Source organism: Paenibacillus sp. V4I3 (assembly GCF_030817215.1).
GTDB lineage: Bacteria > Bacillota > Bacilli > Paenibacillales > NBRC-103111 > Paenibacillus_E.
Window position 1 is genome coordinate 4,857,141 of sequence record NZ_JAUSZA010000001.1, and the last position, 115,343, is coordinate 4,972,483.

Annotated in this window: 100 protein-coding genes and 15 pseudogenes (2 of these 115 cut by a window edge); 102 read left to right on the forward strand and 13 right to left on the reverse strand. The window is 41.6% G+C overall.

What is annotated here, in order from left to right:
- The 13 genes and pseudogenes from QFZ77_RS22320 to QFZ77_RS22380 all read left to right on the forward strand — a co-directional run.
- Positions 1-1,735, forward strand: partial view of a stalk domain-containing protein gene (locus QFZ77_RS22320; protein WP_307442769.1) — the 3' portion only. 110 nt of this gene lie to the left of the window's left edge; 1,735 of the gene's 1,845 nt are visible here — the last part of the coding sequence; its start codon lies off the left edge, out of view; its stop codon occupies positions 1,733-1,735.
- A 655-nt stretch (positions 1,736-2,390) separates the two neighbouring features.
- Positions 2,391-2,813 carry a hypothetical protein gene (locus QFZ77_RS22325; protein ID WP_307442770.1) on the forward strand — a complete coding sequence of 141 codons (423 nt, stop codon included), beginning with the start codon at positions 2,391-2,393 and terminating at the stop codon, positions 2,811-2,813.
- A 426-nt stretch (positions 2,814-3,239) separates the two neighbouring features.
- A complete protein-coding gene (ppsA, locus tag QFZ77_RS22330; protein ID WP_307442771.1) occupies positions 3,240-5,858 on the forward strand; it encodes a phosphoenolpyruvate synthase in 2,619 nt (872 codons plus the stop codon).
- Positions 5,859-6,509: 651 nt separating this feature from the next.
- Entirely contained in the window at positions 6,510-7,142 is a 633-nt protein-coding gene (locus QFZ77_RS22335; protein ID WP_307442772.1) for a zinc dependent phospholipase C family protein, read from the forward strand.
- A 143-nt stretch (positions 7,143-7,285) separates the two neighbouring features.
- A complete protein-coding gene (locus tag QFZ77_RS22340; RefSeq protein WP_307442773.1) occupies positions 7,286-7,840 on the forward strand; it encodes a GNAT family N-acetyltransferase in 555 nt (184 codons plus the stop codon).
- Between the two features lie 93 nt (positions 7,841-7,933).
- Positions 7,934-8,122 (forward strand): hypothetical protein, encoded by a 189-nt coding sequence (locus tag QFZ77_RS22345; RefSeq protein ID WP_307442774.1) that lies wholly within the window; start codon positions 7,934-7,936, stop codon positions 8,120-8,122.
- On the forward strand, positions 8,065-8,349 hold the full coding sequence (locus tag QFZ77_RS22350; RefSeq protein WP_307449739.1) for an NUDIX hydrolase: 285 nt from the start codon (positions 8,065-8,067) through the stop codon (positions 8,347-8,349). Before QFZ77_RS22345 ends, QFZ77_RS22350 begins: the two co-directional genes overlap by 58 nt.
- Before the next feature lie 306 nt (positions 8,350-8,655).
- Complete coding sequence (locus tag QFZ77_RS22355) at positions 8,656-9,369, forward strand: MOSC domain-containing protein (RefSeq protein WP_307442775.1); 714 nt, start codon at positions 8,656-8,658, stop codon at positions 9,367-9,369.
- 275 nt (positions 9,370-9,644) lie between these two features.
- Positions 9,645-10,352, forward strand: a complete 708-nt coding sequence (locus tag QFZ77_RS22360; RefSeq protein WP_307442777.1) for a DinB family protein — start codon at positions 9,645-9,647, stop codon at positions 10,350-10,352.
- A 93-nt stretch (positions 10,353-10,445) separates the two neighbouring features.
- Entirely contained in the window at positions 10,446-11,177 is a 732-nt protein-coding gene (locus QFZ77_RS22365; RefSeq protein WP_307442778.1) for a CTP synthase C-terminal region-related (seleno)protein, read from the forward strand.
- 173 nt (positions 11,178-11,350) lie between these two features.
- On the forward strand, positions 11,351-11,602 hold the full coding sequence (locus QFZ77_RS22370) for a hypothetical protein (protein ID WP_307442780.1): 252 nt from the start codon (positions 11,351-11,353) through the stop codon (positions 11,600-11,602).
- Positions 11,603-11,735: 133 nt separating this feature from the next.
- Positions 11,736-13,020 (forward strand): annotated as a pseudogene (locus QFZ77_RS22375) (IS110 family RNA-guided transposase).
- A 165-nt stretch (positions 13,021-13,185) separates the two neighbouring features.
- Positions 13,186-13,374: a hypothetical protein gene (locus tag QFZ77_RS22380; RefSeq protein ID WP_307442781.1), complete on the forward strand. Its 189-nt coding sequence runs from the start codon at positions 13,186-13,188 to the stop codon at positions 13,372-13,374.
- A gap of 235 nt (positions 13,375-13,609) precedes the next feature.
- On the opposite strand, the pseudogene QFZ77_RS22385 reads toward QFZ77_RS22380, so the two are convergent.
- A pseudogene (locus tag QFZ77_RS22385) lies at positions 13,610-14,423 on the reverse strand (class I SAM-dependent methyltransferase).
- A gap of 490 nt (positions 14,424-14,913) precedes the next feature.
- Here QFZ77_RS22385 and QFZ77_RS22390 point away from each other — a divergent pair.
- From QFZ77_RS22390 to QFZ77_RS22405, 4 genes are all read left to right on the forward strand, one after another.
- On the forward strand, positions 14,914-15,174 hold the full coding sequence (locus QFZ77_RS22390) for a hypothetical protein (protein ID WP_307442782.1): 261 nt from the start codon (positions 14,914-14,916) through the stop codon (positions 15,172-15,174).
- A 98-nt stretch (positions 15,175-15,272) separates the two neighbouring features.
- Positions 15,273-15,677 (forward strand): YncE family protein, encoded by a 405-nt coding sequence (locus tag QFZ77_RS22395; RefSeq protein WP_307442784.1) that lies wholly within the window; start codon positions 15,273-15,275, stop codon positions 15,675-15,677.
- Positions 15,668-16,156 (forward strand): beta-propeller fold lactonase family protein, encoded by a 489-nt coding sequence (locus tag QFZ77_RS22400; RefSeq protein ID WP_307442786.1) that lies wholly within the window; start codon positions 15,668-15,670, stop codon positions 16,154-16,156. The genes QFZ77_RS22395 and QFZ77_RS22400 overlap by 10 nt, the downstream gene beginning before the upstream one ends.
- Positions 16,157-16,223: 67 nt before the next feature.
- Positions 16,224-16,478 carry a hypothetical protein gene (locus QFZ77_RS22405; protein WP_307442787.1) on the forward strand — a complete coding sequence of 85 codons (255 nt, stop codon included), beginning with the start codon at positions 16,224-16,226 and terminating at the stop codon, positions 16,476-16,478.
- 396 nt (positions 16,479-16,874) lie between these two features.
- On the opposite strand, the gene QFZ77_RS22410 is transcribed toward QFZ77_RS22405, so the two are convergent.
- Positions 16,875-17,903: a hypothetical protein gene (locus QFZ77_RS22410; protein ID WP_307442788.1), complete on the reverse strand. Its 1,029-nt coding sequence runs from the start codon at positions 17,901-17,903 to the stop codon at positions 16,875-16,877.
- Between the two features lie 197 nt (positions 17,904-18,100).
- Here QFZ77_RS22410 and QFZ77_RS22415 point away from each other — a divergent pair, with 197 nt between their 5' ends.
- From QFZ77_RS22415 to QFZ77_RS22440, 6 genes and pseudogenes are all read left to right on the forward strand, one after another.
- Entirely contained in the window at positions 18,101-19,141 is a 1,041-nt protein-coding gene (locus tag QFZ77_RS22415) for a YheC/YheD family endospore coat-associated protein (RefSeq protein WP_307442790.1), read from the forward strand.
- Positions 19,142-19,331: 190 nt separating this feature from the next.
- A complete protein-coding gene (locus QFZ77_RS22420; RefSeq protein ID WP_307442792.1) occupies positions 19,332-19,622 on the forward strand; it encodes a hypothetical protein in 291 nt (96 codons plus the stop codon).
- Positions 19,623-19,824: 202 nt separating this feature from the next.
- Positions 19,825-21,111, forward strand: coding sequence for an IS110 family RNA-guided transposase (locus QFZ77_RS22425; protein ID WP_307442794.1), 1,287 nt, complete (start codon positions 19,825-19,827; stop codon positions 21,109-21,111).
- Positions 21,112-21,711: 600 nt separating this feature from the next.
- On the forward strand, positions 21,712-21,972 hold the full coding sequence (locus tag QFZ77_RS22430; RefSeq protein ID WP_052229134.1) for a hypothetical protein: 261 nt from the start codon (positions 21,712-21,714) through the stop codon (positions 21,970-21,972).
- Between the two features lie 213 nt (positions 21,973-22,185).
- On the forward strand, positions 22,186-22,545 hold the full coding sequence (locus tag QFZ77_RS22435; protein WP_307442797.1) for a DUF2716 domain-containing protein: 360 nt from the start codon (positions 22,186-22,188) through the stop codon (positions 22,543-22,545).
- A gap of 204 nt (positions 22,546-22,749) precedes the next feature.
- Positions 22,750-23,645 (forward strand): annotated as a pseudogene (locus tag QFZ77_RS22440) (RCC1 domain-containing protein).
- A 281-nt stretch (positions 23,646-23,926) separates the two neighbouring features.
- On the opposite strand, the pseudogene QFZ77_RS22445 reads toward QFZ77_RS22440, so the two are convergent.
- Positions 23,927-25,100 (reverse strand): annotated as a pseudogene (locus QFZ77_RS22445) (IS110 family RNA-guided transposase).
- 417 nt (positions 25,101-25,517) lie between these two features.
- Between QFZ77_RS22445 and QFZ77_RS22450 the strand changes: the two are divergent.
- From QFZ77_RS22450 to QFZ77_RS22505, 12 genes are all read left to right on the forward strand, one after another.
- Complete coding sequence (locus QFZ77_RS22450; protein ID WP_307442799.1) at positions 25,518-25,640, forward strand: hypothetical protein; 123 nt, start codon at positions 25,518-25,520, stop codon at positions 25,638-25,640.
- A gap of 201 nt (positions 25,641-25,841) precedes the next feature.
- Complete coding sequence (locus QFZ77_RS22455) at positions 25,842-26,534, forward strand: hypothetical protein (protein WP_307442800.1); 693 nt, start codon at positions 25,842-25,844, stop codon at positions 26,532-26,534.
- Positions 26,535-26,570: 36 nt separating this feature from the next.
- A complete protein-coding gene (locus QFZ77_RS22460) occupies positions 26,571-27,350 on the forward strand; it encodes a hypothetical protein (RefSeq protein WP_307442801.1) in 780 nt (259 codons plus the stop codon).
- A gap of 984 nt (positions 27,351-28,334) precedes the next feature.
- Positions 28,335-29,276: an aminoglycoside phosphotransferase family protein gene (locus tag QFZ77_RS22465; RefSeq protein WP_307442803.1), complete on the forward strand. Its 942-nt coding sequence runs from the start codon at positions 28,335-28,337 to the stop codon at positions 29,274-29,276.
- A gap of 350 nt (positions 29,277-29,626) precedes the next feature.
- A complete protein-coding gene (locus QFZ77_RS22470; protein ID WP_307442804.1) occupies positions 29,627-30,001 on the forward strand; it encodes a VOC family protein in 375 nt (124 codons plus the stop codon).
- Between the two features lie 74 nt (positions 30,002-30,075).
- Positions 30,076-30,330 carry a GNAT family N-acetyltransferase gene (locus tag QFZ77_RS22475; protein WP_307442805.1) on the forward strand — a complete coding sequence of 85 codons (255 nt, stop codon included), beginning with the start codon at positions 30,076-30,078 and terminating at the stop codon, positions 30,328-30,330.
- A gap of 410 nt (positions 30,331-30,740) precedes the next feature.
- Positions 30,741-31,751: a peptide-methionine (S)-S-oxide reductase MsrA gene (gene msrA, locus QFZ77_RS22480; RefSeq protein WP_307449741.1), complete on the forward strand. Its 1,011-nt coding sequence runs from the start codon at positions 30,741-30,743 to the stop codon at positions 31,749-31,751.
- 64 nt (positions 31,752-31,815) lie between these two features.
- Complete coding sequence (locus QFZ77_RS22485; RefSeq protein ID WP_307442806.1) at positions 31,816-32,205, forward strand: DinB family protein; 390 nt, start codon at positions 31,816-31,818, stop codon at positions 32,203-32,205.
- Between the two features lie 272 nt (positions 32,206-32,477).
- The gene (locus QFZ77_RS22490; RefSeq protein WP_307442808.1) at positions 32,478-33,371 is read left to right on the forward strand and encodes an SDR family oxidoreductase; all 894 of its coding nucleotides are present in this window, start codon (positions 32,478-32,480) and stop codon (positions 33,369-33,371) included.
- Positions 33,372-33,698: 327 nt separating this feature from the next.
- On the forward strand, positions 33,699-34,088 hold the full coding sequence (locus tag QFZ77_RS22495; RefSeq protein ID WP_307449744.1) for a WecB/TagA/CpsF family glycosyltransferase: 390 nt from the start codon (positions 33,699-33,701) through the stop codon (positions 34,086-34,088).
- A gap of 69 nt (positions 34,089-34,157) precedes the next feature.
- Positions 34,158-34,403: a hypothetical protein gene (locus tag QFZ77_RS22500; protein ID WP_307442809.1), complete on the forward strand. Its 246-nt coding sequence runs from the start codon at positions 34,158-34,160 to the stop codon at positions 34,401-34,403.
- A gap of 330 nt (positions 34,404-34,733) precedes the next feature.
- Positions 34,734-35,162, forward strand: a complete 429-nt coding sequence (locus QFZ77_RS22505; RefSeq protein WP_307442810.1) for an organic hydroperoxide resistance protein — start codon at positions 34,734-34,736, stop codon at positions 35,160-35,162.
- A 343-nt stretch (positions 35,163-35,505) separates the two neighbouring features.
- Here the strand turns inward: QFZ77_RS22505 and QFZ77_RS22510 are convergent, their stop codons facing one another.
- Complete coding sequence (locus QFZ77_RS22510; protein ID WP_307442812.1) at positions 35,506-36,048, reverse strand: hypothetical protein; 543 nt, start codon at positions 36,046-36,048, stop codon at positions 35,506-35,508.
- A gap of 596 nt (positions 36,049-36,644) precedes the next feature.
- Here QFZ77_RS22510 and QFZ77_RS22515 point away from each other — a divergent pair.
- The 4 genes from QFZ77_RS22515 to QFZ77_RS22530 all read left to right on the forward strand — a co-directional run bounded on the left by QFZ77_RS22515 (position 36,645) and on the right by QFZ77_RS22530 (position 40,706).
- On the forward strand, positions 36,645-37,193 hold the full coding sequence (locus tag QFZ77_RS22515) for a DUF3221 domain-containing protein (protein ID WP_307442814.1): 549 nt from the start codon (positions 36,645-36,647) through the stop codon (positions 37,191-37,193).
- 156 nt (positions 37,194-37,349) lie between these two features.
- A complete protein-coding gene (locus tag QFZ77_RS22520) occupies positions 37,350-38,024 on the forward strand; it encodes an aspartate/glutamate racemase family protein (protein WP_307442815.1) in 675 nt (224 codons plus the stop codon).
- A 1,360-nt stretch (positions 38,025-39,384) separates the two neighbouring features.
- Positions 39,385-39,672, forward strand: a complete 288-nt coding sequence (locus QFZ77_RS22525; protein ID WP_307442816.1) for a hypothetical protein — start codon at positions 39,385-39,387, stop codon at positions 39,670-39,672.
- Positions 39,633-40,706 carry a reverse transcriptase domain-containing protein gene (locus QFZ77_RS22530; RefSeq protein WP_307449747.1) on the forward strand — a complete coding sequence of 358 codons (1,074 nt, stop codon included), beginning with the start codon at positions 39,633-39,635 and terminating at the stop codon, positions 40,704-40,706. Before QFZ77_RS22525 ends, QFZ77_RS22530 begins: the two co-directional genes overlap by 40 nt.
- A gap of 385 nt (positions 40,707-41,091) precedes the next feature.
- On the opposite strand, the gene blaOXA is transcribed toward QFZ77_RS22530, so the two are convergent.
- A complete protein-coding gene (blaOXA, locus tag QFZ77_RS22535; RefSeq protein WP_307442818.1) occupies positions 41,092-41,889 on the reverse strand; it encodes a class D beta-lactamase in 798 nt (265 codons plus the stop codon).
- A gap of 175 nt (positions 41,890-42,064) precedes the next feature.
- Here blaOXA and QFZ77_RS22540 point away from each other — a divergent pair, with 175 nt between their 5' ends.
- The 17 genes and pseudogenes from QFZ77_RS22540 to QFZ77_RS37915 all read left to right on the forward strand — a co-directional run bounded on the left by QFZ77_RS22540 (position 42,065) and on the right by QFZ77_RS37915 (position 57,808).
- Entirely contained in the window at positions 42,065-43,435 is a 1,371-nt protein-coding gene (locus tag QFZ77_RS22540; RefSeq protein WP_307442820.1) for an aminotransferase-like domain-containing protein, read from the forward strand.
- Between the two features lie 105 nt (positions 43,436-43,540).
- Positions 43,541-43,741 (forward strand): DUF4177 domain-containing protein, encoded by a 201-nt coding sequence (locus QFZ77_RS22545; RefSeq protein ID WP_307442821.1) that lies wholly within the window; start codon positions 43,541-43,543, stop codon positions 43,739-43,741.
- A gap of 675 nt (positions 43,742-44,416) precedes the next feature.
- Positions 44,417-45,376: a phospho-N-acetylmuramoyl-pentapeptide-transferase gene (gene mraY, locus QFZ77_RS22550; protein ID WP_307442823.1), complete on the forward strand. Its 960-nt coding sequence runs from the start codon at positions 44,417-44,419 to the stop codon at positions 45,374-45,376.
- Between the two features lie 247 nt (positions 45,377-45,623).
- A complete protein-coding gene (locus QFZ77_RS22555) occupies positions 45,624-46,055 on the forward strand; it encodes an NUDIX hydrolase (RefSeq protein WP_307442824.1) in 432 nt (143 codons plus the stop codon).
- A gap of 338 nt (positions 46,056-46,393) precedes the next feature.
- Positions 46,394-47,092 (forward strand): sensor histidine kinase, encoded by a 699-nt coding sequence (locus QFZ77_RS22560; RefSeq protein WP_307442826.1) that lies wholly within the window; start codon positions 46,394-46,396, stop codon positions 47,090-47,092.
- A gap of 29 nt (positions 47,093-47,121) precedes the next feature.
- A pseudogene (locus QFZ77_RS22565) lies at positions 47,122-47,779 on the forward strand (response regulator).
- Between the two features lie 264 nt (positions 47,780-48,043).
- Positions 48,044-48,315 (forward strand): annotated as a pseudogene (locus tag QFZ77_RS22570) (peptide-methionine (R)-S-oxide reductase).
- A gap of 144 nt (positions 48,316-48,459) precedes the next feature.
- Positions 48,460-49,548 carry an alpha/beta fold hydrolase gene (locus tag QFZ77_RS22575; protein WP_307442827.1) on the forward strand — a complete coding sequence of 363 codons (1,089 nt, stop codon included), beginning with the start codon at positions 48,460-48,462 and terminating at the stop codon, positions 49,546-49,548.
- Between the two features lie 282 nt (positions 49,549-49,830).
- Entirely contained in the window at positions 49,831-50,160 is a 330-nt protein-coding gene (locus tag QFZ77_RS22580; RefSeq protein WP_373462760.1) for a GNAT family N-acetyltransferase, read from the forward strand.
- A 300-nt stretch (positions 50,161-50,460) separates the two neighbouring features.
- Positions 50,461-50,846: pseudogene (locus QFZ77_RS22585) on the forward strand (metalloprotease family protein); the annotation flags it as partial.
- A 45-nt stretch (positions 50,847-50,891) separates the two neighbouring features.
- Positions 50,892-51,716 carry an S-layer homology domain-containing protein gene (locus QFZ77_RS22590; protein ID WP_307449753.1) on the forward strand — a complete coding sequence of 275 codons (825 nt, stop codon included), beginning with the start codon at positions 50,892-50,894 and terminating at the stop codon, positions 51,714-51,716.
- Between the two features lie 1,202 nt (positions 51,717-52,918).
- Positions 52,919-53,165 (forward strand): annotated as a pseudogene (locus tag QFZ77_RS22595) (hypothetical protein); the annotation flags it as partial.
- 72 nt (positions 53,166-53,237) lie between these two features.
- Positions 53,238-53,834 (forward strand): annotated as a pseudogene (locus QFZ77_RS22600) (SDR family NAD(P)-dependent oxidoreductase); the annotation flags it as partial.
- Positions 53,835-53,951: 117 nt separating this feature from the next.
- Positions 53,952-54,617: pseudogene (locus QFZ77_RS22605) on the forward strand (succinate dehydrogenase cytochrome b558 subunit).
- 371 nt (positions 54,618-54,988) lie between these two features.
- Positions 54,989-55,894 (forward strand): RNA polymerase sigma-70 factor, encoded by a 906-nt coding sequence (locus tag QFZ77_RS22610; protein ID WP_307442828.1) that lies wholly within the window; start codon positions 54,989-54,991, stop codon positions 55,892-55,894.
- Positions 55,895-57,033: 1,139 nt separating this feature from the next.
- Positions 57,034-57,602, forward strand: a pseudogene (locus tag QFZ77_RS37910) (GerAB/ArcD/ProY family transporter).
- A 32-nt stretch (positions 57,603-57,634) separates the two neighbouring features.
- Positions 57,635-57,808, forward strand: coding sequence for a Ger(x)C family spore germination C-terminal domain-containing protein (locus QFZ77_RS37915; protein ID WP_373462638.1), 174 nt, complete (start codon positions 57,635-57,637; stop codon positions 57,806-57,808).
- A 171-nt stretch (positions 57,809-57,979) separates the two neighbouring features.
- Here the strand turns inward: QFZ77_RS37915 and QFZ77_RS22615 are convergent, their stop codons facing one another.
- The gene (locus tag QFZ77_RS22615; protein ID WP_307442830.1) at positions 57,980-58,585 is read right to left on the reverse strand and encodes a TetR/AcrR family transcriptional regulator; all 606 of its coding nucleotides are present in this window, start codon (positions 58,583-58,585) and stop codon (positions 57,980-57,982) included.
- Between the two features lie 168 nt (positions 58,586-58,753).
- Here QFZ77_RS22615 and QFZ77_RS22620 point away from each other — a divergent pair, with 168 nt between their 5' ends.
- Positions 58,754-59,380: a sterol desaturase family protein gene (locus QFZ77_RS22620; RefSeq protein ID WP_307442833.1), complete on the forward strand. Its 627-nt coding sequence runs from the start codon at positions 58,754-58,756 to the stop codon at positions 59,378-59,380.
- A 64-nt stretch (positions 59,381-59,444) separates the two neighbouring features.
- Here QFZ77_RS22620 and QFZ77_RS37920 read toward each other — a convergent pair.
- Positions 59,445-59,689 (reverse strand): annotated as a pseudogene (locus QFZ77_RS37920) (NAD(P)/FAD-dependent oxidoreductase); the annotation flags it as partial.
- Between the two features lie 253 nt (positions 59,690-59,942).
- On the opposite strand from QFZ77_RS37920, the gene QFZ77_RS37925 reads away from it, so the two are divergent.
- The 19 genes and pseudogenes from QFZ77_RS37925 to QFZ77_RS22705 all read left to right on the forward strand — a co-directional run bounded on the left by QFZ77_RS37925 (position 59,943) and on the right by QFZ77_RS22705 (position 77,017).
- The gene (locus QFZ77_RS37925; RefSeq protein ID WP_373462639.1) at positions 59,943-60,092 is read left to right on the forward strand and encodes a Spo0E family sporulation regulatory protein-aspartic acid phosphatase; all 150 of its coding nucleotides are present in this window, start codon (positions 59,943-59,945) and stop codon (positions 60,090-60,092) included.
- A 215-nt stretch (positions 60,093-60,307) separates the two neighbouring features.
- Complete coding sequence (locus tag QFZ77_RS22625) at positions 60,308-60,505, forward strand: hypothetical protein (RefSeq protein WP_307442834.1); 198 nt, start codon at positions 60,308-60,310, stop codon at positions 60,503-60,505.
- 503 nt (positions 60,506-61,008) lie between these two features.
- Complete coding sequence (locus tag QFZ77_RS22630) at positions 61,009-61,650, forward strand: FMN-dependent NADH-azoreductase (protein WP_307442836.1); 642 nt, start codon at positions 61,009-61,011, stop codon at positions 61,648-61,650.
- Positions 61,651-62,846: 1,196 nt separating this feature from the next.
- Positions 62,847-63,209, forward strand: coding sequence for a GerAB/ArcD/ProY family transporter (locus QFZ77_RS37930; protein ID WP_373462640.1), 363 nt, complete (start codon positions 62,847-62,849; stop codon positions 63,207-63,209).
- Positions 63,210-63,248: 39 nt separating this feature from the next.
- Positions 63,249-63,722 carry a GerAB/ArcD/ProY family transporter gene (locus QFZ77_RS37935; RefSeq protein WP_373462641.1) on the forward strand — a complete coding sequence of 158 codons (474 nt, stop codon included), beginning with the start codon at positions 63,249-63,251 and terminating at the stop codon, positions 63,720-63,722.
- Positions 63,723-63,968: 246 nt separating this feature from the next.
- Positions 63,969-64,933 (forward strand): annotated as a pseudogene (locus tag QFZ77_RS22640) (spore germination protein).
- Positions 64,933-65,466 carry a spore germination protein gene (locus tag QFZ77_RS22645; RefSeq protein WP_307442838.1) on the forward strand — a complete coding sequence of 178 codons (534 nt, stop codon included), beginning with the start codon at positions 64,933-64,935 and terminating at the stop codon, positions 65,464-65,466. Before QFZ77_RS22640 ends, QFZ77_RS22645 begins: the two are co-directional and overlap by 1 nt.
- The gene (locus QFZ77_RS22650; RefSeq protein ID WP_307442840.1) at positions 65,450-66,607 is read left to right on the forward strand and encodes a Ger(x)C family spore germination protein; all 1,158 of its coding nucleotides are present in this window, start codon (positions 65,450-65,452) and stop codon (positions 66,605-66,607) included. Before QFZ77_RS22645 ends, QFZ77_RS22650 begins: the two co-directional genes overlap by 17 nt.
- A gap of 152 nt (positions 66,608-66,759) precedes the next feature.
- Positions 66,760-67,239 (forward strand): carboxymuconolactone decarboxylase family protein, encoded by a 480-nt coding sequence (locus QFZ77_RS22655; protein ID WP_307442842.1) that lies wholly within the window; start codon positions 66,760-66,762, stop codon positions 67,237-67,239.
- A gap of 125 nt (positions 67,240-67,364) precedes the next feature.
- Positions 67,365-67,844 (forward strand): carboxymuconolactone decarboxylase family protein, encoded by a 480-nt coding sequence (locus tag QFZ77_RS22660; RefSeq protein WP_307442844.1) that lies wholly within the window; start codon positions 67,365-67,367, stop codon positions 67,842-67,844.
- An 83-nt stretch (positions 67,845-67,927) separates the two neighbouring features.
- Complete coding sequence (locus QFZ77_RS22665) at positions 67,928-68,692, forward strand: SDR family oxidoreductase (protein WP_307442846.1); 765 nt, start codon at positions 67,928-67,930, stop codon at positions 68,690-68,692.
- Between the two features lie 722 nt (positions 68,693-69,414).
- Positions 69,415-70,164, forward strand: coding sequence for an SDR family NAD(P)-dependent oxidoreductase (locus QFZ77_RS22670; protein WP_307442848.1), 750 nt, complete (start codon positions 69,415-69,417; stop codon positions 70,162-70,164).
- 84 nt (positions 70,165-70,248) lie between these two features.
- Positions 70,249-70,797, forward strand: a complete 549-nt coding sequence (locus tag QFZ77_RS22675) for an AAA family ATPase (protein WP_307442849.1) — start codon at positions 70,249-70,251, stop codon at positions 70,795-70,797.
- 501 nt (positions 70,798-71,298) lie between these two features.
- The gene (locus tag QFZ77_RS22680; RefSeq protein WP_307442851.1) at positions 71,299-72,114 is read left to right on the forward strand and encodes a hypothetical protein; all 816 of its coding nucleotides are present in this window, start codon (positions 71,299-71,301) and stop codon (positions 72,112-72,114) included.
- A 404-nt stretch (positions 72,115-72,518) separates the two neighbouring features.
- Positions 72,519-72,989, forward strand: coding sequence for a GyrI-like domain-containing protein (locus QFZ77_RS22685; RefSeq protein ID WP_307442852.1), 471 nt, complete (start codon positions 72,519-72,521; stop codon positions 72,987-72,989).
- Positions 72,990-73,665: 676 nt separating this feature from the next.
- On the forward strand, positions 73,666-74,346 hold the full coding sequence (locus QFZ77_RS22690) for an NAD(P)H-dependent oxidoreductase (protein WP_307449755.1): 681 nt from the start codon (positions 73,666-73,668) through the stop codon (positions 74,344-74,346).
- 437 nt (positions 74,347-74,783) lie between these two features.
- Positions 74,784-74,849, forward strand: coding sequence for a small, acid-soluble spore protein, alpha/beta type (locus QFZ77_RS22695; RefSeq protein ID WP_307449758.1), 66 nt, complete (start codon positions 74,784-74,786; stop codon positions 74,847-74,849).
- 510 nt (positions 74,850-75,359) lie between these two features.
- Positions 75,360-76,670 carry an epoxide hydrolase family protein gene (locus QFZ77_RS22700; RefSeq protein WP_307442854.1) on the forward strand — a complete coding sequence of 437 codons (1,311 nt, stop codon included), beginning with the start codon at positions 75,360-75,362 and terminating at the stop codon, positions 76,668-76,670.
- A 215-nt stretch (positions 76,671-76,885) separates the two neighbouring features.
- On the forward strand, positions 76,886-77,017 hold the full coding sequence (locus tag QFZ77_RS22705; RefSeq protein ID WP_307442856.1) for a hypothetical protein: 132 nt from the start codon (positions 76,886-76,888) through the stop codon (positions 77,015-77,017).
- 116 nt (positions 77,018-77,133) lie between these two features.
- Here the strand turns inward: QFZ77_RS22705 and QFZ77_RS22710 are convergent, their stop codons facing one another.
- Positions 77,134-77,718 (reverse strand): TetR/AcrR family transcriptional regulator, encoded by a 585-nt coding sequence (locus QFZ77_RS22710; protein WP_307442858.1) that lies wholly within the window; start codon positions 77,716-77,718, stop codon positions 77,134-77,136.
- Between the two features lie 275 nt (positions 77,719-77,993).
- On the opposite strand from QFZ77_RS22710, the pseudogene QFZ77_RS22715 reads away from it, so the two are divergent.
- The 3 genes and pseudogenes from QFZ77_RS22715 (at position 77,994) to QFZ77_RS22725 (ending at position 80,286) form a co-directional block, all read left to right on the forward strand.
- Positions 77,994-78,675: pseudogene (locus QFZ77_RS22715) on the forward strand (NAD(P)H-dependent oxidoreductase).
- A 367-nt stretch (positions 78,676-79,042) separates the two neighbouring features.
- Positions 79,043-80,035, forward strand: a complete 993-nt coding sequence (locus tag QFZ77_RS22720) for an LLM class flavin-dependent oxidoreductase (protein WP_307442860.1) — start codon at positions 79,043-79,045, stop codon at positions 80,033-80,035.
- 20 nt (positions 80,036-80,055) lie between these two features.
- Positions 80,056-80,286, forward strand: coding sequence for a DUF896 domain-containing protein (locus QFZ77_RS22725; RefSeq protein ID WP_307442861.1), 231 nt, complete (start codon positions 80,056-80,058; stop codon positions 80,284-80,286).
- Here QFZ77_RS22725 and QFZ77_RS22730 read toward each other — a convergent pair.
- The gene (locus QFZ77_RS22730; RefSeq protein ID WP_307442863.1) at positions 80,248-80,634 is read right to left on the reverse strand and encodes a spore germination protein; all 387 of its coding nucleotides are present in this window, start codon (positions 80,632-80,634) and stop codon (positions 80,248-80,250) included. The two genes, QFZ77_RS22725 and QFZ77_RS22730, sit on opposite strands and share 39 nt — an antisense overlap.
- 3 nt (positions 80,635-80,637) lie before the next feature.
- On the opposite strand from QFZ77_RS22730, the gene QFZ77_RS22735 reads away from it, so the two are divergent.
- Positions 80,638-81,165, forward strand: coding sequence for a hypothetical protein (locus QFZ77_RS22735; protein WP_307442865.1), 528 nt, complete (start codon positions 80,638-80,640; stop codon positions 81,163-81,165).
- Between the two features lie 213 nt (positions 81,166-81,378).
- Here the strand turns inward: QFZ77_RS22735 and QFZ77_RS22740 are convergent, their stop codons facing one another.
- The gene (locus QFZ77_RS22740; RefSeq protein ID WP_307449761.1) at positions 81,379-81,873 is read right to left on the reverse strand and encodes a GerAB/ArcD/ProY family transporter; all 495 of its coding nucleotides are present in this window, start codon (positions 81,871-81,873) and stop codon (positions 81,379-81,381) included.
- 595 nt (positions 81,874-82,468) lie between these two features.
- Between QFZ77_RS22740 and QFZ77_RS22745 the strand changes: the two genes are divergently transcribed.
- The 12 genes and pseudogenes from QFZ77_RS22745 to QFZ77_RS22795 all read left to right on the forward strand — a co-directional run bounded on the left by QFZ77_RS22745 (position 82,469) and on the right by QFZ77_RS22795 (position 92,148).
- Positions 82,469-83,035, forward strand: coding sequence for a CBO0543 family protein (locus QFZ77_RS22745; RefSeq protein WP_307442866.1), 567 nt, complete (start codon positions 82,469-82,471; stop codon positions 83,033-83,035).
- A gap of 21 nt (positions 83,036-83,056) precedes the next feature.
- Positions 83,057-83,212: pseudogene (locus QFZ77_RS37940) on the forward strand (SDR family NAD(P)-dependent oxidoreductase); the annotation flags it as partial.
- Positions 83,187-83,543, forward strand: coding sequence for a hypothetical protein (locus QFZ77_RS22750; RefSeq protein ID WP_307442869.1), 357 nt, complete (start codon positions 83,187-83,189; stop codon positions 83,541-83,543). The pseudogene QFZ77_RS37940 and the gene QFZ77_RS22750, both read left to right, overlap by 26 nt.
- Before the next feature lie 363 nt (positions 83,544-83,906).
- Positions 83,907-85,355 (forward strand): spore germination protein, encoded by a 1,449-nt coding sequence (locus QFZ77_RS22755; protein ID WP_307442870.1) that lies wholly within the window; start codon positions 83,907-83,909, stop codon positions 85,353-85,355.
- Between the two features lie 11 nt (positions 85,356-85,366).
- On the forward strand, positions 85,367-86,515 hold the full coding sequence (locus QFZ77_RS22760) for a Ger(x)C family spore germination protein (RefSeq protein ID WP_307442871.1): 1,149 nt from the start codon (positions 85,367-85,369) through the stop codon (positions 86,513-86,515).
- Between the two features lie 7 nt (positions 86,516-86,522).
- The gene (locus QFZ77_RS22765) at positions 86,523-87,626 is read left to right on the forward strand and encodes a GerAB/ArcD/ProY family transporter (protein WP_307442873.1); all 1,104 of its coding nucleotides are present in this window, start codon (positions 86,523-86,525) and stop codon (positions 87,624-87,626) included.
- On the forward strand, positions 87,623-87,826 hold the full coding sequence (locus QFZ77_RS22770; protein ID WP_307442875.1) for a hypothetical protein: 204 nt from the start codon (positions 87,623-87,625) through the stop codon (positions 87,824-87,826). The genes QFZ77_RS22765 and QFZ77_RS22770 overlap by 4 nt, the downstream gene beginning before the upstream one ends.
- 663 nt (positions 87,827-88,489) lie before the next feature.
- Positions 88,490-88,909, forward strand: a complete 420-nt coding sequence (locus QFZ77_RS22775; protein ID WP_307442876.1) for a hypothetical protein — start codon at positions 88,490-88,492, stop codon at positions 88,907-88,909.
- A 576-nt stretch (positions 88,910-89,485) separates the two neighbouring features.
- Positions 89,486-89,668 (forward strand): hypothetical protein, encoded by a 183-nt coding sequence (locus tag QFZ77_RS22780; protein ID WP_307442878.1) that lies wholly within the window; start codon positions 89,486-89,488, stop codon positions 89,666-89,668.
- 188 nt (positions 89,669-89,856) lie between these two features.
- Positions 89,857-90,408 carry a hypothetical protein gene (locus tag QFZ77_RS22785; RefSeq protein ID WP_307442880.1) on the forward strand — a complete coding sequence of 184 codons (552 nt, stop codon included), beginning with the start codon at positions 89,857-89,859 and terminating at the stop codon, positions 90,406-90,408.
- Positions 90,409-91,361: 953 nt separating this feature from the next.
- On the forward strand, positions 91,362-91,973 hold the full coding sequence (locus tag QFZ77_RS22790; RefSeq protein WP_307442882.1) for a glycoside hydrolase family 43 protein: 612 nt from the start codon (positions 91,362-91,364) through the stop codon (positions 91,971-91,973).
- Positions 91,945-92,148 carry a glycoside hydrolase family protein gene (locus QFZ77_RS22795; protein WP_307442884.1) on the forward strand — a complete coding sequence of 68 codons (204 nt, stop codon included), beginning with the start codon at positions 91,945-91,947 and terminating at the stop codon, positions 92,146-92,148. Before QFZ77_RS22790 ends, QFZ77_RS22795 begins: the two co-directional genes overlap by 29 nt.
- 16 nt (positions 92,149-92,164) lie before the next feature.
- On the opposite strand, the gene QFZ77_RS22800 is transcribed toward QFZ77_RS22795, so the two are convergent.
- Both QFZ77_RS22800 and QFZ77_RS22805 read right to left on the reverse strand, forming a co-directional pair.
- Positions 92,165-92,905: a response regulator transcription factor gene (locus tag QFZ77_RS22800; protein WP_307442885.1), complete on the reverse strand. Its 741-nt coding sequence runs from the start codon at positions 92,903-92,905 to the stop codon at positions 92,165-92,167.
- Between the two features lie 25 nt (positions 92,906-92,930).
- Positions 92,931-94,730, reverse strand: a complete 1,800-nt coding sequence (locus QFZ77_RS22805; protein ID WP_307442886.1) for a sensor histidine kinase — start codon at positions 94,728-94,730, stop codon at positions 92,931-92,933.
- A 197-nt stretch (positions 94,731-94,927) separates the two neighbouring features.
- Here QFZ77_RS22805 and QFZ77_RS22810 point away from each other — a divergent pair, with 197 nt between their 5' ends.
- The 5 genes from QFZ77_RS22810 (at position 94,928) to QFZ77_RS22830 (ending at position 107,029) form a co-directional block, all read left to right on the forward strand.
- Positions 94,928-96,280: an ABC transporter substrate-binding protein gene (locus QFZ77_RS22810; protein ID WP_307442888.1), complete on the forward strand. Its 1,353-nt coding sequence runs from the start codon at positions 94,928-94,930 to the stop codon at positions 96,278-96,280.
- A gap of 94 nt (positions 96,281-96,374) precedes the next feature.
- Positions 96,375-97,250, forward strand: coding sequence for a carbohydrate ABC transporter permease (locus QFZ77_RS22815; protein ID WP_307442890.1), 876 nt, complete (start codon positions 96,375-96,377; stop codon positions 97,248-97,250).
- Complete coding sequence (locus QFZ77_RS22820; protein WP_307442891.1) at positions 97,247-98,068, forward strand: carbohydrate ABC transporter permease; 822 nt, start codon at positions 97,247-97,249, stop codon at positions 98,066-98,068. Before QFZ77_RS22815 ends, QFZ77_RS22820 begins: the two co-directional genes overlap by 4 nt.
- 30 nt (positions 98,069-98,098) lie before the next feature.
- Positions 98,099-100,549: a glycoside hydrolase family 31 protein gene (locus tag QFZ77_RS22825; RefSeq protein ID WP_307442893.1), complete on the forward strand. Its 2,451-nt coding sequence runs from the start codon at positions 98,099-98,101 to the stop codon at positions 100,547-100,549.
- 462 nt (positions 100,550-101,011) lie between these two features.
- Entirely contained in the window at positions 101,012-107,029 is a 6,018-nt protein-coding gene (locus tag QFZ77_RS22830) for a sugar-binding protein (protein ID WP_307442894.1), read from the forward strand.
- Positions 107,030-107,519: 490 nt separating this feature from the next.
- Here the strand turns inward: QFZ77_RS22830 and QFZ77_RS22835 are convergent, their stop codons facing one another.
- Positions 107,520-108,215, reverse strand: a complete 696-nt coding sequence (locus tag QFZ77_RS22835) for an IS6 family transposase (RefSeq protein ID WP_373462761.1) — start codon at positions 108,213-108,215, stop codon at positions 107,520-107,522.
- A 377-nt stretch (positions 108,216-108,592) separates the two neighbouring features.
- Between QFZ77_RS22835 and QFZ77_RS22840 the strand changes: the two genes are divergently transcribed.
- The 5 genes from QFZ77_RS22840 to QFZ77_RS22860 form a co-directional block, all read left to right on the forward strand.
- Positions 108,593-110,404, forward strand: a complete 1,812-nt coding sequence (locus tag QFZ77_RS22840) for a sensor histidine kinase (RefSeq protein WP_307442897.1) — start codon at positions 108,593-108,595, stop codon at positions 110,402-110,404.
- Between the two features lies 1 nt (position 110,405).
- The gene (locus QFZ77_RS22845; protein WP_307442898.1) at positions 110,406-112,010 is read left to right on the forward strand and encodes a response regulator transcription factor; all 1,605 of its coding nucleotides are present in this window, start codon (positions 110,406-110,408) and stop codon (positions 112,008-112,010) included.
- 215 nt (positions 112,011-112,225) lie between these two features.
- Entirely contained in the window at positions 112,226-113,581 is a 1,356-nt protein-coding gene (locus QFZ77_RS22850) for an ABC transporter substrate-binding protein (protein ID WP_307442901.1), read from the forward strand.
- Between the two features lie 90 nt (positions 113,582-113,671).
- Positions 113,672-114,556, forward strand: coding sequence for a carbohydrate ABC transporter permease (locus tag QFZ77_RS22855; protein WP_307442902.1), 885 nt, complete (start codon positions 113,672-113,674; stop codon positions 114,554-114,556).
- 13 nt (positions 114,557-114,569) lie between these two features.
- Positions 114,570-115,343, forward strand: partial view of a carbohydrate ABC transporter permease gene (locus tag QFZ77_RS22860; RefSeq protein ID WP_307442903.1) — the 5' portion only. Its footprint extends 39 nt past the window's final position; 774 of the gene's 813 nt are visible here — the first part of the coding sequence; its start codon is at positions 114,570-114,572; its stop codon lies beyond the right edge, outside the window.

Sequence of the window (115,343 nt, forward strand, 5' to 3'; positions counted from 1 at the left end):
TGTCCAATTTGAAAACCCTACGATTGTGGAGGACGGCAGTGTGCTTGTGCCAATGCGAGGGATTTTCGAGGAAGTGGGAGCAACGGTCCGGTGGTTCGCCGAGACCCAGACCGTGGAGGTTCAGCTTGGGGGAATCAAGCTCACTTATACAATCGGAGAAGTGGTCGTCTATAAGAACAACTCCGAGTTTAGGCTGGAAACCCCTGGTCGAATTGTTAATGGGACTACCTTGTTGCCGGTTCGCTTTCTAGCGGAAGCAATAGGGGCGGAAGTAGGCTGGAATGAAGATGCCCGTACTGTAACCATTGTCTTTTCCGTGAAGCGCAACATCCTAGTCGAACAGGTGATGGACGGGTTGTATCTTACGATCCGATATAACGATGGGGCCGAAAAGGGCGAAGCAGATACGGTTCGGCTTGCCGGTATTGCCCCCATTCATAACGGTCAAGAGGCGACGGCATATATCAGGTCGCTGTTGCAGGATGATCCGAAAGTATCTATGGAAATCCGAGGTGAACGTGACCGGAACAAGCATTTACATGCGGCTGTGTACTTGGAGGACGGAGCTTTTTTGAATGCGAAGCTTGTGGAAGAGGGCTATGCGGAGATAAGCCTAGATCTTCAAAATGACGGATTAAAGAATCAATTCGCCCTGCTGCAGAACGCAGCGTCGCAGAATAACGTGGGCAATTGGGCAAAGCACGAGACGTCCCTTCCACCTTCCATACGCAAAATGCACATCACTACCACCAACGTGGTGGTGGTGACTGATGAAGGGACTTTATGGACATGGGGGCAATTTTACGAGAGGCCGACCCTGATTCTGGAGGATGTTGTGGAGGCAAAAGTGGATAGCGATGCCGGCATTGCTCTAAAGAAGGATGGCACCGTATGGGTCTGGGGCTTTAACAATGCCGCCTTATGGGGTACCGGTGAACAAAAATATGAAACGACCGTCATCCCCAGGCAAGTAGAGGGACTCCGAGACATTGCATCTGTGGAGATGGCTCATTCCGGCGTTTTCGCGGTTGGCCGAGACGGACGCGTATTCGCGTGGGGATCAAACTACAATGGCAAATTAGGACAAGCGTACAAGTTGAACGAGATCATCTACAAAAAGCCTTATCAGACCTCATGGGCGGATGTCCGCTCCGCCAGCCCTGGCTTTGACTTTACGGTGGTACTCAAGAAGGACGGCACGGTCTGGCAGACTCAGCCGACAAGTTCCGAATTGAAGCACCTCGGCACTCTCAACGACATTGTTGCCGTTTCGAACAATAATAATTTTGCGGTGGCTCTCCAAAGCGATGGCACCGTCTGGACATGGGGCGTCAAAAGCGTATTCGGTATAGGAAATGCCGATAATCCCGAACCATTGCGTGTGGAAGGTCTAGCGAATATCTTACAGGTCGATGTCGGTCATGATCATGCTCTAGCAGTAGACCGGGATGGAAATCTGTTTGCGTGGGGTAGTAACGAGTACGGGCAGCTTGGAAGCTTGGAGATCGGGTATAGCTCAACTAAGCCATTCAAGGTGCCGCATCTTGGATCAGTTAAGGCTGTGGAAGCTGGCAACCGTCAATCCTTGATACTTAAGCAGGAAGGAACGCTCTGGGGAGTCGGCGCGAACGCGCATTATATTTTGAGCACAGATACCCTGAGAGATCGATATGAGAGCAATGTACTCTATCAAAAACAACTAACGCAGATCAAGTTGAACCTTCCGGCGTCCTGATTAAGGGACGGTGTTTTTAACTAATGCGAGTCAGATTCTAGTAAAGCTAAAATTATTAGATGAACTGGGAGGGTATTTCTATGAAATTAGACGAGTTATGGATGCTGTATGAAGCTGATAAACGAACATTGGGGTTCAGTCCACATACATTAAAAGCTTAAAGCTTACTATCTTCAGTTAAGATGTTGATCCGCGAAATAGGTAATCTCGAAATAGAGGAGATATCTTTAAATCTGCTAAAAGACTATTTGGCCAAACAAACAAAGCGATTAAAACCAAGCAGTTTAGGACACCGGATCCGCTTTGTGCGTTCTCTTTTTCGCATGTCATCCGACATCATCACTAGACTTAAACGCATTTATCGGGTGACAAGAACTTTATCCCATTCCCGACGGATGGCTTGAAGCGAATGAGGTGGATAAACGGAATCTGGCCTTACAGATTAAACGGACAGGATAGCTTAATCTTATTTATAAAAAAAGGTTTTTTCTGGAAACCGGTGAATATATTTAGCAGGATGTCTTCATCATGGATAATCGTGAAGAGAGGAGAGGGTATCTTGCAGAAGAAGATAGCGGTTGAGTTAGTTGAAGTGGCGCCTTTCAAGGCCTTGGCAGTACGGACGGGGATGACACCTGACAAGAGCGGCACGCGGGTGGCGTGGAGCACGCTTACAGCGCAGGTCCCCATTAGGGATGAGAGACTCACTGATGTGCCCTCAGCGTATGTGCTCATTCCGCAGGAGCAATGGAGCAAGCAAGTCGATACGCTCTGGGTCGGACTGGCGGTTCGCGAGTTCGGAGATGTACAGGATAGCATTGAGACTCTGGAGGTAAGTGGAGGGCTCTGTGCGAGCGCCCGCGTGTACGGGAATGAGGCACACATGTGGCTTGTATATGATGCGATGTTTGCGTGGCTAGAGCAGTCGCCCGATTATGAGCTCGATCGGCGTGAAGGAGTACTCGGGATGGAGACGGTTCCGCTTGAACCGTTGAACGCTCTCACAATCCCCTATACGGAAATCGAAACATTCGACTTTACGATGCTATACCCGGTGCGCAAAAAGTCGGGGCTTTAATGCACAATTCAAAGAAGCCACTCCATGTCATTGGAGTGGCTTTATACTAAGGGGAGACAATAGTTAAATCTCATTAAGGCGCCTTGTGGCAGTCTTTTTTCAACGGGAGGTTAGCTCAATAAGAACCCGACGCAACTTCAGGATTTCCTTAGGCTGCATAGGACCGCTAGGGAACTATGCAGTGGAGGAGTTCGGCTCGAACCATGGTTTTTGATGTGACTAATGATAGCGGGAAATCAAAAAAGAACCTGGGTAGCTTTATCAGGTTCTTTTATATTGCATATAAACAGACACGATGATATAATCAAATTACGACTTTTACAATTTACATGGGCATAATTATTGTATCCTACACTTTAATAATACCATGCCGGTAAACTCTTGTCAAATGTTTTTTCTCAATTTAATGGTTAGGAGAGATATTGAATGAGTTCTTTGGTTCTCGGTTTTCAGGAAATGGAAAAAACGCAGCTTTTGCTCGTTGGCGGAAAAGGGTTAAATTTAGGGGAATTATCAAAAATTGAAGGAATACAAGTACCAGAAGGATTTTGTGTTACTACAGTGGGATATCAAAAAGCCATCGAACAAAACGAAACGTATCCTGCTTTGTTGGATCGACTAACAATACTAAAAGTAGAAGATCGAGCTCAAATTGGTGAAATCAGCAAGAAGATTCGACAAATCATTATGGAAGTAGAAATTCCTTCCGATGTTGTGAAAGCAGTTACTCACTATCTCTCCCAGTTTGGTGATGAACATGCTTATGCAGTGCGTTCTAGTGCGACTGCTGAAGATTTACCACATGCCTCTTTTGCTGGTCAACAAGACACCTATTTAAATATCATCGGCAAAGAAGCAATCTTGCAGCATATCAGCAAATGTTGGGCTTCCCTATTTACGGATCGCGCGGTAATCTATCGTATGCAAAATGAATTTGACCACAGTCAAGTTTATTTATCCGTTATCATTCAAAGGATGGTTTTCCCACAGGCTTCAGGGATTTTATTTACCGCTGATCCAATTACTTCCAACCGAAAGTTGCTATCAATCGATGCCAGTTTTGGACTTGGAGAAGCGCTGGTCTCTGGCTTGGTATCTGCCGATAGTTATAAAGTACAGGATGGGGAAATCGTCAATAAGAGGATTGCAACCAAAAAATTGGCTATCTATGGACGAAAAGAAGGCGGAACTGAGACAAAGCAGATCGATCCTGATCAGCAAAAGACTCAAACACTTACTGAACAACAAATTTTACAACTGGCACGCATCGGAAGACAGATCGAAGCATATTTTGGTTACCCACAAGATATCGAATGGTGTTTGGTTGATGATACATTTTATATTGTCCAGAGTCGGCCAATCACGACCTTATTCCCCATCCCTGAAGCGAATGATCAAGAAAATCACGTCTATATATCTGTTGGTCATCAACAAATGATGACCGATCCTATGAAACCACTGGGATTGTCTTTTTACCTGTTAACGACTCGTGCACCCATGCGTAGAGCTGGCGGAAGGTTGTTTGTTGATGTTACACATATGCTTGCTTCACCTGTCAGCAGACAAATGATCATAGATGCCTCGGGAAAATCCGATCCGCTCATAAAAGACGCACTCATGACCATCGTAGAGCGAGAAGATTTTATAAAATCGTCACCAGATGATGGTAAAAAAATACCTAGTTCCATTAAAAGCAATGAAGATATATCGTCTTCGGATTTTCAAGCACAAATCGAAAACGATCCGACAATCGCTTCTGATTTGATTAAGAGTAGTCAAACATCGATAGAAGAGTTAAAACAAAATATCCAAACGAAATCAGGATCAAATTTATTGGATTTTATTTTAGAAGATATCCAGCAATTAAAAAAGATTTTATTTGACCCACAAAGTACGGCTGTGTTTATGACTGCTATGAATGCTTCATCATGGATCAATGAAAAAATGAACGAGTGGTTAGGTGAAAAAAACGTAGCAGATACCCTTTCTCAATCTGTACCAAATAATATTACTTCGGAAATGGGATTGGCGCTATTGGATGTCGCAGATGTGATTCGTCCTTATCCAGAAGTCATTGATTTTTTACAGCATATAAAAGATGATAACTTTTTGGATGAACTGATTAAGTTTGATGGTGGACAGGAAACTCAAGACGCTATCTATGCGTATCTCAATAAATACGGCATGCGATGTGCCGGAGAAATCGATATGACTAAAACTCGTTGGAGTGAAAAACCAATTACACTTGTCCCGATGATTCTGGGTAACATCAAAAACTTTGAGCCTAATGCTGGCAATCGGAAATTTGAGCAAGGGCGACAGGAAGCTTTGAGAAAAGAACAAGAGTTATTAGATCGATTGAAACAATTACCGGATGGTAATCGAAAAGCCAACGAGACAAAACGAGTGATCAGCCTAATCCGGAATTTCATCGGTTATCGGGAATATCCAAAATACGGCATGATTAGTCGCTACTTCGTATATAAGCAAGCTTTACTGAAAGAAGCCGAACAACTCGTACAAGCCAACGTTATTCATGAAAAAGAAGATATATACTACCTTACTTTTGAAGAACTTCACGAAGTCGTACGCACAAACAAACTGGATTATCAAATCATCAGCAAACGAAAAGATGATTACAAATTTTTTGATAAACTAACTCCCCCACGTGTAATCACGTCTGATGGTGAAATCATTGCGGGTAAGTACAAACGAGAAAATCTTCCGGCGGAAGCCATTGTAGGTCTGCCTGTTTCTTCCGGAGTAATAGAGGGACGAGCACGTGTCATCTTAAACATGGAAGATGCTGATCTAGAAGATGGAGATATATTAGTCACCTCCTTTACTGACCCTGGCTGGACACCATTGTTTGTATCCATTAAAGGACTAGTCACCGAAGTTGGTGGACTGATGACCCATGGAGCAGTTATCGCACGTGAATATGGCTTACCAGCAGTTGTCGGAGTAGAAAATGCTACCAAACTGATAAAAGATGGGCAACGAATTCGCGTGCATGGAACAGAAGGGTATATCGAAATATTGTAATGGCTGAATACGTCAAGTAAGAGCCTCTGTTATAATGGACGGCATTAAATGCAACCTGTCATGGATAAAAGGGCGGTTACCCTGTTCGTCCTTTTATCTACCCATCTTAGTTAGGTAATTGGCAGTAAATTTATTGCAGTAATGGAAACGATAGCACAATAATAACACAGGCTGCCGAGATACTGAGATACTGGGCAGCCTGTTCAAGTAACGGGCATAAAAGTTTCGAGTTTGACGGTGCAAAGGAGCATTAACAATGAAGATTTGGGAATAAAAAGCGATAATAAATTCGGTGATTTTCAGCTTGTAAATTTCGAAAAAAAAGGCGGTGTTTTTTTAAAGGCATTATGCGAGCGGGAATGAGATAAAGTTCTTGTCATCCGACAACTGTCGGGTGACAAAAACATTATCTCATTAATGGCCGCGGAATTCGCGGCTTTTCTGTTTTATGGGATAAAGTTCTTGTCAAAACCAAATGACAAGAACTTTATCCCATTCCCGATTCTGACAAGAACTTTATCTCATTCCCGACGGATGACAATAAAGGAGGTTAGGTCGGTTAAAATATAGCTGAAATCTGGACTTACTTTTAACGGGCAGGTTAGTTATAACTCAAATCGCATGGTAAAATGTGGATTAAGGAGGGGGTTTATGGGTTCGCGGTTGATGCATTTAATAATTGGTGAGATGGTCGCTTCTAGCCTTGCTGTAAGAAACAAGAGAGATTTTTTAATTGGTTCAATTGCGCCTGATGCTGCTTTCTCGTTTGAAAGGAAAGTTATTACACATTATTTCGAAGGAGATGTAGACAAAAGAACTAGGCAAGTAAATTATGAAAGATACATTGCTACATACTTATCTGATATAAAGGATGACTACTCGTTAGGATATTTGACTCATTTAATTTCCGATAACGTGTGGATGGAGTATATCTATTACCCATATGAATTGAAGCAGAAGCAAGACTTAGACCCGACCTTTTTATCAAGATGGCATTCAGATTTTAGAAAAATGAATACAAAATTACTTTGCCATTATGATATGGGATACCTAAAAGATTGGTTGGAGATTGATGCTCTCCCGAGAGAAATAGATTATGTAACTCAAGACGACTTACAAAAATTTATTGAAGAGATGTACGGAGATTTTGAAATTATAGAAAAAAATAAGGATTGCGAACTTGAAGTATATAATTTTGATGACATTATCGAATACATAAACTTATCGAAATCTATGGCTATTGCTGTCATTGAAGAAATTACTTCTGATTCCACACACGATTAAGCTAACGAGGAACGATAGTGAAGGAGCTTGCATAGCTGCAGCTCCTTTCTTTGTTCATTCAAGTAACGGGCAGTAGATTTAAGGAAATTTTATACAAATACTAAACTAACAATATATAATAAGAGAAAAATGGAGGACAAAATATGGCACTAAATTTTGAAACAACTCGTTTATTACTTAGGTTTTTTGAGTTATCTGATGCAAGAATGGTTCAACAACTAGCAGGCAACGAAGAAGTAGCACGCACAACTCTAGCAATTCCTCATCCTTACCCAGATGGTGCAGCGGAAGAATGGATTGAAAATGTTCGTCAATCCTCAGAAAAAGGGGATAGTTATGCTTTTGCGATGATAAAAAAGGAAGATGGATCATTGATTGGCAATATGAGTATGGGAGTATCTCGAAAGCATAAACGTGCTGAACTTGCTTACTGGGTAGGTCAACCATTTTGGGGGCAAGGATTTGCAACAGAAGCTGCTCGTAGGATCATTCAATTTGGATTTGAAGATTTAGACTTAAATCGCATTTTTACCGCTGCAATGACAAAAAATCCTGGGTCATATAAGATAATGAGAAAAATCGGTATGAAAGAAGAAGGCACTTTCCCTCAGCATGTATTGAAGTGGGGAATCTACGAAGATTTAGTGTTTTACGGAATGGTCAAATCAGATTATTTAAAAGAAGGCTTGTTAAGCTAACGAGGAACAATAGTGCAATGACGACATGGCTGCCGATAACAAGATTATCGAATAAATGTATACTCGAAATTATACAAATAAGGGGATCTGCTCATGCAAGGGTATAACGTTCTTATGATATATAGTAAAGATATGGATCGGCTGCTAATGTGCAAACGATTAAAGAACCCCTATAAAGGTTTAAGTAATCTGGTTGGCGGAAAATCGAGAGTGGAGAAACGGGGATTGAAGCTGCTTACAGAGAACTATTTGAAGAAACCAGCATTTCAAGAGAGGATGTAACTTTGCATCATGTAATGGATTTTAAATACTATTTGCATCATTGCTATGTTGAAGTTTATGTCGGCAAATTGAAGAGTAACGTCATGGTCTCAGGGGATGAAAATGAATTATATTGGTCTGATTTGAATCAAGATTATTTCGACATGACCCTATTTGCAGGTGAAGGAAATATAGGGCATATGATTGAACAAGTGAAGATGAGCAAAAGTATACTTCTAACTGATTAAACGCTTCCGCTCAACTAAGCGGAGAACGTTAGTTGAGTGAGACCTATAAATACATAGTTGTAACTACTACTTCACAACTTATTTGTATTTTAGCCTTTTTGTACCAAGCAACCACTTCAGAAATATATTTGTATTTTATTTTCACAATGAAACCAGCAATCCCTTGAGCTTGCTGGTTTCATTCACTTCAAAACTTATTGTCCTCCAACTTTCCGAGGGACGGGCAAAAATGTGCAAATATGATAATATGTATTTTAGATGTGGAATCGCTTACTATTACTAATGTATTGAAAAGAGGTAGTCACTTTGAAATTAGTTGGTGAAATCAATGAAATATACCGATATCCTATAAAGTCGTTTGCAGGAGAGAGTTTGGAAACTTGCGAAATTGATACGTATGGATTATATGGCGACCGTTATTGTGCCTTTTATGATGAAACAAAAGAAGGATGGGAAAGCTTTTTTACCGCTAGAGATATTCCAAACATGCTTACATATAAGACAAAACTTGTCGACGAGGTAGTAAGTATAACATCACCTGATGGACAAACCTTTAGCTGGAATGAAGATTTATTAGATGAAATCCAAAGATACTCCAAAAGAAAAATGTCAATGATGAGCTACAAAGCACCAAACCCTGAAAATCCTGAACTTATGTCTGTCGATATGGCTAGTGTCCTGATTATCACAGACGCTACATTACGAAAACTTGAAGCGATATGGGGAAAGAGATTAGATAAACGTCGTCTTAGAGCAAACTTAATTGTTTCATTAGACGAAAATGCATTTAATGAAAGCGATTGGATAGGTAGGCGATTATCAGTGGGTAGTGCAGAATTACAAATTGATATTTATTGTGAGCGTTGTTCAATGATTACAATCGACCCTGATACTCTTGAACGTGATACTTCTCTGTTAATGAAAGTAAATGAGGAGATGAATTTAAACGCAGGCGTCTATGCTTCAGTTAAGAGGACGGGACAAATTCAAGTCGGTGACAAGGTATATTTAGTTGATTAACTTAAAAACTAAATAAATGCTTATTGTGCTACCGCAGAACGATAGTTGAACATTCAATAAGACCAAGGCTGCCGGCATGATCGGCAGCCTTTCGTTCACCTAACGGGCAGTTTAGTTGAAAAGATTCAATGCTTCTAATAATAATTGACTCAAGAACATACGTTTGATATTGTGGATAATAGTTCCACAACACTTTTGGACCTGTTAGTGTTATATGTGAAGAGTGCAAAGGGATTTCGCATGTGGAGAAAAATTATATAAGGAGCCATGATTATATGGACTTGGAAGAACAAAGGACTTGGGGCGAAAACCATAAGGCATTAAATGAAATCATATTAAAGCCCCAAGAACATTATCAAGCGGTTCAGTTATTTCTTTCTCTTCATGCCTGGATACATTCTTCAGCGGTTGAACAAACGGATAAACCAACATTGGAAGATGCAATTTTAAGCAACTTGGATGAAAACACCTTTAGAAAATATCCAGTAAATCTCCCTAATACAAAAAATTCGATTGCATGGCACCTATGGCACATAACTCGAATCGAGGATATGACTATGAATATTTTGGTGCTTAATGACCAACAAGTTCTTTATTCTGAAAATTGGTTTGAAAAAATCAATACAAATTTCACTCACTCTGGTAATGAAATGAGCGAAGAGGACATTGCAGAGCTCAGTTCAAGGATAAATCTCGAGTCATTAATAGCCTATAGAACAGCCGTTGGCAAGCAAACGCGAAAAATCGTGTCCACGATGACACCCGGACAGTTAAAAGAGAAGGTTGAAAAAACCAGAATCAAACGATTGTTTGATGAAAATGCAGTTACTGCAAGTGCTAATTGGTTGGCTGAATACTGGGGCAAAAAGAGTATAGCCGGTCTAATGCTTATGCCTGCAACAAGACACATTTTCTTACACTTGAAAAAGTGCATTCATATAAAAGAAAGATTAGATAAACGAACCAATGTAACAAAAAATTGAACTAACGCAGAAACAAGAGCTCAATAAACTACACCATGAGGCAGCGCGGATTTCGATAGGCAGCCTAGTTAACTTTAAGAGGGGACATGTCTAGTGAAGATAGGAATTGTTGGTGACTATAATCCAGAATTTCCATCGCAGATCGCTACAAATAATGCACTTATTCATTCATCTAAGAAATTAGGAGTCTCTATCGAGCAAAAGTGGATTCCTACAACTACTATTTCTGAACAAATTGATACCATTAAAGAAACATATCAAGGTTTTTGGATAGCTCCCGGTTTCCCTTATTCTATTGATGGGGTATTAAGTATTATTGAATTTTCTCGCGAAAACAATGTGCCTTTGTTAGGAACTTGCGGTGGGTTTCAATACATCATTATGGAGTATGCAAGAAACAAATTGATGTTGAAGGAAGCAGGACACGAAGAACGAGATCCTCACTCAGCTCAATTAGTTATTAGTAAACTTACTTGTTCATTATTTGGTCAAACAGGCGAAATTATAATAAAGAAACCTTCGAGAGTGTTTGAAATTTATCAAGAAACAAATGTAATTGAGCAGTTTAGGTGTAATTATGGACTTAGTCCAGAATACGAAGCTCAAATTCATGAAGCTGGATTTAAAATAGTTGGAACAGATTCCATGGGAAACCCAAGAATAATTGAATTACCAGAACACAATTTCTTCATCGGTACGTTATTTGTTCCACAATTAAAATCAACCTCGGAAACCCCACACTGCATCGTTGATTCCTTCATTGGTTCTGTAATTAATCAGGTTCAGAATAACCCTGAATTAAAGAAGAAAGGATCTGCCCATTGAACTAACGAGGAACTATAGCTCAATAACCAGCATGAGGAGGCAGCCGATTGAAACCGGCTGCCTCCTCCCCGCTAACGGGCACCCGAATTTGCGTTTATAGATTTAATGGAACATAGCTAATGTATAACATAAATGTAATTAGAAGGGTTTAAGGTGAGAATTTGGAGGAATTAATGAAGAGACTACTAATATATTTTCTTGTTTTTATGGTTATTTTTTCATTATGGACACTTATATCGCAAAGAGAAGCGAGACAAAAAGCTCTAGCTCACACAGGGGCAGGGTATTTTGAGGTAAAGAATACAAAGATTGTTTTAGATGAAAAAGGTGTATATTGGAAGGTTGCTGTAAGAGATAATTCAATAAAAGAAAAGCCATCAGAATATACTGCGAATGTAAGCTATATTACTAGTGAATTTAAATAGCTATGGCAGTTGCCACTACGCTAAACATTCCTGTTAGGGCTAAGAAATAGCCTTTGTCAAAAAAGGAGCGCCTCGGTATGATGGGTTTGTCGACGGGTTTGTAACCCAATACCATCAAGGAGGCGCTCTCACTATGAAGTTTAAACAAACAGACGGACAAAATCAACGTATTGAACGAATTACCACTTCTCATCTTGTTGTGGGCATCGACATTGCAAAGGAAACTCATGTCGCACAAGCGACTAATTTTCGTGGCATCGTACTTTCAAATCGTCATCTCACATTCTCAAATACAATTGAAGGCTTCGAAAAATTAATACGGTGGATCGATGGACTGAAACAGAAACACCGTTTACAGGGACTCATCATTGGCATGGAGCCGACTGGACATTACGGGTCAAACCTGGCTAATTGGCTTGCCGACAAGCATATACGTTGTCATGGTGAATCCGGCCACCACCAAAAGAAACAAGGAGAATCGCGACAATAGTCCATCTAAGAATGATCCGAAGGATGCGCTTGTCATTGCCGACGTAGTCAGCCGAGGATTTTACTATGAATACTCTCGACAAGCTGCAGTCTTTCAAAGGTTGCGAACAATGATGAGTGATCGGGAGTATTGGGTGACAAATAGTGTACGGCTGCAGAACCGAATCATCCGCTGGATAGATATTCGCTTCCCTGAGTATTTTTCTGTGTTTAAAGATTGGACCTGCAAACGCTCCTTGGCTACGCTTAAGGAATTCCCATTTCCGCAAGATATAGAGTCTCTGTCAGTATCTGAGGTGATCACCGCTTGGAGAGCGCATATGCAGCGAGCCGGTGGTTCCACTGGCATGCAGAAAGCTGCACAACTTATCTCTCTAGCTAAGCGAAGTGTAGGCGACAAGACTGCTTCCAATGAAGCGAATCAGGATTTACACCGACTATTGCAAGAGTTCGAAAGGATTGTTGAAATACTAGATGAAATTGAACAAGATATCCAAAAATTGCTCTGTGAAATTCCTATGGCCGATCAGCTTCGATCTATCAAAGGCCTAGGCTCAATCTGTACGGCAGCTATTCTTTCAGGTGCTGGTGACCTTAGACAGTATGCGCATGGGCGTCAATTATTGCGTAAAGCAGGCTTGAACCTAGCCGAAAGCACGTCGGGAAAACGTAAAGGACAGATCGTGCTTTCTAAAAGAGGCGATGCCACGCTGCGAAAATATCTATACCTGGCCACGATCCAGCTCGTAGGGAATAATCCTGTGTTCCGACAGTTGCATGAGAATAATGTTCAAATCAAGCATATGAAGAAGCAACAGTCTGTATTTAAACTGCTTGGAAAACTGGCACGAATCATCATTAGTATTGTTCAAAAAGGAGAAACTTTTTCTCCTGAGATAGCTGCCCCAACGTTTACGCAAGCTGCTTAAAACGAACTTAAAGATCACATAGATTGACTCATTCGCAGGATTTCAAAAAAGAAAGCACGGAGAACCGAGCTACTGCCCGGCAAGGGCTTCAGACCCGTCCGCTAAACGCTATCGGTCTCCACGCCTTGGTCAGGTGTAACGAAGGAATGTGAGGGCATAGACCCGTTGAGCCATGGGATGGTGAACACCAAGGAGAAAGTGGAGTATGCGTGCAGAAGAATAGACTTGGAGAAATGTTCCACACGTTTCTTCTGTTCCCGCATATCCAAACATGGAACGACGGTGTTTAATAAGCTTACTTTCTGGACGACAGCTGTTATACATGGCGATGAAATCCTGCGAATGAGTGAGTAAATGTGAGATAAACCCTTAAAACCGAGGGACGGGCAGTTATCTTCAATTACTTATGTTAAAATATGGTCATAAGTGGTCAAATCATCGAACGCAGTATAATGGTTATTAAGAAAATCAATGATCTTTATAATATTTCGATTGGATGCTCAGATAAAGATGAGATAGAACTATGGAAATGTTGAATTTGAATGGCGATGTATTAAAAATTTGCTAGTCATGATTAAGTTATCGGATACTATAGTTTTCTTGCCTTGATTACAAAAGTTACAGGAAGCATCTTTGCTTTTTTTTGCAAAATCGCTGTTATCGTCCCGCGATTGCATAATTTCATCATCAGATTGCTCAATCATTTGCTCAATGACAAATCCCGCTTTTGCCAACGCATTCACATAGGTTGATAGTTTACGGTCCGATAATGTTAGCGTACTTTCGTCAAGAGATACCGAATACCAAGATTCATCGAAATAACATTTTTTAAAAACAAGCATATTATTTTCTGCAACAACACATTTGTGTATAGGGTGAGACCAACTGAAAATAAATACGCCGTCTTTTTTTAGGTAAGATGTAATCCGGCAAAAAGTACCCTCAAGGTCGGTTGTCCAGCCTATGGCATAAATCGAATAAACAAAGTCAAAATATTCCTCTGGTATGCCACATTTTTCTTCCATGGGAGAACAGATTAATTTCGCTGAAAGACCGCACGCCGTCAAATATTACCGTGTCTTTTCGATTTGGTTTTCTGATATATCCATACCCCATAGTTCAGATGCTTTGCGTTCCCCCTGATATTGCAAAGATTGACCACTTCCACAGCCTATCTCCAGCATCTTTTTTCCTGAAACATCGCCAAAAAGTTGGCATTTTTCTTCTGAGACAAATGCTCCATAAAAAGGAAGTGCGGTTGCTCCTAAAACATCATTTCCTTTTGTATCCCAAAATAAGCTGTTTGTTTTATGAATAACTTTCTTATCCATGTCGACGGAGATGGCGACGCCAACCTCGCCAGCGCCTATAATGTTTGTTCTATAAACAGAATTATTGTCCATGCAGACACCCTCCCCAAAGATATAAATAATATGAGCCTAAACGTATATCCCGACTTGCGCGTTATCCCAATAACACATATCGAACACGAACACTCTGCGGTATTAACCATAGAATAAACTACCATTTTTCTATGAACAAATCCACCTAAAATCATCCATCCAGCGTCCATTTGAGAAATACTACTCGAAAAAACAGTAAGGATGTATATAAGAAGGAACTAGATGGAGAAGTTGAAGATTTGATTGTTGAACTTAACTTCAAATCAGGGGTAAAGGTGAATTCACCAGGCTCATTGCGCTAACGAGAAACGATAGCGTAAAAGCAAACCATCATCCGCAAAAATTTCTGTAAAGAAAAAAACCATTAAACTCTAAAAAAAGAGTAGATGGTTTTTCTTTTTATGTATGTGCATTGTTGGAAGGTAAACACCCTCGCCATATTTCCTGTCTACCATATACTGTTGATAGAAAGAAAAAGGAGGTGCAAGCAATGTCAAATCAATTTCTTGATTTACGAATCTCTGAAGCTAGTAATAGTAGCACAAGTGTTTCTCCAGTCCCTATCACACCTGCTCTTTTTGGAGATATTGGTCTTCAAACGGCAGCTGCTGTTGGAACATCGAATCAAAACAGTGTACGAGTAGCTTTGTGGGGAACAGTTGGAGTAAGTGCTTCTAGTGCAGGCTCTATTACAATCACTGTTGAAAGAAACAGTGGCAACACACCTGGTTCAGGCACCTTGATATACTAGTTACTGAATTAGCTGCTGATGCACTAAATCGCATTGTTACATTCCATGCAGATGACTTCCCTCCTTCAGTTGTAGTAACTGATCAAATTCGCTATACCATGTTTGTGGGTGCATCTGTAGCAGGAATTACACTCGATGGACCTATCAGCTTCGGTGGAATCGCATCAGCAGGTACTACAGATGATGTACCACCCGGGCCTCCCGAACCTGAAGGTTTCATTTATGTAGCCAACTTCAATAATAACGATGTTTCTGTGATTGAAGGAGCAACGAATACGGTGATTGCTACTATTCCTGTTGGGGGTAATCAAGCGGGAGTAGACGTAAATTCATTAACGGACCGAATCTATGTAGCAAATAGGGCCAGTGATGATGTTTCTGTAATTGATGGAGTAACCAATTCGGTGATTGCTGTCGTTCCAGTCGGAGATGAATCAGGGGACGCAGGGGTCAATAGTGCTACGAATGCCATTTATACAGCAATTTTAATTCAATGGAATTAACTGAAGACGTTACCGTGATAAGCGGATTGACCAATACGGTGGTTGCTACAATAACCATCCCCGGACTCAATTTATCAACGGGGATAAGCGCAAATCCATTAACTAACCGTATTTATGTATCCAATTTCACCAGTAATACGGTTTCAGTAATTGATGGTGCAACCAATACCGTGATTGCTACCGTTCCTGTTGGAACTACTCCGGGTGCAGTGGGGGTTAATCCTTCTACGAATGCGATTTACGTACCAAATCGGGATATGGATAATGTTTCCGTCATTAGTGGATTAACGAATACCGTGATTGCTACGATTCCAGTCGGGAATAATCCAAATGGCGTAGGCGTCAATCCAATAACCAATCGTATTTATGTAACCAATCAGGATGATAATACTGTTTCCGTGATTGACGGAGTAACCAATACGGTTATCGCTACCGTTCCGGTGGGAGCTCGTCCATTCGCCATTGGAGTAAATCCGTAGAATGCCTTGGGCATCAGGTAACGAGGTAGGGAGCCTTGGTCATGATCTTAAATAGGCGGTGATTTATATGATAGAAGTTCGAACAACAAAAGATTTATTGGAACAGTTGTCAAACATGAGTAAAGAGAATTCTATATGCCAAGTCTTTATTCCGGGAAAAGGAAAATTTACGATTGTACTTCAACAGGAAGACTATCGTTCTACTGTACCAGTTATTCATTCAAATCCGTATTTAAAACAAATGGTCAGTGACAGTATGGAAGCAGAGAAAGAGGGGCGCGCCAAGTTAGCATCTGAATTAGTGAGGAATCCTTTTCTCTAAAGTCAAATACCCTCCATAAAGATGGTAAAGCCTCTCACTAATTTATCTTAACCGTTCCGCTCAAATTTGAATTTTGATAGAAGCCCTGTATCAAGCAATCTATCCGAAAAAATGAAAAGAAAGTGGCCCAGTAGGACACTTTCTATATGGACTTGCTTTTTACACTTTTATATCCGTTGATACTGCTAATTCTACCCATTCAGAAACCTGTTTGCTTATTAAAGCCACTTTGGTATGGAATACTTCTTGTGCATCGGTTCCCAAGCAATTCATAGGCAGTGTGGACATGATTCAGAGTGTAATTCCTTAATTCGAAATATTTTCAGGTGGCGGTTCATTTCTTGAATCGTTCACCTACCCATGAAACAAATGGCGGATTACAATTCTAGAGGCTTATTAAGAAGGAGTATAAGATAAACTGGCGCTAAATGAGAGTTGGGTGATATCAGCTGCTGAGGGATCAGTTTCAGCAAGCGTCCTTACACGAATACCAATACGATCACCCGCAGCAACTACTAATGAACCCCCAACATTTATATTCGTTGCGGTTCGGAAACCGGGTGGGTTTCCAGGTATAATGACCGTATTCGGAAATCCGAATCTAACCGAACTAGTCAGCGGAGTTGTCACGTAAGGTGAAGAACTATGATCAATCCCATTATTAGGAACTGACGGTGCGAGGAATACTGTAAAATCATATTGAAGACCGAGCGTATTAATAGAAGTCACAGAAGCAACCAATAAATCTGCACTTATTTGTAAATTTTGAACGGTACCCGCAAAGGGAATTGGGAAAGCAAAACCACCTGCTTCCGGTGGCATCGTTGATTCTCCAGTAGCGCCAATAACTTCAACCGTGTGACTACCAAAACCCATTAAAATTGGAGCAGCTGATACTACTGTAGCACCACTTATGATGATACCCGTTGAAAATGGAATTAATCCTCCTCCTGGTGGTCCTGCCGGACCAGTAGCTCCAATTGGACCAGGTATACCTTGAGGTCCTGTTGCTCCTGCTGGCCCTGCTGGCCCTGCTGGCCCTGCCAGTCCGGCTGCGCCAATTGCTCCTGCAATTCCTGCCAGTCCAGCTGGTCCGATTGCTCCTGCAATTCCCGCAAGACCAGCTGGTCCAATTGCTCCTGCAATTCCCGCAAGACCAGCTGGTCCAAGTGCTCCTGCAATACCTGCAAGACCAGCTGGTCCAAGTGCTCCTGCAAGACCAGCTGGTCCAGCTTCGCCAATTGCTCCTACAAGTCCTGCAAGACCAGCTGGTCCTAATGCTCCTGCAGTTCCAGTGGGTCCAGCTGCTGCTATTGCTCCTCCAAGTTCTTGAAGCAACTGCGGTCCTTCTAGTCCTGGAGGTCCTTGGGGCCCTCTAGGTCCTTCTGGTCCTGGAGGTCCTGGTGGACAATTACATCTTCCCATAGTCTCATCTCCCTATTATCAAATGTAATTTATCATATTAAAAACAAAAAAAGATAAACACACCAAATACCTATCAACTGAAATTTAGGCTAATAGAGTAATACATTCGCTGATTTTCTACTCATCTATGTTCTTGTCCCATAGCAATATGTCTATTCTGGCATTAGATAATAAAAGAGATCGATGGCTAGGGAGAGATGAGAGTGGTGAATCGTCCATTAATAGGTATTATGGTAACTAAAAGGAACAGTAGAAAAAGAATTTTGGAGCTTTATCAACGTTATCACAATTTAAACCTGAAACTATACGCCTTTACATCGGCAGATATACTTTGGAAGGAACAACGTATTATTGGACTTAGCCTGAAAAAAGGCGTATGGAAACAAAGTTCGTTTCCTTTTCCTCATGTCGTCTATAACCGCTGTTTTAACAAAAAATCAGTAACCATTCAACGACTAGAGAAGGAGATTGGTAGAAACAAATGTTTCAACAATATCAATTTTTTTAATAAATGGGATCTCTATAACCTATTAAAACAGTCAAATCTTAAACCCTATGTACCAGATACATTTATCTATAATGAAGTGAATGTATCAGAACTATTAGAGAAATATAAACTAGTATATATTAAGCCTTCTTACGGATCTAAGGGGGAGTCTGTGTATCGGGTCGAACTAAAGGATAATGGAGATAGTCACATCTCTTTGCACAGCTTGGCTCCAAGATATATTTGCAGAAAAAATGAAGGCATTCAGGAAAAATTGGATGTACTCAGACTAAAGAAATACATGGTTCAGCAGGGGATTCGTATGAGTCAACTTGATCATCAGTATTTTGATATCCGGGTACTTGTCCAAAAAGGTATTCTTGGAGAATGGACGGTTTCAACCATTACATGTAGAGTGGCTTATGAACATTACTTTAACACGAGTATGTGTGAAACCATTTATGATGTTGTTGAAATTCTTCCGCGGTTAGTTTCGCCGGAAAAAATCAATGAAATCCTCCGATCTCTGAATGAGATAAGTATAAAGGCCGCACAAGAAGCAGAAAGTCATATGGGTTCATTGGGAGAATTGAGTGTCGATTTTGTATTAGACGAACAAAGAAAGTTATGGATTATTGAACTTAACGGAAAACCCCAAAAAGATATATACGAAAACCTTAAGTGTTATAAACGCAAAATTTATAGTAGACCGATGGAATATGCTTATTATCTCTCTAAATTTGAGAGATAATAAGTTTTTTTCGAAATATGTATGTTTCGCTCATGATTCTGCAAAACCACACGTTTTTAATTTTCCACCAGAACCGACTCACATAGGCATTTCTTTTCGAATATACCTATTGTGAGTTTTGATTTCTGTTGACCGCTCTAACGGGGAACAATAGCACAATCACCAATTGCCTTTTTAGAAAGGGAACATAATGGACTTTTTAGGACGTGACTGGACTGAATTAGCTGTTGCGTGGCAAATTCAAATTATTCAAAGAAAAGATGAAGAAATACTTAAAGACATCGACGAAAAATTAAATGGAGCAATCAGTCTTAACGGAGTCCTAGATAATAATGTGATTGATGATGCTAGAAAATTTTTTGGCTCCTTTACAAAAAATGAAACGTTTAAGGTACCACTCTTTAAGGGATTGTTAGCCATTGAAGATCCTCATACATTCATTAAGTGCTTTAGATTGTTACTTCCTCATATGTGGGTCTAAGAATCCCAGTCCATTGAACTAACGCAGAACGATAGCTTAATCATCATCAGGAATAGGCTGCCGAGCAAATTGATCGGCAGCCTTCTCAGTTAAACATTCCTGTTAGGGCTAAGAAATAGCCTTTGTCAAAAAAGGAGCGCCTCGGTATGATGGGTTTGTCGACGGGTTTGTAACCCAATACCATCAAGGAGGCGCTCTCACTATGAAGTTTAAACAAACAGACGGACAAAATCAACGTATTGAACGAATTACCACTTCTCATCTTGTTGTGGGCATCGACATTGCAAAGGAAACTCATGTCGCACAAGCGACTAATTTTCGTGGCATCGTACTTTCAAATCGTCATCTCACATTCTCAAATACAATTGAAGGCTTCGAAAAATTAATACGGTGGATCGATGGACTGAAACAGAAACACCGTTTACAGGGACTCATCATTGGCATGGAGCCGACTGGACATTACGGGTCAAACCTGGCTAATTGGCTTGCCGACAAGGGCATATACGTTGTCATGGTGAATCCGGCCACCACCAAAAGAAACAAGGAGAATCGCGACAATAGTCCATCTAAGAATGATCCGAAGGATGCGCTTGTCATTGCCGACGTAGTCAGCCGAGGATTTTACTATGAATACTCTCGACAAGCTGCAGTCTTTCAAAGGTTGCGAACAATGATGAGTGATCGGGAGTATTGGGTGACAAATAGTGTACGGCTGCAGAACCGAATCATCCGCTGGATAGATATTCGCTTCCCTGAGTATTTTTCTGTGTTTAAAGATTGGACCTGCAAACGTTCCTTGGCTACGCTTAAGGAATTCCCATTTCCGCAGGATATAGAGTCTCTGTCCGTATCTGAGGTGATCACCGCTTGGAGAGCGCATATGCAGCGAGCCGGTGGTTCCACTGGCATGCAGAAAGCTGCGCAACTTATCTCTCTAGCTAAGCGAAGTGTAGGCGACAAGACTGCTTCCAATGAAGCGAATCAGGATTTACACCGACTATTGCAAGAGTTCGAAAGGATTGTTGAAATACTAGATGAAATTGAACAAGATATCCAAAAATTGCTCTGTGAAATTCCTATGGCCGATCAGCTTCGATCTATCAAAGGCCTAGGCTCAATCTGTACGGCAGCTATTCTTTCAGGTGCTGGTGACCTTAGACAGTATGCGCATGGGCGTCAATTATTGCGTAAAGCAGGCTTGAACCTAGCCGAAAGCACGTCGGGAAAACGTAAAGGACAGATCGTGCTTTCTAAAAGAGGCGATGCCACGCTGCGAAAATATCTATACCTGGCCACGATCCAGCTCGTAGGGAATAATCCTGTGTTCCGACAGTTGCATGAGAATAATGTTCAAATCAAGCATATGAAGAAGCAACAGTCTGTATTTAAACTGCTTGGAAAACTGGCACGAATCATCATTAGTATTGTTCAAAAAGGAGAAACTTTTTCTCCTGAGATAGCTGCCCCAACGTTAACACAAGCTGCTTAAACGAACTAAATGATCACATAGATTGACTCATTCGCAGGATTTCAAAAAGAAAGCATGGAGAACCGAGCTACTGCCCGGCAAGGGCTTCAGACCCGTCCGCTAAACGCTATCGGTCTCCACGCCTTGGTCAGGTGTAACGAAGGAATGTAAGGGCATAGACCCGTTGAGCTATGGGATGGTAAACACCAAGGAAATTGTGGAGTATGCGTGCAGAAGAATAGCACTTGGAGAAATGTACCACACGTTTCTTCTGTTCCCGTATATCCAAAAATGGAACGACGGTGTCTAACAAGCTTACTTTCTAGAGTACAGCTGTTATACAAGGCGACGAAATCCTGCGAATGAGTGAGTAAATGTGAGATAAACCTTTAAAACCGAGGGACGGGCAGTAGAGTGGAATATAAAGACTGGAATTCTGTAAAATTATGGAACTTTCGTGAGTGTTGAACGTCTAAATAATATTAGTAACTTACAGGAATGTGGTTCAATGGAAAATAATAACGAAACCTAGCCTGAAAGTAAGTAAACAAAACGGCAACCAACGATATTGACAAACGGTTTCGCAAGTATCTGAAAAATGTTAGGGGGGTGATGATTAATATGGGGAATATCGAGCAACTCATTATGAATATCATCATGTTTCTTTTTTCCAAGCATAGGCGTTTAGTGTTTACTGCATTCAATCAATCGAAATATTATGATGCGGTAAATAAATTAAAAAGTCATGGCATTTCCTATCGCAGCCGAATAACAAGTCATGACACGGGTACAGTGGGTTCAGGCAGAAATGATAACAGCCAATACGACATCTATGTCAAAAAGGATGAGGTATATCTCGCGGAGAAGGCTATAAATAGCTAGCGGTTTAATAATAAAAAATGCTGTTGTACGGCAGCATTTCGTTGAGCTAATGGGAAACGATAGTTAAACGAAACAAGGAGCCGCGGAAGCTGCTCCTTTTGTCATTAAGCTATTGGGCAGTAGAGCGTGGAAATTAGACCCATAAAAAAAGCCCATGTTATGGTAGTATTGAATTAGGCTCTTTAAATGGCGAGTATATCCGAGGTGTGCAAAATGGACAATTGGGTTTCTTTATCAAGTGAACTATATCGGCTAGTATGGGATAAATTTTATGAACATTTCAATTTTAAACCTAGTATTCATAGTAGTGATTGGCCTTCCTTTAGTTTACCATCTCCTTACATTACTTATAAAATAACTAGTTACATGGACGATGACATAGACGATTTAGAGAGAAAGTGTGTTGCATGCCTTAAAGCAGTGACTGAACCAGACGAATATCTGTATGCCTTAGACTGGCAACACGAATCGTTTCAATATAATCCTCATTTGGGTCCACCGAGTACTATTTCCTTTTATCCAGATGGTGATTATTATCTCTTTATAAATAAACAAGCGGACTCTAAACATTAAACCAACAGATCAATATTGAACAAATAACACAGAATGGCTGCCGCCAATAAATCCGGCAGCCTATTCAGCTAAAGGGCAGGTTAAGAAACCCAAGAGTCACAGTTCGTGGTAATATCTCTTGATGGAACGTACAACTCTCACAGTGTAGTTGACCACGATGAAACGTATATAAAAATATAGGTCTTGTTTTCAAGGAGGTAAAACATGGATTACATTTCACTGAAAGAAGCGATGTTAAAGGTGAAACGGTGGCCTAAAGATACCATAGCGGCGGGTCGTCGTCATACCGTTGGGCTTAAATCTGACGGCACGGTGACGGCTGTGGGTGATAATAAATATGGCCAATGTGATGTAAGCGGCTGGTGCGATATTGTGGCGGTCGCGGCTGGTAATGTTCATATGGCGACGAACACGGGTAATGCTCATACAATCGGTCTTAAATCTGACAGTACTGTGGCGGCTTTGGGTTGGAATAAGTATGACCAATGCTATGTAAACGACTGGCGCGATATTGTAGCGGTTGCGGCGGGTTGGCGTCGTACCATTGGGCTTAAATCGGATGGCACGGTGGTAGCAGTGGGCCGAAATAATGAAGGTGAATGCAATGTAAGCGGCTGGCATGATATTGTGGAGGTCGCGGCGGGTGACTGGCATACCATCGGTCTTAAATTGGACGGCACGGTGACGGCTGTGGGTAATAATCGATATCGCCAATGCAATGTAAGCGGCTGGTGCGATATTGTGGAGGTCGCGGCGGGTTATCTTCATACAATCGGTCTTAAATCGGACGGTACGGTGACGGCTGTAGGTTTGAATAAACATGACCAATGCGATGTAAGCGGCTGGCGCGGTATTGTGGCGATAGCGCGGGTAGTAATCATACCATCGGCCTTAAATCGGACGGTACTGTGGCGGCTGTGGGTTGGAATGAGCATGGCCAATGCAATGTAAGTGGCTGGCGCGATATTGTGGCGGTTGCGGCGGGTTGCGCTCATACTCTCGGCCTTAAATCGGACGGCACGGTGGTTGCTGTGGGTGATAATGAATATGGCCAATGCGATGTAAGCGGTTGGCGTGGCATCCAACTGCCCGGCAATTAGTTTTCAATATTAATAATAAAATACACAGCGCAACTTAGGAGATGAGAGCTCAATAAACAACACCACGAAGCTGCCGCAGATCGATCGGTGGCTTCGTTGCGTTAACGGCGAACAATAGCAAAACGACTACAAAGAAAAGGCAACCGTGATAGGCTGCCTTTTCTCAACTACCATGAAAATTAAAAATCTGGCAGTCGATGAAAAAGAACAGCACTAAAGAAGACGCGGCTCATTCATTTTTTAAAAATATGCAACGCCTAGGATATTGGTATTCTCGTAGATCAGGAGACTTCTGAAATTGTAACGTTGTAGCCTAAGGTTTCGAGTCTTCGAACTGAGTTCCGTACAATAGCTCCAAGTTTTTGCTTATCAAAATAATCTTCACCTAAGTCTACATACATCTCTTTTCTTGTCAGCAGATAATAAGCGATTCTTAGCATGGCGTGGGCTACAACAATGGCTGCTCTTTTCCTACCTTTTCGTGCTAATGTTCGCCTATACATAGCACCAAGATAGTTTTTGGAAGCACCTACGGAATGCGCAGCTTCTGTTAATGCAGATTTTAAATATTTGTTTCCTTTCTTTCCCTTTGAAGACTTCCGTTTGCCCGCGCTCTCATTATGTCCAGGTACGAGTGCTGCCCAAGAACAGAAGTGAGCCGCACTTGGAAATTGGTTTTTAATATTTGTTCCTATTTCAGCTAAGATTTGTTCAGCCATTCGAGTGGCAATTCCAGGTATAGAATCTAATCGCTCTATGTCTTCCTGATCTGGGATGACTCTCTGGGCAACCTCTTGATCTAACATCTCAATTTGTTCAGTCAGAAAGTCAATATGGCTTAAAATGGTTTTAATCATCAAGCGTTGGTGAGGATTGACGTAGCCTCGAAGAGCAAGTTCGAGTTCTTCTTTTTTCTTTTTCATAGTGCGTCGAGCGAAGCTTGCTAATTTCTCAGGATCTTCTTCACCGTCTGCGATGGCGTGAAGCATGTCTTTAGACGAGACCCCCATAATATCTGAAACCACAGATCCCAGTTTGATATTTGCTCCCTCTAGCACTTTTTGAATCCGATTATGTTGTCGGGCTCGTTCTTCAATGATGCTTCGGCGATAGCGAACTAGTTCTCTTAATTCTCGTTGAATTCGGTTTGGAATGAAACTAGCTTTCAGAAGTCCATGACGAAGAAGTTGGGCGATCCATTCAGCATCTTTGACATCTGTTTTACGTCCTGGGAGAGCTTTCATATGCTGAGCATCCACGACAAGAAACTCAATATCTTCAGCTTCTAATAGGTTAACAATTGGTTTCCAGAAAACGCCTGTACTCTCCATCGCTACGTGGGTACACCCATGCTTTTTAAGTTTGAATCTCCTTTCCTTCAGGTGTCATCGTACATGCGGTAATGGAATCCTTATGTACATCCATACCACATGCTCGCTCAATGATAATATCCATTGAAATAATCCTTTCTACGGCTCTGAATATTGGGGCTGGTGCAAAAACCAAAATAGGATTAATCTACCATGCGTGCTTCCCGAAAGGGAGCGACATTCTGTGATGCACCGTGGTCGTTGGAGTCAGACTAACGGATGGGCTCTAACGCACCATAGTTGATCGACCTTCCTCACCCAGCCGTAGTAGAAGTATTCACGGATTTTATCCATTTTCATCCTCTGTGGTGCAGCGCTGATATTGCGCTGCATGTATGGCTAACGAGGAACGATAGTGGAATAAAGAGGGAGCAGATAACCACGGCAGCTGCTTCCCTCGTTTCATTGAAGTACGTCTAGGACTTTATTTTCTCATCCATGGCTATCGCTGTTTCAATACTTTTTTTACTGAGTCTGACGGCGGTTTTATGATTGGAAAAGCATGAGGACTAAACACATTCAGTCTAATAAGGACCGCGCTCGGCCGGGCGCTTCCGGAGCGACGTCTGTCGATGGAAATCTGGAAGAAATCGAGGGACCGGTTGCCAACGATGGAGATCCATAAGGACCGAGTGAGCAGCATGCAGCCGCCCCCGAACGAAGAAAAAATCGGAGTCTTCATACGTTCCTATGAGCAAAATCCTATCTGAGCTTAAGGTTAACTGCTAAGAAGATACCGTAAAAATATATCCCATCTTGAAACATTTTCCAAATCACTGCGTCTACATCATTGTAAGAAATGATAAAAACAAAAGGATGTGTAAGAGTGAACTGGAAAAATATTTATATAACGGTGTCGTTACTCTGCCTGTTGCAGCCGTTTTCAGCTACATCAGGCGTGCAAGCTGCAAGCAATACGGTAAAAGTAAGGATTCCTGATTTCCCGGTTCAGATAAATGGACAGATCATCGATAATCAGCAAAGCAAATATCCGTTCCTGTTATATAAAGATATTACTTACATGCCGCTGACTTGGGATAATACGCAAGAACTCGGCATTCAGATTGCATTTGATTCCGAGAATGGCCTGATGATAGGGCAGGGAGGCGGGTCTCATAGCGGCGGATGGTACGGCTTGAAGCTGACGAAGTTTGAGCAGGATCTATCCGCATCTAACTCCTTGTCCCGCAGTTATACCGCATCGATGCCTGGCTTTCCGATTATCATTACGGATAATTACATCGACAATTGGGATGAGACCTTTCCGCTGTTGGAGTTTCAAGACGTTACTTACATGCCGCTGACCTGGACTTATGTTCATGAATGGTTGAAACTGGACATTCTCTGGGATTCTGTCAATGGCTTGAACATTATTGGCAATCAGGAGCAGATATTGGATCGCATCTATTATGATGATAAGGATTATCTATACTTCTACCCTAACCTGGTAACAAATAAATCGCTGGGAAGCATCAAGGTGAAGAAGACCTTGGAGGAGAAGCCCGTATGGATGACCTAGGAGGAGACGGAGCAGCATAACTCCGCGATCAAAAAGTTGCTAGATCAGTATGCTGGTCAATCCGCCCGGCTCGATAAAAAGGAAGACGGGCTTTATTACCAAGGCATGAAGCTGCTGACCAAGGAGGAGATTACCGTTGACTCCAACGCGGCGGGGAATCCGACGCTCAGTAGTTTATCGGCTACACTTTACAAGCTTACGGAACAGATGTCGCTACTAGCCGTAAGCAAGGTAATCGGTTTCGGAGCTGGACATAACATGTCGGATGATCACCTTTATCTGATCCGGGACGGCAAGGCCAAGGATATCGAGTCCTTTCAGCAGATTCCGGACAGAGTCATTCCGAATGCCGACGGCAGCTTCTGGATAATTAGTAACGGAAAAGCAGTCATGCGCGGACGTATTTCTGGAGGTACACGTAAGCTGGCACTGCTTGACGCTCAAGGTAACATTCGCCTAGCTAATGATGTGTTGAACGAGTCTGATATCATTGTTCAAGGCCTGAACAATCCGGGCTTGAGGCAGCTTACGGATAAGGATGGGCGTCTGATGATTCTGCGATTCGGTTCTACAGTCGATTTTCAAGTACAAGATACGCTTGGCTTTTATCTGTTGGATACCAGCTTTCAAGTGGAGAAGCAGGAGGTTTACAACGAGCTTGCAAAAGATGCCAAGGAGCAGTACCGATTGACCGAGATATATATGGGAATCGACCGGGACCTCTACCTACGGAGCCGGATCGACAATACGATGATCAACTACACAAAGAATATAAGAGGCATGTGGTACGATCATGAGATGTTAGAAACCGAATAGTAAGACCTCTTCCCAGTCGGATGGGGGCGTTATTGATGAAAGAAAATATTAGATCCAACAAGGCTCTTTGCGTAAAACGCATAACGAATAAGATCAAAAGTATGGCAAAGAAGCCATGAATATTATTATTAAGTGAGCTTTTGTCCCCCGAAACACATCATATATGGGTGGATGTGAATGATTTTAATCGACGTGCATGCATTTTTATGAATCAGTTGGTTTTATTTATGAAGGAAGACTCTGGGATAGTTTCTTCAAGGGCAATGGATATGAACTCCTTGTATTAATGTCTGTCCTTAGACCTTAGTATAAGGGGTAAGTTATTGAGCTAACGGAAAAGTATGACAAGTTCTGCTATAAGCGACTAACTTCGTGAAAAGCAGGAGATTACAATGAGTAATCTTAACTTTACAACCGAGGATGGGAATGACGGAACCATGTATCCCGAAACCATTCCGCCAATACTCCTGCGCGCGTCATGACTAACAGGTCATGTGGTGTGAAGTACAGGTAGATTCGGCAGAACGAAGGCTGAAGCCATTCGAATAGAAAAGGTATGTGGGCGGATATGCCGCGTGGCTGAAAAACTGGATATGGTGAGAATGTTCAAACAGACTGAACTGACGAACTTCCGAATGTACAGGTCTAAAGTTAGAACATATGGAAACATATGTACCAACAAACGATGGGGTGGGCGGCGTAAAGTAAAAATTTTTTCTATGAAATACGCTATGCCGAACAATGGCGGCATTGGTCTCGCAGGCTTAGAGGAAGCACCTAAGTCCAGAAAGAATAGCTAGGATGTAAGGGACTTGGAAAGCAAGGGACGTTGCAACAAGGGCTGTTACCCGAAACGGTTGTTATAACAGATAAACCCTTAAAACCGAGGGACGGTCAGTATAGTTTAGTTATAAACGTACTTTCCAAAAAAGTGTGTGGTAAACTGTTCGAAGCACGACACTTGAGGGGGATGAAAGAAGAACTATGGAAGACTCTGTAGTTATACAAGCAGAACGAATTGCAGGCGATTTTCATCTGGAACAAGTAAAAACTTCATATCAGATCATAGGTAAAGGCATCACAAATCAGGTTTGCGTAGTCGAGACGGAGAGTCGCAAAGTTGTTGTCCGCATGAACAATAAAGATACATATCCAAGCTATATGAAGGAAAAATGGTGTATCGAGCAAGCAGCCGCGATCGGCATTCCAGGACCTGAGGTGTTGTCCATTGGTATAGTTGATGAAACCGCATATATGATTCAAGCTTTTGTTGATGGAGACAACGGGTCAGACAGTACGGTTCTCAAGTCCGATGTTTGGTGGCAGATTGGAAAATACGCCAAACTTATACATTCTATCCCAGTGAAGGGGTATGGGGAAAATCTGATTGATCCCGTCCATGGTGAGTTTCATTCACCTTCTCATGCAGGATCGGACGGCAGTTGGCAAGGGTATGTGCAGTATAATATCAATAGTTTGACGGAGTCTGATCGGTTGATTGAGCTTGGAGTAATCACTCAGATGAAATCGCAGAGAGTAAGAAAACTGTTCGAGAATTTGAAGAAAGAAACGTTCCGCTTCGGTTTAAACCATGGAGATATCTCATTAAAGAATACGATTGTCAATCAGGAAAACCAAGTTATATTGCTGGATTGGGAAAGTGCAGGAGTAAGCGTGGTACCGCATGGAGCTGTTATTCAATTGATGCATTACCAAATACTGGGACTGAAAGAAGGCCCAAATATTGAGGAATTCAAAGCGTTTTTAGACGGGTACGGTATAAGTGAAGAAGACCTTGCTGATATGAGACATTTGCTGCTATTGAGAGCGTTCGATAACCTCAGGTGGGCTATTGATCGAAGTCCGGACCTGATCGAATCCTATGCTGCGTTCGCGAAACAAGTCGTTGACATGATTATGGATTAGCAGAGATTGAGCGATGTTTTTGTATCTCAATCTAACCAAGGGTGAAGAAAATGATTGAACTAACGGAAACGATAGCACAATAATAAAACAGGCTGCCTGCATACTAGCATACTGGTAGCCTGTTCAAGTAACGGGCAGATAGTTCAATAATGTTAAAGGGTTTAGGTTGCTGTATCTCTAACGGGGAACTATAGTTGAGGAGCCTGTTTAGCGGTAGCTCCTCATTTTTATATTGAGGACGGGCAGTATAGCAGAGTTAATCACATCATTCAAATTACATAAAAAGGTAATTGTGGTTGCTCGTCGAATATATCTTTAGGATTTATGTAAAAACAATTGGAGGTATTGCTATGGAAGAAATCAAAATAAAAGGACCCACCATGGTATTACTTGTCAGTAATTTAGAAGATTCAATCGAATATTATAAGAAACTTGGATTCAAGTATGAACTAATTGGTGGACCTGATGTACAACATGTCCATATGAGTAGAGACGCGGTTACTTTCATTTTACATCCTGCGAAGAATAAAAGTGATGTTAAGCCCTTTTCCTCGGTCGAAGGTGGATTATACTTTGACGCTTTTTGTTATACAGATGTAAGACGAATTCTTGAGGAGTTTAAAACAAAAGGAATAGAAATTGTTAAAGGACATGATTTAAATGACTTTTTTAGTGAATTTACGATTAAAGATCCAGATGGATATAGAATTTCATTCGGTGGATAGAATCTGGCAATCAATACCTTCGTTACGCAACGGAAAACTATAGTTGAGGGGCTTGCTTCGCGGCAACTCCTCTTTTGTTTGCGATATCAAAAGATTATAGAGGCAAAGGCTACACCACCCAAGCCGCACAAGGAATTATTAATTATTTGTTTGAGAACACCAATATTGAGGTACTTAACGCTATAGCTATAATACGTAACATACCATCGAACAGAGTAATACAAAAATGTGGTTTCGATTTTCTAAACATGATTGAGATTAAAAACGAGAATTATAATTATTACAAACTTACTGCTGCGTTATTGTCTATTATAATTGAAAGAGCATGACTTTTGGCATAGAGCATGAAATTTATCATGCTTTATCGATCAAATGTTGTGCTCTTTTTGATGTAAAGACATGACTTTCCACAGGTTTGCATGCGCGCTATTCTTGTTAAAATCCAAGTAATGAAAACAAAAGAAGGATAGGCGTGAAAAAATTTGGCTTAACGGTTCGATTCGTCCTTGTGGTTGTTGTTATTACATTAGTGGTTGGAACTTTGTATGAAGTAAATTGTTTTCTGAACTATTAAGAGACTGGGGTGTACGCTATCCCAATATGTACCGCGGAGGTGTAAGGGAACATGAAGGTAACAAACCGCAAATTATTGGCGCTGTCCATAACTCTGCTTGTCTTTCTTGGTTACTCCTTTTTCAGTTCAAATCACAAAAAAGACATCGTGAAAGCTCAAGATGCGATGACAACAACGAATGAAATTTCGAACACGCCAGACGAAACGGCTATTTTTGCAGGTGGCTGCTTCTGGTTGATGGAAGAGGTATTTGAGAAGCTTGATGGTGTGTTAGGCGTTGAAAGCGGCTATACGGGAGGCCATAAGGAAAATCCTACTTATGAAGAAGTGGGGTCTCAAACTACGGGACATCTCGAATCGGTGGAAGTTCGATATAACCCGAATCAGATTTCGTATGATAAACTACTGCAAATTTTCTGGCGAAACGTTGATCCAACGGATGCAGAGGGACAATTTGCTAATCGCGGCTGCGAATATCAAACCGCCATATTTTATAAAAACAATGAACAAAAGGAGTTGGCTGAGGCGTCTAGAGATGCTTTAGTAGCTTCAGAAAGGTTCAAAAAACCGATTATAACGAAGATTGAATCTGAATCGACGTTTTACAAGGCGGAAGCAGAGCATCAAAACTTTTTCATGAATAACCCGATCAGTTTCAAAATCAATTTGCTCGGCTCCGGCCGCGATGCAAGCTTAGAAAGAATCTGGGGGAGTGACAGAAACGTGAACATTCAAAAAGGTTTTAATAAGGAAGAAAAGCTGAAAACGCTGACCAAACTCCAATATGAGGTCACTCAACATGGGGTGGACGAAGAGCCATTTAACAACGAATACTGGGACAACAACGAGCAAGGCATTTACGTGGATATCGTTTCCGGCGAGCCGCTGTTTAGCTCGAAGGACAAATTTGATGCAGGTGTAGGCTGGCCAAATTTCACAAAACCACTGGAGCCCAACAATCTGATTGTGAAAAATAGCTATGGCTTTGTGTCTGTAGCTCCCGAGGTTAAAAGCAAGAATGCCGATTCCTTTCTTGGCCACAAGTTCAATAACGGTCCCAAACCAACGGGAGTACGATACTGCATTAATTCTGCGGCTTTAAAATTTATACCGAAGCATGAACTTGAAGAAAGAGGCTACGGTGCGTATGTCAAGCTTTTTGATGAACAGTCATGATGAGTTCGGTTTTCATATAAGGTAAGAAAATAATTACAATTACTTCAATCTGGAGGGGTTATACATGAGAGAAGAATTTATGTTCCATTCATTTAACAAACAACAAGACGCATTTATTGACTTAGTTAACAAATCTCCATTAGACAAACGTAAAGTTGTGCCTGCAGGCTTTAAAACTAACCTTCTATGGCATGTCGGGCATGTACTTGTCGTTACTGAGTTCCATGTGTTTGGTCTTGCAGACTTACCTCGAGTTCTTCCGGAAAACTATCAAAACTTGTTTGCACACCGTACCAAAACTTCGGATTGGACAGAAGAACCGCCAACCTGGGAGGTATTAATCGCTCAACTGAAAGAACAACGTTACCTGATACATGAGACGTTGAAAGATAAACTGGAAGTGTCTGTGAAAGAATTAACTGGACAAGTAAGATTTCGACTTATGAAAGTATAGCAGCCAAGCAACCTTCAGTGGGGCGGAATAAGGTAAGTTTTTCAATTTTCGCTTATGATCTCAACACCTTATGGATCTTTGATAATGCTTTAGGTGAATTGTATCGTTCTACAGATGGCGGTGAGAAATGGCAGTTTCTTGGTTCATCTCCATCTTTTTAAGATGTTCAGGAACGGCACGGTCCTATACAGGATGGTGCCGTTTAATTTGTGTAGCCTAAGTGATTTTCAGAGCATAAACTGATATATGCCGAATGCAAGGAGTAGAAACATATGCGACAAGTATATGGATACATTAAAAAAGTCGAGATGATTCCAATCCAATTCCCGCCGCAGCAACAGCCGTTTCAACCAGGATTGGAATGGATGATGGTGCCGCTACCAGTTTCGGAAGACCCCAACTATCGAGGAAGCGGGAAGCTGGCGGGAAAAACAGCTATCGTATCCGGCGGGGACAGTGGTATCGGCAAAGCGGTCTCCATTGCATTTGCCAAGGAGGGGGCAGATCTCGTCATTGTTTACCTAAATGAACATCAGGATGCCGAAAACACGAAACAACGCATTGAACAATTAGGGCGTAAATGCTTGGCGATCGCTGGCGATTTGGGCGATGAAAGTTTTAGCCGGTTTGTAGTAGATAAGACGCTGAACACATACGGGTCAATCGACATTCTCGTAAACAATTGTGCGGAAATGCATATTCAAAAGAGCTTCGAACAGATAAATCCTCAACAGTTGGTACGAACGTTTCAAACGAACATTTTTTCCTTCTTTTACTTATCACAAGCCGTCCTGCCTTATTTAAAGCCGGGAAGCTCGATTATTAACACGACATCCAGGGTCGCCTATCTCGGGAAGAGCGATTCGATTGACTATGCTGCTACAAAAGGCGCCATTGTAACATTTATCCGTTCGCTTGCTTTGAATTTGGTTGATCGGGACATTCGCGTGAACGGTGTCGCCCCGGGACCGGTCTGGACACCACTGAATGTATCGGCAGGGTATACGGTTGAGGAAATCATGACATTCGGTTACGAAACTCCGATGAAACGGGCCAGCCAACCGGCGGAGTTGGCCCCTGCTTATGTTTATCTAGCAAGCGACGACTCCAGATATGTAACGGGACAAATGATTCATGTTAACGGTGGTACCATTACGAATAGTTAAAACGTTAAGCATACAGCGGATAATGCTGACAGGACTACTAAGTTTCTATAAAAAATTGGGAATACGATAACAAGCCTGGGGGAAACGGAAACAGGGCTTAACCTATCAATAAGCTACCGCGTGGCAGCTTATTGTGGGGAAAAAAGCGGAACTGTTCCATGGGGTAACACTAAATCCAGAAATCACCATGTCCTGTCAACATGATCCACTGCTCCGCTCTATAATTGATGAGGCGGGTCACCTTACCGCGGATGGTGCCGGTATTGTCATGGTCTCCGTTTAAAAGGGAATCCACTTCACGAACGTGTTACCGGATGTGATCTTTTAATCAATTTATTGAAGAAAGGGAATAGAAATAATTGGTCGTTTTATCTTCTGGGCGCGAATGAGATGACTAGTAAAAAGGTTGCAGAAGTAATAAGTAAAACTTACCCAAACATATCCATTTTGGGTAGACAGCATGGCTTTTTTGATCAGAACAATGAGGTGCAAATTGCAGATGAGATTACGACCTGGAGTCCCGATGTATTAGTAGTTGCACTTGGAGCCCCAAAAGCTGAATTTTGGATACATAAGTTTAAAAACCAATTAAATGTTAGGATTGCTATTGGCGTTGGAGGAAGTCTCGATATCATTGCCGGGACAGTAAAAAGAGCACCAGTTAAAGAAGAAGTTAAATGTGAATTGGCTTTATCGATTAATAAATCAACCTTCTAGATGGCGAAGACAATTAATTTTGCCTCGTTTTTGCAATGAAAGCATTGTTCTAGGAATGAAGAGCAACTGTTGCTGTTGCCTGCGTGGGATGAGATGATCGCTCTGTTGAAAGAACAACACGAATATCTGTACAATACGTTCAAAGAGAGACTGGAAGAGCCTGTACCAGAAAACTTCAAGAAAACCGGAAATTTTGGAGAGCTGATGCTCACGGCTGCAGTGCATTTATCCAATCAAAATGGCGTCGTCGCCGCAATGCTGCAATTGCTGCAACAAAAAATAATAAGTAAACCAAAAACAGCTCTCGAAATTTGATTTACTCCATTTACGGTAGAGTAGTTAAACCAGCTATTGGAGTTGGAACAAATTCAGAGCAACTGTCGCCGCATAATTTGCCGCATGCTTGGAAGGTGCGATGGGTACTATATTTAAGGATGCGAATGGCTATGTACTAGCCATGAATATGGGCATCGCTATCAGAGGCCGTATAAACCAGAGTGGCTGAGGAAAGCGTTCGCGGAAGCCCATCTAGTTTGCCATATGCCAAAGCAACCCGTGGCAATATCGAATTAGTAACGAACGCAGTTGGTTTATCAGCGCACAAAAAGTATAAAATAATCCAGTAATAAAAGGAGAGTTTCGGAAATGGTAAAAATGGAAAAGAAATTGTATACGGCTACTGTAAACGTTAAAGGCGGAAGAGATGGCAAAGCTGTTTCCAACGATGGCAATCTTAACTTGGACTTGAGATATCCTAAGGAATTAGGGGGTAACGGAGCTGGAACAAACCCAGAACAACTCTTCGCCGCAGGATTTGCCGCATGCTTTGAAGGTGCGATGGGTACTATTCTTAGAAAAAAGAATATTAAAGCGGAAGGTATAACAATCGTTTCTAATGTTACGCTTGGCAAGGATGCGAGCGACGGCTATGTACTAGCCATGAATATGGACATCACTATAAGTGGCGTAGAAACAAGCGTGGCTGAGGAAATCGTCGCGGAAGCCCATCTGGTTTGCCCATATGCCAAAGCAACCCGTGGCAATATCGAAGTAGTAACTAACGTAGTTGGTTAATCAGCACACAAACCGATGAGAATAGCAACTATAAAGCACTGCCGCACCCATCTGAGTGAGAGTTCATTTCACATGGGTTTTTTTGATATAAAACGAGTTTGTGGCTTTTTCGTTTTATGGGGTAGGGAGTAAAGAATAAGCGGACCGCTTGATTGTGACACAAACCCTATGTAGTTTCTTGTCGTGTGACAAGAACATTATCTCATTCCCGACGGATTGCAGTGACCTTAATGATTAAGCTAAAGGGCAGGTTAGTTCGAATTATGTCTTGTTAAATGGCCATCCAGTGTAATACTTAATTTGCAATGAACATCAGACCGCAACGCTTCATTACTTTGTGGCATTATGGAGTTTCACCGAAGTCGAACCATTTGGTAACACGTTTTACTTTGGTAAAACCTAGGTAGGTATACCGAATCGTGACTTCTTGAAGGGGCTCTTCGTCGTACCGAACGACGACTCCGTAATGGATGGGTGTTTGCTTATTCGAATTCACTTTACTTGCAAGAATGGTTCGAATCTCTTGATCGGATAATTGCGATTGGATAGAAGCGTCATGCAAATCCATAAGTTTAGTCGCAGGGTCTGTCTGATCCCCCAAAAATTGCACAAGGCGGCCGGAATTATAGGTAATGCCAAGTTGAACGCGATTCGGCATCTTCTCGCTATTGACAGTCACGCTTTGAATGTCGATATCCGATTCGCTCCTATTGACAACTTCAATGGTATAAACCTTAAAATTGCCGACTGGGTCCGTATATACGGTCAAACCGTTATCATTCAACGGGTCTGCACGATGATACCAAATGATAACTGCAATCACAACCATGACAGTCAAAGCGCCAATCATAGCTACAAGTCGTGAAATACCCGTAAGTCGTTTCAATGGCAACCCTCCAGCAAAAGTTATCTCATCACCACCATACCATATTTCCCCCTTAGGTTACGATCCTAATGTCGACTGGTTTATTATCGCCAAAGGAATGGCTGCCGATTTCTAAACTCCCATGAAAATTAAAAAGCTCTGGTTCTTAAAAAACGGCAAATTAAAGCAGACCCAGGAAAACACTTTTTAAAAAAAGGCTGAGCCTCTGCTCGATCATAATGGAGTTGGGTGGTAGTAAAGCGACTTTCTTCGAAAAACAAAGGTAAGGCTGGTGCAACCAGTCAAAAAGGATTAATCTCTCATAAGTGCTACCCATATTGGGTGCTACAGTCTGTGATGCACCGTGACGGTTGGAGTCAGACTAACGGTTGGGCTCTAATGGCACCATAGTTTATAGACCTTCTTCTCCAAGCCATAGTAGAAGTATTGACAGATTTTATCCATTTTCATCCTCTGTGGTGCAGCGCTGGTCTTGCGCTGCATGAACGGCTAACGGGCAGATTTGCTCAACAAACTATGCAGGATAGCGAAAAAACTTTGCAACCTTTAAAATGATTACAAACGTCTATTATGTAAGACGTAAAGGAGGTTATCAATTGAAAAAACTTTGTTTATTATTCCTGTTAATAGCATCACTTTTTCTTAATGCTTGTAACAACAAAGTCGAACCTAAGCAATCTCCATTAGCGGAAACTAATAAATCCAGTTCAGCGGAACTTGTAGGTTATATTACCAAGCTTGAAAATCAAAGAGCCTTAGTGGTTAGTCCGATAAGTAAAGAAATAAATCAAACGATAAAAGAGTTCTACGATGCAATATGGGTTTCAAATATGCCCCAAGATGTAGAGGTTGGACAATACGTTAATGTATGGTTTGAAGGTGCTCTGGCTGCTTCTTACCCAGCTGGAGGAAAGGCGACGAAGGTCAACATTTCCAAAATATATAAACCTAAAAAAGCAACTTTATCTCAAGAGGAAGTAATACGTAAAGCACTTATAAATAAGGATATTTCAAGTGTAAAAATACTTGTTATCAAAAATGTGATTTATGATGAAAAATCAGCGGTTTGGACTATTCGATACAAAAGTGCAATTCTTACGGATGGTTCAATTGAAGAGCATAGTATACAAGTTCCAGATAAATAACATTAAGCTAACGCAGAACTATAGTTGAGCGGAGGGCTCGCTCGCGGTTCCTCTTCTGATCATTGATGCAACGAGCAGAAATCTATAACAAATTATTCTGGATAAAAAAAGAATAATCTGATAGTATAAGGAAAATTTAAGTGGGGTGGTTATTAAGTGAAGAGAAAGATTGGTTGTTTGCATGCCCACTACTCTAATATTGAGTATATTCAAAAAGCTATTGCTTCAAATGATTTGGAGTTAGTACACTTTGTCGACCCAGGCTTAATGAGTAGAATCGCATCAGATGAAACTTTTGATTTAACAAAAGCCCAAAACAAAGTAAATGAGCAGATTGAATGGATAGCCAGTACCAAGGTTGATGCAATTCTAATTACATGTACTAACTACATTGCTCTTCTCGACGATGAACAACTTAAGACATCAATTCCTATCATAAAAATTGACGAGCCGTTTTTCCATTATGTTTGCAGTAAAACAGAGCCACAAGTACTACTATTTACTAATCCAGCAACAGTCGAAGGAACGATGAAAAGGCTTAATGAATTTGCAACTACACATGCTAAACCAATTAATATCGACGTACAAATCATAGAGAATACATTCGAGCTAATAATGCAGGGGAAAAAAGAGCAATATGTAAACGAATTATCTAATTATATTAAGGGTTTGCTTATCTCTAATCAAAACAAGATCGTCTCTGTCGCTCAATTATCTATGGTCGAAACTGCCGAAAAAATTGAGTGTGAAATGGGTGGTGTGAAAATCGGAAATCCATTGAAAACATTAGTAACCCATATTGAATCGAGTTTACAAGGTTTATTCAGCTAACGGAAAAGTATGACAAGTTCTGCTATAAGCGCCTAACAGCGTGAAAAGCAGGAGATTACAATGAGTAATCTTAACTTTACAACCGAGGATGGGAATGACGGAACCATGTATCCCGAAACCATCCCGCCAATACTCCTGCACGCTTCATGACTAACAGGTCATATGGTGTGAAGTACAGGTAGATTCGGCAGAACGAAGGCTGGAGCCATTCTAAAAAAAAAGGTATGCCAACGGATATGCCGCGCGGCTGAAAAACTGGATATGGTGAGAATGTTCAAACAGACTGAACTGACGAACTTCCGAATATACAGGTCTAAAGTTAGAGCATATGGAAACATATGCACCATCAAACGATGTGGTGAGCGGCGTAGAGTAAGAATTTTTCCTATGAAATACACTATGCTGAACAATGGCGGCATTGGTCTCACAGGCTTAGAGGAAGCACCTAAGTCCAGAAAGAATAGCTAGGATGTAAGGGACTTGGAAAGCAAGGGACGTTGCAACAAGGGCTGTTACCCAAAACGGTTGTTATAAGGCACATGCCGAAATACATTAATCCTTGTGAGGGCAGGGGCACGACTGGTGAAACTCCTGTAATGGGAGTGGAGGAACAGCCCCAAGTCTAACTGAAAAGAAAGATTGTTTTCCAAGCGTGAATTGCACCGATCAGGTAGGAACGTGGGGACATCAATGGATGCCACAGTGCAAGCTACTAGGATGACTTAACGGTCCATATCCTTGAGTAACGAGGAACTTATGATCTAGTAAAGTCAGTTAGAGGGAACGCGGAGTGCTGGGAAATTAGCACGCTCCGTGTGGGACAGGTTGCGCCTTGAAAGCTCAAGAAACACGTGTTGCCTGAGAAGGCGACCAGGATAAAGCCTAACCAGCAGTTCTGCACCGAGTCTTGCGTGGTGCATGGTAACGTGTACGACGAAGCGTAGACAGGAAGTGAGTAGGCCGGAATCAAGTGAAGAGGACAATTAGCCCCGAAATACACGAAATCGAAGCAGCCGATCTTATCCTGTTATGGAGAAGGCAGAAACAATATTTCCGTTAATGGTGAGGAAATGTTGTTGCTTCCGGGGTTCGTACCTACGGCATGCTACCAACGGGTTTCTTGGGAACAAGGGAGATCCGGCGGTTTCCGTACCAATGTGCGGATAGGTTTGAACAAGCCTACAAAGCGAGGGAGACTTGATGACTTGCCGGAAGTCTTACTGACTGATAGTACTCCGAGGTAGGGAGAGCCTACTACATGGGGAAGCGGTCAGCAGAAATGGAATCTTTCTAAGGCAACATGGGCTCCAATATAAAGGGAGGACTCAGGCCTTCATACAACGGAAGGGAATACCTAGCCATGACAACGGGATTGGAAAGAATAACAGCAAAAGCACGAGAAAATGCGTCACTTCAATTTACTTCTCTTACTCACCATATTTCTAAAGAACGAATCTGGGACTGCTTACGACACATTCCCAAACGAACAGCACCGGGAGTAGATGGAATTACTCAAGAGGAAGCTATGAAAACCTTTGAGGTCTGGGGAGATGAAATGCTCACAACCATCCATCGAAAGGGCTACCGCCCACCTGCTGTACGTAGAGTCTGGATACCGAAACCGGGAAAAAGGAGAAGCGGCCGTTAGGCGTACCGGCTGTAGCTGATCGCGCATTACAGCGATGCACAGCCGAGGTACTATCTGCCATCTATGAACAGGACTTCTTGAATTGTTCCTTCGGAGGTAGACCGGGGAGAGGGCAACACAACGCTCTCGCGACGTTAAACGAGATCATAAGCGGAAAGAAAGTAGGGTGGGTACTCGAGGCAGACCTTAAGAACTTCTTCGGAAGCTTAAATCATGAATGGATGATGAAATTCGTGGAACATCGGATTGGTGATCCGCGAATCCTCCGGCTCATTCAGCGTTGGCTTAAAGTCGGCGTTTTAGAAGACGGAGTCATTCACATTAGCGAAGAAGGAACTCCACAGGGAGGCTCGATCAGTGTTTTATTAAGTAACCTATATCTACACTACGTGCTGGATCTTTGGTTTGAGAAAGCGATAAAACCCCGCTTAAAAGGTGAAGCCTATCTTATACGATATATTGATGACTTCATTGTCTGTTTCCAATACCGAAGAGACGCTATCCGATTTCAGGAAGCACTTGAGAGAAGGCTCTGCAAATTCAAACTCCAACTAGAACCAAGCAAAACCAGGCTAATTGAATTTGGACGGTTTGCAAGCAGACATGCTAAGGAAAAGAGTAAGAGAAAGCCAGAAACGCTTTACTTTCTAGGATTTACGCATTATTGCACGCGAAACCAGAAAGGTAATTTTATGGTGGGACGTAAAACAGAGAAGAAGCGATTGAAGCGAAGTATTGGGAAAGTGCAGGAAACCATGAGGACATTTCGTCATGAACCTATGAAGACCCAAGCAGCTAAGGTTAACCAAATATTGCGAGGACACTATGCATATTACGGTATGACAGGTAACATAAGGTGCCTTATCAAAGTGTACCAAGCAACTGATAACTACTGGAGACGAATGCTAAGCAGTCGAAGCCAGAAAAGTTATGTATCTTGGGAGAAATTCGATCAACTAAAGTTGAAGTTTCCACTGTTGCGACCGAAGATTTTTATCCCGTCTGATCGGATAAAATCTTACGCCATGCTGTGAAACCATTTCTGAAGAGCCCGGTGCGGGAAATCCGCACGCCGGGTTCTGTGGGGGTTCGGGCCACCAGTTGGGTGGCCTCTCTACCCGAAGAAAAAGCTGGAGATAGCATCAAACGCTTACCTATTGTTACCGATAGTTTGAAGTAAATTAGGCGTTCACTCTATGGAGTGAACGCTTATTATATTTTCTTGTATTGAGGAAGTCCTTAGTCGTATGGAAGCAAGTCAGTCAACCCGGGGGGTGATTAAACGGGGTACAAGAAAGTATGCTTTGACACTCATACTCTCACAGCTATACAGCAATTACGCCATATACAAGAAGGCTCCGTAGTAAACAGCCCACACTTCCTGGATATAAGGAAGATGGGCGTTTTTATTTATTGCATTTACTCGTTGATGATCTTCATTTTTTCCAAGGATTCCATCGTCAGCTGTTTTGCCTTCGTTCCGCTACCGGCTACATTAGTCGCGAAAACCCAGGTATCCTTATTTGTTTCAATATATCCTACATACCATCCCAAGCCCATATCCGACAATCTTGTACCTGTTTTGCCATGTACGGTATATTCGTCTTGTTCATCATCGATCATGATTCGTTTGACCGTCTTCATTGTTTTTTTCTGAAAAGGTAAATCCTCTTCCACCAGTTTTTCCATAAATGCTGCCTGCTCCTGAGCGGAGATCTTTAAGCTGGTGTTCAGCCAGAAGGTATCGATTCCACCTGTTATGTCTCGATTGCCGTAATCAATTTGATTAAGATAATCCTCCATAGTTTCTTTGCCGATATCGCGGGCTAACTCCTGATAATACCAAATAGCAGAATGTCTCATGGCGGAACCCAGCGTATGATCACGGTTCCAAACCTGGAACTCTCTCTCGACACCGTCCCATCTCTTAATGTCGTATTCATCGGCTACGGCTTTCACTTCCAGTCCGATTAACGCATTCGGAACTTTAAAGCTTGACTCCGGGGTGAATCGCTCCTTGCTTCTTTCCGGATTATAAGCATATACTTTATCTGATTTCAGGTTTTTGATTACTAGAGTCCCTTGGTTAGCATGGAAGACATCTTCCAGTTCAAGAGTGATGATCTTCGGATCTGCATAGGCATTCGTCGTGAACGTGATGAATACGGCAGTAAGTAGAGTAGCAACAGAAAACAAAAGACCTTTTAACCTCTTCATTTACATCACTCCTATTAGTATCAAATTTTTCGGGAAAGATTTCGATGGCCATCGAACAACACGGTCCCCAATCCAACATGCATCTTGTAACCATGAGTCTACTTAAATCGGTATAACTTGTAAATCAAGTTTTTCTTGGTTTGTACCTGTACAGATAGAAGGGGGAGCGAACAAATTGATCTATGCCGTGGTCATGAACTATATTGAAAAACAAATCGAGGAAGACGAATTAAAACCGGGGAACAAACTGCCGTCTATCAGGGCTCTGGCCGATCAGTTCTCATGTAGTAATAACACGATCATAAAAGCTTATTCCGAATTGGAAAAGAAGCATATGATCTATTCCGTTTCCAAGAGTGGTTATTATGTTGTGGAACGTTATCATTCCCGTAAACCCGGTCAGATGGATGCGAGAACCATTGATTTTCTATCGGCCGGTCCTGACAAGAATGCGATGCCCTATCGAGATTATCAACACTGTATCAATCAAGCCATTGAAGTATATAAAGAAGAGATGTTCACTTATTCGGATATCCAAGGGATATATTCGCTGCGAGCGGAGCTAGCCCGGCATTTGCAAGATCTTCAGGTTTTTACTGTACCCGAAAGAATATGCGTGGTTTCCGGTTCGCAGCAAGCACTCCATCTGTTTGTTATGCTTCCTTTCCCCAACGGAAAAAGAGATGTCTGTGTCGAACAGCCCACTCACGTCAGCTTAATCGAATCAATCAAGCTTCAAGAAGTCACGGCATTCGGGGTTGAAATAACTTCGAAGGGAATAGACATGGAGCGCTTGGAAAATCTGTTCAAATTCAAAAATATCAAGTTCTTCTACACGGTCTCAAGGTTTCAAAATCCAACCGGATATAGTTACTCGAACGCGGAGAAACGGAAAATCGTGGAGTTGGCTAGAAAGTACGACGTCTATATCATCGAAGATGATTACATGGGGGACCTTGATTCCAACATGAAGCAGGACCCCATGTTTGCTTACGATCCATCAGGAAGAGTCATTTATACCAAAAGCTTTTCCAAAGTGATGCTTCCTGGTTTGAGACTGGGTCTCGCGGTTATTCCGGATTCCTTGCGAGCGTCGTTCTTACGCGCCAAGTTTGCTACGGATTTACATACACCGGTGCTCACACAAGGGGCTCTGGAAATTTATCTTAAAAGCGGTATGTTTAAGGCTCATATTCAACGTATGAGGTCGATCTACAGCAACAAAGCAACATTATTGCAAAAAGCTTATAAAGAGTACTTGCCGCCTTCCGCTGCATATTCGGGCTCCCTATCCGGTTTTTACTCGACAATCAGGTTACCAAATCCACTGAATGCAAAGCAATTTATTACGCATATGAACAAGGAAAATGTATACTTGGACGACGCAAAAAAGATGTATCTTCCTGAATTTGAAAAAGAAACGTTAATTCGATTGAGTGTTTCTCAAGTGGAGGAGGAAATGATCGGCATCGGAGTCCAAAAAATTGCTGATGGTATCAAGGAGTTGTTGAATACGACATCGTTGTTTTCCCATAGCTCCAATTAATCTGTGTAGGTTGATGGCAGGTCGGTAGCCTGTTGAGCTAACGGGCAGGATAATTGAAACGTTAATTGACAAGAACTCGTAATTAAAAAGCATACTGAATGAAGGGTGGAGCTAAGCCTGTACGAGTACAAATATGTAGAAACTTCATTAGGTGGATTTTTCTCATCCGCAACACATCGAGACACAATAGATGAACATGCGAAAGACTGTTGGAGATTAGTGCAGGTTTTACCGACACATTATAATGGTCATGGAAAACCGACAGATTATGAAATTATTTTTGAACGGGTTATTCAAAATGAGTAACTAGTTACCCACGAGGCTGCCGCGGATCGCACGGTAGCCTCGTTAGGCTAAAGGGCAGGATAGTGGAATAAAAAGCAAGCACATATACTAACTTCTTCCATACACAAAACGTCTATAACTTGAAACCATTAATATAATGCAGAATAGCTTCGCGATGAGGAATGTGAGATACGATTTTCAGACCTGAATTTATTGAGCGTGTGGAGATGAAGTTTCTGAAGAAACAGAGGAAACTGAGAAGCAAATTTTAAACTTTTTGGCTAACCAGTCTACTTCGATCTAATTTGGTTTGCTTAAAACAATATAGGATGATGTGATATGCAAAGGTTTGTTTGAATAAAAGAGAAGTTTCATTTAAGGCACAATCAAGCGACTAACTAAGCATCATCAAACGATGATGCTTTTCTTATGCTCTGAGAACGTGTAGGAATCATGGCATAGTTTCGGGATTGAGAGAAAGTCGTCAATAAAATAGGAAATATATTCCTTTGAAGTTTCTCTTTTTTTTATTCATATTTTTCATGTAACATTAAGTTATTGCGAGAAAGCCGTAAGAGTTGTTAAACGAATATTAAAAGGAGGACTGAAAAAATTAAACTTCCTCTACAGGAATATTTGTCCAATAAATTAATGAATAATATCCTATGCCTGTACAAAAAACGATAGGGGATAATCATGCTACAATCAACCTTAGGTATTTCTACACTTTCCTTTTTTATGGTCGCACTTTTATGTCCCATTCTTATTTGGGGGCTACGGACGTTAAAACTTACCCAACCAATTAGAGCGGAATTACCTCCTGACCATCAAGCCAAACGTGGAACTCCGTTAATGGCGGGTCTTGTACTTTTAACAGGCATATTAGTAACCACTCTGACCAGACCAGACCCATTAACATTATTCCTTAATACCACCTTCATCTTATTCAGCATAATAGGGTTTATTGATGATTTTAAAAAGGCTTATTTTCAAGACCCTTCTGGTGTTTCAGGAAAAACAAAGCTAGTCCTTCAGTTTACTTTTACTGGTGTACTCCTTTGGTATCTGATTAGTACATATTCCCTTAGTCCGAACATAACAATATTTGGTGATTATTCATTAAAACTTCCCTTTCTATTTTACTTAATAATAATGGTGCTCTTTATTGTCGGTTCAGCAAATGCGATTAATTTTACCGATGGATTAGATGGTTTACTTATTTCTGTAGCTATTCCAACATATTTTTTCTTCTTTATAATTTCTGACAAAATAGGCGTTCAAACATTCTCATTGGTAATGATTGGTTGTTTATTAGGATTGTTTTTCTATAATATATATCCTGCTAGAGCCTTTATGGGTGATACTGGTTCTTTGGCTATTGGTGGTTCTTTAGCTTTTATGGCTATAATTGAAAAAGTTGAGATATTAATTCCCATCTTATTTTTTATATATTTATCTGAACAACTATCAGTTATTTTACAGGTTTGGTACTATAAAAAAACCAAACTTCGTATTTTTCGTATGGCACCTATCCACTATCATTTTAGCCTGAAATATGGTTGGAGTGAAAACAAAATTGTTATGATATTTGGCTTCATTTCATGGGTATCTACTTTGATATGTTTGTTGTTATGGAAATTTATGTTTTTAGAATAATAAATGTAAAGCATCTAAGTCCCGTTCGGATTGGGCAAATCCCTTACTGCTGCGATGATATCAAGTAATCCACGGATAAGCCAGTCGATGAGTCAATAGATTAAAGTCAATTGTTATTGCACTAATGCAGAACGTATGTTTAATTTTGTTTTGGAGGTTAGTAGTTAAACAGATTCCAATTTGCTGAATTTGTACATCTGAAAAATACTGGATTTTGATGGATGTCAGGATTGAGAGGGAGTTTTAAATGCCTAGGAGGGAAGTTTCAGCTGGTGGAATTGTTTACCGTAAACTAGGAAACAATTTTCAGATTCAGCTTATTCAAGACCGGTATGGTAAGATTACTTTTGCTAAAGGAAAGATGGAATCCGGTGAATCCATTGAGCAGACAGCACTCCGTGAGATTGCAGAAGAGACCAATATCATTGGGAAGATAATTGAGCCACTTTCAATTATCTTTTATAACTATGAGCATCCAGAGCATGGATTAGTAAATAAAGAAATCCATTATTTTTTGGTCGAGGCTTCTCAGGGGGCTCTCAAAGCACAAAACGAGGAGATAAACAGCGTAGATTGGTTCAATGCTGATAATGCCTGGATGCAACAATGTCAGAATGGTTATGACAACAATATTGAAGTACTGCATAAAGCTCTTGAACGCTTAGGAATCAAATTATAGGTAATATTTCAACAAAAACGATAGTTAAACAATAAGAAAAAAATGGCTACCGAGGATTGCTCGGCGGCCTATTACGAACGGGCAGTATAGCACGGTGGCAGCTTGTGCTTAAACGGGATAACGGCATTAGCTATTTTAATGTTTTTAAAGAATACCCGTTTACTCATTCTCACTTGCATATTGTTGCTGTTACTCTATGTTGTTACGATGGGCAGCATTGACTGGTATTTGTATAAACGACTTGATGAAACCGACTATTTTATTACCTGCTCGTTTATTGTTTTCGCATGCATCGTCAGTGCTTTAATAAATTTCTACCAAAGGCACGCAGGGATACATTGCAGCTGTACGAGCAATTGAAGCAGTCCCATGAACAATTGCAGGAGTATGCGCTCAAGGCGGAAGAGTGGGCGGCAACGAGGGAAAGAGTGCGAATTGCCCGAGAAATTCATGATACGGTAGGCCATAAACTGACGGCATTGTTGGTCCAAATGCAAGCGGCACGCAAGTTAAGTGCAGTAGATTCCATACGCAGCGAGCAAGCCTACCTGGAATGCGAGGGATTAATCAGGTCTTCTTTACAAGAGGTCCGACTGTCGGTAAGGGATATTCGAGATGAACCTATTAAATCTACTTCTTTACATAATAGCCTTAAAAATCTATCAGAGGAGTTTACCAAATTTGCAGAAGTTCAAACTGATTTTAAAGCGGATGGGATACCCGTCGCAATAACTAGCGATCTTCAATTGACCGCATATCGAATCGTGCAGGAATCGCTAACGAATGCTCAGAAACATGGACATGCGAAAAAAGCTGCAATCTCGTTGTCTTATTCCGACACCGGTTTTTCTCTTTGCATAAGCAATGACGGAGAAGTGCCTGAAGAACTAAAGCCGGGATTTGGAATAATCAATTTGCAAGAGCGAGTGCGGGAGTGGAACGGAAAGATGCTTTTTAGGATGGATCCCATCACGGGCTTCGCTAATGAAGTCACATTCCCTTATCCCTTGACGAATACGGAGCGTGAAAAGAATTGAGGATTCTTATTGTTGACGATCAACGGATCATGAGAGACGGAATAGCGATCATTATCGGCATGGAACCTGGCATGGAAGTGGTTGGAACAGCAGTGGATGGGAGGGATGCCTATACCAAAGTGGTTGAATCGACCGGACGTGGTGTTGATGGATATTCGAATGCCGGGAATGGATGGCGTTGAAGGATCTGAATTGATACTCAAGCATTTTCCGGAAACGAAGGTATTGATTCTGACCACTTTCGATGACGCAGAATTGATTATGCAAGTTTTGGAAAACGGCGTCCATGGATATTTATTGAAGGATATGCCTTCGGAGGCGATCATAAGCGCTATTCAAACGGTCTATAATGGAGGGACTGTGCTACAAAACGTTATTACTTCGATGCTGCTAAACGAGTTTAAAAAAATGTCCGAAAAGAACCCGGAGAGGACACACCCCTTAAGTCATCATGAACATGAAGGATTGGGGTTTTTGACCGAACGGGAGAAAGAGGTACTGACTTTATTGGGGCAAGGATTGAATAATAAAGAAATTGCGAGCTCGCTTTTTCTTACGGAAGGTACAGTGAAAAATCACGTTTCAAATCTCATAGCCAAGCTTGGGCTGCGCGACAGAAAGCAAGCTGCGGTATTTTCAGTTCGCAATCTCCAAATCACGAGGCATGACTTTTGGCATAAGGCATGAAATTTTTCATATTTCATGCGGTCAAAAGTTGCGCCTTTTCATTACTTCCCGCAGATTTGCTCCCGTTCGCTTTATGTTAAAATCCAAGTGTAAGGGAAAGGTATCCTTAAAAGTATCCGCGGAGGAGTATGTGGGAATGAATTTAAAAAAGCGTAAATTTTATGTGTTAGACTCAGCATGGCATGGACGAACAGCCGTTTAATAACGAATACTGGGATAACCAAGCAGAGGGTATCTACGTAGTTAATTGTTTCGGGTGAGCCGTTGTTTAGCTCGAAGGACAAATCCGATGCTCGTACAGGCTGGCCTTGTTTTACAAAGCCATTGGTGTCAAACAACATTGTGCTTATACGCAAACCGAAGTCAGAAGCCGGAATGCTGATTCCTTCCTAGGCGACGTGTTCAAAGACGGACCTCAACCAACGGGACTGCGATTCTGCATGAACTCTGCCACCATGGAATTTATTCCGAAAGCTGATCTTGAAAAAAGAGGATATGGCGTTTATGCCGTGCAATTTAGCGAGCAGAAGCATTAAAAATGTATGGGAGGATTATTAAATGATCGGACCCAATCTTGAGCCAGTCCAGGATCTGCTGCTATTGATCTCAGAAACTTCCAGTTCAGTTGAATTCCGTTACGAAGAAAGTGCAAAACATGAATTTACAATGGAGGGATTGTTATGTTCGGAAGAAAATCGAGATTGTTTGCCAAATTCATGTCTATTACGCTGATTATGGCGCTAATGCTTCTTTCAGCTTGTGCAGGAAACAACAATCGGCAAATTGGGGAGTACGCAGCCGATAAAAATCCGAATGAAACGGTTGCGAATTCAGGCAATGATCAGGCTCACCAGGCTGCAAACAAAGCTTATTCTGATGAGGAGCTCGTCAAAGAACTTCCAGGATTCCAAAACGGTTACAAAAAGGTAAATGGAATCACGATTCACTATGTTGAGGGTGGTAAGGGTGAACCGCTATTCCTTCTTCCCGGCTGGCCGGAAACATGGTATGCGTTTCACAAAATTATGCCGGCTCTAGCAGAGAAATATCATGTTTATTCCATTGATTATCGTGGAATGGGCAGTTCCGACAAGCCTGAATCAGGCTATGATAAGAAGACAATGGCTTCAGATATTTATGCCTTGGTCAAAGAGCTTGGCTATGAGAAAATTAATATAGCAGGACATGATATCGGGGCCACGATTTCTTACTCTTTTGCAGCCAATTATCCTCAAGCCACGAAAAAACTAGCCTTGCTGGATGCTTCTCATCCAAACGAAAACTTTCTAAAAATCCCGATCTTGCCGCCACCCGGAGTGTACGATGTGAGTAATCCTGATCGTGCTAAGTTCTATTGGTGGTTTGCATTCAATACCATACCAGAATTGCCGGAGCAATTACTGCAGGGAAAACAGCTGGATATCGCTTTCAATTGGCTCTTTGATTATTTGGCTTATGACAAAGCCGCCTCCATAACCAAAGAAGAAAGAGCGATCTACATTGCGGCATATGCGAAACCTGAGGCGCTTCGCGCAGGTAATGATTGGTATAGAGCATTCAGGCAAGATATTGAAGATCTGAAAACTTATAAAAAGCTGTCAGTGCCAGTTCTCGGTATTGGGGGTGTGTCCGGTTATCAAATGCTTGATGCGTTTTTACGTGAGTATGCAACAGACCCGAAATTGGTGAAACTTGATAAAACCGGACACTGGATCTCAGAGGAGAACCCGCAAGAAACCATTAATCTGTTTAACGAGTTTTTCCGTTAACAACAACAAAAGCAGTTCATGGCCAGTCTCAGCCATGCACTGCTTTTGTTCGTTTAACAAGAACGTTATCCTGCTCCTATGGGTTAATCTTTATTCAACATTAGTACCAAGCCTCGCCAGAGGTCATTATGGCCTGCCAGCGGATTGGGATAAGTTTCATAAAAACGATTTGGATTCCGATAACGCTAGGCTATGTGATGAAATACATTTTCCAAGATCAGAAGAACCAGGCTGTGGGCGGAACACCAAGCCTCTAACTCATCAAATGGGGGTAAGGTATTCCTGGCAATTGAATCGCTTGAAGGCACGCTCATCGGAAGCATATCCACAAATAGTTGTAACTTTCGGCATGGAACTTTTAAATACGGAGTCTCGATATTTCGTGAACATTGGCGTAATGGATATGCTTCAGATGTCATAAGGATATTACTTCGTTATTATCTTGAGGAATTACGATACCTTAAGGTTAATGCACATGTCTATGCCTTTAATGAAAGATCTATTGTACTGCAGGAGCATCTTGGTTTCGTTCAAGAAGGAAGAATTAGAGATATGGTTTTTACTAAGGGTCAACGCTATGATGAATATGTTTATGGCTTAACTAATTCATGAGCAGCCTTATTCGTTCAACTACCATGAAAGAACGAATTAACTTTCATGCTCTGTGGTGCAGTTCGAGGGATGCATGGATGGCTAACGGAGTACGATAGTGGAGGAGCTTTGCAGCAATGCAGCTCCTCTTTTTCTTGAAGTAACGGGCAGGATCCAAGTGTTGATACAAGAACTCATCCTGTATTACATTCCCGAACGCATGCGACTACCAATATATGGTATAATATGTTCCGGGTTGGATTATAGGGAAGGAGAGGACCAGAGTTGATATTATGGTTTCGACATTTGCCCCAGATAAGTATGGATTTGTCTGAATGGACTCCTTTTATTCGAAACAATTGGATTAGAAAGCATTATATGAAGTTTGTTTATCTATTGCAAATTACTTTCTTTCTAACGCCAAATTGGTTCGGGGTAGAGTTTTCTAATATAAGTAAGTTCTCTCATCTCAAAGAATTGCCCCTTATCCTAATCATAGTTTTTGTTTTTATATTGCATGAAATCCTTCACATTCTTGTTATAAATAGTAAAGGCGATATTAGCTTAACATTTAGTGGAATATTTTTTGGCTGAAAACAAATGCGATTCTATCCAAAATGAGATTTTGGCTCTTTATGAGTTTACCTTTTATCGTATTATCCGTAATTACCGTTCCGGCGGAGGCTCTTGCAGGTAATATCAGCAATTTCAAGGTTACCGTGGATAAAGTAACCCATATATCCAGCCTACCAATGAATTCTACATCGAAACTGATTAGTGATGTTTTTGAAATCAAGAATGACTTAGACGGTAAATTTACTAAAGCGGTATCTATCACACTGCCGTTTGATATTAAAAATGTAGATTTCGATAAATCAGTTGTTGGCATCTACTGGTTGAACGAAGAGACGCAAAAATGGATTCTGCTAGATAACATCCAAGTGGATAAAGTTAATGCCACAGTGACTGGTTCTGTCGATCATTTCACTAAGTTCGCTGTTTTGGCTACCGCAAAGCCAACAATTCCGCCAATTTCTATCGTGTTTTCTGATATCTCCGGGCACTGGGCGGAAGCCAAGATTAGGCAAGCGGGAAGCATCGGAATTGTCGGCGGTTATTCGGACGGAACATTCAAGCCGAATGCGGCCGTGACACGCGCGGAATTTGCGGTCATGCTGATGAATTCGGTTAAGCCGCAAGGAGTAGGAGCGGCGCTTACTTTCATAGATACAGCGCAGATCGGAGCTTGGGCGCAGAAAGCAATCGCGCAAGCGGTGCAAGCAGGCATCATTAGCGGTTATGAGGACGGCTCTTTCCGTCCGGATACCGAAATTACACGCGCTGAGATGGCGGCGATGATCGCAAACGCTTTGGATGAGTCTATCGCAAAGAATGCTATAACCGGCTTCGCGGACGAAGAGAACATTCCAGCGTGGGCGAAAGGCAGCGTTGCTTACGTGAAACAAGCAGGTATTGTGCAAGGGAAAGGCGATAACCGATTCGCTCCACAAGATCATGCAACAAGAGCAGAGGTTGTAGCGGTTCTTGTGAACATGTTGGCACAGAAGAACGAGTAATAAAAGACTGGATAATGGCAATTAGTTCCAATAATGTAAGGGTCCATCTCGCCCAGATCGAACGGGTGAGCGAGTTGTATCGGAAGAGTCAGGCACTAGCATGAACAAAATCTATGTGATTCGTTATTCTCAGGTGGCCCCGCAGGTTTCATCGCACTTGTAGCGCTTTCTGAGATAGGGAGCAAAAAGGCTCGTTATTGAACCGGTACATTAGTCGAACAAAACAGCGGCAGTCTAGGACTTTATTTTCCAGTCCAAGCTTTGCCGCTGTTTCTTTTATTTGATCAGTCTAAATCTTATTATTCGAAGTCTACCGAATTTTTAATTTAAAAAACGCGAAGGATCAACAACTCCAGTCTAGAATTTTATTTTACAACGAACGAGAGTAACGAGGAACTTATGATTTAGTACATTTAATTAGAGGGAACGCGGAGTATGGTGTAATATCGCACTGAGACTTCTTTAACAGGTTCAGTTTAAAAATGTTGTCGACGCGACACCAAAAAGTGTCTGAACTATGCCACATATTTACATCGCTAATTGCCTTATTAGTGTAAACAAAAATAACAAACAACTGGAGAAATAAAAGGCTTTTCTTCTCTAGTTGCTTTTCAATTTACTGCTGCTATTAGAGCTTGAACAATCAGAAAAGAAAGGGAGGAAGAAACCTTGAGCAATTGTCCTGTTTGCCTAGTAGGTATTGTTGAGCCAATTGGTTACGTCGAATTAAAGGAGGGACCACTGGAATTCAAACTTGGCCAATTTCCACCGACAAAAAAAGAAACAATACCCATCGCGATGTGTAGTCGGGAATCATGTCAGCATGTAAGTATGGGCAACTTCCGGAATCCCTTACTCCGGCCAAGAGCAGAAAAATCGAATGCTGCAAATCTTGAAGATCTATAATTTCAATTACTCTTCAGATTTAGCGACTTTTTAAGTTACCTTGCTGCCCGTTGAACTGTCATTCTCAAATATTCATAAAATAGATACTTGGTTTATGTCACACACTGAAGTCGCCAATTGTCTTATTAGTGTCAAAAAGATCAATACACAGGAGGTACTATTATGACACAACGTATAATTTTATGCAGCAATCACCAGAACTATTCAAAAATTGGTGCTGGAAATCGGTCCGAACGAGGGCATTACGCTAGCTAATCAGCAAAGATGCTCAGCTTGAAGATAAGTTAGAACCGCTCGGAAATCCTACTTTTTTTGCCCATTGGGATGAAATAGAATTGTCTTGGCAATTGGTTCAACCGATTCAGGATGCATTGAAAGAAAATCTATCCCGCAGGTTCTTTCGGTCCCGTTGCGTCCGATCGTCTTTTGGCGGAAGGAGGATACCAATGGTGGCTCGATTCCAATCCTACCGAACCCATGCACGCTACGTACCCTAAAATGTTATCTGGAAGAAGGCAGCTTTCATTATCAATGGATGTCTGACACAACTGTTAAATGAATACTCGATCATTCGCGAAATTGGATCTAACCTGGTCATAGTTTGGGCAGCATGGATTTCAAGTAGCACTAGTCTCACGAACTCAGGAAAAGCTAGATCTTTATAGAGAGCAATTAAACAAAATGGGAATTGAAGCAAAAGGTTTTGCAGCAGATGTAACCAATAAAATGCAGCTCATACAGGCCTTTCAGCGCATTAATAATACCTATGGTAACATTGATGTTTTGGAATATAGTCCGCATAGTGGAAATATGGTCACGTCGGTACTGGATACCACAGATGAAAGTGTATTACACGCTTACAACAACCTTGTTATTGGTGCCATTAATAGTGCGAGGCAGGTCATTCCTGGAATGATAGAGAGAGGGAGAGGGGCTTTGTTATTTACAACAGACCTGTCGTCGATGCATCCGAGTCCTATTTTTGGAAATGTTGGGATCGCGATGGCGGGTCTACGAAATTACGTCCTCAATCTAAATGACAAATTGTCGCCGAAAGGGATATACGTAGGCCATCTTTCCATTAGTTCTTTGATAAGAAGAGGAACCAGTTTCGATCCGGATATTGTAGCTGATACATGGTTTCAACTGTATGATAAGAAAACCGTAATTGAAGAGACATACCCACAAGGCATTATGAAAAACTTTAATTAACGCAAAAGCTCAAATGAATACAAATGCGGTCTATTCCCTTCGTACCCATTGTAATGATCGATTTATTACACGGCATCATACGAAACGGGAAGTAAATCATCTTAGAGAGGTGCAAAAATGATAGGAAATTCATATTACTGGCGCAAACTGCACTCGCTACTCGGGGTAATTCCTCTCGGAGGCTTTATTCTTGTGCACGTATCGATCAACTTTCAAGCGTTTGAACGCGGACCAGAAGGGTTCGCTAACTACGTGCATTTCATCAACAGTCTGCCGCTTAAGCCGTTGCTTGAGATTTTTGGGATATACCTACCGATTTTGTTTCACGGCATTTATGGACTGTACATGGCCTATCAGTCCGATCTGAACTCTGGACAATACACGTACGGCCGTAACTGAGCGTTCACTCTGCAACGCATTACTGGGGTTCTTACGTTTATCTTCGTTTTCTGGCATTTTTTTAATACTCGTCTTCAAGTTTACTTGGGTAATATTACGCATGAGGATCTTGGCTCGACGATGCATCAAATTGCCATAAATCCAGTGCTCTTTATCATTTACGTCATCGGCGTATTGTCGGCAGCATTCCATTTCAGCAATGGCCTCTGGGCATTCCTGATCAGCTGGGGCATTACGATTTCATCACGCTCACAAAAAATTTCTTCTAATATTTGTATGGGTCTATTTGTTCTTATTTCCTTGCTGTTCTTTATTTCGCTCGTTGCTTTTACTGGCGATGAATTCGCAATCGGGTTGGATCACAGGACAAATTATCGGAGTTGACGCCGGACTCGGTATAGCTTGACTTATGGAAAGCGAATATTGAAATATACAATAGCTTAATATTTAATGGAAAAGGCAGCCAGTTGAATTGGTTGCCTTTTCAACGTTAAAAGGAGTTTATGTTGAATGGATTGATTCAGAATTAATCAGATTTTTGTCACACATTGACATCGCTAATTGTCTTATAAGTGACAAAAACAAAAAATGGAGGAAAACAACAATGGAGTAACATAATGATTTCCAATCTGCAATTCCGAAAGTATTTATTTTACCTAGATAAGTTTATTTAATAAAATGAATCATTTCGATCTGTTTATTAATAATAAGTAGATATGGGCGAGATTTTTCGAATTCAAAGAAAGGCGGATATTATGCAAAGTTATACAATTGATTCATCATCTAATACCATTGAAGATTTGTATAAAACCTACAAGCCTCATTTATTTTCAATTGCTTACCGTATGCTTGGTTCTAGATCAGATGCAGAGGATATGGTTCAAGATTTGTTTATAAGCATACATGGATATCTAAATGACAATATTAATAATATCAAATCGTACTTAAGCAAAATGATGATTAATCGATGTTTAAACGAATTAAAATCTGCACGAAAAAAAAGAATAAGCTACGTAGGTAATTGGCTTCCAGAACCAACAGTGCAATTCCAAGATCATAGTCCGTTAGATAGCGTTGAGCGTCATGATACGATTTCTTATGCGTTTCTTATTCTTATGGAAAAACTTACGCCATTGGAACGAGCTGTGTTTATCTTAAGAGAAGTTTTTGCATATGAACATAGTGAAATTGGCGAAATGGTCAACAAATCAGAAGTCAATTGCCGTAAGATCTTTAGTCGTGTCAAGAAAAAAGTAGATTTATCCTCCCAAAAAGATGAAAAACTATCATTGCATCTTCTAGAGGAAAAGGAATTAGTGAATCGCTTCATTTCTGCCATTTCGAATGGTAACATTCAACCACTGGTGGACATGTTAACAGAGGATGTCATATTTATTGCCGACGGTGGAGGAAAAGTTTCCGCCGCAATCAATCCTATATATAGCAGGGAACGCGTGCTCAAGATATTGAAGGCTCTTTCGTCAAGTAAATTTCCCGAATCAAAGGCACAGCTGGTCGAGGTCAATGATCAACCAGGGATATTGTTAACAAAAGAGGGCACTCCAACCGGGGTCATTTGTTTTGAATGGGATGTCCAAACGATAACCATTCAACGAATTTACTTTATTGTGAATCCAGATAAATTACAGCTCTTAAACTGAATTAGATTTACCTCGATAAACCGCGCGGCTTCTTGCAATTTCTTCGAAGGGAAATAATCTTCCAATTCTTGAATCCATGGTTAATAGTGTTATAACATGCCGCTTGATTGCGGCTTTTTTGTTTTTCAGAAACAAATACTTGTCTTATATCAAGACAAGTACTTTTATCTTTATCCACGTTGAAGATGATTTCTATTTCTTCAGCTCATGCTACTATTTATGCTACCCTGCAGAGTGTTGAATTATGATTCTCCAATATCCAAAAAGTAGATGCTTGGTATATGTCACAGATCTATATCGCCGATTGCCTTATTAGTATCCAACAGAGAAACTGAATGAGTTTAGTGAACTGTACCAAGAAGTGAAACGTTGGATGTAGCCAGTGCATCTTGTCGCTAACATTTTGAACCAGATGTCGATCAAACGAGCTCGTCAGTACGTCTCCATATGCAATACTTGATGTAGGGGTTGGAGCACACATACACTGAGGAGCATGATCGTCCTCTGATTTTAAATTTCAAAAGTTATACCAAGGGGTTCTGGAAGGGACTCTTTACTTGTTATGACCATCCTCATGTTCCACGCACTAACAACGACCACGAACGTTTTTTTCGTCAGACCAAGACACGCCATCGACGAATGACAGAACCGCGCAGCTGGAACGTAGTTTTTTTTACACTAATAAGACAATTGGCGACTTCAATGTGTGACAGAAATCATATTTGTATTTTCCCTCATTTATTTTTCTTGAAGTTGAACCACTTTAACGAAGCAAAGTACCTGAGAGTTCTGATGAAGTTGAAGATGTCACATATTGACATCTCCAATTGTCTAATTCGTGTCTGAACAAAGCATGAGGAAATAACAATGAATTAATTTTCAAACTGAATCGAATACAGAACAGAAAGGGATGAAGTCAGCATGAACAGTAGGAATTGCCCGGTTTGCCTGGTAGGTGTTGTTGAGCCTGTTGGTGTGTAATACCGAACCATGTCAGTATATAGGTACGGGAGCAGCACCAGAATCCATTACTCAAGCCAAGAGATTACTAAAGGATCTGATTCTAACTCTGGGCCAAAGAACCCGGTAAAAGCAATAACACGATTTACATCAAGGAAAGGCCAAATAAGTCGAAGCGCATATGGGCGGGAAGGGGTCTTAACTTTATCTTTATCGTTTACTTCCTGCTCGATGCAAGTTTTCAAATACGGCTATTTATAGAAATCATACAAGTATGGCTACTTCCTGATCTTGAAACATGGCCGTTGGCATTGGTTTTGCTCCTGCTTGTTTATTACATCGTTGCAGGAGGTTTTCGAGTTATCGTGGGCATTTGTATGTTTAGCTTAACACGAAATATTACATTAATTACCTTGTTTTTTACAGCGAATTATTTTCATTTTACAATTTATCGCCCATTATTGATCATTCGCTGAACGATATCATCAAAGCAGGTAAGGAGTTTACATTTCCCTATTTAGGCGTGGAGACACTCTTTTTCTGTTACACTTTCTTTGAAACACCAAAAAAAACACAAAAATGGGCACATTTGGCGAATTTTGTTACAACAGTATATTATCTTATGGTTGTTTTCATTTCATTGTTATTGTTCAAATCCGAACAATTATCAAATCAAATATGGCCGCAATCGAGTCAGCAAAGATACGAAAAGTCCAAATGTGACGATAAACCTTATCTTAAACGGTGAAGGGGACGGCACTTTCCAATACAAGAGCTGCAATGGATCTCATTCAATTGTTTAAAAAGGAAGGGATCGACCCGCTCGGATTAGGGGATTTTGTTAGGAGCAAAACGCGAAATTGGAACGAAGAGGAATGGAAAAAAGAATATCGAACGTTGAACGTTAGATTGAACGTTAAGGTGAATCTTACGGAAATGGGAATCAGGAAATAAAGGCCTATTGCACACAGGCGCTATGGCAATATTCACGGTCAAACTAAAGCGAACCTTGGGGCGGGCTTTTTTTTAGTTATGGTACGGAAGCACTCTACGTTATTTGCGAATATTTTTGCGCTTAATCCAGGGATGAGAGGTCTTAGAATTTACATATGGTTGGCTGATAACTTATGCCTCTCCCTTCAGTCCGAAGGTCTGTAAGGGACCGAAGGTGGTCATGCGGGTTATCAGCAAGGCCATCTCTCGAGGAGAAAGCTGTATACCGCTTTCCAACCAGTGCTGAATGACACCCAAATTTGCGGATGCCAAATAAGCAATAATGAACTCGCGCGGCACCGGTATATGCTCGGACTGATGCAAGGACAGCTTATTAAAAATATGCTTTTGCATAATCTGTTTCACTTGGACTGGATAAGCCGGATCACCTTTAGGTCCCAAGAGAACTTTGAAAAATACAGCATGCAATGTAAAAAAATCGAACAATTCCAGGAAAACCGGATGAGGCTCGTTACGTGCGGCATACTTCATTATTTGAATAGGGTCGATGTTCTTGACTATTTTTAGAATGTATTTGAGCATATCCTCTTTGCTCTGTTCCAGTAGATCGTATTTATCGCGGTAGTGCAAATAAAATGTACCCCGATTCAAGCCGGCCTTCTGCATCAAATCCCGGATCGTAGTGCCTTCGAAGCCTTTTTCGTCTATTAAGTCGATTAAGACATTTCTAAGCAACAGCTTCGTTCGAATGATTCTAGGATCCGTCTTGTCCTGCATGTTCTTCCGCCTCTCGGGTAACTATTTAGTGAACTAATGAACATCCTTTAAGCAGCGTGTCGGGTAAGCGACTTTTGCGGTATCTTGATCATTGAATTTAACCTCCATCTCATTATAATAAGCTGTGTGACCATTAATCAACATTAAGTAAATAGGAGGTGATCGGTTATGAGATCGGAAACGCCCCTTATGCAATATGTAAAAGAATTTATGGGACAGCGTCTTATTTTGTTTCTATTCTCTGTTTATTTCTTTAGCTGTTGCGGGGTCATTGCGACTTTCGGCAGTATCCGTACGGCGGTAGCAATGTGCGTAGGCCCCGTTTTTGTTATCTTTATCGAATATATGGTTCACCGATACATTCTTCATGAATTTCCGCGGATTGCTCCCTTTGCATATAAGGGGCATGTTGCCCATCATCAATCTCCCAATGACGTGAAATATTTGTTCGGACCAGTCTCTTTCGATATGTGTGCGTATTTGGTCATTTTTGGGGCGGCGTTTATTGTGACGGGGTATGATTGGCATCTGTCTTTTGCCGTCGTGTTCGGTGCATCTGGCTTTCAAATCTATTATCAATGGAAGCACTATATCTCCCATCGCCCAATCAAACCTTTGACGCCTTGGGGCAAATGGATGAAGAAAAGACATCTGCTGCATCATCATTTGGATGAAAAAGCGTTGTACAGCGTAACCAACCCTGTGTTGGATATCGTCATGAGAACAAACCGGCCCAAAGCGTTCAAATCGCGGCTATCAACTTCCCATAACGATAAAGGGATACCCTTATCGTAAAACGGATGCTTGAGTCCGGGAATATCTGAATTCCATCAGCATAAGGCCTGCTTCTCATTAGGCTAATCTCTTTAATAGAGTCGACAACGACATTCACATCTTTGTCGCCAAGCAGTTTTTGAAGCGAAAGCGAAACGGCTTGCTCTTTTATGGTGCCGCCAGCCAAACGATGCAATTTCTGTAATAATTTGATGTGTTAAAACGGTTGATGATCGTAATGGTGGCTCCTTCAGCCGTCAAATGTTTACGTGCTGTCTATGCGGTTAGAAGACCGCCGTAACCGCCGCCAAGAATAAGTATTTGCTTCAGCCATTGATATCATCCCTTGTCCGTATTGATTTTTGTGTTCAGCGAGTACGTTCAAAAATGCTTGAGTGCGAAACGAAGTGTTTTCTGCACTTCAGGATCCTTCATTCAACAATACCTTCGGCAAAATCGTTGATTAGTACTTTGTCTGTGGCCACACTTTGCGCGAGTTCGTAAGCTTTGGTTAATATGCTCATCATTTCCACCATTTTAGGCAGGTTGTCTACTAAAACAATCAGAGATTTTTGGTGTCACTATGTCAATTCCAACAACGATCGAAGTCTTAAGATTGAATATTGAAGAACAGGTTGAGCTGTTGCGACTTCATCTAGGACAAGTTGTTAAGGAGAATCAATTTAACCTACAACATCCACGCGTTATCGAGATGAGTAAACAGCTTAATTAATCAGTATTATTTAAAAATCGAAAACAGTACTAGTCTTAATGTTGGTCACAATCTTGTTCGCTGAACTGAATGCATGTACAGTACAGTTGCCATGAAGTCACATACCTACCTTTTTGTTATTTTTGGAATGAACTCCCGAAGAGAAAAATTAATTAACTTTCTTTTCGAAAGCACTCGCTTGATTATACAAAACTAAATTGATGGAGATGTTGAACATGAATGAAATGACAGGAAAATGGCTTGGCTGGATCGGCATCGTGTTAGCTATTATCGGGTTTTTCTATGCACCCATATGGATGGGCAGCATTGCCGTTATCCTCGGACTCATTTGCTTGGCTACCCCTAAAAAGGGACTTGCGTGGTGGTCGATTGGTCTTGGAGTGATGGCGTTAATCATTCCTTACTTTAGATAAGCAAACCCGGTACGGAGAGGACCGTTTTGAAAGGTAGGTATGTGACATCATGGTAACCCTTGCGAAGCAAGGGTTCTTTGATTTTCGACCCGAAAATACTTTTGACAAAATCCTACCATTATACTAGGAAGAATAAAAAAATCGATTTTGCACAATAGGAGAGAACACGAAAATGAAAAAACCATTACTGCTCGTTCTAATGATCATCGTGCTCGAGGGTTCTCGCGCCATGCGGTTCGAATAAGGACCCCAGTGAGCCTGGCGGTACGGCCAGCCCGTCCCCGGCCGAATCCGCCGCGCCTAAAAAAAATTTTAGGAATACAATTTCTTTTCTTATGTCAGGAGAAGTGATAATTCTTTGTCGATTGAGGCAGAATAACAACCGGTTGAACTATCATTCTCAAATAGCCATAAAATTAAAACTTGTTTTATGTCACACATTGAGGTCGCTAATTGTCTTATTAATGTCCAAAAAAAAAACAAAATAAAGGAGTTTAACTAAAATGGCAAAGGTATTGTATATTACAGCTCATCCGCATGATCACCAGAATTCTTATAGTTTATCTATTGGAAAAGAATTTATAGATGCATATCGGGAAGCTAACCCCAACGATGAAGTACTGCATCTTGATCTCTATCGAATGAACATCCCACAAATTGATGCAGATGTATTTAGCGGATGGGGAAAATTAAGTTCTGGCACTGATTTTAATCAGTTGAACACAGAAGAAAAAGAAAAAGTAAGTCGTCTGGGTGAACTGGTAGACCAATTTGTAGAGGCTGATAAATATGTATTTGTCAATCCAATGTGGAATTTTTCTTTCCCACCAGTTATGAAAGCATACATTGATTCTATATGTGTTGCAGGAAAAACCTTCAAATATGTTCCGGATAAAGGTCCTGTTGGGTTACTTGGCGATAAAAAGGCTGTGCATATTCAAGCAGCTGGTAACTTTTATGCTCAAGGGGGTCCATTTGCAGACTTTGAAATTGGTCATCGTCACTTAACTATGATTATGAAATTTTTAGGTGTTCCTTCATTTGAAGGCATCTTTATAGAAGGTGTCGCAGCAACGCCCGATCAAGCACCGGCAATTAAAGAGAAATCAATTCAACAAGCTCGTGAATTAGCTCGAAAGTTTTAATAGCAAGGACCTCCAGAATTAATAAGGCAACCAGTATTTCCATGTTCGACGGATGGAGAGTACAGGACGCCTGTTTATTCCAATACGGTTACGATCTGGGGAATTGGAAGTATTTCAATAAAGAAGAATTTGCTTTTTAAGATGCAAGTTATATAGGTAGGGCTGGGGGCACCTGTAACAAGGGCTTCTCGGCCCTTTCTTATGTTCATAAATACCTTAAGAATCAATCCGGATACAACGTCGATCTATTCCTTGCGGTAATCTGCTGAAAAAAATCGGCTTCAGAATATTATCCTCTACGCTTTGCAATCGAGTCATCAACATCCTAGCAATCTTTGAATCTCCGAGATAGGCATTATTCACTTCAATACTCCTACTGATTAAACTCAAGGTCGATCACCCCCATGTCTGATTATGTAGACTTTGGAATTTTAGTTGAACTATGTCACATATTTAGATCGCTAATTGCCTTATTAGTGTAAACAAAAATAACAAACAACTGGAGAAATAAAAGGCTTTTCTTCTCTAGTTGCTTTTCAATTTACTGCTGCTATTAGAGCTTGAACAATCAGAAAAGAAAGGGAGGAAGAAACCTTGAGCAATTGTCCTGTTTGCCTAGTAGGTATTGTTGAGCCAATTGGTTACGTCGAATTAAAGGAGGGACCACTGGAATTCAAACTTGGCCAATTTCCACCGACAAAAAAAGAAATAATCACCATCACAATGTGTAGTCAGGGATCATGTCAGCATGTAAGTATGGGGGCAGCTCCGGAATCCCTTACTCCGGCCAAGAGATTATTGAGGGATCTCATTCTATCGCTTGAAAAAAGAACACGGTAAAAGCAATAACAAGATTTCGTGCTCTCACTCCAAACGCAGTATATACGGAACTAGCAGCTTTATTAAAAGCGCTAGAATTTGGATAACTAATCCACAGTAGCTTAAAGAGAAACAAGAAGCCCCTCAAGTCCTGTTCAGATAGGAAATTAGGGTAACAGTATTAATTACGCACCTTTCTTTGTTTGCATGGTTGCTCGACACTTCCATGATACCAAACAAGAAGGGTGCTTTTTTGTCTATGCAAATCGGTTGGCTATCAGATCCACAGTCTTGATCTCTTAACGAGGGTGGTCGTTATATTCCATTCCATTCCCTTCCATTAAAGTATAAATAGTGTACCATAAGGAACAATATATGTGTTTCGCAATTATTGGTTCGGATGGATGATGGCAATGGATAAGGCAATCGGTAAAATCAGTATTTTACAAGTCTGCATGATTTTTATACTAATGAATGGACTTATGAGTCATGTAATCATTAACCCGTTGCTCCTTGATGCAGCTGGAAGAGATGCCTGGATCTCTGTTTTATTAACGGGGATATTATATCTTCCCTGGTGTGCTCTCCTTGTTTTGTTTATGAAGAGATCAGGCCAGCAGAAGCTGCAGCCTTGGTTAGCTAGCAAGACCAACAACATAGTATCGTGGATGATAGTAATTCCGATCTGTTTGCATTTTTTCCTGATCGGATTGTCGACTGTCTTGTATACCGCAATCTGAACAAATATTGATTACTTGCCAGGTACACCCAAATTTGCATTGCTCATTGTTTTATGCTTAGCATTTCACTTTTACGCTACATCAGGCATACGGATGATAGCTAGCAGTGCGGGTATACTGCTTCCCGTTGTGATTGCCCTTGGGTATTTTGTGGCTTTCTCGAATGCCCCGCAGAAAGATTATACGCTTTTAAAGCCGATTCTGGAGCATGGATGGCAGCCCGTCATACATGGCATGCTTTATGCCGGAGGCGGGTTTATTGAACTGCTGATGATCATAGCCATCCAACATCGTCTGAAGTCCGGTGTTCGGGTGTGGAAAATCGCCATTTTGGCAGTGCTTATGGTGTATATCTCGATTGGCCCCATAATTGGAGCTGTGACCGAATTCGGTCCTGTTGAAGCTGCTAAACAGTCTGAGCCTCCGTATGAACAATGGCGCTTGGTCAAATTAGGCAGCAATATCGAACATGTCGATATCCGTCTTCCAGTGGATGTCTGGCGCGATTATTAGAGTCGGCTTCGCGCAATTTTTACTGGGGGAAATGATGCCTTTTACAACTTCGAGACAACGCAATTGGTTTAACCTTTTGGTTACGATCAGCTATATAACACTATCAATGATTCCCCTTGAGAAATATACGATTTATTTATGGATGTATCGATTTTATTTTCCAATTTCCTTAGTTGTGGCTTTGTTCGTATCGATAGTTTGTATATCGATCTCGTTATTTTCCAAGAAGTTCAAGGAGGAAACTGCATGACTGGGACTGAACTTGAACCAGTAGAAGGTTGGAACAAGCAGAAAATCAAGGCACAATTTCTTCACTCTGCGGACGTTGAAATAAAGCAATATCGATTTGAAGAGGGCAGCACTGCCGAAGTTATTCTCATCTATAGCGGAGGATTATGTGATTCCTCACAGATTGCAAAAGTCATTCTTCCAGAGCTGGAAAGCTTGTACCGGCAACAAAGGTTATGTGATTTGCAATTGGATCATATGTCCATTCCATTGCCGTTAACAGCGATAAAAGCCACTGCCTCAAAGGAGCAAATATCTGAATGGATCTTTCAAGGCGATCTCCTTCTGTTGTTCTCACAGACAAACCTTTTATTTGTAATGTGTATAGCCAGTCGTCCAGAACGTACACCCGAGGAATCAAGCACGGAGATTTCCATCAATGGACCAAGAGATGGATTTGTGGAAGATATCGGTGTCAATGTGGCCTTAGTTCGAAAACGTATTCGCAGCCATTCCCTCTGTTATGAAACTTTTACGTTGGGAAGGAGAACAAGAACAAAGGTAGGCTTGTTATATTTTTTACGGATATTATTTCTTCCGACGTGTTGAACGAAGTTCGAAAAAGATTGAGTAAGATTGATGTCGACGGACTTCAAAGCATCAATCAACTAGAGAAGAAGATTGCCGATAAGCCGTACACCCTTATGCCTTTATTTGATTATACCGGCCGACCGGACAAGGCAGTTACCAGTTTGCTGAACGGAAGATTTGTCATTATCGTGGACGGTAATCCAATGGTTCTAATTGGGCCGGGGACATTTTTACTTTTACTAAAATCACCTGAAGATATCTATTTCAGTTTCCAGTATATTTCGTTTGCACGTTTGATTCGTGCAATCAGTTTTCTCTTATCAGTCTTAATGCCGGGAGCTTGGGTAGCACTCACTTCGTTTCACCCGGATCAGATTTTCCCTTTCGTTTGATGGCAACCATTGCCACGGCACGACTTGGTCTGCCATTCTCTGGACAAATTGAAATGTTGATATTACTGATGTTGTTGGAGATTTTTAGAGAAGCAGGCCTTCGCCTCCCAAGTACCATTGGCCAAACATTGACCGTTGTAGGCGGGTTAATTATTGGGGATGCAGCCATTCGAGCTGGATTCGTTTCCCCAAGTGTCATCGTTGTTGGGGCCATTGTAGCAGTGACGGGCTCAACTTTAGTCAGTCAAAATTTAAGCGGAGCCGTTAGCGTCCTCCGATTTGCGTTTTTTTTCATTTCTGCTGTTTTTGGGATGTTTGGGTTAATCGTTAGTATTGTGCTGTTTATTGGATATATGTGCAAACTGAGTTCCTTCGGAGTTCCTTACATGTCGCCTCTGTCACCCCCGGTGTTTAAAGAGATGGCAAGAGCTATTTTACGACTTCCATGGAGCCAATATAAAAAAAGACCTGATGACCTAAACACCTTAGATTCTGATAAGCAAGGGGAAGATCCGCATGAAAGTAATCATTAAATCGTATATCGTTCTGACTGTACTTTTAGTGATACCAGGATGTTGGGATTCCAAAACAATTCAAAATATGGCTTATGTTACGGCTCTTGGGCTTGATTATAAGGATGGACATTATATTGCGTATATACAGTTTCTTAATTTTTCGAATGTGGCAAAGAGCGAGAAAATAGAAATTGGTAAAAATGTGCCCGTATGGATTGGCAAGGGAGAGGGGATGACGGTTATTGAAGCTTTAAACTCGATTTATGCGACTTCGCAATTAAGAGTATATTGGGGGCATATCAAAGCAATTGTCTTAAAGGAAGGCATATTGAAAAACAAATTTGCGCTTAGGCAAGCCTATGATGCGATAGATCGCTACTATGAAGTCCGATATAATATTTTACTGTTTACTACAAAAGAAAGCTTTTCCGAAATCTTATCACAAAAATCACTACTTAATCTTTCACCGCTGGATACGATCATGGATACACCTGAGGAAACCTATGCGCAAAGATCCTTTATTCAGCCTCAGTATGGTTACAAACAGGTTGCCGAACTTAACGAAAAGGGCAGAACGGTAATACTTCCAACGCTCTCCATCACGAAAGAAGAATGGCAGGAAGATCAAAAAGAGAAGGCCATGTTTAGAATAAACGGTGCATACGCAATGCACGAACATCAATTGATGGGATGGTTTTCAGAAGACGATCTCAAAGGAGTGAGATGGTTTAATAAGAAATCGAAACGCGTTCTTGTTAAAATACCCGATAACAAAAAACCGAAAGGAACGCTAGTATTAACTAAACCTCATCATAGGATACAGCCGCTAATTGATCAAGATGAAGCACGCTTTAACATATACATAAAGGCTCGTGCAGTAGTTGAAGAAATGACCGAAAATGTTTCTGTGAAGACAATGGAAGAACAAGCTGCACAAGTAGTTCGAGATGAAATCCTAACGACGTATCGAAAGGGCCTTTCCACGCAGTCGGACCTGTTGAATTTGTTTGGAGAAATTTATAGAAATAATCCCCAAGAATGGCATCGCTTAAACGACGGAGGCCATTTGGTTTTAAAAGAGGACACCTTAAATAAGATTGATATCAAAGTGAAAATTATGCAAACCGGAAAATATAAAGGCAGGGTGCTTCCTGATTAGTGGCCGCATACATTGCGGCTTTTTTTATGAGTAAAACTTAACTTTGGATAGCAGATATGAGTAAGGGGAAAATAAAAAGAAATGTTTTATGTCACACATTGAAGTCGCCAATTGTCATATTAGTGTCAAAAAAAATAGGAGGTACACAAACTATGACACAACGTATGAATTATATGCAGCAATCACCAGAGCTTTTCAAAAAGATGATGGAATTCAGTAACGCTGAGAAGGAAAGTGCAATTGAAGAGAAGATCCTCGATCTCGTTCACATCAGAGCCTCGCAAATCAATGGGTGTGGGTTCTGTCTGGACATGCACGTTAAACAAGCAAAGATCCATGGTGAGAGCGAGCTTCGCCTCTACCACCTTTCGATTTGGAGGGAATCGACGCTATTTGGTCCGCGTGAACGCGCTGCGCTGGCATGGACCGAGATCCTGACCAAGCTTCCTGAGCAAGGTGTACCCGACGACGTGTACAATCGTGTTCGCGAACAGTTGTCTGAAAAAGAAATCTCGGATCTGACTTTCTCGATTATGGCAATTAATGCATGGAATCGTATCAACGTAGCCTTCAAAATTGTTCCGGGTTCGGCTGACGCAGCATTTGGATTGACGAAAGCAGGTTTGAGCTAATCGTTGTATTGGCATAGTTAACACTTAAGCGCTTATTGAGGTAAAAAAAAGAAATAGTTTTTATGTCACACATTGAAATCGCCATTTGTCTTATTAGTGTCAAAAAAATAGGAGGTACAACAGTTATGACACAACATGTAAATTATATGCAGCAATCACCAGAATTTTTCAAACAAATGATGGAATTTAGCAACGCCGAGAAGGGAAGCTCAATTGAAAAGGAGATCCTCGATCTCATTCACATCAGAGCATCACAAATGAATGGATGCGGATTCTGCCTGGACATGCATATGAAGGAAGCAAAGATTCATGGTGAGCGCGAGCTTCGCCTACACCACATCTCGATCTGGCGGGAATCGACCCTGTTTGCTCCGCGTGAACGCGCTGCACTGGCATGGACCGAGATCCTGACCAAGCTCCCTGAGCATGGTGTACCCGACGACGTGTATAATCGTGTTCGCGAACAGTTGTCTGAAAAAGAAATCTCGGACCTGACTTTCTCGATTATGGCGATTAATGCTTGGAACCGCATAAATATAGCATTTAAAACTGTCCCGGGTTCTGCTGATGCTGCATTTGGATTGACCAAAGCTGGCCTAAGTTAAAAAGCAGTAAAGCTTATTTTAGAAATAAAAAGAAAAACATTACATGCCCTTATTTATGGGCTACAAAACTAGGAGGAATTAAGATGAAAATTGTAGTTATTGGCGGCAGTGGGTTTATTGGAAAAAAACTTGTAAACAACCTTCGTCAGCTTGGCCATGAGGTAGTGGTAGCATCACCTTCCTTAGGTGTCAACACGATCACTGGTGAGGGGCTGGCAGAAGCGCTTAGCGGCGCACAGGTTGTCGTCGACGTGACAAACGCGCCTTCGTGGGAGGACCAGGCAGTTTTGGAGTTCTTTGAGACGTCTACTCGTAATCTCCTTGCTGCTGAAGCAACCGCTGGAGTAAGTCATCATGTTGCGTTGTCGGTCGTTGGTACCGAACGCCTTCTCCAAAGTGGTTATTTCCGTGCGAAAATGGCTCAAGAAGAGCTAATTCAGAATTCCAAGAATCCTTATACGATCGTCCGCGCGACGCAGTTCTTCGAATTCGTCGGCGGCATCGCCGATGTGGCTACAGAAGGGGAAACCGTTCGTTTGCCTTCCGCCCTTATGCAGCCTATCGTTTCGGATGATGTTGCAGCAGCGTTGGCCGATTTCACACTTGGGGCGCCAGTGAATGGCATTGTCGATGTGGCTGGTCCAGATCAGATTCGTATGGACGAATTCGTTAGACAATACTTTAGCACAACTCAAGACAAACGTCAGGTGGTCACAGACGACAATGCGCTCTACTACGGATCGGTAGAGGTGAATGATCAATCTCTCGTTCCAAATGGCGATAGACCCGTACGCATCACTACGACACGTTTCCAAGATTGGCTCAGCCGTTCTGCATCTCATGTGTAATACTGCAAGACAGAGTCAGGAATTAATGATTTTATTGATGAAGAACATGGAAGAGTGGATTTAACCGAGAAATAAAGGGGAGGTAAGGCGAAAACGGCGTTCTTTACCTTACCCCATCCCATAGACCGAAAAATCGAACAGGGAGGAAGTCAGCGAACGGTGACATTGTTGAAGAAAGAAATGACAGACATCACTGACAAATGGGCGGGGTCAGAATCCACATTCCTGTCGGGTGACAAGAACATTATCTCATTAATTACCGCGTAAATCGCGGTTTTTTTGTTTTATGGGATAAAGTTCTTGTCACGACCAATTGACAAGAACTTTATCCCATTCCCGATTTTGACAAATCATTATCTCATTCCCGACGGATGTATCGTGTAAGTAATTATCCATCATTAATCAAAAAATTTACAAGGATGTCCGGCGACATAAACATAGGTGCTTTGAGATCCCCATTAATTGGGGATTTTTTATTTGAAAGCGCCTATGTTTGTGTCGCGAAGCCACGACACAAACATAGGTGCATAATCGTTTTACGACACAAACATATGCGCATAATCGCAGGTTCATTTGTAGCAATTGTTAATGATTTATTTCTTTAGTCTGTTCGCTCCGTTAACGGGTAGAATAACGTAGCAATCAAATAAATTTATAAAACCTCCACCACCCTAATGTGGTAAAATTTAGGTTGATTGTACCGTTGGAATTGAGGTGATATCTTGTCGAAACACGTATACATTATTACTGGAGCATCAAGTGGACTTGGTGCCGAAATTTCTAGACAACTTTTATTAGAAGAAAACTACGTGTTTTGCTTATCTCGAACTGAAAATGACGACATTATCAGACAAGCCTCTGGATACAGATATAAGTTCTACTCCATTGATCTTACTCATTTAGAGAACTTAAATCTTATTTTGCAGGAGATTATTGCAACAGTTGATCCGAGTAAGATAGATTCTATAACACTCATCAATAATGCCGCTTCAGTATCCCCCATCAAAGATATACAGTATTGCACGCAAGAAGAAATCATGGCAAATATACAACTGAACTTAACGACACCTATTATGCTTACCTCCAGTTTTATAAGCTTAACATCCGAATGGGAAGTAAAAAGAAGGATTATAAACATCTCTTCTGGATCGGCTCAGTATCCAGCCCAAAGTATGAGTCTTTACTGTTCGGCTAAATCGGCACTGAATATGTTCTCCCGATGTGTTGGACTTGAGCAAGATGGTGAACCAAATGCTGTTGAAGTATTTGCAGTTGATCCAGGAATGATGGATACAGAATTGCAAAAAATAGCTCGTGATTCGGTTTTTCAACTATCGGAATTTTTTTCGAAACAGAAATTGGAAGGTAACCTTGCCGATCCCGCTCATGTAGCATGTAAGATATTAACCTTAATTAACTCCCCAGTAATAAAGAATGGCAATATTCATCATGTAACTCCCTGTTCCCATTAAAGTAACGGGCAGATTAATTTTAATAGAGGTTTTAGGAAAAGTTGGAAGAATACATTATTAAAATCTAAGTGGAGGGTAGGTTAAATGGTTGAATTGGACAAATTTGCCCCGAGAAAAATACATATTATAGGTTCCGTTGGGAGCGGTAAAACAACATTAGCTAGAAATCTATCAAATAAACTGAGTATTCCACATTTCGAATTGGATAATGTTGTTTGGAAGAGACATAAACCAAGAGACATTAAAAGAACTGATGAAGAAAGAGATCAACTGTTGTGTACAATTATTCATTCAAATACTTGGATTATAGAGGGTGCTCATTATAACGAATGGGTGTTCCAAAGTTTTAATAATGCTGATTTAATTATATTCTTGGATACTGATAATTCAAAACGAAAGTATCGAATCATCAGAAGATTTATCTTACAGCTGCTCAGAATAGAAAAATCAAACTATAAACCGACTTTTGAAATATTCAGGAACATGTTTATCTGGAATGATAATTTTGAAAGTCGAATTAAACCGAAGGTTATAAATAAATTGGGACAATATTCTTCTAAATACATAACAATAAAAGATACAATCGAAATAATAAGCTCATTAAACTACCCTGAAAGTAGCCAATCACGATGAGAATTTTCATTATTCCGTGGTGCCCAGTGTGGGGCATGGATGGCTAACGGGAAATAATAGTTGAACAAACCTAAATAGGCTGTCGCGTGTAGACTTTTGTGCTAACGGGCAGAAGAGCGTGATGATAGCTTGTGTTAAAGCTACCACTTTTTTGAGCTGTTGGGGAGTGATTCTCAAAACACTAGGATATGTTGCCGCGATTATTTCGCGGCTTTTTTTACGTGGGGCGGGAGAGAAAAGCGCATATGTTTGTTGTCGGTTGACAAGAACATTGTCCGAATGAAGTCCACGTAAACCGCGGGCTTTTTTAGTTATCGGATCAAGTTCTTGTCATTTGCCAATGACAAGAACTTGATCCGATTCCCGATTCGTGACAAGAACATTGTCCGATTGCCGACAAACAGTAGATTGACCTGTAACTTGCTAAACTAACTGGCAGGATAGTGGAATAACAGGAAGAATAAGTATTAGGATTCAAGGTAGATTAAGGGCGGTGGGAAAATGCGCAGAGAAGCTGGAATTTGGATTTCAGTAAATCCTAGTTTTCATGAAGAAATATTAAGTATTGTTAAGGATGAAGCATCACGAGTTAGAACTTCGGGTGATTTATTGCAAATTGATATATACAAAGATAACCCAAGTTATCAAATTTTAATTGAAACAATTGATAACCAAGTAATGAGATATACATATTCTGAGGGCAGGGAATACACAAAGGAAGAGATAACTCAAGCAACTTTTTTTTCTGTAGAACTTGTAAATCCTTGGGAACATAGCCCTACAAGTGCTGAAAAGTTCGGAACAAAGTATGAACCTAACAGTGGTTGTTTAGCTTGTGGTGTAGGCAAGATACAAGTTTCGGAATTAATAATTGACAAGAAGCAAATAGGGAAAAATCAACTAGTCACCATTAATCCTGAAATAATTGTAAGCGAAAATTTTAATGCAATTGTTTCAGAAAATGGACTTACAGGATGTAACTTTACTGAGGTAAAGGACTATAAAGGAAGGGGACTCCCTAATTGTTTCCAGTTACTCATTGAATCAACGTTACGTCCAATGAATAAAGAAGAAATCATCGTTGAAATATCCAAGCCTCATTATTGTGAAATATGTGGACAAAGTGGTAAAATTCTTAGGTCTGAGGTTGTCTACGACTCGGATATTCTGTGTAACGTTAATGATTTTAATCAGTCATATGAATACTTTGGCCTTGCTAATCACCGAGCGAGAAGACTAATTATTAGTGCGAAGGCACGAGATATTCTTAAGAAAAATAAAGTGCTTGCAGCATATGAACCAGTTAGGATAGTTTGATTTCATTGAGAATTAAAGTTATCTTTATGATCAATGAAGTTGAAAAGGTAAGGAAACAGGTTGCTGTGCAACAATTATTTAAAGTCTAGGAGATGAAGCTCCCTCGGTATGATTTGATATCCTCACGCAAGCTCGTCTATTCGCAGGATTTCATCCTTTAGGTTTTGTTGTTTCGTAGCATTCTAAGCTACCCGTGAAATAGTAAGGTTCACTAGGTAGATGCGAAAGAATATCGCATACTATCTGAACACCGTCCTCTAATGCTAGCAATTTTTCAAACTCAAGTATCCCAGGCTTTGTAACTAGATCATATTTGATGGGCTGGCTAGACATAAAATCATCCCCCACTGTACTAAATTTTTAAATCCTGCCGGCACAATTATGATTCCGAAAGGAGAAACGAATTGAGCAAACTAAGAATTAAAGATAACGGGTGTAGAGTGGTCAAAAGAGGATTCTCAGCAGTTGGAGCAAGGCAAGCGAAGTATTCAGAATACCCAACCGTAATACCGCTATCATTTGACTCTTTAATAAGTCGTGTAAAGGAAATTCAATATCGAACTGGTATTAAATTGGCTCTATACGAACCAAGTAATTATGCGCCCGACAACCTTGGTACCTACTATACAACCGCTCAAGTCACAGAGATTGCATTTATTCCACAAGGAATGGTAAGCCAGACCACTCCTGTTTGCACTTATGCTGTCTTTACGCATAAAGGTGAGATTTGGAAAATAAGTGATGCTTATGGTTCTCTTAACAGTTGGATTGATGAGAATGGCTACAAACATACTAAAGGTTTGATGGACGAAAGATTTAATCCGACTTCACCAGAAAGTGAGCTAGAGATTTATTTGCCAATAGAAGAGAAATAGTCGATGAAGAGGAGTGATCCAGCGAACCACCGTTTGTGGGTATTTATTATGTTCTTGCTATGAATCTCAATATCTTTATTTATTCCGCTCCCTCGGTGAACGATAGTTGAGTAATTGTTACATGATTGAAACTATTTTTTATCTTGAATTAATCATTCAGGAATATAATAAGAATCGCCTTCCCCTTTAAAATATAAACTTAGACCCACAGCCCGTTGCTGTGGGTCTCTATTTGGTGTGTCACTCATGGCGATTAACTAGGTGGTGAAAGTCCACAGTGGGGGTTTGTAGTTACCAAGCGCTAGCTAAGACTTTGAACTCCTTTTTTTGAGCTATTTTCATAAAGGCATCCATTAACAATTTTCTTGTCCGTGGATCCACTCTTATCTCTTCCATATTTATCCTTATGAATAAACAACAATTTACTTTGGTTGTTGTTTAGGCGATAAAACACCAATACTGATGATTGAGAATAACTAAATTCTATTTTAGAATAATCGAGTATACAACATCCAATGTAAAAACAAAAGATGTTGGATTCTACATTTTTAATATTTGAAAACTGGATGAGTAGGTCAATCTCTTCAAAAATAAGTGAATCGTATATATTTTCTTATTGATGAAATGCTAATAAAGACTATCTTATCTAAAACAACTAAGAAGGAAGTGTTTGAATATGACACAAAGAGTGATAAATAGACAAGAAATTCTTGAAGCGTTTAATTTTAGACGCGCTATTAAAACCTTTGATCCAACAAAAAAAATCTCGGAGGAAGACTTTAATGTTATTTTAGAAGCAGCCCGACTTTCACCAAGCTCATGTGGCATTGAACCTTGGAAATTCCTCGTTGTTCAAAATCAGGAATTCAGAGAAAAGCTAAAAGAAATTTCTCCAGGCGCACAAGGTCATCTTCAAACTGCGAGCCATTTCGTTATCATTCTCACAAGAACAAGCAAAGATACAAGGTACGACTCAGAATATGTAAAAAATCAATGGCTTAATGTTTGGGGTGTTCCAGAAGAAATAACTGATCAAATTATAGAAGGTATAAGAAATTTCCAAGTAAACCAACAAAATCTGTTTGAAAGTGAGCAAAAAGCGTTGGATTGGGCTAAAAGACAAACCTTTCTTCCCTTTGCCAATATGATGACTGTTGGAGCGTTACTAGGAATTGACTCTTGTCCAATCGAAGGATTTTATATCGATAAGGTAGAAAACCTCCTTGCGGAAGAAAACTTACTAGAGGATGGTCACTTAGCTGTTTCGGCTATGGTCGCATTTGGATACCGAGCAAATGAGCCTGCTTTCCCTAGAGGAAGAAAAGACATGAAGGATATTGTGCATTGGATTAATTAATGATTTCAGACAGGTTGGTAAGAGAGTTTTTTAATAAAACAGATGCCCTTTGATTATTGTCTTTTTTGTATAAACTTTATTGTACTTGGACATTTATTGAGAACTGTAGAAAACCACTCTACAGTTCTTTTCGTTCTTTAAATAAATGGCACGGTTGTTGAATAAAATGACAAAACAGAGGGTACTAAACCGTTTAGTTTGATTCTCAAATCAAACTTCTCCCTTCATGAGAGTAAAGCGATATCTAAATCAAAAGAAGGAGCAAGCGAATGGTCGATCCTAGTAAACGAGCATCCAACATAATTTAATCTCATATATAGAAGGAGGAATTAAGTTGGCAAAATAGACCTTAATAGTACCGTAAGCGTCTCAAGCGCTCGACGTGCTTAAGTTTGAAGTTAAGAATTCAGCTTTCTCCAGATTGGGATAATGGGAACTTGACAACGTACCATGCTGGTAAGTTTGGTGGCTCCATTACGCGTCGCTTGGTTCAAAGCGCATAATTGAGCTTATGCTTCGGTGGATCTCAAAGCTGGTGGTAAATAGGTAAGAGAAAACAGGCGCTCATTACAGAGCGTTTTTTTTTAGGGTTCACAATTGATTATTTTATAACACTTGATCTATGAATTGCTTCTGCAGACAAAAAACAAGAGCATTGTGTGATCTGCTTTATTTGAGAAGACCATATTAATTTTTGTTGAAACATTTTTCCCTAGGAGGAGCATCCGTGATCGTCACTTTAATCTCACTTGTCTAATTGGGAGTATGGTATAACTTCTTCTGGGGTATTCATGTTAGTAAACATAAAAATACATAACTCCGGACTAAATTTTTTTCCAATTAGTGAACAAATAACCGAAGTTAAAGTCTCTCTAGACTTTCTCGACAGCCTTGAGAAAAAGTCGCCGCATCGGCTTGTTTTTTTATTTTGTAAAAGTGGAATAATTATTCTTGTTTATAAGGAACATAATGGAAGGATAACCCAATAACTTTCTGAAGGAGCGTTACTATAATTGAATTTAATCAGCAGTAAGTTCTGGTTTCGTTTGGCCATGCTTGTGGGTTTATCTCTGGAATTGACGACGTTCGGCGCGATGGCCCAGACGGTTAAAGCGAGTTCGTATGGAACCCCACATGAATCCGAAGCGGATTCAAAAGCCATTCGACCGTTTCAGGTGCATATTCCAGAGGAGGAGCTTACCGATTTGCGTAAACGTATACTTGCGACAAGATGGCCGGACAAAGAAACAGTGTCGGATCAAACCCAAGGCACGCAGCTTGCAACGATGAATAACCTAGCCCATTATTGGGCGAACGATTACGACTGGCGCAAATTTGAGGCCAAGTTGAACGCTCTGCCGATGTTCGTCACCAATATCGATGGGGAGGATATTCACTTCATTCACGTCCGATCGAAGCATGAAAACGCGATGCCAATTATCCTTATGCACGGATGGCCCGGCTCTATTGTCGAGAAGCTGAAGGTAATCGAACCACTGACCAATCCCACGGCCTATGGCGGGAAGGCATCGGACGCATTCGATGTCGTCATTCCGTCGATGCCTGGCTATGGGTTTTCGGGCAAACCGACCACGACCGGTTGGGGCCCTGACCGTATTGCTCGTGCTTATGGGGAACTTATGAATCGTCTTGGTTACAAGAAGTATGTGGCCCAAGGCGGCGACTGGGGCGCCATTATAGCAGATGTAATGGGTGTCCAACAGCCTAGTGGATTAATCGGCATTCACACTAACTTGCCCTTTGTAGTTCCGTCCGATCTTGAGATGGCAATTCAGGCCGGCAAGGGATGCCCGCCTGGTCTGACAGGCGAAGAAAAACGCGCATGCGCGCAGCTGGACTTCTTTTATAAGCATGCTGGATACGCCCTGTTGATGGGAACGCGCCCGCAGACGCTTACGGGACTCGCGGATTCGCCTGTAGGTTTGGCTGCCTTTATGTTGGACCATGACGCGAAGAGCCTTGCGCTAATTACTAAGGCTTTCAACGGACAACCAGGGGGCCTTTCACGAGACGATGTCCTCGACAACATCACGCTCTACTGGTTGACGAATACGCCGATATCTTCGGCTCGCCTCTACTGGGAGAATAAATATCCGTTCTTTGGCATCAAGGGTGTCAAACTTCCCGTTGCCGTAAGCGTGTTTCCCGACGAGGTCTATGAAGCGCCGAAGAGTTGGACACAAAAGGCGTATCCGAATCTCATCTATTTCAATAAGGTCGATAAGGGCGGACACTTCGCGACGTGGGAGCAGCCGAAGCTCTTTGTAGATGAATTGCGCAATGGACTCAGGTCGCTGCGCTAACTTAAATAGTGCCGCCTAGTATCGACAATAGGAGGGATGTTCCGCCTCATTTGTAAATGCATACCTCCCTTAGATTTTGCCATACAATTGTATGCAACTACTTGATCCGCGTTAATCGAGGCCTCTGAAAGAGTCATAAAAGGAGCAAGCTCTCAAATTTCTGAAATGAGGTGCACCCAATTGTTAGACACATCTATCAATTGGGTGCTTTTCTTTTGGCTGAATTAATAGCAATAGATAAAATAAAAGTGGTCAAACGATATTTAGAAGGACTTGCAAATAAGACCGGAACACAAATTGACGTACTTGATTTTCTTTTACAAAAAGTCAAGGTTATGATGAAATGACATGATAACAAAGAAGTACTAAACAATGTCACACATTATGTACTATTTCGTTATTCAACTTAAGTGCTCGATTGCTTAGTAGCCTTTAGTAAGATAAATCGATATGTGGGCAATAATCATCCTTTAAAATTATTTATTTCCGTCACTATAAAAGGTAAGGCATTTTTTATATATTGCTCTGCTGAAAGAGAACTATTATTTTCCCACTCCACAGATGCTCCGTAAATTCCCCAACTCAACACAGTAGTACCAATTTTTAAGGCTTCCAAATCCAAGTTAAGTTGTTGTTTTAAAAATAGGGAATAAAATAATTCTCCTAGTTCTTTCTTTATTTTTTGTTCAATTATTGAATAAAAGGATTCCATACTTCTTCTACATTGTGAGCTATATTCTGTACGTTTTTTTTGATGAAACTTAGTTAATGTAAAAAAGATACTTACAATAGTCTCTTCATTTAACCTGTCATAATGATTCAAGTGTTTCACAATGCTTTCTAATATGTCTTCTGTAATGGAGGCATCCATTAAGTCGTATTTATCTTGAAAATGAGAATAAAAAGTGGCACGGTTTACGGTTGCTTCCTCAGTAATGTCGTTTATTGTAATGTTTTTGAACTCCTTTTTTTGAGCTATTTTCATAAAGGCATCCATTAACAATTTTCTTGTCCGTATTGTACGTGGATCTACTTTTAACTCTTCCATATTTATCCTCTCTTTTCTATGAATAGACAACAATTTACTTTGGTTGTTGTTTAGGCGATAAAACACCACAACTGATGATTGAGAACAAATGAATTTTATTTTAGAATAATCGAGTACCAAGTATACAACATTCATTGTTTAAACAAAAGATGTTGGATTCTACATTTTTAATATTTGACAATTAGATGGGCAGGTCAATGGAAATATAATCCTAATATTTTTCTTATCGATGGAATGATGATAATTTAAAACAACTAAGAAGGAAGTGTTTGAATATGACAGAAAGAGTGATAAAAAGACAAGAAATTCTTGATGCGTTTAATTTTAGACGTGCTATAAAAAGCTTTGATCCAACAAAAAAAATCTCGGAGGAAGACTTTAATGTTATCTTAGAAGCTGCCCGACTTTCACCAAGCTCATGTGGCATTGAACCTTGGAAATTCCTCGTTGTGCAAAATCAGGAATTCAGAGAAAAGCTAATAGAGATTTCTCCAGGCGCACAAGGTCATCTACCAACTGCGAGCCATTTCGTTATCATTCTTTCAAGAACAAGCAAAGATACAAGGTACGACTCAGAATATGTGAAAAATCAATGGCTTAGTGTTTGGGGTGTTTCCAGATGAAATAACTAATCAAATAATAGAAGGTATAAGTAATTTCCAAGTAAACCAACAAAACCTGTTTGAAAGTGAACAAAAAGCGTTGGATTGGGCTAAAAGACAAACCTTTCTTCCCTTCGCCAATATGATGACTGTTGGAGCGTTACTAGGAATTGACTCTTGTCCAATCGAAGGATTTTATATCGATAAGATAGAAAAACTGCTTGCGGAAGAAAACTTACTAGAGGATGGTCACTTAGCTGTTTCGGCTATGGTCGCATTTGGATATCGAGCAAATGAGCCTACATTCCCTAGAGGAAGAAAAGACATGAAGGATATTGTGCACTGGATTAATTAATGATTTCAGGCAGGTTGGAAAGAGAGTTCTTTTTTAAAAAACAGATGCCCTTTGATTCTTTGCCAGTTAGACGCGCTTGCCATTCGCGGGTGACTTCAAGGTCTCATAATGCAGCAGGAGCTTATTCATTAGGGTTTTAGACATATTGTTTAATTTATTGTTTAATCCGTTTACCGTTTAAAGTCAGCTTGTTACATCAGATTCAGGCAAAAACATATCCAGATAATATTTATTCGTAAATTCCGTAAGCTCTTGGGGATAGGTCCCCCAAATACTAAAGGTACAAGGGAGAAACTTGGGAAACTTTTATTAAACCAATATTAATTAAGTATCTATATCTATAATAACTGCGAAAGAGGTTTTTTTTATGAAATTAAGCGTTTTGGATCAAACTCCAGTTTCAAATGGGCAGGCTCCTCATGAAACTATACAAAATACTATTGAATTAGCTCAATTAGTTGATGGTTTAGGATATCAAAGAATATGGTATTCCGAACATCATGGATCTCCAAACTTCGCTAGTGCTTCACCTGAAATATTGATTGCCCATATTGCATCAGTGACAAACCAAATTCGTGTTGGTTCTGGTGGAATCATGATGATGCATTACTCGCCATTAAAAATGGCAGAAATATTTAAAACATTAACGACATTATACCCTAATAGAATTGATTTCGGTGTAGGCCGTGCATCCGGTGGTGACCAATTTTCTACTCTTGCATTACATGAAGGAAAACAACCGAACGTGTTCAACCTGTACGATAAATTTGCAGAAACGATGATGTTTATGTCAGAAACGATGCCTGTTGACCATCTATATGATCGTACACTAGCAGTTCCATTGGGTGCTCCTTTACCTGAAGTCTGGCTATTAGGATCTAGTGGCAGCAGCGCTGTACAAGCAGGACGATTCGGTATTGGATATTCGTTTGCTCAATTCATTAGTGGACAATTATCTGCCGAAACGTTGGAGTCTTATCGTACAAATTTCATTCCTTCGGAGTTTATGCAAAAACCTCAAATTAATGTTGGTTATTTCGTGATGGTGGCAGAAACAGATGAAGAAGCTGAATATCATGCAGCTAGTTTAGATTTAAACTTATTATTTGTAGATAAAGGGATGCCTTTTCAAGTATTATCTCCTGAGGAAGCATTAAATTATTCTTATACCGAAATGGATAAGATGCATATACAGAATAACCGTAAACGATTTTTAGTAGGGAGTGCAAAAGATGTTGCAAATACATTACGTACTCATGATGAAAATTTTGGTATTAATGAAGCTTTGATTGGGACAATCAGTCATAGTCATGAAGCAAGACTAAAGTCTTATCGATTACTTGCACAAGAGCTTTTATAAAAAGAAAGGCGGAGAAAGAAATGATTGAAATTTTACATCGTATTAACAGATTAGCTAGAAAACAAAAAGAAGATGGTTTAACACAAACAGAATTAAAGGAGCGACAAGAATTACGTCAAGAATATCTTCAAATTATTCGTGGACAAGTAATCAGCACAGTTTCAGGGTTAACAATATTAGACCCTTTAGGTAATGATGTTACTCCTGAAAAATTAAGAAAAGAACAGCAAAAGCACAAAAACAATCATTAAAAAAGAAAGATGAAGCATGAGAAGCGCTACTTGCGCGTCCAACAGTTTGCCCGTCACCGCGTCCGGCCGTTCTGTCCCGATGAGTTGTGGGAAAGGTGACAACGTCTTGTCTTGGATCCAATCTTCCATATAAGAGCTTTCCAGAATGCTGTCAACTTGGATGGCCTGCAGCCGACGACGAATTCTTCTAAGACGCCAGTGGGGAGCTACGTCGGACAAATAGGTCAAATATACTTTGGTCTTCGTTATAGTTCCGATGGTCATCTGTTCAAAAACTAAATGTTCACCTTTGAGCCGTTTACGGATGCGAGCTACGTTCCGACCAATGTCTTCGACGAAACCTAACATTCGTTGGAATCAGCAGACAGTGGCCCTCCAGCAGAGGGAACGGAAAGTTTAGGCGCTGAACCCTCCATCATTAGTTATTGTGTGCAACCTTTAGAAAAATATACCACTGAAGCTATCTCAGATCGTATTCCATTTCCTCTTCTCGATTGGAACGGCAGTAAGCATGGGTTTGACGACGCGATCCAGATGTTAAAGAGGGGGAGTATTGATACTTTATATTTTGATATATTAGCTAATAATATCTTTGAAGCCCCGTATTCAAATCCATCCATACCTCTTCAGGAGCTAAGAAAGCATGAAATAGGGGAGTTCCTACCAATTTGCCTATTTGCTTATGCATATGTTTTTTGGAAACATACAATACTTCAAACAGCACATTTCCATAAAGTTATTAGAGGTGATGAAGCAAATACCAGAAAGTATTTAGGGTTAAAACTAGCAACTCAACTAATAGAAGAAATTATCATTAATTCTATAAACAAATTAATTGAATATTTGAATCACTTTGAAGTTAATAAAAAGAGAAATTGAAGTTTTACTTGATCATTAATAGAATTACATCTGATTTGTGTCTTAATTTTTTTCTATCAATGGCTTAATATTACAACAAAGGGAACAGAGCAAATACGAGTTCCTAATTGGAATCAAGTTAGGATAATGCTAGAAAAGAGTATATCAAAAATAACAAAAAAGTAATTGAAGTGATTTTGCTCAAAGAAGCAAAAAAGAAGATTGATATAACCGTCAGGATGAACTTCCCTGACGGTTTTTCTTATTTTTCAGCAAACTGATTCCCCATAGCAGAACCGGGAGTCCTAGCAAATGTATAGGTAGGATATAAGGAAGCACGATTTTTTTCGGGAAAAAGATGGAACTGTCAAAATAGCTTCTAGGTACCATCGCAATTAGAATAACAACAGGTATAACGAACCAAAGCATGCGCGGCCAGTTGGTTACTTTACATACTTGCGCAGTGCCATACGTACATATAAAAACGTATATAGATACTTTCACGAAAACACCAATGATCCAAATTGGAATCATGAAGGAGTCTAGATTTTGAAAAAAATCGTAAATCGAAATGTAGCGTACTAAATTGAAATAGGGGTAGGTCTGCCCAGTAGCCATTTGATCTCCGAAAAGTGTCATAATTACGAATGTTACTGCAGAGGTAAGTATTCCAGCAACGGCAACGGCAACGGCAACGGCAAATATCGCAGTGAGTAAAAGTGAGATAATTCCTTAAAACCGAGGGACGGGCAGAAGAGTCTAATACCGAAAGTAGGGAAAATTGCGGAATCTCTTCTTCAACAGCAAATCTAAAATTATATTTGCATCTAGATTGAACGTAGGATTTAGAATGAAATCTGTATGTCGTGAAAGAATTAGTGGAAAAATAACACTATCAAGTAGGTGCTCTGATCATGAAGTTTATAAATTCTGATACAAAATCAACGAATTGAACCTTTTACACATCTTATCTAATTGTAAGTATCGATATGACTAGGTCAGTTCGAGCAGCTGCAGCTCACGTCCCGGGGGTTTCCAGAAGAAGAGGGGTTTGCGATCGGCGTGCAAGCAAGGAGCACTACTACTCGGTTAAGCTGAAGCGAGGAGACCGACCGGGAGTTTTTGAATCAGGATCCTAGTATGTGATAGCACGACGAAAAACATGCCTTACTGACAAAACCTTCTCGATACGGTTTTTCTATTGCATGCGAGGAAAGCGCGGATCGGGAAAATAAGTGAAAGGAGGAAACAGCCTCCTTCATATATATACGCATTTGAAAGCATAATATCGGCAATAGATATTTCAATCGAGGAGGTAATCACGTTGGAAAAACTGCTGCTAAGGGCGCTGCTTCTGGCTTCCGTGGCCTCAATCCCGTTAGTCTTGAAACGAAAGAACCTGCTTATGCTCTTAACCGTTTTTTTTGCGAAAGGTGTGATTTGTACTGCAATGGACTCTTTTTTTATTAAAAGAAAGATGATTGCGTATCCAGTGCGGCCTTTTTCCAAGACGTTTGACTCGAACATTTTATTCGACTTAGTGTTTTACCCGTTGCTGAGTGTGGTATGGGTGAGAATGAGCTACAACAGCAAGCTTGCAGAACTGTTGATCCGAAGTTTATATTTTAGCGTGCCGATGACGGTTCTGCAGTGGGCGCTAGAAAAGAAAACGAAGTTGTTCAAGTGGAAGTCCTGGTCGATCCTGCATACTTTTGCGTGCATCAGTTTCACATTGCTTACAATTCGGGGGTTCGTGGGGCTGCTAAGAAGGCTTGTGCCAAGTGAAAAACTTGTAAACGCGGAATCAGTACAAGTCAGATCTAACAACAAGTATGAGCATAGCGACAAGAACTATGAAAGCGAAGAGCTAACTGCAAATGCGGTCATGTGACAAAAGGAATGCTCTTATCCGTCGACCAAAGGCGCGGTGGATAAGATGACGATGGCATTCGCGAAGGAGCTCGCTCCACGTAACATCCGCGTCAATACCAGTGCCCCGGGCACGGATACGAAGGCAACACTGGTTACGTCGCAAAGCTTTCATGGAAGAAAACCCAGCAGTTGCTAAGCGTATCCTGGAAGAAGGAATTCAAGCAGCAGATGTTCTCGACAACATCACGCTCTACTGGCTGACGAATACGCCAATTTCATCAACTCGTCTCTACTGGGAGAATAAATATCCGTTCTTTGGCATTAAGGGTGTCAAACTTCCCGTTGCCGTGAGCGTGTTTCCCGACGAGGTCTATGAAGCGCCGAAGATTTGGACACAAAAGGCGTATCCAAATCTTATCTATTTCAATAAGCTCGACAAAGGCGGACACTTCGCGGCGTGGGAACAGCCGATGCGCTTTGTGGATGAATTACGAAATGGATTCAGGGCGCTGCGCAAATTTAAATAATACCACCTATTGTCGACAATAGGTGGGATGTTCCGTTTCATTTCGAGAAGTGTCGGTTCTTAAGAGATTAGACCGATAAAAACATGGACATTAGCACTTTTTTATTTAAAGGGCACACATCTTGGATTCCCAATTTCAAGAATATGTACCCTTTTGTATTGATATGACAGTTACACGTCTAGAATGGCTTGATCTAATCACTCGTAATAGTGTTGTTGTGTATTGAAATCTTTGCTCTGAGTGGTGCATGGTGACTTGGAGATCCGTTCCAGTCGAAGAGGAAGAGGAAACGATCCGGGCTGGCTTTCAGTGGTATATTTTTCTAATGGTTGTACACAATAACTCAAGATGGGGGGTTCAACAGTGCATAAACTTTCCGTTACCGAGCCGATGCAGGAGCAAATCCGAAATCGTATGAAGGGGGCCATTGACTTGGTCATTCGACCGTTCCCTCTCCGTGGATCTTCGGCATTCACCTGCCTCTATCTATCCTCGATTGTGGAATCGGCTCTCGTAGATGAGTTTGTTGTCAAACCCATGCTTGCCGCTGTTCCAATCGAAGAGGAAGAGGAATACGATCTGGACGACCTGGACTGGTTTCATCGCCACATTCCCTTCGTCCAAAACAAGGAATGGACAAATGCCGATGAGGGTGTCCGCCTGCTGCTGGAGGGCAAGTGCCTGCTGATTCCAACGCACGTTAACCATTTCCTAAGCTTTGACGTCAAACGTAGTGACTATCGCAGTATAACCGAGCCTCAGTCGGAAGCCACAGTACGCGGACCACGGGAAGGTTTCGTCGAAGACATCGGTCGGAACGTGGCTCTCATCCGTAAACGGCTCAAAAGTGAACATTTAGTTTTTGAACAGATGACCATAGGAACTAAGACGCAGACCACAGTCTATTTGACCTATTTGCCCGACGTAGCCCCCACAGACGTCGTAGAAGAATTCCGTCGTCGACTGCAGGCCATCCAGGCTGACAGCATTCTGGAAAGCTCTTATCTGGAAGATTGGATACAAGACAAGACGTTTTCACCGTTCCCGCAACTCATCGGTACAGAACGGCCGGACGCGGTGACTGGCAAACTGTTGGACGGGCAAGTAGCGATTCTCACCGACAGCACTCCGATTGTATTGATCGGTCCAGTGACATTTTTTCAACTCTTCTCTTCACCAGAAGATTACTACCAGAGGCCGGATATCGCCACACTTTCGCGATGGTTGCGAATGTTCGCTTTCATGCTCTCGATCTTTATCCCTCCTTTATACATAGCGGTGGTCACATTTCATCAGGAGTTACTACCGACTTCGCTCTTGATCAACCTGGCTGCGCAGCGGGAAGCTGTGCCTTTCCCCGCGTTCCTGGAAGCAATGATTATGATGGTCACTTTCGAGATTTTACGTGAAGCCGGTTTGCGGATGCCTCGGATTGCTGGTCAATCGATCTCCATCGTCGGTGCGCTCGTACTCGGCATGACTACGGTCGAAGCAGGACTCGTCTCAGCGGCTATGGTTATCGTCGTTTCGATAACGGCAATCTCCAATTTCGTGTCGCCAATTTACGGCTTTGGCATTGCGCAGCGGGTCCTCCAGTTCGTGTTCATGTTCCTGGCCGGCTTTATGGGATTATACGGTATTCTGTGCGGAACACTGTTTGTTTTGATCCATCTAGTCTCATTGCGTTCCTTCGGTGTGAAGTACATGTCTCCCATAGCGCCTTTGATACTGTCAGACTTCAAAGACACTATCCTGCGTGTACCTCGGTTCTGGATGAATCGAAAACCTCAGATGTTCTCTAGGAAAAAATAGGGGGGCGAACATTGCGAAAATTATGGCTCTTGAGCTTACTAGTCGCATTACTTCTCTGTTCAGGTTGCTGGGACAAGAAGGAAATCAACGAACTGGCAATTGTAACCTCAATCGGCATCGACCGGGAACCATCGACTGGCATGTATATTGCTTATTACCAAGTAATCAACCCACCGGCCCTCTCCTCGAGGCAAGGTGGTGGATCCAAGGCATCGGTTTACACGTATCGTTTCAAGGAATATAGCTTGGGCCGGTTCATTCAGAAATCGAGCACGATGATGCCGCGTTTGCTTTTCACCTCACATTTGCATTGCTATATATTATCCGAAGAGGTGGCCCGTCATGGAATCATTGATATTCTCAACTACTTAGAAACGACTCCCGAATGGCGTATGAACGCTTATCTGTTTGTGACGGATTCCCCTCTACAGGCTGTAATGAACAGCTTTACGACACTTGAAAAAATGCCCGGTCGCCATGCCACCTCGCTTGTTCGCGTTCTGTCGCGGGGGTCCTTTGCGGGGGGCGTAGAGCCGATCCGTGTCAAAGACATCGTGACAGGTATGGAATTCCAATTGCCGACACTTATACCGATGATCCACTACCGCGGCAAACCGGCGGAAACTACCGAGAGATTGGAGCAGATTGACGCCAGCAAACAAGCGCCGTCCTTTTTTGAGGACAGCGCGGTGTTCTTCAAAGGACGCATGGAAGGACGCTTGGACAGTCAGAATAAATACTATTATCACATCCTGAACACGAAATATCGGAAATTCACAGAAACGGTTAAAGTAGGCGGAAGTTACGTCGACGTAGAGACGAATAATGTCCAAGTGAAACGGAAATGGGACCGATCCGCCAACCGTCTCAACATCCTCATTCATGCTGATCTCCGCATATTGAACAACCAACAAAATAGCAAATTAACGTTGCAAAACGTACATATGATCGAAAAGGCGTTTAATCGTGTCGTAGCGGACAAAGCGGAGAAGATGGTTGTGTTGGGAAGGCTAAAGAACTGGGATCTATTAGGCTTGCAGGATGAAGGGGCTACTTCGGATTCATGGCGGCAGACGTCGGTGAATTTCTCGGTTACATCTGACGTTACGACGACAGGCAACAAGAGTGATCCCTATACCAAGGAAGGCAAGGAGGGGTAAAGAGCATATGGAATCCGTCCGGCTCAACGCGTGGCAGTTTCACTTGTTGACGCAAATCTATGTCATCGGTACTGCGTTTATTTTGCTCCCCGGCCCGATCATCGCGAGTGCAAAACAATATGGGTGGATTGTCGTCATTTGGGCGACCTTGTATGGGCTGGTGCTTGCTTTCGGCTACTTGTACCTTGCAAAACTGTATCCAGGAAAGACACTTATCGAGATCGCCTTGCAGGCATTTGGCAAGTGGGCCGGCGGCCTCGTCTCGTTACTGTATATCGTTTTTTTCATCCAAATCGCTTCGTGGGTAACCCACAATCTTGGCGATTTCATGCATATTAACCTCATGCCACTTACACCTATTTCTATATTCCATATCATGATATTGCTCGTCAGTGCGTATGCCGTGTCGAAGGGGATCGAATCAATCGCCTTGGTGAACGAACTTCTGGTGCCTTACCTCTATTCAGCGTTCTGGGTTCCGATAGTTATCATGCTGCGGGAGTGGAAGTGGCGTTATTTTCACGTCGCCTACCCTTTCCATCTGAGCGACGTCGTTATTCAAACCCGATTCGTATTGGCGTTTCCCTTTATGGAGACGGTGGCGTTCTTGATGCTTATTCCATTCGTGCAGAGGAAAGTGAAAATCGCGTTTATTACGGGAATCGCTGTCGCCGGCGTAATGTTGACCGCTTGCGTCTTTATTTCGATTGGGGTTCTAGGCGTGTATCGCGGCCAACAATTGGTTTACCCAATCTTTTCGATGTTCCGCGAAATGAGATTTACCGGCTTCATCGAGCATTTGGAAGCGATACTTGCTGTGAATATTGTGCTGGTAGTATTTATTAAGCTGTGCATACTATTCTATTGCTCAATTTTGGGCGTCTGCCAGCTGTTCAAAATTGAGAAGCGAAACAGCGTAATTTATCCGATGATTTGGGTCATTTCTGCGTATTCGATGCTGTTTATGAATAACGTCGAAAATCTCGATTGGATAAAAAAATATTTGTTCGAATACTACTTCTTATTCGCCGTAGCTCTTCCTATCCTATTCATCGTCTCGGCCAAATGGAGAAATAACGGGCGGCGGATGAAGAAGGACGGCTCTGCATGACGATTTTGGTCGCCGTCTATGCCTTAACCATCGGAGTCGGTTATGCGATGCGAAAATTCGGGACATACAACGGCAAAGAGACTACAGTTTTCCTCTCAATCGCAACTATCGGAGCCGTTTTGTGGCTCAGTATCATTCTGCGTCATCCGTTAGATTTAAATGATGCGATCGGTTTCATCATCGAGCGGGTCCTGCGTTAAGTCTACATTAATTCTTCGGGATGAGAGAATGTATGAGTGGGAGGGGTGTAGGTGAGATGCCTGAAAAAACTAAATTTCCAAATTATTATTTTACGTAATCAAATATAAGGCCGGTATCCCCAAAGATGCCGGCTTCTTGTTGGTGGTCACAGATTTACTAATTTAAGCAATCGTTGGACACACTGGGGGAGTGTTCAGACCACAATTAACTGCAGTCAGACTCAATAATGGTTTGACTTATCAAAAACAAAATCTGATATTATGAGTCATTTGTTTATCCCGGCGTACGCAATAAACAACAAGAATGTCTTAGCGTACTTGATCCACGCCCTCGATGAATCGTTTTTTATCAACGAAGAAGAAGGAGTGGTATGTAAAACTGATTTTAATTCCAAGTACCAATCATGGAACCGTGCGAGATTAAATGTTCCCACTCACCGAACTCAGAAGCCTGATCGCATAAATTCACGAATGCTAATTAACACATTCAAGGATTACGAAAATCAGGAGTTCTATGACTACGAACATAAGATGGGTGCATATAGGAGAGAGAATCTTCATTCATTTGCGCTTATCGATAGATATTTCTGCGATGAACAACAAGAACTACTTGGGAGCTTCCTGCAAAATTCTTTCAACTTTCAAAGAGAGAAACCATTTGAGTTGAAATGGTTAGTACAGAAAGTTGCAGCTGCTTTTTTAACTAGTTCATTAAATGCATTTCGAATGTGTTCTGAAAGTGGAGCTAAACAAAAGCTTGCTCCAACTAGCAAACTCTACGAGTCTTTGGTTAATGACACAATACCATTCATTGTTATTAGGCATCCAAAAGATTTAGCGAGTAGAGTACCGATTACATTTTTTCAGTTCAAAAAGAACAATCATGAAACAATGAGAGATTTAGAATGTCCTAACCAGCAAAATAAAAAGATAAATCAAATGAAAGAAATAAGGCATACACCTCTAGCATATTCCATGAGATATTATGGATCAAATTATCCAGAAAATTTTAAAAGTGAATCTAGAGATATCGATAAGCATGTGTTAGGCCTATGTGCTCCCACTAAATACTTGAAATATTAAAGCCGCGCAACTCACTTGAGAAACGCGGCTTTTAAGATAGCAGCGCGCTAATCGGTCCCACTAAATACTTGAAATATTAAAGCCGTGCAACTCACTTGAGAAACGCGGCTTTATTCTGGATTTCGTCAAAAAGCTTAGAGATAGCAGCGCGCTAATCGGATAATGTTCTTGTCAGTTATCGGACAATGTTCTTGTCAATTCTCAGTGTCAAGAACTTGATCCGATTGCCGATTTGTGTCAAGAACATTGTCCGATTGCCGACAAGTGTAAAAGAGCGCGCTCAGCTAACGGGCAGGATTGCGTGGTAGTTCGGCTGATTTTCTGTTAAAGAAATAAACATACCAATAGTACTACAATCACTACAAACAAATAGTCTGTATGCTACTTCTGGAACAATTACAGGTTAGGGTATAATGTTCAGCGGAGGGCCCGTTCTTCGCCATGGAGGTAATATGACTACGTTAGCATATCAAGGTACCGCGTCCTCAATTGAAAAGTTAGATGAGATTATTGGCCACTTCGAATTGTAAAGCTAACGCACTTGGTTCTACATGCTCTTATTTGGGAGGGAATTGTTTGTTAAGTAACATAAAAGAACTTTTTGGCGATTTGGATTTCTTTTCAAAGCAAGTTGCTGAGGTAGATTTGTCAACAATTATGTTTGAACAATACAAATTCTCAATGGGATATATGATGATAGATACAATTTTTACAAAGTGCGACCAATTCTTAAATATTAAAGAAGCATTTGCAGCGTAAGATTAAAAAATGGGCATGTATATGATAAGTTTTTTTGTCAGAATGATGATTATTACTTCATATATGAATGGGGGATTTATGCTTAAACTAATACAGGAGGCTCACTATAAAGGTTTAACTCTGTAAAGAAGCAAATAACAATTTTTAATTTTCAACTATTGGAAGGTGATTAAAAAGTGAGGGCATTTTTGAAATTGACAAAGTATAAAAAGTGTAGGTTGTGGGTTGATGACTACGGATTCCCTGGAAGCAAGGATGTAGGGAAAATAATAGATAAAAATATCCCTTCTTCAATGCTAAAAAGAGATGTTGCAAGTAAGAATGTAATCGAAGTATCACTTCCAAGAAATACGAGCAATTATGCTCTAGTTGGGTTCGAGTTTATGCCTGACTTGGCAGGGAATATGACTGAAGTAAGTGTACACGTATCTAGTGAGCAAACAACCTACTCTAATGAAACTTTAGCTATATCAAATAATGTATTCTCTGGTATCCCAGACGAGTTTGCACTGAGTGTTCTGGAAAGTGCTATAGAAGCGATCAATGAAATAGGAGGCTTTTCACCTGGAAGGTTAATTTTCAACATTGGTGCATATTCAGATAGCGGTTCAAGTATTATGATTTTCAGGTTAGCCACATCTGCACTAATCAAAATTTCACAATTTGATATAGAGAACATGAGTGATGATTTATTGCAAGCTGAGCTCGAAACTCTTTTATCAATACGAGCTCAAAAATAGGTAGCCTGAGAGCTAGCTGCCCGAAGTTGCTTCTTTTTTTGTTAAAGTAACGGGAGGTTAGCGTAGAAATACCCTTCTCATGGATATCCAAAATATTATTGTAGGAGTGAATGTTCGCAGTTGACGACTTTAAACTGTTGTTGGAACAACTGTAGTAAATATAAAAGGTTAAGAACGGAGGTGCGTGGTAGAATGAAAATTATGTGCGAATGTGGTCATCCAATATGATACAACTGATTACTTGTCATATAAGGCTCATTTGATATCAGATCAAGATTGGTTTGATTTCTTGGATGAGATTGATTCTGCAATCGAAAAATCAGGACCATCAGAAATAGATAAAGAAAAAGCATTAATGAAAATTAGAACGTTATCATCCAATCTAACTAAAAAAGTATATCAATGTAATAAATGTGGGATTGTGTTTATTAATAATAATCGGCTGGAAGTGTTTTATACGAAAATGAATTCAACGCTTTAAAGTGACACAGTACGAAACGAAAAAAGAGAGCTCCATAGCACTTGTCTACCAAATTATGGATCAGGTTGTTGTTTCTGTTAGCTCGACTTGGTATCCCATTTCACGGATCTTTCGTACCCAGTAATCAACTGTTTTTTCTTTTGTATGGTGTCATAATTATTGAGAAAGTTTTCAGAGTTGTTGAGAATGGATTTTCTGAATTGATGAGAAAATATATAATTATGCATTGACAGCGATACGATTATTCATCAGCACAAAGGGAGTGAAGCCAATAAGCTCTAGAAAATAAACGGGTATTACTATTTCTTTCACAGCGAGGTTCGCCGTGAAGAAGGCGTTGAAGTCAGAGTCGTCATGATGTTAAGGGCAGAACATATTTATGGGCCCTATGAAGAAAAGGAGCTTATCCATACGCATGGGATGGAAATAGACCGAGAGCCGAATCAAGCGGAATGAGAGGTTGAAGCGGAAAATGTCTGATCATGAACAATATGCCGGTTACCTGTTCGTTTATTTTACCGATGATGGCAAAGGCGGCGGGGAGGAAATCTACTTTGCTTTAAGCAAGGGGAACGATCCGCTGCATTGGCAGGAGCTGAATGGCGGTGAACCCGTGCTTACTTCTCGATTAGGGGAAAAAGGTATACGCGATCCGTACATCATTCGATCTCCTCAAGGGGATAAGTTCTTCTTGCTGGGGACGGATCTCAAAGCGCACGAAGACGGTAATTGGCAGCGTGCGGTAACCGAAGGGAGCCGCTCCATCCTGATATGGGAATCGCAGAATCTGGTTCATTGGTCCGAGCAGAGGATGCTGGAAATTGCGCCTCCAGGTGCTGGTTGCACCTGGGCGCCGGAAGCGTTCTTTGATGTAGATTCGGAGCAGTTTTTCGTATATTGGGCCTCCAGGCTTGGAGAGCAAGAATCAGTAGGAGGTAAAGGCCGGTATCATCGCATACTAGTGGCGAGAACTAAGGATTTCGTGCATTTTTCGGAGCCGGAGGTTTATATCGACCTCGGGTTTTCGGTCATTGATACGACGGTGATTCGGGCAAATGAAAAGATATACGTACTTATTTATTGATGAGTATGGATTAAGAGGATATATACCGCTGGAGACGAAGGATTTGGATTCGGGCGAATGGAAAATGCCTGCGGAATTCTCGTTACCTACTATGCCTCGGCATGGATCCGTATTGCCTGTTACTCGCTCCGAATACGAGAGGTTGCTTTCCCAGTACGGCAAGGGACTCCAATAGCTTTTTGACGGTTCATTCACTCAAACAAATTCCGATACTCCGTTGGGGTTCTTTCTGCAACTTGTTTAAAAATTCTACTGAAATAATAAGGATCTGGATAGCCTACACGCTGAGAGATTTCTCTGATAGAGAGATTCTTTTCCTTTGTAAGCAAATATTTGGCGTGATTGATTCGCACTGTTGTCAAGTATTTGGAAGGTGGTCCCCCTGAATGTTTGATGAAAATTTTACTAAGATAAGAAGGATGAAAATTAAAGTGCCTGGAGATTGATTCCAGTGTAATTTCTTCATAAAAGTTTTCTTTTAAATATAGTTGAATCATCTTCACAATTTCTTCAGGTGCACGCATATTTTTCTCGGAAGAAGGCAGTGACTTAGGTAACTGCCTTTTGTTTTCAATCGACATCTTGATCTTGATTAGGACTTGTTCCAAATCGCTAGTTATGATCGGTTTCAACAAATATTCGTTTACGTTGAATTTAATAGCTTGACGAGCATAATCGAAATTGTTAAAGCCGCTGATGATCACCTTTTGGATGTGGGGAAATTGAAGCGACACATGCTTTAACAGCTCTAATCCATCAATGGCAGGCATTTGAATATCCGTAAATAAAACATCGACAGCATTATTTTCAAGAAATTTCAGCGCAGACAAGCCATCTTGAGCAGTACCAATGATGATAAAAGAAGGATCTAAAGATTGAATCTTTTTAACGATGTTATTCAAAATTAATTCTTCATCTTCAACAACAACCACGCGAATTTGTGTTGTATGCTCCAGGTTACCTCACCCCTTCAATTTTCCCTCCAACTCTTACCATCGCCCCGCCATCTAGTAGGTTAACGGTTTGCAAGCACATATCTGAACGGTAAGAAATTTTCAACCTGAGATAAATATTCAATAGCCCCATACCATCAAGCTGCAGGTCAGGAATTCGCCCAGACTGTTCGATTTCCTGAATCCGAGTATTGAACTCAGCCATGGCTATCTGATCAAATCCAGGTCCGTTATCGGTGACTTCCACGAACCAGTGGTCGTTCTCCTGATACCCTCTCACCTTAATCGTCCATGGTGGTAACAGTTTGGATGAGTACTTTAGTGAATTCTCAACAAGAGGTTGGATAATCAGTTTGGGAACGGGAATATTCCGCATATTCTCATTAATTTCTAATGTATATATAATGTTTTGTTTATGTCTTATTTTAATACATTGCAGGTACTTTTCGGTATAATCTAGTTCAGTTCCTAATGGGACAAGAGATGAATTATCAGCGGAAATGTATCTTAACATAATAGATAAATTCTCGATCATGTTTACGATTTGCTCATTCAAATTTTCCTCAGCCATGACGGAAATCGTAGTTAACGTATTGTATAAAAAATGAGGATTCATCTGTGATTGAAGCGCCAACATTTTGGCTTGCAGCTCCTGTAATTGAGACATAAGCAATTGATCCATGGAGTCTTTCAATCGTTCGCTCATCTTGTTAAAAGCGAACTGCAAGCGATCAAGCTCATTTAAACCGCTGTTTAGTTCCAGGTGTGTATTAGAGGTGATGTCTACTAAATTTGTGGATTTCATAGTGGCATGCATTCTTGCTATGGGCTTTGTGATTCGTTTAGCTGCAAGGTAAGAAAGCGAAATAGCAAGCAGCAGAATGGCGACACTAACCATGGCGATTTTCTTGGTAAAATCATATAAGGGGCCTAATAATTGCTGTTCGGAGACAATAAGAGCAATGTTCCAACCTGTGTATTCGGAATGAGAGATACTATAAATTTCTTTCTCATTTGTAATAGGGTTATGGATGTTACTCGTAGCCGAAAGGGAATTGGTTTGCAAAAGGCTAAAGTAAGAAATTAATTCCTTAGCTTTGGGGTCAATGGGATATATAATGTCCCCAACATCATTATATACAATAACCTTTTGCCCGTTGTTGTGCTTCATGTAATCATTAATGTTGGTAAATAATTTGTCTGCATCTTGCTTGACTTCTACGATACCTTCTGGGGTATTATTTGCGTCAAAAAACAACCGAACCAGTGAGATGGAATACGCATCCTTGGAGGATAAAAATAATGAAAGCTCATCATCCTTCTCAGGAATTGTGATGTATTTGCCTTTGGTATTTGCGAGCACCTCTTCATACCAAAGTTTATTAGGCAAGTTTATTTTAGTTCTCCGGTTGTCGATGCCGGATCCAAACATGTTTCCTTCTAAATCATATAAATTAATCTGCTTAACGGGGAGAGCAGGTCCATTCGCTGCAACTAAAATGTCTGCTAGATCTTTATTGTTATTGATCGAGTCACCAGATCCCTCAGTGAATTTGAGGAATCTGTCTTTCACTAAATTGGAATATAAAATATTTAAGGATACAGAGTCAATTCTTTTTATTTCTAGGTCTAATTTGTCCTGCATGGATTGTGAGAGATTATCAAGAGATTCAACAGCTTTTTTCTTTAATAAATCAGATGACCACATATAAAAAGGTGCAACCACTAACGCTAATACCACCATGATGATTAAGGAATAGGTCTGAAAAAGAACGAATCGAATTGTACGTTTGTGAATGACCATAGTCTCCTACTGAATAAATGGATAAGATTTTTATGTTTAGTTTGCGGTGTTTATAGTGAATTGTCAAAAGAAATTTGACGGAGGTAAAGAATGTCCAGTCATAAAGCACTGTAAATCCATGGAAGATGGAAATGAATTGCATATATAATGAAAGCGTAAACATTATCAATCACAAGTGAAAAGGGGAAACGAGACCAATGAAAAAAACATTTACGGTGATTGTGTCGATTGGGATTATGGCGTCTATGTTAGCAGGATGTGGAAGTAAAGAGGAGACCGTAACAGCAGCAGCTTCAAGCAGTGCTACCAATAGTGCGAAACCTACAGAAAAGCCTAAAGAAAAAGTTACACTGACCTACATGGCTAGCCAAGATTGGATAAAGGATTCCGAAATGCAGCTCGCAAAGAAGTTTGAAGCGGAGACAGGCATTCATATTGATTACCAAATCGTTCCAGCAGATCAGTATCAGAATATTTTAAAGACGAAACTCAATGCGAAGGAAGCCCCGGATATTTTCGGTGGACAGGACGGACAGCTTGATTTGAACAATTTGTACGGTGTCGAAAAAAATGCGGTTGATTTAAGTGGTGAAGAATGGATAAAACGAGAAGACCCTCTTTTTGTAGAAGAAGGATCCTATAATAAAAAGGTGTATGCACTGACCATTTGGGATCCAAGTTATGACTGGGTTGTCGTATATAACAAAAAAATATATGAAAAGCTAAACCTAAAAGTACCGACTACTTTTGCTGATTTTAAAGCGGCATCAGAGAAGATCAAGTCTGCAGGCATGACGCCTATTTATGAACCAGTGTCTGATGGTTGGCATCATGTGCTTTGGTTTCCTGAGCTTGGGGCTAAATACGAAGAAGCAAATCCTGGATTAACGGATAAGCTAAATAGTAATAAGGAGCAATTCGCGAACGTACCGATTATGGAGCAGGCACTTACGCAACTCAATGAACTTGCGAAGTCAGGTTACATGGGAGATAACTACTTTTCAAATACGTACGCCGATACAGAAAAGAACATGGCAAGCGGCAAATTTGCTATGACAGTGTATAATCTTGGGCTGCCGGCGCAAATAGAAAAAGCGTTCCCAGAGGTTAAAGCGGATACATTTGGCTATTTCTTGATGCCGCTTGCTGACAATCAGATATTAAATGTGAACCCTGCTGCCCCAAGTAAATTTATTTATTCAGGATCCAAACATATTGATTTGGCAAAGAAATATTTCCAGTATCTTACGAAGCCAGAAAACTTGCAATTCTATTTGGATAACGAACCGAAGTTTTTAGCTTTGAATTTCAAAGATATTAAAAACCGTTACACACCTGATCAAAAGGCATTCTTCGATACGTATGGCAAAAAACAAGGCACCGTGTATCAAACATCCATTAGTTACCTAAATCCGCAATGGATGGATATGGGGAAAGACATATCAGCGATGTTTTCAGGGAAAATGCAGCCTAAGGATATTTTGAAAAGCATCGACAAAAGAAGAAGCGATGCCGCAAAAGCAGCGAAAGACCCTGCTTGGGCACAATAATTTGTCGAAAGTATAAATCAGAACAGCCCAGTGGATAGGATAATGCCTCTTGCTGGGTTGTTACTGAAGATAATATGGAGTGGAGAGTCCTACAATGAACAAACGCATATATCCATTTTATTTTTCAATTGGCGCATTGGTGCTGTATCTGCTCTTTTTTGTAATTCCAGGCTTTATGGGAATTTACTTTTCTTTTACGGATTGGAACGGTTATAGCGAAGGAATTGAATTCATTGGACTTGATAATTTTCGAACGATCTTCTCAGGGAATGAGAAATACGTATCATATTTGAATCATACAGTTACTTTCACGATAACAACGGCCATACTGAAAACGGGAATCGGGCTCTTCCTCGCTCTGATCTTAAATCATGGCATTAAAGGTAAAAATTTTCATCGTGTTGTTATATTTATGCCAGTTATCGTTCCTACTTTAATTGTAGGATTAATTTTTAAATCCGTATTGCATCCTGAAGTTGGATTAGTCAATGAGTTTTTAAGATCCATCGGTTTGGGATCTTTGGCTAAAAGTTGGCTGACGGATATCCATTTGGCGTTTAAATCCATTATTGCAGTCGATACCTGGAAAGGAGTCGGTTATATCATGGTCATTCTGCTGGCAGGTCTTCAAGCCATTCCGGATATGTACTATGAGGCTGCGGAAATAGACGGATCCAATTTCTGGAATAAATTCAGGCACATCATTATTCCACTATTGATGCCAGCGCTTACGGTTACGACGGTTCTTAATTTTATATATGGATTCAAAGTATTTGATATTGTGTACGCGCTTACGAATGGTGGACCGGGATACGAAACAGAAGTACTGTATACTGGTGTGTTTAAGGAATTTTCCCTCGGTCGTTATGGTGTAGGTACTGCTTTGTCTACAGTTATGTTTCTCGTTATGATCGTGATTGGCTTTTTTGCAGTCAAATGGATGAGCAAAGAAGATGAGGTGGGCAAATGAAGCTGAACATTGTGAAGAATGTTTTGAAAAATATGGCTGCTTGGATCGTGAGCATCATCACGCTAGCTCCACTCCTGTTAATTGTGATTAATTCTTTAAAGGATAAAACGCAGGCCAGCTCGATGGGTTTTGATTTGCCTAAACAACTACATTTCGAAAACTTTCTGGTCGTTATTGAAAAAGGGAAATTACTTCGTTCTCTCTTGAACAGCTTATTTTATACCGGAGCTTCTACGATTTTATGCATTTTATTAGCTGCTATGGCAGCCTATATTTACGCTAGAAATCGTTCAAGATGGAATCGCTTTTTTTACTATTTCTTAATTTTAGGCATTGCCATACCAATCAATTATTTTACATTAACCAAGATGATGCAAATGACTCATTTGATGAATACGCAAATCGGAATTATTATTCTGTACGCAGTCGTGCAACTTCCTTTCAGTGTATTTATTTTATATGGATTTGTGGGAACTGTCCCCAAAGAACTCGACGAATCCGGTATTATTGATGGTTGCAGCCCACTAAAGCTATTCTTCTCCATCATATTTCCATTATTAATGCCTGCTGTAGTGACAACATTTATTCTGGCTTTCATTAATTCATGGAATGAATTCTTACTTCCGCTTTACTTCTTAAACAATGCCAAACAGTGGCCCATGACGTTATCCGTCTATAATTTCTTCGGCCAATATCAAATGGACTGGAATCTAGTTAGTGCTGATATTGTAATGACCTGTCTGCCTGCTGTTATTTTGTATTTATTAGGTCAGCGATACATTATTTCAGGTATGACATCTGGCTCGGTAAAAGGTTAGTGGATACATATTTCTTTGACAAGGAGAATCATGATGCAAATCATTCGACATATTGTGCAGACAGATCGTCTGCTTTTAGAAACGACAAGCGGAAGAATCATGCTCGTGCCTTATTCCAACAAGATCATTAGGATTCGATATACATTGGATGCTGAATTTAGTACCCAAGAAAGTCTAATGATTACAGGCTTGCCTGATCCGAAGATTGCCTTCACCGTAGAAGATCGGGATAGCCATTTATTAGTTTCAACGGCTGATCTGACAATCCGTATCTTAAAGAAGACGGGGGCTTTTACATATCTGGATGCGTCAGGTGCTGTATTAACCAAAGAGCCAGATCGTAGAGGCAAAACGCTTGTCCCCATGGATGTTACGAAATCCGTGTTTGATGAATCCGCCAATTTTGAAGCTGGACAGGGAGCCGATGGCCTGCGTGTCCGAGCCGACAACGTGACCAAAGTGAGAGATCGAAAAGCATTTCATACAAAGCTTGAGTTTGAATGGATGGAAGATGAGGCTTTATACGGCTTGGGTTCGCACGAAGAAGGCGTAATGAATTTGCGGGGAACGCATCAATACTTATATCAACAAAATATGAAGGCGGTTGTTCCCGTTCTTGTTTCTACGCGTGGATACGGCATTGTAGTGGACAGCTATTCCATGATGACGTTTCGTGATGATGCTTTTGGTTCCTATTTATGGACTGAAGTGGACGATGAAATGGATTATTATTTCATTCATGGTCCGGAGATGGACAGTATCGTGTATGGGATCCGTCAATTAACTGGAAAAGCGCCGATGCTGCCCAAGTGGTCGTTCGGTTATGTCCAGTCCAAAGAACGTTATACGTCGCAAGAAGAATTGATAGCCGTTGTTCGCGAGTATCGTGAACGGGGACTGCCGCTTGATTGCATTGTGCTGGATTGGAAGTCCTGGACTGGGGAACTCTGGGGTCAGAAAACGCTCGATCCTGAGCGTTTCCCTGATCCGAAAGCCATGGTGGAAGAGCTTCACGGGATGAATACGCGATTGATGGTTTCGATCTGGCCCATTATGAATCCACAGAGCGATAACAATAAGGAAATGAATGAAAATGGATGTTTGCTTGGAAATCAGGCAACGTATGACGCTTTTCAGGAAAAAGGTAGACAATTGTACTGGAAGCAGGCAAATGAGGGTCTTTTTGCACATGGCATTGATGCTTGGTGGTGTGATTGCACAGAGCCTTTCGAAGCAGATTGGCATGGATCTATCAAGCCTGAGCCAGAACAACGGATGCAGATTAACACAGAAGAAGCGAAGCTTTATCTTGATCCGGAGTTCATTAATGCTTATTCCTTGCTACATTCTAAAGGCATTTATGAAGGACAACGCCGAACCACTGAGAGCAAACGGGTCGTAAATCTGACACGTTCAGCTTATGCAGGTCAGCATCGTTATGGAACGGTAACATGGTCGGGAGACATTGCGGCAAATTGGGAGACGCTGCGGAAGCAAATCCCCGCTGGATTGAATTTTTGCGCAACAGGATCGCCATATTGGACCGTGGATATCGGAGCTTTCTTTGTCCAGAATAAACCTGACCTGTGGTTTTGGAATGGGGATTACGACGCAGGCGCCCAGGATATGGGGTACCGAGAATTGTATGCCCGCTGGTTCCAGTACGGTTCGTTTCTTCCTATGTTCCGTTCCCATGGAACGGATACCCCAAGGGAGGTATGGAGATTTGGTGAGCCAGGTGAGCCTGTATACGATGCCATTGTAAAATTCCTCCGCCTTCGATACGAATTAATGCCATACATTTATTCCTTATCTGCCCACGTTCATCAACATGATTATACCTTAATGCGAGCGTTGTCATTTGACTTCAGGCACGATCCGAACACGTATAACATTGGAGATCAGTTTATGTTTGGTCCTGCTTTTTTAGTAAATCCAGTCACTGAGCCCATGTACTACAATAGTAATTCTGAAGTGCTAGAAGGTGTGAAGAAAACCAGAGATGTTTATTTGCCAACAGGAACGGCGTGGTACGATTTCTGGACCAGTCGCATCTTTGAAGGTGGGCGAATGATAGAAGCTGAGGCTCCACTTGACCGTATACCGCTTTATGTGAAGGCTGGATCGATCGTGCCTATGGGCGGGAGTATTCAGTTTGCTGAAGAACGTACTGATGATAATAGACACATTCGTGTCTACACGGGGCAACACGTTTCATTCGATTACTATGAAGACGAAGGAGACAATTATAACTATGAAAAGGGTGTTTATGCTTTAATTCCTATGGTGTGGGATGAGGAGAACCGAACTTTCATTATCAAAGAGCGGGAAGGCACTTATCCCGGGATGAGCACAAATCAGTCATTTAACATAACATTTTTTGGTGTTAATGATGGTGATGGATCTCTCAAAGAGGCAGAGAAGAAAACGCAAATTCACTACACAGGAAACTACATAGAAATCACGCTAAAAGACTTGTAAGATGCGTTTTTTGGAAAAAAAGGGGGATAGATGGATATAAATGAAAACGAACATAACGAAATGCATGAATGTAAGCCTACAAGTATGACACAGGCGATACTGGATGGATAAACCTTGATAATATATGGGTTCAGTAATCGCAGCTAAATGGCAACAATGATTTCAGTATGGTCGTAATGTAAGAACCAGTAAAGGATTGAACGGGCAGAAAAGAGAGATTTAAACTTCTATTGGTATTACGCTCAAGTAATTTACCAAATTGTACTTGGGCTTTTCCTTGTCTTACCTTGGAATTCTAATACTATGTCCAATCAATGTTCCTACAAAATTCCTTCTGGCCGTATTATTGTCTCTGTACGAAATAGTCGTGAAAAACTACAATGAACTCAGAAATGATATCGCTTACAAAACACTGTTAAGTTCGTAATGGAAGGGGGTGATTCGAACAAAACTCCTACTGGCGTGCTATCCAGAACAGTTTATAAATTTCAAATCCAAGGAGGTTTTATGAAAGTGAGAAAAAGAGCATTCATTTGGATTATGACTTTGGTAATGGTATTTTCCATGATACCATTTTCAGGGTCGGTAGTCGCGGCTGCCAGTGCGCCAAGTGCAACTATCTATGTTGCTACAAATGGCAATGATAACACAGGTGACGGAACACAAGCAAAGCCGTACAAAACGCTTGCCAAGGCAAAAACAGTAGTAAGGACTCTGCCTAAGACCGGCGGTGATATCGTCGTTCAAATTGCGGATGGATATTATTCGCTTGATGAAACCCTAGTTTTTAACAAGGATGATTCCGGAAGTGCAAGTAGCACGATTCTCTATGAGGCGGCGCCGGGTGCGAAGCCGGTAATCAGCGCCGGTGAAATGTTGAAAAAAGGCGTATGGACAGAAGCTGTTGGCCTTACCCAGACTGGCGGTTTAAAGGCGTATAAAACGACCCTTAACCGGAGCGATAAGTTACGCGCGATCTATGTAAACGATAAGATCGCCAATATGACGCTGAGCTCGCAAATAGGTTCGGCCAACAGAACCGTCACCGGCACCCCCACAGCCAGCTTTACCGCTGCCAATAACCCTTGGGCGTGGCAGAACGGCAGCAACATCCGGGCGGCTATCGTATTCGATGCCAGCGTAGGTCTGACGACGGCAACGAAAAACCCCCAAAACATCGAAGCCGAAAGCGTGGGCGGCTCCACCGCCAGATGGGCGAGGCCTTTTGTCACCTTCGCGTCGATCGAACAGGCGCCGGCAGCCAGCAGCAAGCCCGGCGGTGTCATGCTCCGGTTCCAGATGCCGTATGGGGCGATTTCACAGTCTTTGGGTAATAACACGCAATACAATCCAGATAACAATCAAGTAATCCGCAACGCTTTCGAGTTCTTCAACAAACGCGGAGATTTCTATTTCGACCAGGCGGAAAGCACGCTTTATTACATCCCGCTTGTAGGCGAGGATATCAATACCGCCGACGTGGTCATTCCAAGGCTTGAGAAGGTCCTCGACATAAGAGGGATCCCTGTTGGAGATCGGTTGAACCCTGTTGAGGGCTCGGATAATGGACGTGTCAAAAACATAACCTTCAATGGGCTGAAGTTTGCCCATACCGACTACAAACTGTATGAACTGACGGGCACATATACACTTAGCGACGGATCCGGTCCGGTAACGACCACTTCCCGCGGCTACGCGTCCGTTCAGGGCTCTATCGTGAACACAGTTTACTTCCCCAGCAGCATAAACTGGCATGAGACTTTCTACCGAGGGTATGACATACCGCCGGCAGCGGTAATGATCAACGCGGCGAGGAACATCAAAGTTCTGAACGGCGAGATCGGGCTTACCGGATTTAATGGCATCCATGTGGAAAACGATGTCAAGGATATCGAAGTCACGGGCAACTATATCGCAAATACGCTCGCTTCCGGCGTTGTAATCGGACATCCGCAGCATATCTATGAAAACGATGAGCCGATTAAGCATGAATCTAGCACGTCAATAAAGGACTGGGCCGGCGTTGATAAGGAAAAATTTAAGGCGGGTACGGAAGCCGTGCCGGAGAATATTTATATTACAAATAACTTTTTGTACAGGAACTGCTACGGATTCCCGGGCGCCAACTCACTAACCTCTTTCTACACAACTAACATGCAGGTACTGCACAACTACATTTATGACTCCACTTACGGCGCCATGAGCATCGGCTGGGGCTGGGACGAATACGATGGGTTCGGCTTTACCGCCCAAGGTACCAACAAGAACGGCGGCCCTTACCAAGGTACGCATGAAACGAGTCTCGCGAGGTCTCCAGTGATCACTACGACCTCCAGGAATAACAAAATAAACTATAACCGGGTAGAGGAAATTTGCACGGTAGTTAACGACTCCGGAGCCATTTACTCACTGGGACGGCAGGGCGATCCGGGTAAATTGCCGGGCGGAGGGACATGGGACACCATCAACAATTTGACAAACAACCCCGTCACCGACAAGAATAGTAACTGGCATTCTGACAACTGGACGAATTTCACTGAGATGAACTACAACTTCCTTGACCCGAATCCAACTGGCAAACCCACGACCTCCAACAACTGGACGAACGGGTTCCATCCCGACGAAGGCAGCACGTTCATCAAGATGATAGGCAACGTCGTGCAGTCAAAGCTCTCCCATGCCGTCGGACAGAGCCGTCTTTTTGAGTTTAACAACTGGAAGCGCAAAAGCGATATGATTGCCGTCGAAGGTTACGTGGACGGGAATAACGATCAGAATGGCGGCCCTAGGATTACTTACAACAATTACAAAAGCGAAGCCCGCATTTGGCCGGTTAAGGGCAACGAAATCGTTTTGAATTCGGGTCTTACCAACGAATACACTCATATGATCCCAAGAAGCCTCATTGCCGATACCGAGTTTGAGCTGGCTTCCAACGTCATCGTGGGTGTAGGCGGTAAAAATGTGAGCCGCAGGGGTCTGCTAAAAGCTGAAGACACTGTTTGGCTCGCGCCCGCGAACACAACTGTCTTTAAAGAAGGCATTACTATGACAAAAGCTGCCGGCAACGCAAAGACAGTCAACACTCCACCTGCCGCAGGACAATACAAACTATATATCGTATATGGAGACGGCAGAAACACGGCCACTTCCAAGTATACGCTATACGTCGACGCGAGCGAGTCAGCAACCAATGTGGAAAATGGGAAAAGCTACGAAGTTTCAGCGGTACGGCCACTTAAACTGACTTTGAGTAATGAATACACCTTTACGCTTAACGGCAAGCCCGTGGCGAATGGGTACGAAATCCGCACCGCAGGAAGCTGGACCTTGGTAGGCAGCACTTCGACGCCTTCAATAACCCTCAACTTTACCACCACAGTATCGGTGGCAAATAGGCTGCTCCCGGCTGACGTGTCAGTAGCCCCCGGCGGGAAAGTCAGGTTTGGGTACGATTTGGACGACGCCACAAAACAGATATGGATTTCCTCGTCGAGCGACGGAAATTTTATTGAAAGCGACAAAGAAACAATGGCCTCCGGCAACATGATAGAGATGACCGCGCCCAAGTTGCCCGGTCCATACATTATTTATGTACGGTCGAATGAAGGCGATGTACTCAGCCAGTCGCACGCTCGTGTTGTGGTGCGCGATATGACGCCTGCCGATATTCCTAGAAGTGGTCTTGACTTATGGCTCAAGGCCGATGAGGGCGTGGAAAAAGATAGCAGCGGCAACGTGACTGGATGGACAAATATGGGAAGCGTCCCGGCGAAGCTTGTCCCGGCGAACGTCCCCGGTAGCGGCGGCGATAATCTTGGAACACCAAACGGCAACCCCACGCTAAAGAACGATGGATACGACTATGTAGAATTCGCCGCGATGTCAAGGCCGCTAAAAGCTGCAGGCTTTAAAAATTATAACGGCAGTACGCAGATGACGATATACGCGCTGGTTAGACCAACAACCACAGCCAACAACTCCAGCGACCAAAATGGCCTTGTTTATTTCGGATTGAACGAGGCTTACCAAACTTGGGCCGCCAACAGCGGTTGGAGCGGTATTAATCTGGGTGTAGGAACAAACAGAGTTAACATCCGCTTTGGTAACGCGGATGGCGGCGTATCGGGCGGCGGGCAACAAATTACAACAACAGCCACTGACGGTCTGGCCAGCGTTCGGGCGCAGCTAAACGGAACCAATAGAGCCGTTTTTGTTAATAACAACGTCATCGGCACTGGAACCAACGCTAAGGCGCTTTTAGGGAACAGCTCGGATCTGGGCGTAGGTTACACGATGGCGGCTACAACCCCCTACCGCTTCCTGGGCGGAGTCTTGCAGATTCTCATCTACGACAGGGTGCTGACAGCTGACGAAATTACGAAAGTAGAAACATATTTTAACAATGTCAAAGCCGGCCGTGGTGGACCCGCGAACCCAATTGTCTCAGCGATCGACAAAACCCTGCTGACCGCCTTGATTGAGGCCGCCAATAACAAGGAAGTTATGATTTATACAAGCAATTCATGGAACGCTTTTGCAAGCGCATTAAGTGAGGCCAAAACTGCCGCCTCAAATGGTGAGATCGGGCAGGCAGCAGTGGACAATTCATATTACGCGCTGCGTAACGCGATCAAAGCGCTTCAACTGTTACCCAGCGGAGTTGGGACCGCCGTATACGGTACGCCTGTTCTCGGCGGCTCCGAGCTCGACCCACTCTGGAATAAGACCGCCACGCTGCCGATCCTTAAGCATCTGACAATGGTGAACGGTCCGACGGACGGCTCCGCTAAAGTGCTATGGGACGATACTTACCTGTATGTTCTGGTGCGTGTAAAATCCCCTGAGCTGAACAGCAGCAGCAGCAACGCGTGGGAGCAGGACTCGGTCGAGATCTTTGTGGATGAGACCAACAGTAAACAAACCTCCTACGGCACAGGTATGGGACAATACCGTATTAACTATCTTAATGTGAAAAGCTTTAATCCAGGCAGTGTCAGTGCGGGTTTTGAGTCTTTTGCCAAAGTCGTGGATGGCGGTTATTACATTGAAACTAAGATCCCCTTTAAAGCTGCTGTTCCTGCGGTTGATCATGTAATTGGATTTGATTTGCAGATCAATGACGCGAAAGCAACTGGTGGCCGTAAGGACATTATCATGTGGCACGACGTGACCGGACAGTCCTATGCTAACGGTTCACAATGGGGTGTGGTTACACTTGTGGGCAAGCCGCCGGCGGTCTCCGGCGCGGCCGGAGCGACCTCCATCACGACGAAAAACGGCACGCTGCAAATGTTGGCGGGAGTGCCCGTCGTATGGTCGGTAACCGCAGAAGACGGTTCGGAGACAAATGCGGCGATCATCAGCGAGACGGGATTGCTGTCGGCCAAAAAGAACGGCGTCGTGAAAGTAACGGCGAAAGCCAGCGGGTCCAGTTTGAGCGGCAGCGCGCTGATCTCAATCAGCGGTCAAGAAGCTGATATGACCCCGCCGACAACGGCCGATGATGCACCGATCCATTGGGTTAATCATGATGCAGTGGTCAATCTGACGGCAACTGACAGCGGGTCTGGCGTCGGAGAGACGTATTACACGATAGATGGCGGAGTTCAACAGGCAGGAACGACAGTGTACATTGTCGGCGAAGGCACTCATTCCCTCGTCTATTGGAGCGTGGATAACGCTGGCAATGTGGAACAGCCGCATACGGCTGCAGCGAACATTGACATGACGGCGCCTGTTACAGCCTTATCTGTCAATCCTGAAGCTCCTGACGGCAGCAATGGCTGGTATGCACACGCTGTAACGGTAAGCTTTAGCGCAGCCGATAATCTCTCAGGTGCGGCCAAGACGGAGTACAGCCTGGACGGCGGCAGCACATGGTTAACCTATACGGCTCCGGTAACGCTTAGCCAAGACAACAAATATACCGTGAGCTACCGTTCGACGGACAATGCCGGCAATGTGGAAGCAGCGAGAACGATCAGCTTCAACCTGGATCAGGCCGCTCCGACGATTACGGTATCCGGCCTAGTATACGGCTCGTACAGCGATTCCATGGATATCACGCCAATCCTGACGCTCAGCGATAACTTGTCCGGAGTGGACAGCAGCAAGACAACGGTCACGCTGGATACAAATGGCGTACAGCAAGGAGCGACGATTCCACTCTATACGCTGCCTTTCGGTTCGCACATGCTGATCGTGACGGCAAGCGATCTGGCAGGGAATACGAGTAGCCGGACGATCGCGTTCCAGACGACTGCCAGTATCCAATCCTTGCAAGCTATGGTCTCACGCTTTAAGAATGCCGGATGGATCGATAACGCAGGCATTGCGAACAGCTTGCAGAGCAAGCTCACTGCAAACAGTCTGGCCGATTTCGTGAGCGAAGTTCAGGCGCAAAGTGGCAAGCATATCTCTGCGCAAGCCGTAGGCTACTTGCTCAGGGATGCCTGGTATTTGTTACCCAAACACTAAGAGAGTATTGGCCGTCTTCCGTGAACTGACGAATCAAGCTGCGTAATGTAAGAGAGTTTTGCTGTTCTCCCCCCTCTTATGTAGACGAAATAGAGAAAATTTCCAAAAGCGCGAGAGGGGGGTAAGAAGGAGGTGATGCGATTGGATAAGGCTGGTAAACCAGCTACGGGCGAATACCCAACTGGGATTTTGCAATAAAAACATTCATGACCCTCGTCGGGTCACAAGCTATGATGAAATTTATCATAGCTTTTTTAAATTCTATTAAATCCTCCAATACTGAAGTAGTGAACCGAGCGACGTCGTGGCTTTTTGCGGTGGTTCGACCCCGAAATAAAAACGGATGTGGCAACGTTGCGCTGGTCTTGATGTTCACAACAAATACGAATCCATAAGGCAACCGAATTATTGGTTGAATCGGGAATGACGATTGATGGTTCTGGTGCAAGGATTAAAAAAGTTCACAGTTACCCGACAAACTATACTTTGTCTATGCCACTAAACCAAATATCTTATTTAGCCATTCAACCGCAGAGAGGACAGTCGAATTATCATCGGCCTGCCCTTTCCTTATCATATGCAAGGCCTCAATTCCCTTTAACGTCTGATCCGCTGTAAGAAGCGATTTGAACCCAAGCATTGGTTTTGTGATTTTCTTTATGAACCGATGATCTTGCTCCATAATGTTGTTTAGATACTTTATCTGTCTAATTAAGGTTTCTTTTGGTAGGGATTTCTCATTTATTAATTCTTGTATTGCTGGTGGGTATGCTGGATTTTTATCCAAGGTGATTACACGTGGGATTTGAGTATGTGGAGAGGACAAAGCCTTTGTAAAGAAGCGCTTAGCTGCCTGCATATCCCGATTTTCAGATAACATGAAATTAATGGTTTTCCCCATAGAATCAACTGCCCGGTATAGATACTTCCACTGACCTTTGACTTTGATGTAGGTTTCGTCAGTCCTCCAAGAATCGTTTGTAGGTTTCAAAAAGGGACGGATTCGTTTGTCGATTTCGGGTCCAAATTCATGGACCCATCTCATGATCGTTGTATGAGAAATCTTTAATCCTCGTTCGCTCATCATTTCAACTATATCTCGATAACTTAAACTATATTTCAAATACCATCTCACCGTTTGTAAAATAATCGCCGATTCATATTGCTTCCATTTAAATAAATCCATTTTCGTTTCCAAATTAAGTAGCTCCATCTCATGACTTCATTCAAATGATGTTATCATGAATCAGAGTTTTGCACCACAACCGGACGAACTAGTAACGGTTCTATCCTGGGACAGTGGGGCGACAGCAGCAGCAGTAACCAGCAGTGGCAGATTCAGTAATTGACTATTGATAGGTTTCGCTAGTTTAATGCCCAATAAGCTGTATGTCTCTTTAAAGATGACATGTGCTTATTGGGCTTTTAATGCAAAAATTTGCGCAAGAATGAATATTGTATTGTTAATTTCTTCCTTATATAATGATGGGAATGGGATGAGTTAGTTTGACAGTAAACGCTTACATTAAAGTTTGTCTGCTTCGGTTGAAAGGTGGCATCAACATGAAAGGGTATAAGCAATATTTCAATGGGATCTCGATTAAAAACAAAATCTTCAGCACAAATATTTTGATTATTATCCTTTCGATTTCAATTATTGCGCTTTTTGCCAACATCGTCTCTCAAAAAGCAATTATCGAGAAAGCAGTCAAAAATTCGTCAAGGGAACTCGTTCTCATTGACAATAACCTGCAGACATTAATCACTACAGTCGAAGATTATTCAAAAATATTGGCAACTGATTACAGGTTGCAAAATGAACTCTATAACGATTTCTTAGAAAATAATAACTTATCGACCTCTCATTATGTGGGGGGGTTAGATAATTTATCAATGAAAAAGACGCTCTCTGAAGTCATTAGCAACATTGTTGAGCCCAATACCAATATCAAAGCGGTAAGTGTTCTCACCTCGAATCATCAATGGGTCGATGTAGGCTTTGCGGATAATGAGTTTGCTTCCCGTATATTCGGATCCGGCCCAGAAGCCACCGATCATTCCTTTCAGCCTGTCTTGACAGGGTTAATGAAGTTCAAATTCCGCTATGAAGGGGATGACAACGTATTTGCTGTTTCCAAAACGGTGATCCATAAAGATACTGGAAAAACTGTTGGATTGGTTGTTTTATACGTAAAAGAAACGGTTATCGCCTCTATTTATGAAAGGAAAATGAACTACAAGGGAGGAAGTTTCTATATACTCGATCAATATGGGAAAATCATCTCCTCCCAGAATAAAGCTAATTTGTACCGGGATTTCAAAGAGGCAACCTCGATATCAATTCCTAACTCGACACAAGTAGAAACAGGCTTCTTTCAAGGAAACGGGAGCGAGAAGGTGCTGGTATCTACTCACCGTTTGGAACCATTAGAATGGTCGATTGTAAGTGTTATTCCAATTGATGAAATTACGGTGGAGCGCAAAGAAATTAACAAATTAATTATTTGGATCGGCTCATTATGTCTATTGCTCGCATTTATTGTCTCCTATCTGTTGTCCCGATCGATCACGAGGCCGATCTTCCAACTTTCCAGAACGATGAGAGATATTCGGACTGGCCATTTGACGGTCAGAAGCTCGTACCAATCATCGGATGAAATCGGTTATTTAAACGATGTTTTTAATAATTTGATGGACCGTATCGAAGAACTATTGGCCGAAAATGTTGAGGAACAGAAGACGAAGGCCGAGATTGAATTCAAATTGCTGCAAACGCAGGTGCAACCCCATTTTTTGTATAATACACTTGAAACGATCATATCGCTTATCAAGCTGAATATGAAAACAGAAGCCATTACAGCAGCGAAATATATGGCCAATTTCTATAAAATTTCGTTAAGCAAAGGTAACGATATTATTACGCTTAGAGAAGAAATGCAACTATCCGAGAGCTATTTGGAAATTCAGCAATTGCGCTATGTGGAGTATATGGAATATACAATGGATATTGACGAGGAAATTATGTCGTGTTCAATTTCGAAGTTAACGTTGCAGCCGATCGTGGAAAATGCTATCTATCATGGACTTAAGAGGAAAATGGAAAAAGGCTTATTGAGAATTACTGGACGTCGCTTGGGTGAAGAGGTTCATATTGTAATTTACGATAACGGCGTGGGAATAGAAGAATCGCAAATAAAGGGATTGTTGAGGGAAGTTTCGGACTCCAGTGAAAGAACTGGCTTCGGAGTCAGAAGTGTCCATAATCGGATTAGAATGCTGTATGGGGACAGATACGGATTAGAGGTAGAAAGCGAAGTAGGCTTATATACCAGAGTTACCATCCGTTTACCGTTCAAACCATTGCGGGAGGTATGAGATGTTAAAAGTGGTCATTGTCGATGATGAATATTACTTTAGACAAGCTTTGAAAATTTCATTGCCTTGGGAAGAGTTGGGTTTCCAGATCGCCGGCGAAGCGAAGAATGGAGAGGAAGCTCTATCATTGATGTCTGAGATTGGTCCGGATATCGTCTTAGTAGATATTAATATGCCCATTATGGACGGCATGGAATTTATTCAGAAAGCCAAACAATCTGAGCAGGAAACTAAATTTATCATGTTAACAGGTCAAAGCGAGTTTGTATATGCCAAAATGGCCGTGCAGCTTGGGGTTTTTAATTACGTGCTCAAGCCGATTGACGAAGATGAACTTAGAAGCTCCCTACTTGAGATTAAGAATCTGATTTACAAGGAGCACTCCGTAAAGCTGGATTATGAACACTTAAAGAAGCAGGCAAAAGAGCATATGCCGATGTTGAAGGAGCGATTATTGAATGAATGGCTGCAGGGTAGTAGAGTTATAGACCCCTTGTCTTCTATAGAACGGTTGCAGTATTTGGGCATCAATTTGGATGCTCCATTTCATATGGTGGTCGTAGCCGATATTGATTCACAAGATGATCTTGTTACCAAAGAAGACATGCATATTCGCAAGCTGGCTGTTCAAGATATTGCCCAAGAATTTATTCAAAACACACCGTTTGCTAGTTGCCACGACACTAACGATCGGTATGTTATGATAATTGGCGTTCCTAACGCTTCTTACTACAGAATGGAAGCGATTAGTGAAGCGATTAGGAAATCGGTTCAGGCGACTTTGGGATGTACGGTAACGATCGGCGTTGGCAATGGATACCCTGCCTTTGAATCGATATCCGTGTCCTACCAAGAAGCGTTATTTGCTTTGAAACATCGGTTTGTTTTAGGCGGCAATCAAGTTATACTTCATTCCATGATTGCCGAATCGGGTATGAAGGTCAGTCTATTCTCCGTAGAAAGGAGAATCGGACTGTTGATGAGTATGCGAATTGGTAATCTCTCTGAGGCAGAAGAGTGGCTCACGACTTTTTTCCAGGATGCTCGTACCAAGAACGCTTCCACTGAAATGCTGTTTGTTGCCGCACTTGAAATCGTATCCACTTGTTTGGAGTTTTTGGATGAGATGTCTCAAAGCTTCGAACATGTATTTCAGGATACGGCTCAAACTGATATTTTTCAGTTCATTCAACAGATGAACTCTTTTGGCGAACTGGAGAGATGGGTTCGTAACCTGATTCTCAAAGTGATTGTACATGTACATGGCAGGAAGCAAAATAGAGCGGTCAAAGTCGTGGACGAGGTAAAATCGTATATTCAAAGTCATTATGGAAATGAAGAACTACGTATCGTAGATCTCGCAAAGAGTGTCCATATGAACTACAATCATCTCTGTTATGTGTTTAAAAAAGAAACCTCAATTACAATTAACGACTATTTGACCGAAATACGCATCACGAAAGCAAAGGGACTTTTCGATCAAGGAGAGAAGATCGTACAATACGTCGCAAGTCAGGTCGGGTACGCAGATGCCAATTATTTCGGTAAATGCTTTAAGAAGTATATTGGAATTACCCCCAGTAAGTACGTTAACAATATCCAATAGAGTAGTTTTAAGAATACGGCACAATGAGGCATTTATCGATAATGTCTCATTGCGTCTTTTTTTGCAATTGCAAACAATTTTCCTTTCTGTCCGAGAATAGTCTCTGTAATTATTTATATGGAATCCGTAGAATGAAATTAAGGATGATACCGCTTCCATTGAGGGATCAACCAAATAGATACAATATACTTTGATCAAACTTAGGAGGTCAACAAATGGTTAGAACAGTAAAGGTACTCGGCACTTCTCTGATGGCAGGTATGCTTCTCGTTTCAGCAGGTTGTAGTACGAAGAATGAAGCCCAACCTTCCGCAACCCCCGGAAATTCACCAACCCCGGCGGCAACGACAGCAAACAAGGCTGGGAGTGATAAGAAGGTAAAGCTAAGAGTTGTAACTATTACAACGGACGAGAATCGGAATAATATCATGGAAAAGCATATTAAACCGAACGTTGCCAAGGCGTTTCCGAACGTAGAAATTGAATTTGAGCCGGGCGGCGGCGGCGAAGATATGGCGAATAAACTGAAAACGTTTAACGCTGCAGGTGATATGCCTGATGTATTCTGGAACGACGCAGGTTACTTTACTCCATTGAACAATACCGGCAGTATTATGGATTTAACCTCACCGATCACCAAGGACGGGTTTTTGAACAAATACGCTGTTCCTGATGCATTGAAACATGTTGACGGAAAGATTTACAGCTTGTCTTCCGGAGCGGATACCTATTTCACGCCGGTCATTTTCTACCATAAGGACATGTTCGAGCAAGCGGGCGTGCAAGTACCGAAGACATTCGACGAATTGATCGAAGTATCGAAAAAACTAAAAAGCAAAGGCATGGTACCTGCTGTTACCCCTGGCAAAGATGGATGGGGACCGAAGCTTTTCCTGCTTCAGCAGATGATCCAAATCGGCGATCCGCAAGCGATGGCAGACCTTGTGAGCAATAAGACAGACTTCAGTAATCCGGCGGTCAAGGCAGGGGTGTCTCGCATTGAGAAGATGGTTAAGGAAGGTGTCTTTCCGGAAGGTATTGCTAATCTAGATTACGGTCCAGCCAACGAAATGTTTACATCTAAGAAGGCAGCTATGTACATGATGTTTACTTGGGAGCTTCCGAATTTGGCGAAAGATGATACAGTCGATTTCTTCCCGTTCCCAAGTGCTAGCGACAAATACGACCCAACTAAGCAAGTTCAGTTCTGGGGATCTCCACTGAACGGATATGCAGTTAGCGCAAAAACCAAGTATCCTGAAGATGCAGTAAAGTTGGCTGAATTCCTGGCTATGGCAGACGCTCAATATTTCGAATCTACGGGTGCCCCAATTGCCTTGAAGACAGGCAATACAGTGGCGGAACCTAAGCCGTTAATGAAGAAATTCATTAACTGGTACAATCCTATCCCTACCAAAATTGCTTCACTCGCACTTAACTCGTTGGATGCAAAAACATCGGCAGAGCTTGCGACGCAAGGGGCGAAATTGCTGACGGGACAATATCCAGCCGATAAGTTTAGTACGGAGATGGGCAAGATCTGGAGTGAAAATACGTGGTTTAAAAAGTAAATTATATAAGTTCATTTAATAAACTGAATTCCCCTTGGAACTTTAAGTTCCGGGGGTATTCTATAATCAAATCAGACGGTGGAGAGAGCCATGAACAAGTACTACAGCACCAAAGTGTCCATATTTGTATTTTCCGCACCTGCGTTGATTCTGTTTAGCGTTTTCTGTGTTTATCCACTCTTGCCTGAAATTTGGATGAGTTTGAATAATCATGATGGTTTTCGAACTTTAGGGTTTGTTGGTTTGGATAATTATAAGGAAATCCTAGCTTCTACTTCTTTCTGGACTGCTCATAAAAACACGTATTTAATTGTAGGAATTTCCGTCTTTCTGGGTTTACCGCTTTCCTTAATGTTTGCTCTTTTTATGGATGTTCAAACTCCAAAGTTGCGTCGTTTTTTTAAAACGTCTGCCATGCTTCCCGCAATTTTGTCAGTTACGGTCGTCGCAGAAATGTGGATATCCTTCTATGAACCAACCTGGGGGTTATTTAACAGTATTCTGAGATCCATAGGTCTTGAAGCTTGGACTCATTCCTGGCTTACTGAAAAGAACACTGTGATGCCAAGCATCGGATTGACATTTCTATGGCAATATATTGGGCTGAACGCCATGCTATTCTATACGGGAATCAAGACGATCCCCAAAAATTATTACGAAGCTGCTTTAATTGATGGTGCTAGCTTTGCCCAAGTCTGCTTACGAATTACGATTCCACTGCTTCAAGATGTAACTAAATACGTATTAATCTTGTCTACGTTAGGTTCCATGGCATTCTATTCGCAAGTCCGCGTCATGACAGCCGGTGGTCCGGGAGATTTGTCCAGGACGGTTATTTACCAAATGTATTATGTGGCATTCGAAACGTCTGAATTTGGTAAAGGAACGGCTATTGCGGTTGTATTTATTCTAGAGTGCCTTTTCATCTCCTTTCTGATTCAACGGTTCGTCGCCAGAGAAAAACTGGAGTTCTAAGGAGGAGACCATCATGAAATACTTAAGCCGTGTATTTTGGCTAGCGATATGTTGTACGTTTCTGTTTCCCTTATACTGGATGATTACGATGTCACTCAAGTCCAAAAGTGAAGCTTATAATAATCCTTTCGGCTTCCCCCAGTCATGGGAATGGATGAACTATGGTGAAGCGTTGTCGAAGTATCATTTCTTTGTTTATTTCGAGAATAGCTTGATTTATACCATAGGGACCATTGCAATAACGCTGACAACGGGGAGTATGCTTGCGTATTGTCTGAGCCGAATGCAATGGAGATTCAATTCGGCGGCACTACTCTATGTGTCCTTGGGGTTGATTGTGCCTATTGAAGTTGTATTAATTCCATTATTTCAATTAATTAAATTGTTACATCTTAAGGATAGTTATTGGGGCCTCATATTGCCGTATTCCGGATTCGCAATCGCTTCCTGTGTGCTGATGTTATTTGCATTTCTCCGTTCACTTCCTAAGGAATTGGAGGAAGCTGCTTGTATAGATGGGACGAATGTGTATCAGACATTCTTCAGAATCATATTTCCTATTATCACGCCTGCGCTAATGACACAATGCGTTCTGTTGTTCATGCGCATCTGGAATGAGTTCCCGCTTGCTTTTATTATTGCCTCTAAGGATCAATTCCGGCCGTTGACTGTCGGCTTGCTAAGCTTTTTCGTTAGCGTCGGTGTTTCAGACTGGGGACTTATTGGTGCAACGATGATGCTCTCGAGTTTACCTATGATCATCGTATATATGATAGGTAATGAAAGG

Bases quoted from the DNA above. Each gene is read 5' to 3' on its own strand.
- QFZ77_RS37925 (WP_373462639.1), top strand. From the start codon at position 59,943: ATGTCAATTCCAACAACGATCGAAGTCTTAAGATTGAATATTGAAGAA.
- QFZ77_RS22610 (WP_307442828.1), top strand. From the start codon at position 54,989: ATGCAAAGTTATACAATTGATTCATCATCTAATACCATTGAAGATTTG.
- ppsA (WP_307442771.1), top strand. From the start codon at position 3,240: ATGAGTTCTTTGGTTCTCGGTTTTCAGGAAATGGAAAAAACGCAGCTT.
- QFZ77_RS22835 (WP_373462761.1), bottom strand. From the start codon at position 108,215: ATGGATTTATTTAAATGGAAGCAATATGAATCGGCGATTATTTTACAA.
- QFZ77_RS37915 (WP_373462638.1), top strand. From the start codon at position 57,635: ATGGATCTCATTCAATTGTTTAAAAAGGAAGGGATCGACCCGCTCGGA.
- QFZ77_RS22470 (WP_307442804.1), top strand. From the start codon at position 29,627: ATGGAAGAAATCAAAATAAAAGGACCCACCATGGTATTACTTGTCAGT.
- QFZ77_RS22790 (WP_307442882.1), top strand. From the start codon at position 91,362: ATGTCTGATCATGAACAATATGCCGGTTACCTGTTCGTTTATTTTACC.
- QFZ77_RS22410 (WP_307442788.1), bottom strand. From the start codon at position 17,903: ATGGGAAGATGTAATTGTCCACCAGGACCTCCAGGACCAGAAGGACCT.
- QFZ77_RS22750 (WP_307442869.1), top strand. From the start codon at position 83,187: ATGGAAGAAAACCCAGCAGTTGCTAAGCGTATCCTGGAAGAAGGAATT.
- QFZ77_RS22850 (WP_307442901.1), top strand. From the start codon at position 112,226: ATGGTTAGAACAGTAAAGGTACTCGGCACTTCTCTGATGGCAGGTATG.
- QFZ77_RS22505 (WP_307442810.1), top strand. From the start codon at position 34,734: ATGGTAAAAATGGAAAAGAAATTGTATACGGCTACTGTAAACGTTAAA.
- QFZ77_RS22765 (WP_307442873.1), top strand. From the start codon at position 86,523: ATGGAATCCGTCCGGCTCAACGCGTGGCAGTTTCACTTGTTGACGCAA.
- QFZ77_RS22820 (WP_307442891.1), top strand. From the start codon at position 97,247: ATGAAGCTGAACATTGTGAAGAATGTTTTGAAAAATATGGCTGCTTGG.
- QFZ77_RS22665 (WP_307442846.1), top strand. From the start codon at position 67,928: ATGAAAATTGTAGTTATTGGCGGCAGTGGGTTTATTGGAAAAAAACTT.
- QFZ77_RS22430 (WP_052229134.1), top strand. From the start codon at position 21,712: ATGGGGAATATCGAGCAACTCATTATGAATATCATCATGTTTCTTTTT.
- QFZ77_RS22805 (WP_307442886.1), bottom strand. From the start codon at position 94,730: ATGGTCATTCACAAACGTACAATTCGATTCGTTCTTTTTCAGACCTAT.
- QFZ77_RS22485 (WP_307442806.1), top strand. From the start codon at position 31,816: ATGAGAGAAGAATTTATGTTCCATTCATTTAACAAACAACAAGACGCA.
- QFZ77_RS22710 (WP_307442858.1), bottom strand. From the start codon at position 77,718: ATGGAAGAGTTAAAAGTAGATCCACGTACAATACGGACAAGAAAATTG.
- blaOXA (WP_307442818.1), bottom strand. From the start codon at position 41,889: ATGAAGAGGTTAAAAGGTCTTTTGTTTTCTGTTGCTACTCTACTTACT.
- mraY (WP_307442823.1), top strand. From the start codon at position 44,417: ATGCTACAATCAACCTTAGGTATTTCTACACTTTCCTTTTTTATGGTC.
- QFZ77_RS22405 (WP_307442787.1), top strand. From the start codon at position 16,224: ATGATAGAAGTTCGAACAACAAAAGATTTATTGGAACAGTTGTCAAAC.
- QFZ77_RS22590 (WP_307449753.1), top strand. From the start codon at position 50,892: ATGAATTCTACATCGAAACTGATTAGTGATGTTTTTGAAATCAAGAAT.
- QFZ77_RS22420 (WP_307442792.1), top strand. From the start codon at position 19,332: ATGGACTTTTTAGGACGTGACTGGACTGAATTAGCTGTTGCGTGGCAA.
- QFZ77_RS22645 (WP_307442838.1), top strand. From the start codon at position 64,933: ATGGCAACCATTGCCACGGCACGACTTGGTCTGCCATTCTCTGGACAA.
- QFZ77_RS22390 (WP_307442782.1), top strand. From the start codon at position 14,914: ATGTCAAATCAATTTCTTGATTTACGAATCTCTGAAGCTAGTAATAGT.
- QFZ77_RS22690 (WP_307449755.1), top strand. From the start codon at position 73,666: ATGACACAAAGAGTGATAAATAGACAAGAAATTCTTGAAGCGTTTAAT.
- QFZ77_RS22415 (WP_307442790.1), top strand. From the start codon at position 18,101: ATGAGAGTGGTGAATCGTCCATTAATAGGTATTATGGTAACTAAAAGG.
- QFZ77_RS22525 (WP_307442816.1), top strand. From the start codon at position 39,385: ATGACAACGGGATTGGAAAGAATAACAGCAAAAGCACGAGAAAATGCG.
- QFZ77_RS22400 (WP_307442786.1), top strand. From the start codon at position 15,668: ATGGAATTAACTGAAGACGTTACCGTGATAAGCGGATTGACCAATACG.
- QFZ77_RS22730 (WP_307442863.1), bottom strand. From the start codon at position 80,634: ATGTTAGGTTTCGTCGAAGACATTGGTCGGAACGTAGCTCGCATCCGT.
- QFZ77_RS22625 (WP_307442834.1), top strand. From the start codon at position 60,308: ATGAATGAAATGACAGGAAAATGGCTTGGCTGGATCGGCATCGTGTTA.
- QFZ77_RS22680 (WP_307442851.1), top strand. From the start codon at position 71,299: ATGCGCAGAGAAGCTGGAATTTGGATTTCAGTAAATCCTAGTTTTCAT.
- QFZ77_RS22810 (WP_307442888.1), top strand. From the start codon at position 94,928: ATGAAAAAAACATTTACGGTGATTGTGTCGATTGGGATTATGGCGTCT.
- QFZ77_RS22615 (WP_307442830.1), bottom strand. From the start codon at position 58,585: ATGCAGGACAAGACGGATCCTAGAATCATTCGAACGAAGCTGTTGCTT.
- QFZ77_RS22360 (WP_307442777.1), top strand. From the start codon at position 9,645: ATGGACTTGGAAGAACAAAGGACTTGGGGCGAAAACCATAAGGCATTA.
- QFZ77_RS22555 (WP_307442824.1), top strand. From the start codon at position 45,624: ATGCCTAGGAGGGAAGTTTCAGCTGGTGGAATTGTTTACCGTAAACTA.
- msrA (WP_307449741.1), top strand. From the start codon at position 30,741: ATGACAACAACGAATGAAATTTCGAACACGCCAGACGAAACGGCTATT.
- QFZ77_RS22335 (WP_307442772.1), top strand. From the start codon at position 6,510: ATGGGTTCGCGGTTGATGCATTTAATAATTGGTGAGATGGTCGCTTCT.
- QFZ77_RS22825 (WP_307442893.1), top strand. From the start codon at position 98,099: ATGATGCAAATCATTCGACATATTGTGCAGACAGATCGTCTGCTTTTA.
- QFZ77_RS22725 (WP_307442861.1), top strand. From the start codon at position 80,056: ATGATTGAAATTTTACATCGTATTAACAGATTAGCTAGAAAACAAAAA.
- QFZ77_RS22620 (WP_307442833.1), top strand. From the start codon at position 58,754: ATGAGATCGGAAACGCCCCTTATGCAATATGTAAAAGAATTTATGGGA.
- QFZ77_RS22450 (WP_307442799.1), top strand. From the start codon at position 25,518: ATGAGGACTAAACACATTCAGTCTAATAAGGACCGCGCTCGGCCGGGC.
- QFZ77_RS22770 (WP_307442875.1), top strand. From the start codon at position 87,623: ATGACGATTTTGGTCGCCGTCTATGCCTTAACCATCGGAGTCGGTTAT.
- QFZ77_RS22465 (WP_307442803.1), top strand. From the start codon at position 28,335: ATGGAAGACTCTGTAGTTATACAAGCAGAACGAATTGCAGGCGATTTT.
- QFZ77_RS22370 (WP_307442780.1), top strand. From the start codon at position 11,351: ATGAAGAGACTACTAATATATTTTCTTGTTTTTATGGTTATTTTTTCA.
- QFZ77_RS22435 (WP_307442797.1), top strand. From the start codon at position 22,186: ATGGACAATTGGGTTTCTTTATCAAGTGAACTATATCGGCTAGTATGG.
- QFZ77_RS22650 (WP_307442840.1), top strand. From the start codon at position 65,450: ATGAAAGTAATCATTAAATCGTATATCGTTCTGACTGTACTTTTAGTG.
- QFZ77_RS22660 (WP_307442844.1), top strand. From the start codon at position 67,365: ATGACACAACATGTAAATTATATGCAGCAATCACCAGAATTTTTCAAA.
- QFZ77_RS22575 (WP_307442827.1), top strand. From the start codon at position 48,460: ATGTTCGGAAGAAAATCGAGATTGTTTGCCAAATTCATGTCTATTACG.
- QFZ77_RS22795 (WP_307442884.1), top strand. From the start codon at position 91,945: ATGAAAAGATATACGTACTTATTTATTGATGAGTATGGATTAAGAGGA.
- QFZ77_RS22655 (WP_307442842.1), top strand. From the start codon at position 66,760: ATGACACAACGTATGAATTATATGCAGCAATCACCAGAGCTTTTCAAA.
- QFZ77_RS22425 (WP_307442794.1), top strand. From the start codon at position 19,825: ATGAAGTTTAAACAAACAGACGGACAAAATCAACGTATTGAACGAATT.
- QFZ77_RS22395 (WP_307442784.1), top strand. From the start codon at position 15,273: ATGTTTGTGGGTGCATCTGTAGCAGGAATTACACTCGATGGACCTATC.
- QFZ77_RS22845 (WP_307442898.1), top strand. From the start codon at position 110,406: ATGTTAAAAGTGGTCATTGTCGATGATGAATATTACTTTAGACAAGCT.
- QFZ77_RS22720 (WP_307442860.1), top strand. From the start codon at position 79,043: ATGAAATTAAGCGTTTTGGATCAAACTCCAGTTTCAAATGGGCAGGCT.
- QFZ77_RS22855 (WP_307442902.1), top strand. From the start codon at position 113,672: ATGAACAAGTACTACAGCACCAAAGTGTCCATATTTGTATTTTCCGCA.
- QFZ77_RS22815 (WP_307442890.1), top strand. From the start codon at position 96,375: ATGAACAAACGCATATATCCATTTTATTTTTCAATTGGCGCATTGGTG.
- QFZ77_RS22340 (WP_307442773.1), top strand. From the start codon at position 7,286: ATGGCACTAAATTTTGAAACAACTCGTTTATTACTTAGGTTTTTTGAG.
- QFZ77_RS22630 (WP_307442836.1), top strand. From the start codon at position 61,009: ATGGCAAAGGTATTGTATATTACAGCTCATCCGCATGATCACCAGAAT.
- QFZ77_RS22675 (WP_307442849.1), top strand. From the start codon at position 70,249: ATGGTTGAATTGGACAAATTTGCCCCGAGAAAAATACATATTATAGGT.
- QFZ77_RS22490 (WP_307442808.1), top strand. From the start codon at position 32,478: ATGCGACAAGTATATGGATACATTAAAAAAGTCGAGATGATTCCAATC.
- QFZ77_RS22840 (WP_307442897.1), top strand. From the start codon at position 108,593: ATGAAAGGGTATAAGCAATATTTCAATGGGATCTCGATTAAAAACAAA.
- QFZ77_RS22345 (WP_307442774.1), top strand. From the start codon at position 7,934: ATGCAAGGGTATAACGTTCTTATGATATATAGTAAAGATATGGATCGG.